At 31.3% G+C, this 115,343-nt stretch carries 106 protein-coding genes, 1 other RNA gene and 1 riboswitch (1 of these 108 running past the window's edge); of the genes, 97 read left to right on the forward strand and 10 right to left on the reverse strand.

Features of this window, described 5'->3' with window-relative positions:
- Positions 1–267 precede the first annotated feature (267 nt).
- The 15 genes from KTC94_RS00005 (at position 268) to holA (ending at position 13,924) form a co-directional block, all read left to right on the forward strand.
- Positions 268–600, forward strand: a complete 333-nt coding sequence (locus tag KTC94_RS00005) for a hypothetical protein (RefSeq protein ID WP_216301782.1) — start codon at positions 268–270, stop codon at positions 598–600.
- Positions 584–1,624 carry a V-type ATPase subunit gene (locus KTC94_RS00010; protein WP_216301783.1) on the forward strand — a complete coding sequence of 347 codons (1,041 nt, stop codon included), beginning with the start codon at positions 584–586 and terminating at the stop codon, positions 1,622–1,624. The genes KTC94_RS00005 and KTC94_RS00010 overlap by 17 nt, the downstream gene beginning before the upstream one ends.
- 38 nt (positions 1,625–1,662) lie before the next feature.
- A complete protein-coding gene (locus tag KTC94_RS00015) occupies positions 1,663–3,630 on the forward strand; it encodes a V-type ATP synthase subunit I (RefSeq protein WP_220319462.1) in 1,968 nt (655 codons plus the stop codon).
- Positions 3,631–3,720: 90 nt separating this feature from the next.
- Positions 3,721–4,146 carry an ATP synthase subunit C gene (locus KTC94_RS00020; RefSeq protein ID WP_216301785.1) on the forward strand — a complete coding sequence of 142 codons (426 nt, stop codon included), beginning with the start codon at positions 3,721–3,723 and terminating at the stop codon, positions 4,144–4,146.
- A 19-nt stretch (positions 4,147–4,165) separates the two neighbouring features.
- A complete protein-coding gene (locus KTC94_RS00025) occupies positions 4,166–4,474 on the forward strand; it encodes a V-type ATP synthase subunit F (RefSeq protein ID WP_216301786.1) in 309 nt (102 codons plus the stop codon).
- Positions 4,475–4,523: 49 nt separating this feature from the next.
- Positions 4,524–5,135: a V-type ATP synthase subunit E gene (locus KTC94_RS00030; protein WP_220319463.1), complete on the forward strand. Its 612-nt coding sequence runs from the start codon at positions 4,524–4,526 to the stop codon at positions 5,133–5,135.
- 16 nt (positions 5,136–5,151) lie between these two features.
- Entirely contained in the window at positions 5,152–6,909 is a 1,758-nt protein-coding gene (locus KTC94_RS00035; RefSeq protein WP_216301788.1) for a V-type ATP synthase subunit A, read from the forward strand.
- Positions 6,910–6,951: 42 nt separating this feature from the next.
- Complete coding sequence (locus KTC94_RS00040; RefSeq protein WP_165413718.1) at positions 6,952–8,334, forward strand: V-type ATP synthase subunit B; 1,383 nt, start codon at positions 6,952–6,954, stop codon at positions 8,332–8,334.
- A gap of 1 nt (position 8,335) precedes the next feature.
- The gene (locus KTC94_RS00045; protein WP_220319464.1) at positions 8,336–8,956 is read left to right on the forward strand and encodes a V-type ATP synthase subunit D; all 621 of its coding nucleotides are present in this window, start codon (positions 8,336–8,338) and stop codon (positions 8,954–8,956) included.
- A 254-nt stretch (positions 8,957–9,210) separates the two neighbouring features.
- Positions 9,211–9,393: a hypothetical protein gene (locus KTC94_RS00050; RefSeq protein ID WP_165413720.1), complete on the forward strand. Its 183-nt coding sequence runs from the start codon at positions 9,211–9,213 to the stop codon at positions 9,391–9,393.
- A 188-nt stretch (positions 9,394–9,581) separates the two neighbouring features.
- Positions 9,582–9,746 carry a zinc-ribbon domain-containing protein gene (locus KTC94_RS00055; protein WP_165413721.1) on the forward strand — a complete coding sequence of 55 codons (165 nt, stop codon included), beginning with the start codon at positions 9,582–9,584 and terminating at the stop codon, positions 9,744–9,746.
- 153 nt (positions 9,747–9,899) lie between these two features.
- Positions 9,900–10,445: an MORN repeat-containing protein gene (locus KTC94_RS00060; protein ID WP_165413722.1), complete on the forward strand. Its 546-nt coding sequence runs from the start codon at positions 9,900–9,902 to the stop codon at positions 10,443–10,445.
- Positions 10,446–10,644: 199 nt separating this feature from the next.
- A complete protein-coding gene (locus KTC94_RS00065; RefSeq protein WP_220319465.1) occupies positions 10,645–10,791 on the forward strand; it encodes a hypothetical protein in 147 nt (48 codons plus the stop codon).
- 314 nt (positions 10,792–11,105) lie between these two features.
- Positions 11,106–12,893, forward strand: coding sequence for a ComEC/Rec2 family competence protein (locus tag KTC94_RS00070; RefSeq protein WP_220319466.1), 1,788 nt, complete (start codon positions 11,106–11,108; stop codon positions 12,891–12,893).
- Complete coding sequence (gene holA / locus KTC94_RS00075; RefSeq protein ID WP_220285961.1) at positions 12,890–13,924, forward strand: DNA polymerase III subunit delta; 1,035 nt, start codon at positions 12,890–12,892, stop codon at positions 13,922–13,924. The genes KTC94_RS00070 and holA overlap by 4 nt, the downstream gene beginning before the upstream one ends.
- Positions 13,925–14,045: 121 nt before the next feature.
- On the opposite strand, the gene rpsT is transcribed toward holA, so the two are convergent.
- Positions 14,046–14,318, reverse strand: coding sequence for a 30S ribosomal protein S20 (gene rpsT / locus KTC94_RS00080; RefSeq protein WP_165413726.1), 273 nt, complete (start codon positions 14,316–14,318; stop codon positions 14,046–14,048).
- A gap of 250 nt (positions 14,319–14,568) precedes the next feature.
- On the opposite strand from rpsT, the gene gpr reads away from it, so the two are divergent.
- The 23 genes from gpr to ppdK all read left to right on the forward strand — a co-directional run bounded on the left by gpr (position 14,569) and on the right by ppdK (position 39,596).
- Entirely contained in the window at positions 14,569–15,543 is a 975-nt protein-coding gene (gpr, locus tag KTC94_RS00085) for a GPR endopeptidase (RefSeq protein ID WP_216301791.1), read from the forward strand.
- Positions 15,544–15,595: 52 nt separating this feature from the next.
- Complete coding sequence (locus KTC94_RS00090) at positions 15,596–16,750, forward strand: stage II sporulation protein P (RefSeq protein ID WP_220285960.1); 1,155 nt, start codon at positions 15,596–15,598, stop codon at positions 16,748–16,750.
- A gap of 92 nt (positions 16,751–16,842) precedes the next feature.
- On the forward strand, positions 16,843–17,100 hold the full coding sequence (locus KTC94_RS00095) for a hypothetical protein (RefSeq protein ID WP_216301793.1): 258 nt from the start codon (positions 16,843–16,845) through the stop codon (positions 17,098–17,100).
- A gap of 179 nt (positions 17,101–17,279) precedes the next feature.
- Positions 17,280–19,085 carry a translation elongation factor 4 gene (gene lepA, locus KTC94_RS00100; protein ID WP_216301794.1) on the forward strand — a complete coding sequence of 602 codons (1,806 nt, stop codon included), beginning with the start codon at positions 17,280–17,282 and terminating at the stop codon, positions 19,083–19,085.
- 21 nt (positions 19,086–19,106) lie between these two features.
- Positions 19,107–20,228, forward strand: coding sequence for a radical SAM family heme chaperone HemW (gene hemW, locus KTC94_RS00105; protein ID WP_216301795.1), 1,122 nt, complete (start codon positions 19,107–19,109; stop codon positions 20,226–20,228).
- 215 nt (positions 20,229–20,443) lie between these two features.
- Entirely contained in the window at positions 20,444–21,490 is a 1,047-nt protein-coding gene (gene hrcA, locus KTC94_RS00110) for a heat-inducible transcriptional repressor HrcA (RefSeq protein ID WP_165413731.1), read from the forward strand.
- 49 nt (positions 21,491–21,539) lie between these two features.
- Positions 21,540–22,205 (forward strand): nucleotide exchange factor GrpE, encoded by a 666-nt coding sequence (grpE, locus tag KTC94_RS00115; protein WP_258280651.1) that lies wholly within the window; start codon positions 21,540–21,542, stop codon positions 22,203–22,205.
- A gap of 108 nt (positions 22,206–22,313) precedes the next feature.
- Positions 22,314–24,170, forward strand: a complete 1,857-nt coding sequence (dnaK, locus tag KTC94_RS00120; protein ID WP_216301797.1) for a molecular chaperone DnaK — start codon at positions 22,314–22,316, stop codon at positions 24,168–24,170.
- 345 nt (positions 24,171–24,515) lie between these two features.
- On the forward strand, positions 24,516–25,640 hold the full coding sequence (gene dnaJ / locus KTC94_RS00125) for a molecular chaperone DnaJ (RefSeq protein ID WP_165413733.1): 1,125 nt from the start codon (positions 24,516–24,518) through the stop codon (positions 25,638–25,640).
- 57 nt (positions 25,641–25,697) lie between these two features.
- The gene (gene prmA, locus KTC94_RS00130; RefSeq protein ID WP_165413734.1) at positions 25,698–26,633 is read left to right on the forward strand and encodes a 50S ribosomal protein L11 methyltransferase; all 936 of its coding nucleotides are present in this window, start codon (positions 25,698–25,700) and stop codon (positions 26,631–26,633) included.
- 69 nt (positions 26,634–26,702) lie between these two features.
- On the forward strand, positions 26,703–27,455 hold the full coding sequence (locus KTC94_RS00135) for a 16S rRNA (uracil(1498)-N(3))-methyltransferase (RefSeq protein WP_216301800.1): 753 nt from the start codon (positions 26,703–26,705) through the stop codon (positions 27,453–27,455).
- Positions 27,456–27,626: 171 nt separating this feature from the next.
- Positions 27,627–27,977: a histidine triad nucleotide-binding protein gene (locus KTC94_RS00140; protein ID WP_258280652.1), complete on the forward strand. Its 351-nt coding sequence runs from the start codon at positions 27,627–27,629 to the stop codon at positions 27,975–27,977.
- Between the two features lie 208 nt (positions 27,978–28,185).
- Complete coding sequence (rpsU, locus tag KTC94_RS00145; RefSeq protein WP_165413737.1) at positions 28,186–28,362, forward strand: 30S ribosomal protein S21; 177 nt, start codon at positions 28,186–28,188, stop codon at positions 28,360–28,362.
- Between the two features lie 340 nt (positions 28,363–28,702).
- A complete protein-coding gene (gene yqfC, locus KTC94_RS00150; protein WP_165414659.1) occupies positions 28,703–28,987 on the forward strand; it encodes a sporulation protein YqfC in 285 nt (94 codons plus the stop codon).
- Positions 28,971–30,137 carry a sporulation protein YqfD gene (gene yqfD, locus KTC94_RS00155; RefSeq protein ID WP_220319467.1) on the forward strand — a complete coding sequence of 389 codons (1,167 nt, stop codon included), beginning with the start codon at positions 28,971–28,973 and terminating at the stop codon, positions 30,135–30,137. The genes yqfC and yqfD overlap by 17 nt, the downstream gene beginning before the upstream one ends.
- An 80-nt stretch (positions 30,138–30,217) precedes the next feature.
- Positions 30,218–32,347 (forward strand): HD family phosphohydrolase, encoded by a 2,130-nt coding sequence (locus tag KTC94_RS00160; RefSeq protein WP_220319468.1) that lies wholly within the window; start codon positions 30,218–30,220, stop codon positions 32,345–32,347.
- Positions 32,348–32,363: 16 nt separating this feature from the next.
- Positions 32,364–32,864, forward strand: coding sequence for an rRNA maturation RNase YbeY (gene ybeY / locus KTC94_RS00165; RefSeq protein ID WP_216301804.1), 501 nt, complete (start codon positions 32,364–32,366; stop codon positions 32,862–32,864).
- A gap of 63 nt (positions 32,865–32,927) precedes the next feature.
- Positions 32,928–33,626 (forward strand): diacylglycerol kinase, encoded by a 699-nt coding sequence (locus KTC94_RS00170; RefSeq protein WP_165414663.1) that lies wholly within the window; start codon positions 32,928–32,930, stop codon positions 33,624–33,626.
- A 146-nt stretch (positions 33,627–33,772) separates the two neighbouring features.
- Positions 33,773–34,171 (forward strand): cytidine deaminase, encoded by a 399-nt coding sequence (locus KTC94_RS00175; RefSeq protein ID WP_216301805.1) that lies wholly within the window; start codon positions 33,773–33,775, stop codon positions 34,169–34,171.
- Positions 34,172–34,225: 54 nt separating this feature from the next.
- Positions 34,226–35,107 (forward strand): GTPase Era, encoded by an 882-nt coding sequence (gene era / locus KTC94_RS00180; RefSeq protein WP_165414665.1) that lies wholly within the window; start codon positions 34,226–34,228, stop codon positions 35,105–35,107.
- A complete protein-coding gene (recO, locus tag KTC94_RS00185) occupies positions 35,104–35,886 on the forward strand; it encodes a DNA repair protein RecO (RefSeq protein WP_165414669.1) in 783 nt (260 codons plus the stop codon). Before era ends, recO begins: the two co-directional genes overlap by 4 nt.
- A 64-nt stretch (positions 35,887–35,950) precedes the next feature.
- Positions 35,951–36,559 carry a DUF4342 domain-containing protein gene (locus KTC94_RS00190; RefSeq protein ID WP_216301806.1) on the forward strand — a complete coding sequence of 203 codons (609 nt, stop codon included), beginning with the start codon at positions 35,951–35,953 and terminating at the stop codon, positions 36,557–36,559.
- A gap of 400 nt (positions 36,560–36,959) precedes the next feature.
- Positions 36,960–39,596 (forward strand): pyruvate, phosphate dikinase, encoded by a 2,637-nt coding sequence (ppdK, locus tag KTC94_RS00195; protein WP_220319469.1) that lies wholly within the window; start codon positions 36,960–36,962, stop codon positions 39,594–39,596.
- An 88-nt stretch (positions 39,597–39,684) separates the two neighbouring features.
- Here ppdK and KTC94_RS00200 read toward each other — a convergent pair whose 3' ends face one another.
- On the reverse strand, positions 39,685–40,749 hold the full coding sequence (locus KTC94_RS00200; protein ID WP_216303972.1) for a CotS family spore coat protein: 1,065 nt from the start codon (positions 40,747–40,749) through the stop codon (positions 39,685–39,687).
- A 181-nt stretch (positions 40,750–40,930) separates the two neighbouring features.
- Between KTC94_RS00200 and KTC94_RS00205 the strand changes: the two genes are divergently transcribed.
- The 16 genes from KTC94_RS00205 to purD all read left to right on the forward strand — a co-directional run bounded on the left by KTC94_RS00205 (position 40,931) and on the right by purD (position 61,271).
- Positions 40,931–41,959, forward strand: a complete 1,029-nt coding sequence (locus KTC94_RS00205; protein ID WP_220319470.1) for a deoxyguanosinetriphosphate triphosphohydrolase — start codon at positions 40,931–40,933, stop codon at positions 41,957–41,959.
- Positions 41,960–42,182: 223 nt separating this feature from the next.
- Positions 42,183–43,952: a DNA primase gene (dnaG, locus tag KTC94_RS00210; protein WP_220319471.1), complete on the forward strand. Its 1,770-nt coding sequence runs from the start codon at positions 42,183–42,185 to the stop codon at positions 43,950–43,952.
- Positions 43,953–43,974: 22 nt separating this feature from the next.
- Positions 43,975–45,072: an RNA polymerase sigma factor RpoD gene (rpoD, locus tag KTC94_RS00215; protein WP_165414745.1), complete on the forward strand. Its 1,098-nt coding sequence runs from the start codon at positions 43,975–43,977 to the stop codon at positions 45,070–45,072.
- A gap of 119 nt (positions 45,073–45,191) precedes the next feature.
- On the forward strand, positions 45,192–46,079 hold the full coding sequence (locus tag KTC94_RS00220) for a PH domain-containing protein (RefSeq protein ID WP_216303975.1): 888 nt from the start codon (positions 45,192–45,194) through the stop codon (positions 46,077–46,079).
- 11 nt (positions 46,080–46,090) lie between these two features.
- Positions 46,091–46,780, forward strand: a complete 690-nt coding sequence (locus KTC94_RS00225) for a class I SAM-dependent methyltransferase (RefSeq protein ID WP_216303976.1) — start codon at positions 46,091–46,093, stop codon at positions 46,778–46,780.
- The gene (locus KTC94_RS00230) at positions 46,771–47,586 is read left to right on the forward strand and encodes a Nif3-like dinuclear metal center hexameric protein (RefSeq protein ID WP_220319472.1); all 816 of its coding nucleotides are present in this window, start codon (positions 46,771–46,773) and stop codon (positions 47,584–47,586) included. The genes KTC94_RS00225 and KTC94_RS00230 overlap by 10 nt, the downstream gene beginning before the upstream one ends.
- A gap of 52 nt (positions 47,587–47,638) precedes the next feature.
- Positions 47,639–48,024: RNase P RNA component class A (gene rnpB, locus KTC94_RS00235), an RNA gene on the forward strand.
- 178 nt (positions 48,025–48,202) lie between these two features.
- Positions 48,203–48,332, forward strand: a riboswitch (glycine riboswitch).
- Positions 48,333–48,476: 144 nt separating this feature from the next.
- Complete coding sequence (locus KTC94_RS00240) at positions 48,477–49,820, forward strand: sodium:alanine symporter family protein (RefSeq protein ID WP_220319473.1); 1,344 nt, start codon at positions 48,477–48,479, stop codon at positions 49,818–49,820.
- 293 nt (positions 49,821–50,113) lie between these two features.
- Positions 50,114–53,908 (forward strand): phosphoribosylformylglycinamidine synthase, encoded by a 3,795-nt coding sequence (locus tag KTC94_RS00245; RefSeq protein ID WP_220319474.1) that lies wholly within the window; start codon positions 50,114–50,116, stop codon positions 53,906–53,908.
- A gap of 254 nt (positions 53,909–54,162) precedes the next feature.
- A complete protein-coding gene (gene purE, locus KTC94_RS00250; RefSeq protein ID WP_216303980.1) occupies positions 54,163–54,642 on the forward strand; it encodes a 5-(carboxyamino)imidazole ribonucleotide mutase in 480 nt (159 codons plus the stop codon).
- Positions 54,643–54,695: 53 nt separating this feature from the next.
- Entirely contained in the window at positions 54,696–55,403 is a 708-nt protein-coding gene (gene purC / locus KTC94_RS00255; RefSeq protein WP_165412153.1) for a phosphoribosylaminoimidazolesuccinocarboxamide synthase, read from the forward strand.
- A 60-nt stretch (positions 55,404–55,463) separates the two neighbouring features.
- On the forward strand, positions 55,464–56,888 hold the full coding sequence (gene purF / locus KTC94_RS00260; RefSeq protein WP_216303996.1) for an amidophosphoribosyltransferase: 1,425 nt from the start codon (positions 55,464–55,466) through the stop codon (positions 56,886–56,888).
- A gap of 9 nt (positions 56,889–56,897) precedes the next feature.
- The gene (purM, locus tag KTC94_RS00265; protein WP_216303982.1) at positions 56,898–57,896 is read left to right on the forward strand and encodes a phosphoribosylformylglycinamidine cyclo-ligase; all 999 of its coding nucleotides are present in this window, start codon (positions 56,898–56,900) and stop codon (positions 57,894–57,896) included.
- Positions 57,884–58,504 (forward strand): phosphoribosylglycinamide formyltransferase, encoded by a 621-nt coding sequence (gene purN, locus KTC94_RS00270; protein ID WP_220285948.1) that lies wholly within the window; start codon positions 57,884–57,886, stop codon positions 58,502–58,504. The genes purM and purN overlap by 13 nt, the downstream gene beginning before the upstream one ends.
- Before the next feature lie 2 nt (positions 58,505–58,506).
- Positions 58,507–60,009, forward strand: coding sequence for a bifunctional phosphoribosylaminoimidazolecarboxamide formyltransferase/IMP cyclohydrolase (gene purH, locus KTC94_RS00275; RefSeq protein ID WP_220319475.1), 1,503 nt, complete (start codon positions 58,507–58,509; stop codon positions 60,007–60,009).
- Positions 60,010–60,020: 11 nt separating this feature from the next.
- Complete coding sequence (gene purD / locus KTC94_RS00280) at positions 60,021–61,271, forward strand: phosphoribosylamine--glycine ligase (RefSeq protein WP_220285946.1); 1,251 nt, start codon at positions 60,021–60,023, stop codon at positions 61,269–61,271.
- A 52-nt stretch (positions 61,272–61,323) separates the two neighbouring features.
- Here purD and KTC94_RS00285 read toward each other — a convergent pair whose 3' ends face one another.
- On the reverse strand, positions 61,324–62,076 hold the full coding sequence (locus tag KTC94_RS00285) for a TSUP family transporter (RefSeq protein WP_216303986.1): 753 nt from the start codon (positions 62,074–62,076) through the stop codon (positions 61,324–61,326).
- Positions 62,077–62,369: 293 nt separating this feature from the next.
- Between KTC94_RS00285 and KTC94_RS00290 the strand changes: the two genes are divergently transcribed.
- The 7 genes from KTC94_RS00290 (at position 62,370) to KTC94_RS00320 (ending at position 71,270) form a co-directional block, all read left to right on the forward strand.
- Positions 62,370–62,708: an RDD family protein gene (locus KTC94_RS00290; protein ID WP_220319476.1), complete on the forward strand. Its 339-nt coding sequence runs from the start codon at positions 62,370–62,372 to the stop codon at positions 62,706–62,708.
- A 17-nt stretch (positions 62,709–62,725) separates the two neighbouring features.
- The gene (gene rlmD, locus KTC94_RS00295) at positions 62,726–64,084 is read left to right on the forward strand and encodes a 23S rRNA (uracil(1939)-C(5))-methyltransferase RlmD (RefSeq protein ID WP_216303988.1); all 1,359 of its coding nucleotides are present in this window, start codon (positions 62,726–62,728) and stop codon (positions 64,082–64,084) included.
- Between the two features lie 350 nt (positions 64,085–64,434).
- Positions 64,435–64,935, forward strand: a complete 501-nt coding sequence (locus KTC94_RS00300) for a GNAT family N-acetyltransferase (protein ID WP_220319477.1) — start codon at positions 64,435–64,437, stop codon at positions 64,933–64,935.
- Between the two features lie 95 nt (positions 64,936–65,030).
- Positions 65,031–65,639, forward strand: a complete 609-nt coding sequence (locus tag KTC94_RS00305; RefSeq protein ID WP_216303990.1) for a GDSL-type esterase/lipase family protein — start codon at positions 65,031–65,033, stop codon at positions 65,637–65,639.
- A gap of 120 nt (positions 65,640–65,759) precedes the next feature.
- Positions 65,760–66,146 (forward strand): hypothetical protein, encoded by a 387-nt coding sequence (locus tag KTC94_RS00310; protein WP_216303991.1) that lies wholly within the window; start codon positions 65,760–65,762, stop codon positions 66,144–66,146.
- A 227-nt stretch (positions 66,147–66,373) separates the two neighbouring features.
- Positions 66,374–68,329, forward strand: coding sequence for a type IIA DNA topoisomerase subunit B (locus KTC94_RS00315; RefSeq protein ID WP_216303992.1), 1,956 nt, complete (start codon positions 66,374–66,376; stop codon positions 68,327–68,329).
- A 16-nt stretch (positions 68,330–68,345) separates the two neighbouring features.
- Complete coding sequence (locus KTC94_RS00320) at positions 68,346–71,270, forward strand: DNA topoisomerase IV subunit A (protein WP_220319478.1); 2,925 nt, start codon at positions 68,346–68,348, stop codon at positions 71,268–71,270.
- 35 nt (positions 71,271–71,305) lie between these two features.
- Here the strand turns inward: KTC94_RS00320 and KTC94_RS00325 are convergent, their stop codons facing one another.
- Positions 71,306–71,773 (reverse strand): GtrA family protein, encoded by a 468-nt coding sequence (locus tag KTC94_RS00325; protein ID WP_165412140.1) that lies wholly within the window; start codon positions 71,771–71,773, stop codon positions 71,306–71,308.
- Positions 71,774–71,930: 157 nt separating this feature from the next.
- On the opposite strand from KTC94_RS00325, the gene KTC94_RS00330 reads away from it, so the two are divergent.
- Positions 71,931–73,190: a pitrilysin family protein gene (locus tag KTC94_RS00330; RefSeq protein ID WP_220319479.1), complete on the forward strand. Its 1,260-nt coding sequence runs from the start codon at positions 71,931–71,933 to the stop codon at positions 73,188–73,190.
- A 2-nt stretch (positions 73,191–73,192) separates the two neighbouring features.
- Entirely contained in the window at positions 73,193–74,962 is a 1,770-nt protein-coding gene (gene recJ, locus KTC94_RS00335) for a single-stranded-DNA-specific exonuclease RecJ (protein ID WP_220319480.1), read from the forward strand.
- A 151-nt stretch (positions 74,963–75,113) separates the two neighbouring features.
- Here recJ and KTC94_RS00340 read toward each other — a convergent pair whose 3' ends face one another.
- The 3 genes from KTC94_RS00340 to KTC94_RS00350 form a co-directional block, all read right to left on the reverse strand.
- Positions 75,114–75,296 (reverse strand): alpha/beta-type small acid-soluble spore protein, encoded by a 183-nt coding sequence (locus tag KTC94_RS00340; protein WP_165412137.1) that lies wholly within the window; start codon positions 75,294–75,296, stop codon positions 75,114–75,116.
- A gap of 291 nt (positions 75,297–75,587) precedes the next feature.
- Entirely contained in the window at positions 75,588–75,773 is a 186-nt protein-coding gene (locus tag KTC94_RS00345; protein WP_165412136.1) for an alpha/beta-type small acid-soluble spore protein, read from the reverse strand.
- Between the two features lie 52 nt (positions 75,774–75,825).
- The gene (locus KTC94_RS00350) at positions 75,826–76,011 is read right to left on the reverse strand and encodes an alpha/beta-type small acid-soluble spore protein (protein ID WP_165412135.1); all 186 of its coding nucleotides are present in this window, start codon (positions 76,009–76,011) and stop codon (positions 75,826–75,828) included.
- 222 nt (positions 76,012–76,233) lie between these two features.
- Here KTC94_RS00350 and KTC94_RS00355 point away from each other — a divergent pair, with 222 nt between their 5' ends.
- The 11 genes from KTC94_RS00355 (at position 76,234) to KTC94_RS00405 (ending at position 88,690) form a co-directional block, all read left to right on the forward strand.
- Positions 76,234–77,307, forward strand: a complete 1,074-nt coding sequence (locus KTC94_RS00355) for an undecaprenyldiphospho-muramoylpentapeptide beta-N-acetylglucosaminyltransferase (RefSeq protein WP_220319481.1) — start codon at positions 76,234–76,236, stop codon at positions 77,305–77,307.
- A gap of 175 nt (positions 77,308–77,482) precedes the next feature.
- Positions 77,483–78,874 carry an MBL fold metallo-hydrolase RNA specificity domain-containing protein gene (locus tag KTC94_RS00360; RefSeq protein WP_220319482.1) on the forward strand — a complete coding sequence of 464 codons (1,392 nt, stop codon included), beginning with the start codon at positions 77,483–77,485 and terminating at the stop codon, positions 78,872–78,874.
- A 236-nt stretch (positions 78,875–79,110) separates the two neighbouring features.
- A complete protein-coding gene (locus tag KTC94_RS00365) occupies positions 79,111–79,536 on the forward strand; it encodes a flavodoxin (protein ID WP_216302462.1) in 426 nt (141 codons plus the stop codon).
- Positions 79,537–79,744: 208 nt separating this feature from the next.
- The gene (gene nifJ, locus KTC94_RS00370; protein WP_216302463.1) at positions 79,745–83,257 is read left to right on the forward strand and encodes a pyruvate:ferredoxin (flavodoxin) oxidoreductase; all 3,513 of its coding nucleotides are present in this window, start codon (positions 79,745–79,747) and stop codon (positions 83,255–83,257) included.
- Positions 83,258–83,408: 151 nt separating this feature from the next.
- A complete protein-coding gene (locus KTC94_RS00375) occupies positions 83,409–83,819 on the forward strand; it encodes a DUF1292 domain-containing protein (protein ID WP_165412130.1) in 411 nt (136 codons plus the stop codon).
- A 146-nt stretch (positions 83,820–83,965) separates the two neighbouring features.
- Positions 83,966–84,610, forward strand: coding sequence for an HAD-IB family hydrolase (locus KTC94_RS00380; protein ID WP_216302464.1), 645 nt, complete (start codon positions 83,966–83,968; stop codon positions 84,608–84,610).
- Between the two features lie 113 nt (positions 84,611–84,723).
- Entirely contained in the window at positions 84,724–85,602 is an 879-nt protein-coding gene (locus KTC94_RS00385) for an aminotransferase class IV (RefSeq protein WP_216302465.1), read from the forward strand.
- A gap of 271 nt (positions 85,603–85,873) precedes the next feature.
- Positions 85,874–86,629 carry a hypothetical protein gene (locus tag KTC94_RS00390; RefSeq protein ID WP_220319483.1) on the forward strand — a complete coding sequence of 252 codons (756 nt, stop codon included), beginning with the start codon at positions 85,874–85,876 and terminating at the stop codon, positions 86,627–86,629.
- Between the two features lie 49 nt (positions 86,630–86,678).
- Positions 86,679–87,428 (forward strand): protein-glutamine gamma-glutamyltransferase, encoded by a 750-nt coding sequence (locus KTC94_RS00395; protein ID WP_220285941.1) that lies wholly within the window; start codon positions 86,679–86,681, stop codon positions 87,426–87,428.
- A 40-nt stretch (positions 87,429–87,468) separates the two neighbouring features.
- On the forward strand, positions 87,469–87,621 hold the full coding sequence (locus KTC94_RS00400) for a hypothetical protein (RefSeq protein WP_220319484.1): 153 nt from the start codon (positions 87,469–87,471) through the stop codon (positions 87,619–87,621).
- 289 nt (positions 87,622–87,910) lie between these two features.
- Positions 87,911–88,690: a hypothetical protein gene (locus KTC94_RS00405; protein ID WP_216302469.1), complete on the forward strand. Its 780-nt coding sequence runs from the start codon at positions 87,911–87,913 to the stop codon at positions 88,688–88,690.
- Between the two features lie 71 nt (positions 88,691–88,761).
- Here the strand turns inward: KTC94_RS00405 and KTC94_RS00410 are convergent, their stop codons facing one another.
- Positions 88,762–90,408: a putative manganese-dependent inorganic diphosphatase gene (locus KTC94_RS00410; RefSeq protein ID WP_216302470.1), complete on the reverse strand. Its 1,647-nt coding sequence runs from the start codon at positions 90,406–90,408 to the stop codon at positions 88,762–88,764.
- A gap of 361 nt (positions 90,409–90,769) precedes the next feature.
- Here KTC94_RS00410 and KTC94_RS00415 point away from each other — a divergent pair, with 361 nt between their 5' ends.
- A complete protein-coding gene (locus KTC94_RS00415) occupies positions 90,770–93,295 on the forward strand; it encodes a calcium-translocating P-type ATPase, PMCA-type (RefSeq protein ID WP_220319542.1) in 2,526 nt (841 codons plus the stop codon).
- Positions 93,296–93,381: 86 nt separating this feature from the next.
- Here the strand turns inward: KTC94_RS00415 and KTC94_RS00420 are convergent, their stop codons facing one another.
- A complete protein-coding gene (locus tag KTC94_RS00420; protein WP_216302471.1) occupies positions 93,382–93,795 on the reverse strand; it encodes a hypothetical protein in 414 nt (137 codons plus the stop codon).
- Positions 93,796–94,045: 250 nt separating this feature from the next.
- Here KTC94_RS00420 and KTC94_RS00425 point away from each other — a divergent pair, with 250 nt between their 5' ends.
- A complete protein-coding gene (locus KTC94_RS00425; RefSeq protein WP_220319485.1) occupies positions 94,046–96,337 on the forward strand; it encodes an AAA family ATPase in 2,292 nt (763 codons plus the stop codon).
- A gap of 89 nt (positions 96,338–96,426) precedes the next feature.
- Here KTC94_RS00425 and ychF read toward each other — a convergent pair whose 3' ends face one another.
- Positions 96,427–97,524, reverse strand: a complete 1,098-nt coding sequence (ychF, locus tag KTC94_RS00430) for a redox-regulated ATPase YchF (protein WP_220319486.1) — start codon at positions 97,522–97,524, stop codon at positions 96,427–96,429.
- Positions 97,525–97,832: 308 nt separating this feature from the next.
- Here ychF and mraZ point away from each other — a divergent pair, with 308 nt between their 5' ends.
- The 21 genes from mraZ to KTC94_RS00535 form a co-directional block, all read left to right on the forward strand.
- The gene (gene mraZ / locus KTC94_RS00435) at positions 97,833–98,261 is read left to right on the forward strand and encodes a division/cell wall cluster transcriptional repressor MraZ (protein WP_165412119.1); all 429 of its coding nucleotides are present in this window, start codon (positions 97,833–97,835) and stop codon (positions 98,259–98,261) included.
- A gap of 13 nt (positions 98,262–98,274) precedes the next feature.
- Positions 98,275–99,207, forward strand: a complete 933-nt coding sequence (gene rsmH, locus KTC94_RS00440; protein ID WP_165412118.1) for a 16S rRNA (cytosine(1402)-N(4))-methyltransferase RsmH — start codon at positions 98,275–98,277, stop codon at positions 99,205–99,207.
- Positions 99,208–99,234: 27 nt separating this feature from the next.
- Positions 99,235–99,720, forward strand: coding sequence for a hypothetical protein (locus tag KTC94_RS00445; RefSeq protein WP_216302473.1), 486 nt, complete (start codon positions 99,235–99,237; stop codon positions 99,718–99,720).
- A 39-nt stretch (positions 99,721–99,759) separates the two neighbouring features.
- Complete coding sequence (locus KTC94_RS00450) at positions 99,760–101,955, forward strand: stage V sporulation protein D (protein WP_220285938.1); 2,196 nt, start codon at positions 99,760–99,762, stop codon at positions 101,953–101,955.
- Between the two features lie 281 nt (positions 101,956–102,236).
- Positions 102,237–103,682 carry a UDP-N-acetylmuramoyl-L-alanyl-D-glutamate--2,6-diaminopimelate ligase gene (locus tag KTC94_RS00455; protein ID WP_220319487.1) on the forward strand — a complete coding sequence of 482 codons (1,446 nt, stop codon included), beginning with the start codon at positions 102,237–102,239 and terminating at the stop codon, positions 103,680–103,682.
- The gene (gene murF / locus KTC94_RS00460) at positions 103,683–105,137 is read left to right on the forward strand and encodes a UDP-N-acetylmuramoyl-tripeptide--D-alanyl-D-alanine ligase (RefSeq protein ID WP_220319488.1); all 1,455 of its coding nucleotides are present in this window, start codon (positions 103,683–103,685) and stop codon (positions 105,135–105,137) included. It begins immediately after the preceding gene.
- On the forward strand, positions 105,134–106,087 hold the full coding sequence (gene mraY / locus KTC94_RS00465; protein ID WP_220319489.1) for a phospho-N-acetylmuramoyl-pentapeptide-transferase: 954 nt from the start codon (positions 105,134–105,136) through the stop codon (positions 106,085–106,087). Before murF ends, mraY begins: the two co-directional genes overlap by 4 nt.
- Before the next feature lie 20 nt (positions 106,088–106,107).
- Positions 106,108–107,214, forward strand: a complete 1,107-nt coding sequence (gene spoVE, locus KTC94_RS00470) for a stage V sporulation protein E (protein ID WP_165412112.1) — start codon at positions 106,108–106,110, stop codon at positions 107,212–107,214.
- Between the two features lie 256 nt (positions 107,215–107,470).
- Complete coding sequence (locus KTC94_RS00475; protein WP_216302478.1) at positions 107,471–108,289, forward strand: cell division protein FtsQ/DivIB; 819 nt, start codon at positions 107,471–107,473, stop codon at positions 108,287–108,289.
- A 40-nt stretch (positions 108,290–108,329) separates the two neighbouring features.
- Positions 108,330–109,058 (forward strand): DUF881 domain-containing protein, encoded by a 729-nt coding sequence (locus KTC94_RS00480; protein WP_216302479.1) that lies wholly within the window; start codon positions 108,330–108,332, stop codon positions 109,056–109,058.
- A gap of 10 nt (positions 109,059–109,068) precedes the next feature.
- A complete protein-coding gene (locus KTC94_RS00485) occupies positions 109,069–109,407 on the forward strand; it encodes a small basic family protein (protein ID WP_165412109.1) in 339 nt (112 codons plus the stop codon).
- 12 nt (positions 109,408–109,419) lie between these two features.
- A complete protein-coding gene (locus KTC94_RS00490; protein ID WP_216302480.1) occupies positions 109,420–110,118 on the forward strand; it encodes a DUF881 domain-containing protein in 699 nt (232 codons plus the stop codon).
- 137 nt (positions 110,119–110,255) lie between these two features.
- Positions 110,256–110,927, forward strand: a complete 672-nt coding sequence (locus KTC94_RS00495) for a YggS family pyridoxal phosphate-dependent enzyme (protein ID WP_220285932.1) — start codon at positions 110,256–110,258, stop codon at positions 110,925–110,927.
- A gap of 2 nt (positions 110,928–110,929) precedes the next feature.
- The gene (locus KTC94_RS00500; protein WP_165412107.1) at positions 110,930–111,376 is read left to right on the forward strand and encodes a cell division protein SepF; all 447 of its coding nucleotides are present in this window, start codon (positions 110,930–110,932) and stop codon (positions 111,374–111,376) included.
- A gap of 71 nt (positions 111,377–111,447) precedes the next feature.
- Positions 111,448–111,699 (forward strand): YggT family protein, encoded by a 252-nt coding sequence (locus KTC94_RS00505; RefSeq protein WP_253198131.1) that lies wholly within the window; start codon positions 111,448–111,450, stop codon positions 111,697–111,699.
- Positions 111,700–111,723: 24 nt separating this feature from the next.
- Complete coding sequence (locus KTC94_RS00510) at positions 111,724–112,497, forward strand: RNA-binding protein (RefSeq protein ID WP_216302482.1); 774 nt, start codon at positions 111,724–111,726, stop codon at positions 112,495–112,497.
- 15 nt (positions 112,498–112,512) lie between these two features.
- Positions 112,513–113,133, forward strand: a complete 621-nt coding sequence (locus KTC94_RS00515; RefSeq protein WP_165412105.1) for a DivIVA domain-containing protein — start codon at positions 112,513–112,515, stop codon at positions 113,131–113,133.
- A 106-nt stretch (positions 113,134–113,239) separates the two neighbouring features.
- Positions 113,240–113,932 (forward strand): 5'-methylthioadenosine/adenosylhomocysteine nucleosidase, encoded by a 693-nt coding sequence (locus KTC94_RS00520; RefSeq protein WP_165412104.1) that lies wholly within the window; start codon positions 113,240–113,242, stop codon positions 113,930–113,932.
- Positions 113,933–114,049: 117 nt separating this feature from the next.
- The gene (locus KTC94_RS00525; RefSeq protein ID WP_216302483.1) at positions 114,050–114,649 is read left to right on the forward strand and encodes a TraR/DksA C4-type zinc finger protein; all 600 of its coding nucleotides are present in this window, start codon (positions 114,050–114,052) and stop codon (positions 114,647–114,649) included.
- 103 nt (positions 114,650–114,752) lie between these two features.
- Positions 114,753–115,199 (forward strand): signal peptidase II, encoded by a 447-nt coding sequence (gene lspA / locus KTC94_RS00530; protein ID WP_216302484.1) that lies wholly within the window; start codon positions 114,753–114,755, stop codon positions 115,197–115,199.
- A protein-coding gene (locus KTC94_RS00535; RefSeq protein WP_216302485.1) for an RluA family pseudouridine synthase crosses the window boundary here: on the forward strand, positions 115,200–115,343 show its 5' end (the start). Its footprint extends 768 nt past the window's final position; 144 of the gene's 912 nt are visible here — the first part of the coding sequence; the start codon lies at positions 115,200–115,202; its stop codon lies beyond the right edge, outside the window.

The following is a 115,343-nucleotide window of genomic DNA, read 5'->3' on the forward strand; positions in this document are numbered from 1 at the left end:
GTTACTCTTCGGTCATTTCATTATACAACTTACCCTAAGAAACTGTCATGGTTTTTATGTAGGGGGCAAGAGATAAACATAGGTAGCGTTAGCTTTGTATGGTATATATTGTAATAAAGCTCAGATCCCTTATCGAAGGCTTATATTATGCCCAAAATCGCTTTCGACATTATGCATTAAAGGTAATATAATGAGAATATAGTCAACATTCCAAATTATGAGAAAATATAAAAATAAGTATTAATTATAAATATTGGGGGTGATGTTTTGGAATTTATAACTAATAAAATAATGAGTATAGACAAAGATGCTGAAAGCTATAGGAAGGGCATTGATGAAATGTTAAAAGAAAAACAAGATGAATTTGAAAATATAATAAAGGATATGAAGGTTAGCTTTCAAGAAGAATCTAAAAACATTAAGAATACTATAAGTAATGAAAAGATGATGGAGGCGGAGTTTAAAGCTGAAATCATAAGAAAAGAAAAAGAAAAAGTATTAAAAAATATTAATAAAAAATATCAAAACAATAAATTAAAAATAGTAGATGAAGTATTTAACGCTATCATAGGGGTGGGAATATATGGGAAGTATTGTTAAGTTTAGTGCTATTAATTCTAAAGTAAAGGCAATGATGGGAAAGATGATAAGCGGAGATCAATATTTGAAATTACTAAAGTGTAAAGATTTTAAAAGTACTGTTAAAGTATTAAAAGAGGATACGAGCTATGGGGAGCTTTTAGGAGAATACAACTTAGAGAAAATACATAGGGGTAATTTAGAGATTATTTTAAATAGATACTATACAAGTATTTATAGCAAATTTATAAATTATTTTGATGGTGAATACAGGAAGCTTATAAAAGTTTTTTTTGTAAGATGGGAAATAGAAGATTTAAAAATAATTATTAGAGGCAAATATTTAGGCCTACGTTGCGACGAAATAGAAAACAAGCTAATTGCAAGAAGTTCTTTAAATACAATAAATTATGATTATTTATTAGCCTTAAAAAATACAGAAGAGGTAATAGATGGACTAAAAGGGAGCATATATTATAAAAGTCTAAAAAATTTAGCTAGGGGCATCAGTGAAAAAGGTTTGTTTAGAATTGAAACAGAACTTGATTTTGTTTATTTTATGTCTGTACGACGCGAACTCAAGCATTTGGACAATGAGAATAAAGAAGTGGTACACAGTATATTAGGATTGGAAGCAGATCTTTTAAATTTAGGATGGATATATAGAGGAAAGATTTTTTACAATATACCTTCTGAGGAGCTGTTTAACTACACCATATATAATGGGTATAAGCTTTCAAAGGAAAATATTAGAAAGCTTTGTTATATAAATAATATGGAAGAATTTTATAATATAATAGAAAAAACACCATATGCAAAGATATATGAAAAAGATGATTTTAATTCCATTGAAAAACGACAACGTGAATTTCAAAAAAAATATTTCAAAAAAAATCTTAGAGAGAATAAAACAAATATTAGCATGGCTATGAGTTATCTTGCGTTTTATAGGATTGAAATAAAAGATATTATATCTATAGTAGAACAAAAAAGATACGATATGGATATGAATGAAGGTATAAATTATGTTTCTGTCACATTATAAATGCTTATCTACCCCAGAAAAAAGCAGGAGGTGATTTTGTGTCTATAGAAAAAATGCATATGGTTAATTTAGTAGGTGAAATGTCCGATTTTGATAAATTAACTAAATTATTAGCACTAGAAGGCTGCATGCAGCCAGTAAGTGCTTTGCAAGAAATAAACTCGTCAGATTTTGTATTAAAAACTTCAGAGGGCAATATAGAGGCTTTAATGGATGTAAACTATATAAGACCTTACTTATATGATAAAGAATATAATATAAGTTTAAAACATGTTGAAAAGCTTGCAAAGGCTCAAAATACTGTTGATATAAGTTGCGAATATATTAAAGAGATGATTTTTGATTTTGATACCATAGAGAATAAGCTAGCGGAAGTATATGATAAATATATGGTTTTAAACAAAGAATTTGAGGATTTAAAACAAAAGGAGCAATACCTTAAAAACACATATGAGGCCTTAGGATTTTTAAATGATGTATCTATTCCTATGGAAGAGATTACTGCTATGAAAAATTTCCAAATGGATTTATATAAAGTGCCAGAGCAAAACATGGTTAAACTAAAAGCCAATTATGAAAATATTCCATCAGTAATAGAAACTGTCTATAAGGAAAAAGATTTTGTTATATTTATAGCATTTACTCCAATGCTTTTGCTAACAGAAACGGAAAGAATTTTTAAATCGGCAAATTGCGAAAGAATTCTAGTGCCTAATCATTACATAGGCATTCCAAGGGACGTGGCGGTGGTTGTTCGTGCGGAAATATATCAAGTGCAAGAATCTACAACGAAAATTAAAATGGAACTTAGTGATTTTCTAAAGGGAAATTACAAAACTATAAAAAATATAGAAAATAGTTATGAATTGGAGCAAAAGTCTGGAGAAATTAAAAAGAGTGCGGCGTGCACAAATGAATTTTTTTATCTTTCTGGTTGGATACCTAAAAGTTTTATGGAGAGCATTGATAAGTTACTTTTGAGTTTTGATGATAGAATATTGATTATTAAAAAAGAGCCTAATGAGAGAACTAATAAAGCTATAACTCCACCAACAATGCTTATAAACAACAAATTGTTTAAACCATTTGAGAGTTTGCTTTTCATGTATGGTGTTCCTAGCTATGATGAAATCGATCCTACTAGGTTTTTGGCAATAACTTATACTCTAATGTTTGGTGCTATGTTTGGTGATGCAGGACAAGGATTAGTATTGCTTTTAGCAGGAGTTATGCTGAAAAGTAAGTCAGGTAGAAGTAATATAGGCGGGATTTTTGAAACCCTGGGGGTAAGTTCTATAATATTTGGATTTCTATATGGGAGTGTATTTGGTTCTGAAAGAGTAATTAATGCATTGCTAATTAGACCGATGGAAGATATTAACGATATGTTAATTGGAGCTATAATATTTGGATGTGGTTTCTTAATTTTAGGATTTATATTAGGGATTACTAATAGTTTAAGAAGGAAAGATATAGAACGTGGACTTTTTGGAAAAGAAGGACTAGCAGGTTTTATGTTCTATATTGGAGCTTTAATACTAATAGTATCTATAATCTATAAAAAGCCATTATTACCGAAAGCTATTTGGATGATATATTTTCTTTTCTTTTTATTACTGATATTACTAAAGGAGCCGCTTGCGAATATTATTAAAGGTAAAAAAATATTATTTGAATCTGGAACTAAGGATTATTTTATAGAATCAGGTTTTGAGGTAATAGAAACATTGTTATCTATGTTTTCTAATACACTTTCATTCATAAGAGTAGGTGCATTTGCATTAAATCATGTGGGTTTGTTTGTTGCATTTTCTGCTATGGCTTCTATGACTAAGAGTGGATTTGCTTCAGTGCTAATATTAATAATTGGAAATGTAATAATTATATGCCTTGAAGGGTTAATCGTATTTATACAAGGGTTAAGACTTGAGTATTATGAATTATTCAGTAAGTATTATGAAGGGGCAGGGATTGCTTTTGAACCTGTGCAGATTGAAATTAAGTAACATATATATAAACATGCATTTTGTGTAAAAAAATGGAATATATAAATTTGAAAGTTAGTGCACTAGATATTAGAAGGAGGAATAAGAATTATGACTATTTTATTAATGTTAACATTTTGTGTTGTTATAGTTACTATTACGTATGGAGTCGTTTCTCAAAGTAAAATAGATGTTTTGGGGAGGAAAAAGGTAAAAAAAGCGCTAAAAATAAATTTAGGTGTATTTATACCAGTTATGATGGGAGCTTTGATCGTGAATATTCCAAGCGTAGCACGCGCAGCGGGAACAGTTGCAGTGAACCCGGCTGCTGGACTTGGGTATTTAGCAGCTGGGCTTTCCACAGGACTTGCAACTATTGGCGCAGGCTATGCTGTAGGGGCAGTTGGTTCTTCAGCATTAGGTGCGGTATCAGAAGATCCTAAGATACTAGGAAAAACGCTTATCTTTGTTGGCCTTGGAGAAGGTATTGCTATATACGGACTTATTATATCAATAATGATACTTTCGAAATTATAATTTTTTAGGAGAGAGGATTATGACAAGTTATTTAATAAGTGATAATGTGGATACTTTTGTAGGGATGAAAATGGCAGGAATAGAAGGCATTGTTCTTCATGAAAAAGAAAAAATATTAGAAAAAATAAAAGAATTAAAAAAAAATCAGGGAATAGGAATAATAATAATAACAGAGAAAATTGCTCTTTTAATACCAGACGAGGTAAGCGTCATAAAATTATCAAGAGAAAGACCCCTTTTGGTGGAAATTCCAGATAGGCACGGCTGGAATCGTGGTAGTGACTCTATATTAAGATACGTTAAAGAGGCTATAGGGATTAAGATATAATAATTATACAAGTATAATAGGAGCATAAGAATTCGCAGGAGGGTTAGTTATGACCACAATTGAAGATAAGATAAATTTATTTTCTAAGATAATATATGACAAGGTAAATAAAGAAAAAGAAGAAAAATTAGAAACATTCAGTTTTGAGGCTGAAAAAAAAATCAATATAGAAAAAGAAAAGATAGAAGAGCTTAGACGGAGCATCCAAAGGGAAGTTACAAAAAAAACTAATATTAAAGCAAATGGAATAGTAGCAAAAGAAAGGCTTAATAAACAAAGAGAAGTGTTGTTCCTTAAGGATAAGTTGATTAGTGATGCTCTAGAAAATGTTCGGGTAAAGCTTGTACAATTTGTTAGTTGTGAGGAATATAAACCGTATTTCATAAGTAACCTTAAAAAGACTTTAAATGCGATGGATAAAGGAAACTACTATATTATAGTACTAAAAAGGGATTACGAAAAATTTCAAAGTGAAATTGGACTTATACTAAAGGAGTATTGTGATCATAATTTTGAAGTGAAAATTTCAGAAGAAGACTTTATAGGTGGACATATACTAAAAGATTTTGAAGGAATATTTATTATAAATAATAGTATATATGCTGCATTACAAGATAGTAAAGAAACAATTGGTGTTAGAGTTATGGAAATGCTGGCCTAAAAAGGGGAGGAATAACATGGTAGGAAACATAATCGGAGTAAATGGTCCAGTTATAAAAGCTGAACACATGAAGGGCTTCAAAATGAGAGAAATGGTTATGGTAGGCGCGAGGAAGCTTATAGGTGAAATAATAATAATAGAAGAAGACTTTGCAACTATTCAGGTTTATGAAGAAACTAGCGGTCTTAAGATAGGTGAACCTGTAATTTCTACTGGGAGTCCTCTTTCTCTTAAATTAGGGCCAGGAATACTCGGAAATATATTTGATGGAATTGAGAGGCCACTAGAAAAGATAAATGAAATGTCTTATGGATTTTTACCAGAGGGTATAGGGCTCATTTCTCTTGATGAAGAAAAACTTTGGGATGTAGACATTATCGTAAAGCTTGGAGATGAATTAAAAGAAGGACAAATATACGCAAACGTTCAAGAAACTGCATCCATTATGCATAAGATAATGGTTCCTCCAGGGGTTTTTGGAACTGTAACCTGGGCATGCGAAAATGGAAAATACAATATAGAAACCACAGTAGCAAAATTAAAGCAAGGCGCGGAAAATTATGAACTTAAACTTTATCAATATTGGCCTTGCAGAACGCCAAGACCGGTAAAAGATAAAAAAACTATTTTTAAACCACTTATCACGGGCCAAAGAATAATAGATATATTCTTCCCTTTGGCTAAAGGAGGAACTTGCGCTATCCCTGGGGGGTTCGGTACTGGAAAGACTATAACCCAACATCAGCTTGCAAAGTGGTCTGATGCAGATATTATAGTGTACATTGGTTGCGGAGAAAGAGGAAATGAAATGACAGAAGTTCTAGAAGAGTTCCCGAAACTTATAGATCCTAGAACGGATTTACCACTTATGAATAGGACTGTGCTTATAGCTAATACATCAAACATGCCCGTAGCTGCAAGAGAAGCAAGTATTTATACAGGAATAACTATAGCGGAATATTTTAGGGATATGGGATATCACGTTGCTATAATGGCGGATTCTACTTCGAGATGGGCAGAAGCCTTACGTGAAATCTCTGGAAGACTTGAAGAGATGCCTGCTGAGGAAGGTTATCCAGCCTATCTCCCATCAAGAATTGCAGAGTTTTATGAAAGAGCGGGTTATGTAGAAAACTTAAATAATACAGAGGGTTCTGTTACTGTAATTGGGGCAGTGTCGCCTGCGGGAGGAGATTTCTCAGAACCTGTTACTCAAAATACTAAAAGATTCGTTTCTGTTTTTTTAGGACTTGATAAAAAATTAGCTTATGCAAGGCACTATCCAGCAATAAACTGGTTAGCTAGTTATAGTGGCTATTTATCACTTTTAAAGGAGTGGTATGAGGAAAACGTGGCGGGAGACGTAATGGACTTAAGAGCAAAGATGCTTAAACTTTTATATGAAGAAAATAAGCTTCTGGAGATAGTTAAATTGGTAGGTGAAGATGTGCTGCCGGACGCGCAAAGGTTGATTATAGAGGTTTCGAAATGCCTTAAAATATCATTTTTGCAACAAAATGCCTATAATACTGTAGATACTTATGCACCTTTAAACAAACAATATAAAATGCTTAAAGTTATAGAATCGTTTTATGATAATGCAAGCAGGGCTGTGAAATTTGGAATACCAATTTCTGTTATAATAAACAAAGAATTAATGGAAAAGCTTTATAAAATGAAATACAATGTACCCAATGATGAGCTTTCGATAATAGATGATTTAGAAAGTGAATTAGTGAATTATTTTGATGGAATTATAGAAAAATATAGATAATGATTATTATCTACATTATAGAGACCAGCAGGGAGGTCCAATATGAAAAAAGAATATTTAATGTTAAATAAAATTCAAGGGCCTTTAATTATACTTTCCAGTGTTGAAGATGTAGCATATGATGAAATTGTTGATATAGTGGTGGATGGAAAGTATAACAAAAAAGGGAAGGTTGTTCAAATTTATAAAGACAAGGCTATAATACAAGTTTTTGAAACCACAACTGGTATGTCTGTCAACAATACATCAGTTCATTTCAGAGGGGAATCTTTTAAAATAGCTCTTACAAAGGATATATTGGGAAGAGAATTTAACGGGATAGGCGATCCAAGAGATAATGGTGGCGAAGTTTATTCTTCAAAAAAATACGATATAAATGGAAGGCCTATGAATCCTGTAGCTAGAAAATACCCTAGAAACTATATACAAACAGGAATATCATCTATAGACTGTCTTGCTACATTAATAAGAGGGCAAAAGCTTCCTATATTTTCTGGAAATGGTATGGCGCATAATGAACTGGCAGCACAAATTGTAAGGCAAGCAAAAATTTCTGATGAGGTTGATGAAAAATTTTGTATAGTATTTGGAGCTATGGGCATAAAGTATGATGATTCTAACTTCTTTAAGAAAAGTTTTGAAGAAGCGGGTGTGCTTGAAAAGGTGGTTATGTTTACAAATCTAGCAGACGATCCTATTGTTGAGAGAATAATAACTCCAAGATGTGCATTGACTGCTGCAGAATACTTAGCATTTGAAGAGGACATGCATGTACTTGTAATACTTACAGATATGACTAATTATTGTGAAGCGTTAAGAGAACTTTCTTCCTTAAAAGAAGAAGTTCCAAGTAGAAAAGGTTATCCAGGATATTTATATTCGGATCTAGCGTCACTGTATGAGAGGGCTGGAATGATGAAAGGGAGAAAGGGTAGTATAACACAAATACCTATATTAACTATGCCTAATGATGACATAACGCATCCAGTACCAGATCTTACAGGGTTCATAACCGAAGGGCAAATTGTTTTAAGTCGCGGAATAGAGCAAAGAGGCTTTTATCCGCCAGTAAACATCCTTCCTTCCCTGTCGAGACTTATGAAAGATGGCATTGGCGAAGGCTTTACAAGGGAAGATCATGGAGATGTATCAAATCAAATATTTGCAGCCTACTCTAGGGTTCAGGATGTAATAGCACTAGCTCAAGTTATAGGAGAAGATGAGCTTTCAGAAATAGATAAGATATATATGGATTTTGGTAGAGCATTTGAAGAAAAGTTTTTAAAACAGGAGTATGATGAAAATAGAGATATGACAGAAACTTTAGATTTAGCTTGGGAAGTTCTTAGCATATTGCCGAGTAATGAGTTGGATAGGGTTTCACCTAAGATTTTAGAAAAATATTATAAAATAGTGGTGGAGTAATATGGAAACATTTGCACCAACTAAATCTACATTAATGGCTGCTAAAAATTCCTTGGACTTTTCTGAAAAAGGCTTTGAACTATTAGATAAAAAGAGAAGTGTACTTATAAGAGAAATGATGTCTTATGTATCTAAGGCGCGCGAACTTCAAGATGAGGTAAATATAACTTTTTCAAAGGCATATAAAGCGCTAGAATCTGCAAATATAAATTCAGGAATAATAGAAATAGAAGACGTAGCTATGACCATAGGCGAAGCTAAAGACTATAAAATTTTATTTAAAAGTGTTATGGGTGTAGAAGTTCCTAAAATTATTTTTGAAAGAAAAGAAATAGAACCAAAGTATGGATTTTATAGAAGCAGTGCGGCTATTGATGAGTCTATGAAAGAGTTTAATAACGTGAAATATTTAACCTATGAGCTGGCAGAAGTAGAAAATGCTGTCTACAGATTAGCCATGGAAATAAAAAAAACTCAAAAGAGAGCAAATGCACTTCAAAATATACAAATCCCTAAATTTAAGGAAATGGTCAAATTTGTTACAGAAGTTTTAGAAGAAAAAGAAAGAGAAGACTTTTTTAGACTTAAAGTAGTAAAAAAGAAACATAGAAAGGAGGATTAGATAATCTACTGCGAAGGTGAATGTCGTTAGAAGTTGAATAATAATATTAATAAAAGAATATTCAAATTATTCAAAATGTGTTATAATGACATTAGAATAGGAGGATAAAAAAGAAAAATTATAACTAGATTTAAATTTTACGAACAAATGTTAATGTTAAGGAAGTTTTAAAAAAATTACTGTTTAGTTTCAAATAATATATGTGAAATATATAATTATGAACAAAATTTTAAATAAATAATAAGAGGTGGAGTATGGAAGAATATAGGGGTTACGTAATAGAAGTTGTAGAAAACAATGAGAAAGAATATCCATATAAAGCAATAGCAATAAAAGAAGAGCAGGAAATAAAACATAAGGGGCATAGTAAACTGCAAGCTATCGATTTTGTTAAGGGAACAATTAATTTAACAATAGCTCGAAATGCTAGTCAATAAATATTTAGTATTTTAAAAAGTGTTAAAAAAACATTGCATATTAACAAAATATATGTTATTCTTAATGAGTTGGGATTGCAAAATCAACAACAACAAGATATTTGATATGATTAAAACATTACCTTTTTAGGCATATAAAGTAAATCAGATCTTAAATCTTAATATAATTAAAAAGGAGAAATGTTTAAATGGCTGATAAGACTATAGTATGTAAAGATTGTTCACAAGAATTCGTATTCACTGAGGGTGAACAGGAATTTTATAAAGAAAAAGGATTCGAAAATGAACCACAAAGATGTCCTGATTGTAGAAGAGCTAAAAAACAACAAAACAATAGAGGATTTCAAAGATAATATTATCTAAGAAAAATTACCTATAGGAATTAATTCCTATAGGTTTTGTTTTGTAGAAAATTATTGCATAATTTTAAAAAGAATATGGTATAGTATATAGAAGATAATGCATATGCATTATTATAAGTACATAAGTAAAGGAGCGATTTGAATATGAAAAACATAAAATTAAGTAAAGCTAATTTAAATAAAATTAGAATAAATAATGTTATAATTGCAAAAACACAACATATTCATGGGGGAACCTATGAAGGAGGAAGAGTTGATGGTAAGAAACATGGCGAGGGCACTTTTAGTTATAGCGATGGAAGTAAATATGTAGGCCTTTGGAAAAATGATCAAATGCATGGCCAAGGTACACTGGCTTTTTCAGGTGGAGAAAAATATATAGGAGAGTGGAGTAATGATGAAAAACATGGATATGGAATATATACATGGCCTGATGGTGAAAAATACATAGGATTTTGGGAAAATGGTGAAAAATGTGGTCAAGGTATTTGTACATGGCCAGATGGAGACACATATGTAGGTGACTTAAAGAATGGACTTAGGCATGGAGAAGGAATTCATACTTGGGCCCAGGGAGAAAAATATATAGGGCAGTGGCAAAATGATGAAAGAGAAGGGCAAGGAATGTATATTTATTCAGATGGTGAAATTCAAATTGGAGAGTCTAAAAATAACAAATTAATAAGGTGAAGTAATTGTTGAAATAACAGATGAAAAATTCTGTTATTTTTTTATCGTTAATGACATTTCAGCTTCGAAGATGATTTAAGTGGAACCTTTTTGTAGTAAGCATAATATTATATAACAACAAAAGAAGCATTAATGGCAGAAACTTAGGAAAAATGATTTTAAACAAAAATATTTGCCTTCGGAGAGGGGGGGAATATATATGTGTTGTTGGTGGATAATATTATTATTACTAGCTGATGATTGTGGCAGGAATGATTGTGACAGAGATGATTGTTGTTGCAATACTGTTGTAATAAATTGCAATAAGAGACATCATAGAAGAAACCGTAATAGATGCAATTTCTAAAATTGTTATAAGGGTTTTGAATGTTAGTATAAAAAAACTAAATTAAGCATTTAAAATTAAGGAGACTTTAGATATTTATTCTAAAGTCTTCTATTTACTATTAAAAAGTATATTTATACTATACTAATCTATTCAAATAAATAAGAACAAGCTGATTAGTATGAATATTTATTGGACAAAATAAAGGTTGTGGAGGTGTGAAAATGCTTGAAAGTATATTTTTAATAATGCTTAAATTATAAGGAAACAAAAAAATATGGAACAAATTTATATGTTCTTTTTAATAGATAAATTTTCAAGTAGAATAGTTTATTATGGTTAGACCTTTAGTGTATTATGCAATAACAATATTGATGGGATGCCTTACTTGTTTGATTTTAATAAATAATCCTATTTTAGGTGCAGTTATAGCTGCATCCTTTTTAGCTATAATGTTTTTTACTATAGATAAAAAGTTTTTTTATATAGTAGTTTGCTTTTTTATTATTGGAACTATAAATTATTATTCTTATTTTAATACTAATCTGCCAAGTAAGCAAAAGTTAAAAGTGAGGATTTCAGAAAAAAGTACATATTATTGCACTGCGAAATATGATAATAAGAAAATTGTTTTGGAAGGCGATATCTTTGAGTTAACGCAGGGAAGAAGTTTTTGGATAAATGGTAATTTTCGAAAATTGGCAGTGTATGAAAGAGGCATCGTTGGAACATATACAGTTAAAAATTATAAGATTTGTAATGAAGATTTAATATCGAAAATTGAAAGTTTTAGAAGAGGCTTATATGAAAAATTTTCAGAAGTATTAGGAAAAGAAAAATCTGCTTTAGTTATGGCAGTATGTTTTGGAGACAGTGGATACATAGAAAAAACGCAAAAAGAAGATTTTAAAAAATTAGGTATCAGTCATGTTATAAGTGTATCAGGACTACACATGTCAATAGTATATAAAGCTTTAGAAATTATTATGGGTTATAAAATAGCTTTATTATTTTCTTTTGGATATATGATATTTACGGGAGGTCAAGCCTCTACAATAAGAGCATTTATAATGATTTTTATATTGAAAATATCAAGTATGGTTTATAAAAAATATGATAGCTTATCTTCTCTTAGCCTAGCGGCAATTATACTATTAATAATTAGACCTTTTTATATTCTTGATATAGGCTTTATGCTCTCATTCCTTTGTGTTCTGGGAATTATAGTATATAATAAGAAAATGAAAAAGGTGCTATACAAATTACCATCTGCTTTAAACGAATCTTTTAGTTTAAGTCTAAGTTCCCAAATATTTTCTATGCCTTATGCAATTGGAGCCCTTAAAACTTTTAGTTTAGGATTCCTTTTTAGTAACTTATTGTTATTGCCATTCTATACGATAGTTGTGGTGCTGGGGAATATGGGTTTAGTACTTAGCCCAATTTATCAATTGTTCAATTTAGTAAACTACGGACTATATACTGTTTTAATGATTATAGAATTTATTCAAAAAATGCTAGGTATATTATTACCAGAAATAATATACTTCTCTTATTTAGAGAGTTTAGTTGTATTTGGACTATATCTGTGCTATGTTGGAATTAAAAAAGGTTATGGGCAATTTAAGTATATTCCAATTTGCATTGTTTTTATTTTTGCTTTTCAAAATTATAAGGTTTTTCCCGAGATTAGCTATATAAATATAAATAAGAATGATATAGTTTTATTACAATATAAAAAAACTACAATTGCGGTGACCACAGGCAATATTAATGTGAAGGATTTAAAAGTGCCTGTGAAGGTAGATAAAGTTTTTAAGGGTTACACGGGAGATTCAACTATCAGACTTTCACAGAGATATGCAATTAGGCTAATTAGTAATGGTAATAAATTAGAAGCACAAGTGTGTTTTGTGAAAAACACAAATGTAGAACCCGATAGGGCGGTATTTAATGATAGTGCATTATCTAATAATATCGGTGAAGAAATTATACCATTTAAATGTATTGTAAAGCTAAAAAAGGATGAAACATACACATTACCAGGTACAATAATAAATAAATATGTAATTATAGGAAACAGAACATTAAAATTTTCACAGGGGTTGGAGGAAATATTTTGATTAACTTTACAGAGCTTGAGAAAAAAATCAAGAAACATGAACTAGATAATTGTTATATATTTTGCGGATCGGATGAAAAACTAATAAAAAATCATGTTGAATTTATAACCGATAATGTATTAAGTAAGGATTTCATGGATTTGAATTACTCGAAATTTGATGGTAGCAAAATTGATTTTGAGACAATTATAGATGCTTGTGAAACCATGCCGTTTATGAGTGATAAAAAGGTTGTGGTTGTATACAGGGCTTCATTTTTAGATGATAGTGGTGGAAGTAAAAATTCGGGAGATATAAAAAGCAAAAATTTCGCTATGCTAGGCGAATATTTGAAAAATCCTTCACCACATTGCATTTTAGTCATATATTATGTGTTTTTAAGTGACAGAGAAAAACCAAGCAATAAAATAAAAAAACTAGATAAAAAATCATGTGTCATAAAAGTTGATAAATTAAGGGGGGAATCGCTTCAAAAAAAGTGCAAGAATTTATTTGAAAACGCTGGAACGAAAATTGGGAGATCAGAACTTACTTTATTCTGTAGCCAGGTAGACAATAACATGGATATAATATTAAATGAAATAGAGAAATTAGTTTCATTTACGCAGGGAAGAGAAATTACTAAAGAAGATATTTTGGAGATGATGCCTCAAAAGAGTGAAAATGATATTTTTAATTTAGTTGATTATTTGTCTCAGAAAAATATTAAGAAAGCTCTAGACGTTTTAAATGAACTTATATACAAAGGAGAGAAGATACCACTTATCTTATTTATGCTAGGACGACAATTCAATCTTTTATTTAATCTTAAATTAGGCATTGATAGCGGGAAAACAAAAGAAATTTTGGCGAGCGAATTAAAGCTTCATCCGTATATTTGTGAAAAAATGATCTCGCAGAGTATGAAGTTTACAATAAAGGCACTAAAGAGAAATATTGAACTATGTGTCGATACAGAAAAAATCTTAAAAAGTGCGTCTACTGATGATAAGCTTAATATTGAAGTTTTTATGATAAAAACTGTTATGTAACATTATAGATTCGTAGATGACGATTTAATATCATTTCTAAGCGTGTCTACTTTTGAATTGTTATTACTTTAAATATCTTATACAAAAAAACAAAAAACCGGTGTAAATCACCGGTTTTTTATTATGCTGTTAAACTTAAAGCGTTTAACTTAGCTGCTAGTCTAGATTTTCTTCTTGCCGCTTTGTTTATGTGAAGTATTCCTTTTGTTACAGCCATATCTAAAGCTTTAACCACGCTTGCATATGTAACTTTAGCTTCTTCAACATTGCCAGTAACGACAGCTGTCTCAAATTTCTTTACCTTAGTTTTTAAAGCAGATTTAATCATTGTGTTTCTTTGTGTTTTAACTGCAGTAACTCTAATTCTTTTTTTTGCTGATTGAATATTTGCCATTTAATTTCACCACCCTCGTATTTAATAACATGTCAGCAGTCTTGGGTAAAACTGCGTACGAATCTTTTTAATTATTCAACTGATATTATAGCATTAAAATTTAATCACTTCAAGTGTAATTTAATCTATATATATAATTTTTAATATAAGGCGCATTTTAAATAAGTGAAAAGCCTAAAAAAAAATTTTGAAGGGATAGGAAAGGGCTATTAGGAAAAGCTAATATTAAAAATATAGTTGAGGTGAAATTATGATAAGTGTAAGAACGGATTTAGCTGTTGAAGCTAAAGAAATATACAAAGCAGAAAACAATGGTGAGATGCCAGGTGTTGATGTAGAAGAGTATAGCAAGGGCGATATTAAAATTACTAATGTAAAAATAGTAAGTGATATTGGCGAAGAAATGATGGGAAAACCAAAAGGTACATATATAACTATTGATATTCCTGAATTTGTTCACTATGATGGTGATGCTATGGACAGAGTAAGCGTTGTAATGGGAGAGGTGCTCGCTCCGCTAATAAAATTAGAGGATAGTATGACAGCGCTCGTGGTTGGACTCGGTAATTGGAACGTTACTCCTGATGCTGTAGGACCAAAAGTTATTTCAAAAATAATGGTGACTAGGCATTTAAAACAATTAGTACCCGACTCTATAGATGAAGGTATAAGGCCAGTATGTGCCATATCCCCTGGAGTACTAGGAATAACTGGTATGGAAACTGGTGAAATAATCCGCGGCATAGTGGAGAAAATCAAACCTAATTTAGTTATTTGTATTGATGCATTGGCTTCTAGAAAAATGGATAGGGTCAACAGAACTATACAAATAGGGACTACTGGAATTTCTCCAGGAGCTGGAATTGGGAATCGGAGGATGGAAATAAGTGAAAAAACCTTAGGCGTGCCAGTTATTGCTATTGGGATTCCAACAGTAGTTGATGCGGCAACACTAGCGAATGATACCATTGATTTAGTACTTGATGAAATGATTAAATCCGCAAATGAAGGCAAAGAATTTTACAATATGCTTAAGTCAATTGATAAGGTAGAAAAACAAAAGATGATTGCTGAAATATTAAATCCATATGTTGGTAACCTTGTAGTTACACCAAAAGAAATTGATATGGTTATAAATTCAGTTTCTAAAATTATTGCAAATGGTATTAATATAGCGCTACAACCAGCATTAGACTTAGAGGACATAAATAAGTATTTGAACTAGTAATAACTTCATATATTCCCTCATATATATTGTATAAGCGGGGGGGATAAAGATGAGTTACAAAGGTATAGAAATTAAAGGTAAATATAAGAATATGCTAAGTAAAAAAACGAATTTTTCAAAATATGCTATTAAAAAAAATAGTAATGTTAGAATATTTTTTTGTGTTTTCATATTACTCATTATTTTTTTATTAAGCCTGATTTTACCTAAAAGTGCCAAGGCGGATAATGAAGGGAAATATAGAAATTACTTTTATGTTAATGTTATTAATAATACATTAGCAGTAATTAAGTCCTCAAACACAGAGCAGCAGTATACTAACAGTGAAAATAGCGTGAAACTTTCAGCATTATCATTGTTAGGAGTAGATATCTTAAATCCTATATCTATAATAGTGAAAGAAGTTGCATTTTTGGATAATAATGACGCTAGCTCTGATGTAAGCAATTCAAAATTTAGTCCTAATCCCTTTAAATTAGAAGATAAACAGGTAAGTAAGTCGGAAGCGGAAGCTAAAGATAAAGATTCTAATCTGGTAGCACCCCTTGATAATCCTGCTTTGAAAAAAGCTTTAAATAATGCAAAGCCTAGAGTGCTAATATATCATTCGCATACCTGTGAAGCTTATCGCACATCAGATAATGATAAATCTACTATTGAAAATAGTATAGATCAAACAAGAAATGTTTGCACTGTAGGAGATGTAATTAAAGATGAACTAGAAAAAAAATATGGAATTGCAGTTATACATGATAAAACTGTGCATGATAAAGGAGATTATAATAGTGCCTACAAAAAATCTGGAGTTACTTTAGACAGGTATTTAAAGGAATATGAAAAATTCGATTTAATTATAGATTTACATAGAGATAGTGTGCAGAATAAGAATGCAGTAACTACTAAAATAAATGGGCAAAATGTAGCTAAATTTATGTTCGTAGTGACAGATAAAAACCCTAGATACGCAAAACAAAAGAAATTAATAAATTCCATGATAGGAATATCAAATAAATTATACCCAAATCTTATAAAAGGTGACCCAATTTTTGCTTATCATTATGGAATTGGTTTTTATAGTCAAAATAAAAGTGATAATGCGTTGCTTATTGAAGTAGGCGCAGATCGGAATACTGTTTCTGAAGTAAAAAATACTGGTAAGTATTTATCAAGAATAATGGCAGAACAATTAAATGGGAAAAAATGAATAATTTATTTTAAAAAGTGCATCCTTACTAAGGAGAAGATAATAATTAATAATTATTATCTATTTAGGGCAATTGTAAGGAGGCACTTTTTATGCTTAAAAAGGGTAGAATTAAATATTTTCTTGTGATTTTTATTTCTTTTTCTGTTTTAACTTATGGATTCATCAAAGTTAATATTAATAAGACAGAACTTGTGAGAAATAAGTCGAAATTTACAATAGGCTTTAAATTAAAACCTGTCGATTTTAGAATAGAGACTAAGGACTATGGTTTTTATGTGAATAATAAAATATTTGATAACATGAAAAAAAAATGCATTAGTACATACAATGGTATTTTTTCAAAATAATATAAAAATACATATATTAAGCGAAATAAAGTATAATGTAGAATCATAATACGCTTACAAAACTAGAGATATTTATGATATAATTTAATTTATAAAACTAATATGCTTTAGGATAAGTATGTTTATGTTAAGCTAAAGCAAATGATTTGATTCATATAGAATAACGGGGGTACAAATTAATGCCGAGTAATAGACAAAAATACATAAGAAACTTTTCGATAGTTGCACATATTGATCACGGCAAGTCTACTCTTGCAGATAGATTATTAGAAAAGACAGGCACTTTAACTAAAAGGGAAATGGAAGAACAAGTACTTGATAATATGGACCTCGAAAGAGAAAGAGGTATTACTATTAAATCTCAACCAGCAAGGCTCGTTTACAAAAGGGAGAATGGAGAAGAATACATATTCAATCTTATAGATACTCCGGGACATGTAGATTTTAACTATGAGGTTTCAAGGAGCTTAGCTGCTTGTGAAGGTGCAGTGCTTGTAGTAGATGCATCACAAGGGATTCAAGCTCAGACTTTAGCAAATTGCTATCTTGCTCTGGACAACAACCTAGATATTGCACCAGTTATTAACAAAATAGATCTTCCTAGTGCAAGGCCAAGCGAGATAATTCAGGAAATTGAGGACGTAATAGGTATTGAAGCTCAGGATGCTCCTCTAATCTCTGCGAAAACTGGGCTTAATGTAGAAGATGTTCTAGAAGCTGTAGTAAAAAAGATTTCACCTCCTAGTGGAGATGAAGAAGCACCACTCAAAGCTTTAATTTTTGATTCTTCATATGATAGTTATAAAGGTGTTGTATGTTATGTAAGAATCAAAGATGGAATTGTTAAAGCAGGAACAAAGATTAAACTGATGAATACTAATAAAATATACGATGTAGTAGAAGTTGGAGTATTTGTTCCAAATTATCTGACCGTACCGCAGCTAAGTGCTGGGGATGTTGGATATATAACAGCATCTATAAAAAATGTTAGGGATGCACGAGTTGGGGATACAATAACAGAAGCGTCTAGACCAGCGTCTAAGCCGCTTAAGGGATATAAACCAGCAGTGCCTATGGTGTTTAGTGGTATTTATCCGGTAGATGGTGCTAGATATGGAGAATTAAAAGAGGCACTAGAAAGGCTCCAGTTAAATGATGCAGCGCTAGGATTTGAACCCGAGACATCTATCGCTTTAGGATTTGGATTTAGATGTGGATTCTTAGGCCTTCTTCATATGGAGATAATACAAGAAAGAATAGAAAGAGAATTTAATATAGAAATCATTACGACAGCCCCATCAGTTATATATAAAGTAATGAAAACTAATGGAGAATTAATAGAAATAACAAATCCTACAAATCTTCCAGAACCAACGGAAATTAGTTATATGGAAGAGCCAGTAGTTAAAGCGTCTATCATAACACCATCAGAATATTTAGGATCAGTTATGGAGTTGTGTCAAGAAAAAAGAGGCGTATATATTGATATGAAATATATAGAAACCACTAGAGTAGTGCTCAATTATGACATGCCTCTTAATGAAATAGTATACGACTTTTTCGATGCCTTAAAATCAAGAACAAAAGGATATGCATCTTTTGATTATGAATTTAAGGGTTATACCACGACTCAGCTCGTAAAACTAGATATTTTACTTAAAGGAGATAAAGTAGATGCGCTGTCTATGATTGTTCCGGAGGAAAGAGCTTACCATAGAGGAAGAATTATGGCTGAAAAACTAAAAGAGCTTATACCAAGACAAATGTTTGAGATACCAATACAAGCATCTATAAACTCAAAGATAATAGCAAGAGAAACTGTAAAGGCACTTAGAAAAGATGTTTTAGCTAAATGTTATGGTGGAGATATCTCAAGAAAGAAAAAATTATTATCGAAACAAAAAGAAGGTAAAAAGAGAATGAGACAAGTGGGAAGTGTAGAAGTTCCACAAGAAGCATTTATGGCTATACTTAAAGTAGATTAGGAATAAAGTGAGGCTTAAACTATGAAGAATGTTGCGTTGTATATACATATTCCTTTTTGCAAGCAGAAGTGTTTATATTGTGATTTTCCGTCATTTGCTGGTAAAGAGGAGTGTATGCTTGATTATGCCGCAGCTCTAGCAAAAGAAATAAATAGTATAAGAGATAAAAAAATAAAAACTATATTTATAGGTGGGGGAACTCCCACCTATTTATCTTTAGCGGGCTGGGAAATGATAGGGAAAAGTATTGATAGATTGGATATGTGTGACGATTTAGAGTTTACAGTGGAAGGAAACCCCGGAACATTTACAGGGGAAATATTAAACTTTTTAAAAAAAATAGGAGTAAATAGGATCAGCATTGGACTTCAAGCCTTTCAAGATTCTTTGCTTAAAAAGCTGGGTAGAATCCATACTATTGAAGATTTTAAACAAAGCTTTCAAATGGCTAGAAATCTAGGTTTTGATAATATCAATGTAGATTTAATGTTTGGACTTCCGTCTCAAACGCTTAAGCAGTGGATAGAGACTTTAGAGAATGTAACTAACCTTAATCCAGAACACTTATCTTGCTATAGTCTAATAGTGGAAGAGGGAACGGCTTTTTATAAAGGGCTTGAAGAAGGCACATTAAAGCTTCCGGATGAGGAAATAGAACGAACTATGTACGCACAGACAATAGAATATTTAAGAGGAAAAGGGTATATACAATATGAAATTTCAAATTTTGCAAAAATCAATAAGTCATGTAGACACAATTTAGTATATTGGGAAATGGGCGAATATATAGGATGCGGCGCTTCCTCTCATTCATATAGGGATGGGTTTAGGTATAGAAATGAAGAAAATATAGAAAAATATATTAAGAAAATAAATGTTGATTGTTGTGCAATAGTGGAAAAAATAAAGAATTCATTTAAAGATGATATGGAAGAGTTTATGTTTATGGGTCTTAGAAAGAATGTAGGCATAAGCAAAAGTGAATTTAGGAAAAGATTTGACAAAGATATAGATAGTGTTTATAGGGAAGTAATAAATAAATATGTAAGTAATGGATTCATGGAGGAAAATGATAACAATATTTTTTTAACTTATGAAGGTATTGAAATATCGAATGTGATTATGGCAGAATTTCTTCTATAAATGCATTGCCATAAATTTTTGTCTAAAGATATTAATATTATAGCACCACGAAAATCAAAGGAAAGCGTAGTATGCTTAATTTAAATCGATATAATCAACATATAGTGGCTAAATTAAAAAATTAAGGTTATTGACAAATACATTAGCAAATGATATTTTTAATACATACTCGTTAGCACTCAACTGTAGTGAGTGCTAATAAAAGAGGTGATATTATGGAAATGGATGAAAGAAAAATTAAAATACTTCAGGCTATAATTACAGATTATATAAATAATGGTGAGCCTGTTGGATCCAGAACCATAGCTAAAAAGTACGATTTAGGTATTAGTCCAGCTACTATAAGAAATGAAATGTCAGACCTCGAAGAGCTGGGATATATAGAACAGTTGCATACATCATCTGGTAGAAAACCATCAGATAAGGGTTATAGATTATATGTTGATAGACTTATGGAACTTACGAAATTATCCAATGAGGAAGAATATATGATCAAAAATCACCTTATTAATGCTGCTTTATATGAGGTTGATAAAATCGTTAAGCAAGCTACACAAATGCTTTCTCTTCTTACAAATCTTACATCTATAGTTAAGGCACCATCTGTTCAAAAGAGCTGTATAAAATATATTCAGCTAATGAATCTAGATGCTGAGAGTATTTTGTTTGTAATTATTACAGACAGTGGTATCATCAAAAATAATGTTATTAAGATTAGAAAACCTATTGGTAGTGATAGCATTGCAAAACTTAACAATATGCTTAATTTTAGATTGAGAAAGCTTACAATTGAGCAAATAAATTTAGAAGTTATTAATAATTTAAAAAGAGATTTAGCATTTTATCAAGAAATTTTTGATGGAATTATTCCAGCTCTATATGATAGTTTGTCTGGTGTTGAGACTTCAGAAGTATATATTCAGGGTGCTGCAAATATATTTAACTACCCAGAATATAACAATATTACTAAAGCTCGTGAGTTCTTAGTTTTAGTAGACAATAAAGAGAGTATAAATAGTTTACTAGGAGTAGGGGACATTACAGGTAATATTACAATTAAAATTGGTGGAGAAAATTTTGTTGAATGTGCTCGCGAATGCAGCATTATAACAGCTGTTTATAGCGCGTCCGGAATACCGCTCGGATCTATTGGCGTTATAGGACCAACAAGAATACCTTATGGAAAAGTTATATCTGTACTAACTGGGATAGTTAAAGAATTAAATGATAATATAGCTCAAATTTATGATGATCATAGATAAATTTTAAAATTAAAGATTTACTTTGAGCCAGAAATGGAGGGATGATTTAGTGAATACAAATAATCAGGAAATTTTAAAAGAAGATTTAAAAGAAGAAAACACATCAATACCTAATAATGGGGCTTCAAGCTCAGTTGATGAAGCTGGCGAAAGTCAAAGCACTATGGAAGAGACAGAGGGTTCTATAGAGGAAACTGCAGAAGAAGCTGAAATAGTAGAAGAAGTTGAAGAACTTTTAGAAAGTGAAAAAGATATGAAAAAAAATAAGAAAAAATTAGAAGAAGAAAACATTAAATTACAGAGTGAGCTAGATGATTTTAAAGACAAATATTTAAGGACATCTGCTGAATATGAGAACTTTAGAAAAAGAACAGTAAAAGAGAAACATGGTATATACACAGATGCTTGCGCCGATGTTTTAAAAGAGGTTTTGCCAGTACTTGATAACTTAGAAAGAGCACTTTCTGTTGAAGGAACTGGGGAAGATCTAAGAGTCGGTGTGGAGATGACGGTAAGACAATTTAATGATGCCTTTACTAAATTAGGGGTAGAAGAATTAGTCTCAGAAGGTGAATTTGACCCAAATCTTCATAATGCAGTAATGCATGTTGAAGATGAACAATATGGAACTAATGAAATAGTAGAAGTATTCCAAAAAGGTTATAAAAAAGATAACAAGGTATTAAGGCATAGTATGGTTAAAGTTGCAAATTAAAGATTTGCATTATAAAAAAAATATTATAAAAAAATATTATAATAAAATATAAGAATTATAACAATTATAATTGTTATGGTCTAAAAGGAATATGAGGAGGAAATAATAATGGGAAAAATTATAGGAATAGATTTAGGTACAACAAACTCATGTGTAGCAGTTATGGAGGGTGGAGAACCCGTAGTAATTTCTAATTCAGAGGGTGCAAGAACTACACCATCTGTAGTTTCATTCCAAGCTAATGGAGAAAGATTAGTAGGTCAAGTAGCAAAGAGGCAAGCAATTACAAACCCAGACAAAACAATAATGTCAATTAAAAGAGAAATGGGTTCCAATCATAAAGTAGATATTGATGGAAAATCACATACACCACAAGAAATTTCGGCGTATATTTTACAAAAAATAAAAGCTGATGCTGAGGCTTATTTAGGAGAAACAGTTACAGAAGCTGTAATAACTGTACCTGCTTATTTCAATGATAGCCAAAGACAAGCAACAAAAGACGCAGGAAAAATAGCTGGACTTGAAGTTAAAAGAATAATAAATGAGCCAACAGCGGCAGCTCTAGCTTATGGTTTAGATAAAATGGATGTTAACCAAAAAATATTAGTATATGATTTAGGTGGCGGTACATTTGATGTATCTATATTAGAACTTGGTGATGGTTTATTCGAAGTAAAATCAACTAATGGTAACACTAAACTTGGTGGAGATGACTTTGACGAAAAGGTTATGAATCACATAGCCGACACTTTTAAAGCGGATAATGGAATAGATTTAAGAAATGATAAAATGGCACTTCAAAGATTAAAAGAAGCTGCTGAAAAAGCTAAAATTGAATTATCATCATCAATGCAAACAAATGTTAATCTACCATTTATTACTGCAGATGCAACAGGTCCAAAGCATATAGATATAAATTTAACAAGAGCTAAGTTTAATGAGTTAACTCACGATTTAGTAAATGCTACAATAGAACCAATGAAAAAAGCACTTGCAGATGCAGGGTTATCACTTAATGAAATAGATAAAATTGTACTTGTAGGTGGTTCAACAAGAACACCAGCAGTTCAAGAAGCAGTTAAAAACTTTACTGGAAAAGATCCTTCAAAGGGAGTAAATCCAGATGAATGTGTAGCACTCGGTGCAGCAGTTCAAGCAGGAGTATTAAGTGGGGAAGTTAAAGATGTTTTACTTCTTGACGTAACTCCATTAACACTAGGAATTGAAACTCTAGGTGGAATAGCTACTCCTTTAATTGAAAGAAATACTACAATCCCAGCTAAAAAGAGTCAAGTATTCTCAACAGCTGCAGATGGTCAAACATCAGTTGAAATTAACATTGTTCAAGGTGAGAGACAAATGGCTGCAGGTAACAAGACTTTAGGAAGAGTTACTCTTTCAGGAATTGCTGCAGCACCAAGAGGAATTCCACAAATAGAGGTTACTTTTGATATAGATGCTAACGGTATAGTCAATGTATCAGCTAAAGATAAAGGAACAGGAAAAGAAGCTAAGATAACAATTACAGCATCAACTAATTTAAGTGATGATGAAATTGATAAAGCAGTAAAAGAAGCAGAAAAATTTGCAGAAGAAGACAAAACTAGAAAAGAAGAAATTGAAGTTAAGAACAATGCAGAACAGTTAGTATACCAAACTGAAAAAAGCTTGACTGAGCTTGGAGAAAAAGTAACAGAAGATGATAAAAAAGATATTGATGCTAAATTAGAAGCTCTTAAAAAAGTTAAAGATGGAGAAGATATAGAAGCTATAAAGAAATCTACTGAAGAATTAACTGAGGCTTTCTATGCAGTAACTACAAAAATATATCAAGCAGAAGCAGAAAAAGAGCAAGGAGCAAACCCAGGCGAAACTAACGCAGATGGAAATGATCATAAAGATGACAATGTAGTGGATGCTGACTTTAAAGTAGAAGAAGATGAAAAAAAAGAAGATAAATAATTAGTAAAATCAATTTAAAATAAGGGATGGGTAACTACCCTTCCCTTATTTTAATGACATTTCAGGAGGAAAGACTCCCACTTATATAAGTGGGAGTTAAATACCTTAACAAGAATAAAACTTAAGTGGGAGTAAAAATATCCCTATGAAGTCATTGATATGCAGCTTCGCAGGATATGATTTAATGTACACAGCTCCGCAGGAGATGAGTTATGTAAAGAAATATTAGCAATATGCATAGAAAAACTATATAATAGTGATGGTTAAATTATTTTAAGGATTACTTTATATTAGAGATTAGTTTATAATATAGAAGTATATATATTTTAGGTGGTGAAGAGCTAGATGTCAAAAAAAGATTATTATGAAACTCTTGGCATAGAAAGAGGTGCCAGTGAGGAAGAAGTTAAGAAAGCTTTTAAAAAGGGTGCATTAAAGTATCATCCAGATAGAAATCCAGATAATAAAGCGGCGGAAGACAAATTCAAAGAAATGAATGAAGCGTACCAAGTTTTATCTGATTCAGAGAAAAGATCAAGATATGATCAATATGGTACAGCTGATGCAAATGGAGCAGGCTTTGAAGGTAGCTCTGATTTTTCAGGATTTGGTGGTTTTGGAGATATATTTGGCGACATATTTGGAGGTGGAGGATTCTCTTCAAGAAATCAGAATGGACCTAAAAAAGGTGCAGATTTAGAATATAATCTAAACCTGCATTTTGAAGAGGCCGTTTTTGGGGTAGAAAAAGAGATATCCATTACAAGAAATGAAAAATGTGGGGATTGCAGTGGTAGTGGTGCTAAAGCCGGTACTTCGCCTAAAACATGTGATAAATGTGGGGGAGCTGGGCAGATAAAAGTACAGAGAAACACTGCCTTTGGAAGTTTTGCTAGCATGAGCACTTGTGATAAGTGTGGTGGCAAGGGTCAAATGATTTCTGAGCCATGTAAAACTTGTCATGGTTCTGGGAAACAGAGAAAAAACAAAAAAATTAAAATTGATGTTCCAGGTGGAGTTGATACTGGAAATGTTATGCCTCTAAGAGGTCAAGGGGAACAGGGTGAAAAAGGTGGCCCATCAGGAGATTTGTATATAAATATTAGAGTAGCTCCTCATAAAAGTTTTAAGAGGAATGGAACTGATATTCATATAGAATCTCATATAAGCTTTGGGTATGCAGCTATGGGAACTGAGATTAAAGTGCCAACCGTTGATGGAGACGTTAAATACAAGGTTCCAGGAGGAACACAATCTGGGACTGTATTTAGACTTAAGGGTAAGGGAATACCTAGAGTAAACGGACATGGAAGAGGAGATCAATACGTAAAGGTTATTGTTGATATTCCAAAAGCGATGAATGATAAGCAAAAGGAAGCTTTAAAACTATTTATGGAAGCTAGTGGCGAGAATGTAGATTTTTTTGAAGAAAATAAAAAGTCTATTGTAGATAAAATATTTGGCAAATAATAATAAAAACTCCGTTTTGTAAAACGGAGTTTTTTATTATAAATAAGGAGATTAATAATGAATAAAGATTGGATTGAAGTAACTATAATAACAAGTAGTGAGGCTGTTGAAGCTGTATCTGCAATGCTATACAATACGGGAGTCGAAGGGGTCTCTATTTTAGATCCTTTAGATTTGATTTTTAGACGGGATCATACTACAGATTGGGACTATTTTGATGAAACTATTATAGATACAAAGAGTGGGGTTGTAATTAAGGGATACTATAAAAAGGATGAAAAATTTGAAAAGCACTTAGAAGATATTAAAGCAGGGGTAAATAATTTGCCAAAGTGTGGGTTAGACAAAGGTGCTGGATCTGTAACGGCAGATAAAGTAAATGAAGAAGACTGGGAAAATAACTGGAAAAAGTATTATAAACCAATAAAGGTAGGGGAAAAGATAGTTATAAAGCCTATATGGGAAGAATACAATAAAAATACTGATGAAATAATTGTGGAACTAGATCCAGGTATGGCTTTTGGAACTGGATCTCATGAGACTACTAGAATGTGTATAAAGGCACTTGAGAGGCACGTGGACGCTAACTCAACAGTTTTTGATATAGGAACAGGTTCTGGGATATTAGCTATTGCTGCAGCTAAGCTTGGGGCTAAGAAAGTCATAGGAGTTGATTTGGATCCAGTAGCAGTAGACTCTGCAAAACAAAATGTTAGCTACAATGATATAGGTAACATTGAAATATTATACGGAGACTTAATGGAAGTTGTTAAAGGAAAAGCGAATATAGTTATAGCTAATATAATGGCTGATATAATTATATTTTTGACGCAGCAAGTTAAGGCGTTTATAGTGGAAGGTGGATATTTTATATCTTCGGGGATAATTTTAAGTAAAAAAGATGATGTAATAAATAAGTTAACTGAGTGTGGCTTTAAAATTGAAGAGATAAATATAGAGGGTGAATGGGTTTGCATAGTTGCAAAGTTATAGCAAAATAAGGTGCATGAAAATAGACCAGTATATTTATTTGAATGTACCAAGGCTTAAGGAGAATAAATAATGCATAAATTTTTTGTATCAAAAGATAGTATAGATGGAAACAATGCCGTTATTGATGGTGAGGATGTAAAACATATATATAAGGTATTAAGGCTTCAAATCGGGGATAAGGTAAGTGTTAATAACTGTGAAGGTAAAGAATATGTAGGTGAAATAACCTTTATAGATAAAAAGGCAGTAAATATAAATTTATTAGAAGAAAATTCTATAAATAATGAAAGTCCTATTGAAGTACACTTATTTCAAGGTATGCCTAAATCAACAAAAATGGATTTAATAGTTCAAAAAAATACGGAACTTGGGGTTAAAGCAATAACACCTATAATTACAGAGAGAGTAGTAGTTAAAACTGATCTTAAGGAGTTTAAAAAGGTGGATAGATGGAATAGGATAGCACTAGAAGCCTGCAAGCAGTGCAAGAGAAGTCTGGTGCCTCAAATAAATGTTCCTATAGGGTTTGACAACTTATTACAAGAACTAAAGTACATGGATTTAGTAGTGGTTCCCTATGAAAATGAAGAAGGTTATGGTATAAAAAAATTAGTAGAAAATATGGAGAAAATACATATTAATAAAGTTGCTATTGTAATAGGGCCAGAGGGTGGATTTGAAGAAAGTGAAATATTAAAACTTAAAGAAATAGGAGCAAGGATCGTTACTTTGGGACCGAGAATACTTAGAACTGAGACTGCAGGCTTTACATGTTTAAGCCTTATAATGTATGAACTGGGAGACTTGGGAGGGAAGGTGTAATGAAAGTTGCAATCGCTACCTTAGGATGTACGGTAAATTAGTATGAATCAGAAGCAATGATAGGAAGTGCAAGAATTATAAAAATTTTGAGCAATAAATATATGTAGCAGGAGAAAAAAAAATTATGTTGAATATTATAATATAACTAAGGTTATGCAAGGAGGTGATTATGTGGAAGAGGAAGATTGTATTTTTTGTAAAATAGTAAAAAAGCAAATCCCTTGTGAAATGGTTTATGAGGATGAAAAAGTTATAGGATTTAAGGACATAAGCCCTGAGGCACCAGTACATGTTATAATTATTCCAAAGCAGCATATTGCTGACTTAAATTGCTTAAAACAAGAGGAATCAGAAATAATAGGTCATATATTTATTGTCGCAAAGAAAATTGTAAAAATTCTAGGAATTGCTGATAGTGGATATAGAATTATAACTAATTGTGGAGAACAAGGGGGACAAACCGTTCAACATATACATTTTCATCTGTTGGGTGGAAGAATGCTTAAGTGGCCACCTGGTTAGCATATAAGGTTTATTCAAACAAATAATGAGGCGGTATTCTAATTTACTTTACAAAATGTTGAATTTTTAAAAGTATTTTATATATAACAAAACAGCAATGAAAATGTTGACATAATGTAAAAGTGTGTTGTATAATAAAAAATGTGCTATTTAGGCCCCGCATTAGCTGCTTTTAAATTGAATTGAGCTAGCGGAGGGAGGGATAATGATGTCAGAAATTAAGGTTGGAGCAGACGAGACAATTGAGAATGCTTTAAGAAGGTTTAAGAAGAAGTGCGCAAGAAGTGGAGTGCTCGGAGAAGTAAGAAAAAGAGAACACTATGAAAAACCAAGCGTTAAGAAAAAGTTGAAATCAGAAGCTGCAAGAAAGAGAAAATTTAAATAAAATTTTTAAAATGGAAACAGGCAATGTTAGAGTGCCTTCCTCAGCAGTTAACTAGATTAGAAATTATAGAGCTATTCAAAAAGGCAGTTGTGTAATTGGTGGAAATGGCATAAAATACATTGAAAAAATTATGTTTGCCTTATTGCTTAAAGTTATAAGTAATGCAGATGGTAAGCTTATTAGTGAAATAGTAAAATAGTAAAATAGTATTTGAATAAATGAAAGACTCAGCGATTGCTGAGTCTTTTTTTTATTGAAAAAAATTATAAAATTTAAAAACTGTAATTTGTTAGACTTTTTTTTCATAAATTTAATATGAAGTATTTTATGAGGTGAGTGTATGGATAATAAATTTTATAAAACGAAAGAAATTATAGCAAGTAAGTTAGAATTGCCAAGAGATATCCTGTTAGATTTACCGAAAATAACTATTTTAGCTAACAGTGAAATAAATATAGAAAACCATAAGGGTGTAGTAATCTTTGAAGAAGAAGAAATAAAAATAAATTCCAATGTGGGTCCGATTTCGATATACGGTAAAAATTTTAAAATACTATTTATAGGGGGAAACACAATAACTTTGAGTGGCAACTTTAAGTCGGTTGTGTATGAAAGTCATGAATAATTTTAAAAAATATAAAAAAGGTAATATCACAATGGAAATACAATCATTAATGCCAGAAAAGTTTATAAATTTATTGTGGAGAAATGGTATTCAAGTTAAGAACATAAAAAAAATAAATATAACAACTGTAGTTTTAGAAGTGAGATTAAGCGACTATGGAGAGATTAGTAAAGTGGCAAAACGAACAGACACTAGAGTTAAAATTATAGTAAGGAGCGGAGCAGCATTTTTTTTAATAAAGTTAAGAAGTCGATCTGCACTTCTACTCGGAGTAATCTTGTTTGGGAGCGTAATATATTATTTATCTACATTTGTATGGAATATAGAAATCAATACGGAAAATTATATAAGCCCATATGAATTGCGTCAACAAATTAAAGGTTTTGGGATAAGACCAGGACTTAAAAAGAAAAATATAGATGTTTATGATATTGAAAATAAAATCACAAGAAGTAATGATGAAATAATGTGGGTAAAAGCAAGGATTGACGGTGTTAAGCTAAAAGTTGATGTAATAGAAAGACAATCACCGCCTATTATAATTAGTAACCAAACACCCTGTAATTTAGTAGCAAGCAAACATGGTATGGTAGTTAGAGTATACACTACGGAAGGTACAGCCGTTGTAGAAGCCGGGAAAATGATACAAAAGGGGGAGCTGTTAGTTAAAGGAGAGCAGGGCAAGGAGGGAAATGTTTATCCTGTACATGCGAAGGGGGAAGTTATAGCAAAAACTTTTTACGAGGAGATTAAAGAAGTCCCATTAAACAATATATCAAAGGTTAAAACAGGAAACAGTATAAGCAATTTATATATTAAATTTGCAAATAAAAAAATTTATCTAAAAAATAACATAATTCCATATAGTAATTATGATAAAATAGAAAATAACAGTAAGTTTATAAAAAAAGAAATCTACTATGAAATTGAAGAAAAAAATATACCTGCGGATGAGGGTAAGGTAGTAGAGGGGATGTATTCTAATATTTTAAAAAATTTAGACAAAAGTGTAAAAATAATAGATAAAATTAAAGATGTAAAAAAGGAGAAAGATAAGTATCTAATAAGAGTGGTGGTAGTTGCTGAAGAAAATATTGCTTCAGAAGGAGAAATAACACCCGAAAAAGTGAGTATACCCGAAAAAAAATAGTGCATCTCAAAAAACATTAAACATTAAGAAAGAAAATATGTTTTTATAGTTTACTCGAGAAGAAAAGGTGGGGATGGGATATGAAAAATATAAGGGAACTTATGAAGCTTAATAAAGCAAAATCATATTTGATTTTTATAGTTACGGCGATTATAATGTATTCAATTTTAGTAACAGCTTTAGTTCCAAAAAAGTATACAATAAATGTGGGAAGTATTGCAAAAGTAGATATAAAAGCTCCTAGGGAAGTTGAAAATGAAGGAGCCACAGAAATCAATAGAACAAAAGCTGTAGAGAGCGTAGGAAAAAGAACAATTAAAGTTTCAGTAAATGACAAGGCTATAGAAAATATCGGTAAATTATTTTCAGCAGTGTCCCAGTTAAACACTAGTAAATCATCCACAAGTAATAGCGTAGACGCATCTAAAAAAACATTATCGGAAGAGGAAAAAATAGATTCACTCAAAAAGAGCAACCCAATTCCTAATTTTACCGATGAGAATTATCAGACTTTAGTAAATTTAGAAATTAAAAAAGCCAAGGAATTAGAAATATTTCTTAAAGATACGATAACAACCCTTTATGATATAACCACAATAAATGAAAATAAACCCGAGGAAATTATATTGGCAAAGGGGATTATTGCTACACTTATTAATAACTCAAATTTTCCTAAGGAAATAAGAACAATAGGGATGTCTATCGCAAATGTAGAGGTTCGTCCTAATTCAATTTATGATAAAAAAAGTACAGATGTGTTAATAGAAGAAGCAAGGAAAAGTGTTAAACCTGTTATGATTAAGAAGGAACAGATCATTGTAAAAGAGGGGGAACCAATAACCTCTGAGCAAAAGGCACTTTTAGAATCCTTAGGGCTTCTAGATAATACTAGTAATTTTGAATGGTCATTATATACAAGTGTAGCAGCGCTTGTATGTCTAGTAATATTACTTCAATGGTTTTATTTATATAAGTATCATACGGCAATTTTTAATGATACAAAAAAATTAGTTATGATTAATCTTCTTAGCATCATAGCTATACTACTGGCTAGAACATTAGGTATAATTTCTTTGTTTGTAATTCCATTAGCCTGCGTGCCAATGCTTATGACCATTTTAATTGATGATGAAGTATCAATAGCTCTAAATATTCTTAATTGCATTCTAATTAGTGTTGCAGTTAATTTTAATTTTGAAATAACAATATTAGCTGTGCTAAATTCTATTGTTGGGGTTATGATATTAAAGAAAATGCAACAAAGAAACGATATATTATATTCAGCTATATATATTGCAATAATAAACCTTATGGTGTATCTATCTATGGGATTTTTGCTAAGCAATAGTATAATTGATGTTTTAAAAAAGGCAGGACTAGTGTATCTCGCAAGTCTTATATCTGGAGTACTTACTATAGGATTTTTGCCGTTTTTTGAAAGCTTTTTTGATATAGTGACTACAGTGAAACTTTTGGAACTATCAAACCCTAATCACCCACTACTAAAGCGGCTACTTTTGGAGGCTCCAGGAAGTTATCATCATTCTGTGCTTGTAGCTAACTTGTCAGAGGTTGCAGCAGAAGCTGTTGGAGCGAATCCTGTTCTTGCAAGGGCTGCTGCATATTATCATGATATTGGGAAGATAAAGAGACCATATTTTTTCAAAGAAAATCAATTAGGAAATGATAATCCACATGAGAGAATAACTGCAAATTTAAGTACACTTATAATTATTTCTCATGTAAAGGATGGGTTAGAGCTTGCAAAAGAATTTAAAATACCTAAAGTAATTCAAGATATCATTAGGCAGCATCATGGGACGACTTTAGTTAATTATTTTTATATAACTATGAAAAATTCTAGTGACAATCCAGATGAAGTTAAAGAAGAAGATTTTAGATACCAGGGACCGAGTCCTGAAAGCAAGGAAGCGGCAATTATAATGTTGTCAGATATAGTGGAAGCAGCTGTAAGATCAATTCCAAATCCTACGAAAGGTAAAGTTGAGGAAATGGTTAATAAGCTAATAAAAAGCAGACTTAATGATGGACAACTAAATAATTGCGATTTAACTTTAAAAGATTTAGAAAAGATAAGAAAGGCATTTTTAAAAGCGCTTTCTGGAATATACCATGAGAGAATAGAGTATCCAATGGACAAATGGCAAAAAGATAAGGAACATGAAGATAAAAAAATGAGGCTAGAATAAAGGAGTAAAAATAAGTATGATTTTTATTGATAATAGGCAAAATAAGATTGAAGTTTCGAGTGAACTTGAAACTGTTATAAAAAATGTCATTGAGTATACGCTTAAAGAAGAAAAACTTTTTATAGATAATGAGGTAAGTGTTATCTTTATTGACAACGAAGAAATCAGAAAAATAAACCTAGAGCATAGGGGAATAGATAAAATTACAGATGTGCTATCTTTCCCTATGTTACATTATCCAGAAAATAAGGTGTTTAAAGATGTGTATGTAAATTATGAATTTGACCAAAGTGATTTATATGATGAGAGGCTAGTAATTGGGGATGTTGCATTATCCCTGGAAAAAGCGAAGCAGCAAAGTGAAGAGTTCCGTCATTCATTTACTCGCGAATGTGCGTATCTTACAGTGCATTCAATTTTACATCTGTTAGGTTATGACCACATGGAGGAAGACCCAAAAGATATTATGAGAAAAAGAGAAGAAGAAATATTGAACAATTTTAAAATATCTAGGTAGGATACACTTATGGTTAGTTTCATGTGTCTTACTGCATGAGAATATTTTTAAAGGTGGTTAAGGATGAAGGTTAAGAAATTAGTTGATAGTTTTAATTATGCTATTGAAGGAATCATATATTCCATTCGCACGCAAAGAAATATGAAGATACATATGTTAACTACAATAGTAGTGCTTACTGCCACTTTTTTTTATGATTTGTCAAAGATTGAACTTTTAATTATTACTATGACTATAACAATGGTCATAGTTGCTGAAATGATAAATACGGCAGTAGAATGTGCCATAGATGCTACAACAAATTTTTATCATCCACTAGCCAAAATTGCTAAAAATGTCGCTGCTGGCGCAGTACTAGTAACCGCTATAAATTCAGTCTTAGTTGGTTATGTGATATTTTGGGATAGAATAACTCCTTTTAACATGACAGTTATGTTAAAACTTAAAAAATCTGACCCTGACATGATCTTTTTTATGCTGGTTATAATTTGCATTGCTACAGTAATAGTTAAGGCAATTTATGGAGAAGGAACACCACTCAGAGGAGGAATGCCTAGCGGTCACAGTACCATAGCTTTTTCAGTAGCTACAGCCATAACATTATTAACGAATGAACCTTTAATTATGGTGTTATCATACTTGCTAGCTGTAATTGTTGCACAAAGTAGGGTTGATTCAGAAATTCATTCTATCTTGGAAGTGGTTTTTGGTGGTGTTTTTGGGACTTTATTAACATTGCTACTATTTAAAATTTTAGGATAATTAATTTTTTTATGTCTAATGACTAATATCCGAAATATAATTATAATATTATTGAAATACTAATATTTAGTGATATAATTGGTATACGTGATTTTTCGTGTATATGTGAAGAATAACTGTCAAATTATTTGAATAGGAGTGTACTAATGGATTATAAAAAGTTAGCTAGAATAGCAATAGATGCTAGAGCAAATGCATATGTGCCATATTCGAAATTCAAGGTAGGCGCAGCAGTTGTTACTGAAGATGGGTCAATATATACTGGATGCAATATTGAGAATGCTTCCTATGGAGCTACTAATTGTGCCGAAAGAACAGCAATTTTCAAAGCTGTATCTGAGGGGCATAAAAAAATCAAGGCTATTGCTATAGTTGGAGATATGTCAACTAATACCTATCCATGTGGTATTTGCAGACAAGTTATAGTAGAATTTGCCACAAATGATATTGATATTATATTAGTAAAAAATGAAGAAAATTATATAATTAAGACTATGGATGAAATTTTACCAGGTGCTTTTACTAAAGAAGATTTATTAAAGTAAGATAACAAATAATTAATAAATACTATTTACTAAAGATAATCAAAAGGAGGATATATGTTTAAATCGGGATACGTAACTATTATAGGACGACCTAATGTAGGAAAATCTACATTAATAAATTATATTATGGGGGAGAAATTATCAATTGTGTCTAATAGACCCCAAACTACAAGAAATAACATACAAACCATTTTAACTACTAAAGAATCTCAAATAATATTTGTAGATACTCCAGGAATGCATAAACCTAGACATAAACTAGGAGAATATATGGTTAAAGTAGCAAAGCAATCTGCTAGTGAAGTAGATGTTATATTATTTATAACTACGCCAGGAGATGAAATTGATAAAGGTGATATGCATATTCTTGAACAATTTAAAGATACTAAGATACCCGTGTTTTTATTAGTTAATAAGATTGATGAGAATACTCAAGAGAGGGTAGCTAAAACTATTCAAGGTTATTCTGAGTATTTTAATTTTAAAGAAATAATACCAATTGCAGCTATAAAAGGTAAAAATATTGATATAGTTACTAAACTTGTAGAAGAGCACATTCCAGAGGGACCTTTATATTACCCAGAAGATATGATTACAGATCAGCAAGAAAGATTCATTATTACTGAAATTATAAGAGAAAAAGCTTTGAAATTATTATCGCAAGAAGTGCCTCATGGAATAGCAGTAGAAATTATTTCTATGAAAAGAGATAAAAAAGAGATCTACAATATTGAAGTTAACTTGCTTTGCGAAAAAGATTCTCATAAGGGAATAATAATTGGAAAAGGTGGAAAAACCCTAAAACAAATTTCTACTTATGCAAGACAAGATATAATGAAATTATTAGGAGAAAACATACATCTGAGATTATGGGTAAAGGTAAAGAAGGAATGGAGAGATACTTCGAGTATTTTGAAAGAGTTAGGATATAAATAGGGGATGATTTTCTGTCAATTTTAAAAACTAGGGCCATTGTTATAAAGACACAAGAGTTTAAAGAGACTGACAAGTTAGTTTGGCTTTTTACTGAAGAATTTGGAAAAATAACAGCCATAGCAAAGGGAGCCAGAAAAAATAAAAGCAGATATATATCATCGACCTTACCTTGCTGCTATGGAGAATTTGTGCTTTTTAAAGGGAAAAATTTATATACAATAAATGAAATTACAATTATAGATTCTTTTCAGCAATTATTAAGGGACCTAGATACAATTACTTATGCCTCGTATTTTAATGAATTAATTGATATAACAATGGAGAATGAAGAGGTTAATAAAGAACTTTTTATAAATTTAGTTACTGCCTTTTATTTCATAAAAAATGACGTTATGGATATAGAAGTCCTAGCCAGAACTTTTGAAATAAGAATTCTAAAGGCAACAGGTTATGCATTAAATTTTAACTACTGCGTTAAATGTAGAAAAAAAATAACCATGTCTAATAACATTGATTTAATATCTTATGGTCCAATTTGTAAAGAGTGTGAAAAATTAAATAGTATATATATTTCAAATCCTACATATAATACATTAAAATTCTTAAACAATTTTGGTATGGATAAAATTAATAGAATTATTGTTTCAAAAACATCCAAGCTCGAGTTGTATAAAATTTTATCCTTTATTATTTCCCAAAATTATACACGTAAGCCGAAGAGCTTAGAAATGTTTAATTACTTAATGACATTTCAAAAGGAAAGTCGCCCACTTTTATAAGTGGGTGAATAACAATGAATAATTGTTATTTACAACTGGACAAATTATAAGGAGGAATATTTTAATGGCAGAAATTACACTAGAGAAGATTGATATTGTTAAAGAACGAACAGGAGTTACGTACACTGATGCTAAGGAAGCATTAGAAGAATGTGATGGTGATGTAGTTAATGCTTTGATTTATATCGAAGCAAAACAAAAAAAAACTGAAAAATTTAATATGAAAGAAATGTACACGACTAAGGATGAATTTGTAACTTGGATAAAAAATACAGCACGAAAAGGAACTGTAACAAGAATAAAAATAAAAAAAGATGAAACTGTGATTATAGATATACCTGTTAATGCTGGTATTGCAGCAGGTCTCGTTGGATTATATATGCCCTCTTTAATTGGCATAGGATTATTAACAGCAGTAATCACAAAGGTTAATATTGAGATAACTAAAGAGGACGGTTCTGTGGAGTTTATTAATACTATTATTAAAAACACAGTTGAAGAAGTAAAAGGCAAAGTGAGTGATATAAGTGAAGATGTAATAGAAAAAATTAATGAAACAAAAGACAGTCTTAGCAAAGGTAGCAAAGATATCAAAGATAGCAATAATGAAAATGTATATCAATATACTGTTAAATTTGATGAGCAGAAAAAAGAAGAAGAAAAGAGTAACTAATGTATTCTCTTTTCTATATTTTAAAACTTTGATCAATGCTATTTTCACTTATATAAAGCCAGCAACTTATTAGTTGCTGGCTTTATATAAGTGAAAATCTAACTATATCTTAAACAAAAAGTGATTAAATCATGATACATTTGATTGTAAAAACGTGGTATAATGTTAGGAAGGGTATGTAAAAATTTAGTATAACATCATTTTGTGGAAACGTTTTATTTCAAATATATACCATTTTAGAAAGCCTGAGTAAGGTTAAATAATCTTCTGCGAAGCTGTAACATTAACGAATTCATAAGGAGACTTTCCTTCCGAAATCTCGTTAATATGGTGTTAATTGTAGTTAATGGTATATTTATATACTAATTATCATATATAATTTAGAAGGAGTTGGGTTAAAATGGAAAACAGAAAATATGTATACTTATTTAGTGAAGGTAATATGTCAATGAAAAACCTTTTAGGTGGGAAAGGTGCAAATCTTGCAGATATGACAAGTCTTGGGATTCCAGTTCCACAGGGATTCACAGTAACTACAGAAGCTTGTAATAAATACTATGAAGATGGTCAATTGATCGCATCCGAGATTATTCAAGAAATTCATGCTAAAATGGCTGAACTTGAAAACATTACAGGAAAGAAGTTTGGAAGTTTAGAAAATCCATTACTTGTATCAGTTAGATCTGGGGCAAGAGCATCGATGCCTGGTATGATGGATACGATCTTAAATCTTGGATTAAATGATGATACAGTAGAAGTTATGGCAAAATTAACGAATAATCCAAGATTTGCTTATGACTCTTACAGAAGGTTTATCCAAATGTTTGCTGATGTTGTTATGAATATTGAAAAAAGAAACTTTGAAAACATGATGGATAAAATGAAAGAAGAAAAAGGCGTAAAATTTGATACAGAATTAGATGCGAGTGACCTAAAAGAATTAGTTAAACAATTTAAAGAATTCTACAAAGAATATAAACGTGAAGAATTTCCAAGTGATCCTAAAAGTCAGTTAATAGAGGCTGTTTCGGCAGTATTTAGATCATGGGATAATCCTCGTGCAAATGTATATAGAAGATTAAATGATATTCCAGGAAATTGGGGAACTGCGGTAAGCGTTCAAGAAATGGTATTTGGTAACAAAGGAGAAACATCAGGAACGGGTGTTGCTTTCTCAAGAAATCCATCTACAGGAGAAAAAAGAATATATGCTGAGTACTTAATGAATGCACAAGGGGAAGACGTTGTTGCAGGGATAAGAACACCACAAGATATATCACAACTTGAAAAAGATATGCCAAAAGTATATGAAGAATTCATGGGAATTGTTAAGACCCTCGAAACTCACCACAAAGATATGCAAGATATGGAGTTTACAATAGAAGATGGAAAATTATACTTTTTACAAACAAGAAACGGTAAGAGAACGGTGCAAGCCGCATTAAAAATTGCGGTAGAACTCGTTGAAGAAGGAATGTTATCAAAGAAAGAAGCTATAATGAAGGTTGAGCCAAAACAACTAGATACATTACTCCACCCTAACTTTGATGCAAAAGAATTAAAGAAAGCTATAGTAATAGCTAAAGGCTTACCAGCATCTCCTGGAGCTGCCTGTGGAAAAGTTTACTTTACGGCTGAAGATGCAAAAATTAAACATGAAGCTGGAAATAAAGTTATCCTTGTAAGGCTTGAGACCTCACCAGAAGACATCGAAGGTATGGTTGCTGCAGAAGGTATCTTAACAGTGAGAGGTGGAATGACATCGCACGCTGCGGTTGTTGCAAGAGGAATGGGGACTTGTTGTGTTGCTGGATGCTCAGACTTAAAAGTTAATGAAGAAGCTAAGAGTTTCCAAATTGGACAAACGATATATAATGAAGGCGACTTTATTTCAATGGATGGAAGTACAGGAAATGTATACGCTGGAACAATTAAAACGGTTGAGCCTGAAATAAATGGTTATTTTGAAATATTTATGGGCTGGGCTGATGAAATAAGAAGATTAAAAGTTAGAACTAATGCCGACACTCCAAGGGATGCTGCTCAAGCAGTTAAATATGGAGCTGAGGGTATAGGACTATGTAGAACAGAGCATATGTTCTTTGATGCCGATAGAATAATGGTTATAAGAGAAATGATTGTTGCTAAAGATGAAGATTCAAGAAGATTGGCATTACAAAAATTATTACCAATGCAAAGAGAGGACTTTATAGGAATCTATGAAGAAGTTGAAGAAAGACCAACTACAATCAGATTTTTAGATCCACCGCTACATGAATTTTTACCGCATGCTGATGAAGATATAAAAGAATTAGCAAGAGACATGGGAATAACTTTTGCAGAGTTAAAAGCTACTGTTGAATCATTGCATGAAGTTAACCCAATGATGGGACATAGAGGATGCAGACTTGCAGTATCATATCCTGAGATAGCTGAGATGCAAACTAGATCGGTTATTGAAGCAGCTATAGATGTTAAAACTAGAAAAGGATACAATATTGTTCCAGAAATAATGATTCCTTTAGTTGGGGAAGTTAGAGAATTAAAATATGTTAAAGATATAGTAGTAAGGGTAGCTGATCAAATCATAGCTGAGTCAGGCATTGATTTAAAATACATGGTTGGTACAATGATTGAAATACCAAGAGCCGCACTTACAGCTGATTTAATAGCAAAAGAAGCAGATTTCTTCTCATTTGGAACTAATGACTTAACGCAAATGACTTTTGGATTTTCAAGAGATGATGCTGGAAACTTCTTAAAACATTACTATGAAAAGAAAGTTTATGAATTTGATCCATTCCAAAAATTAGATCAAACAGGAGTAGGCAAACTCGTCAAAATGGCAGCTGATCTTGGCCGAGAGGCTAATCCGGGTATAAAACTTGGGATATGTGGAGAACATGGTGGAGATCCATCTTCTGTTGAATTCTGTCATAATGTAGGACTTGATTATGTATCATGTTCACCATTTAGGGTTCCGGTTGCAAGACTTGCAGCGGCTCAGGCTGAAATAAATAATCCGAGAAAAAAATAATATTTAAATGTAATTAATCAATTAAAAGTAAAAAGCCACTGCAAAGCAGTGGCTTTTTACTTTTAACAGAATTAAAATATCAAATTTATTATGTTATTTTAAATTTACTTTTAATATACGTTTTAAACTTTTCAACAAAATCTAATTGATATTCATTATTGTTAGTTGCGTTATCTAGCAGGCGTAAGAAGGCTTTTTTATTACATTTGTTAATATTACCATAATAATCTCTTGATATTTTCCAATATCTTTGGGGGAAAGCCAAATAAACAAAAATATATTTGTAATCATCCAAGGTTAAAGGTAGGATTTTATCATATAATTCTAAAAAATTTATTGCTAGCTCTAAATCCCATTTTGTACTATCTCTTTTCAGTAGGCGCCTTAAACAATAGGAAATATCATGGGCGCAAAAGTCATTTCTACATTTATCAAAATCAATTACCCATATTTCATTATTAGTATCAAATATAATATTTTTATTAACATAGTCAAGGTGGCATAATGATTTTGTAAGATTATTGGGGTTGATATCATAAGCAATGTTTGCAGAATATTTAGCTAGCTTACTACTTGTTTCAAAATGATTAAGATATAGATTTGAAAAGGCATCATTATATTTATAAGCCAAATTAGAGGAATTAAGAAGGCCTTCATAGTGTTTATATATGGAAGGGCTCAAAGGGCTAAAGTCCTCTTTTATGGAACTTCCATATATAGGCATAAAGTTAATGCTGACTTTATGCATATTTGCAAGGTTGGTACTACATAATAGAATATGATTAATATTATCATAATCACATTTTATACCATTAATCCAGGGGGTGAGTATAAATAACATATTATTATAGTTTACAAATCTGTTATTTGTGTTTGTAGGAAGTATGCGAGGTACATGGATATTATTTCTGTATAACCATTCTATAGCTGAGTATACAAATAATAAATCGTTTATAGAATAATAAACTTTTTTTAAACAATAGCATTTACCAAAGTCTTGCACTTTATATACAGCCCTTTGTTTATCTGTATCTTTAAATTTGATTTGCGTGATATCAGCATTAGTTAAGTTATATTGAGGCAGAATGTGTCTTTTTACATTTTCGGCAGACAATAAATTTATGTTATTAAAGTTTTTAGCCGTAGATGGCATCTTAACACTCCTAAAAAATTATTACATTATTAGGATATTAATAAAACTTTAATATTATACATTTAACATTAAAAAAGGGAAATTAATTTGATTCGTAGAATACTAACTAAAGCGTCTTTAAAAAATAATATGCATACTTATCAACCGTTTTTAGAAGATGCCTAAATTTAGGAGGAAAACCATGGATATTCGCAAAAAAATAGAAACTAATGAAGGTAATAGCATTATACGATATGGGGCGTTATCTCTAAACTCAAAAGGAAGGAAAGTATTAGAGGATAAGGATGAGGTAAGAACCTGTTATATGGTGGATAGAGATAGGATAATACATAGTAAATCATTTAGAAGATTGAAGCATAAAACTCAAGTATACATAAAGACTAGTAGTGATCACTATAGAACAAGATTAACACATACCTTAGAAGTTGCACAGATAGCTAAAACTATAGGGAGAGGCATAGGCTTAAATGAAGATTTAATAGAAGCTATAGCAATGGGTCACGATATAGGGCACGTACCTTTTGCTCATAATGGTGAAGAGGTGCTTAATGATATTTTGCCACAAGGATTTAGGCACAATGAAAATAGTATTAGAGTTTTAACGAAAATTGAAAAATTAGGTGCTGGTCTTAATTTGAGCGCGGAAGTGCTAGATGGAATTCTCAATCATAGTGGGTTTTCTTCTAAAATTGGAAAGGCTTCAACACTTGAAGGTCAGGTTGTTAGGTATAGTGACAAGATTGCATACGTAAATCATGATATAGACGATTCTATAAGAGCAGGATTGTTAACTGAAGCAATGCTACCTCCAGGTGCTATTGAAGTATTAGGGGCAAATCATGGCAAGCGAATAGATACTTTAGTTAAAGACTGTATTTATAACACCATAAATAACTTAGATATAGGGGATATAGGTATATCACTTAGTGAAGGTGTTGGAAGTGCATTGGGTGAATTAAGAAATTTTATGTTTGAAAATATATACAAAGGTGAAATCTTAAAGGCAGAAAGACAAAAATCACAATTTGTGGTAACGCATGTATTTAAACATTACTATAATAATCCACTGGCTATGCCGGACTTTTATAAAAGCATAGTTAAGTATGAAGGTCTACATATAGGAGTAGCAGATTATATTTCTGGTATGAGTGATGACTATTGTTTAATGCTTTTTAATGATTTATATGTGCCTAGGGTTGTTATTTATTAAAATATGATAGAAACAAATATTGGGTTTGGAAAACATATTAATATAAAATTTATAAATAAAAAATAAAAAATACAAATATTGAAGGAAATTTGTGTTTTATAAAGAATATAGTATAAGCAAACATAATTTTTTTTAAAAAAAATGATTTTAAAGAAGGATAATACACTTTTTTGTCGAATAAAATTATATTGTGAACTTATATAAGTAAGGTGGTAATAATCTATTGATTGCTGAAGATGTTATCCGAAAAATTAAGGAACAAAATGATATTGTGGATGTAATATCTGAAAGGGTTAAACTTAAGAAAGCGGGGCGAAATTATATTGGTCTTTGTCCTTTTCATAATGAGAAGAGTCCTTCTTTCACAGTGTCTGAGGAAAAGCAAATTTATAAATGCTTTGGATGTGGTGAAGCTGGGAATGTAATTAGTTATATTATGAAGGATAGGAATGTAAATTTTCCTGAAGCAGCAAGGGTACTCGCCGAGAGAGCTAACATTAGTATAGAAATGGACAATGAGGAAAATAATGTTCAAAAAGACATGTATAAAAAAATGTACAATATTAATGTAGCAGCGGCTAGGTATTTTTATGACAATTTAAGAAAGGACAAGAAGGCTGAAACATATTTCTTAAACCGAGGAATTACGGAAGTTACTATGAAAAAATTTGGTTTAGGGTTTTCGTTTGATAAATGGGATGGATTGTTATTATACCTGAAAAGGAAAGGCTACTCCGAATTAGATTTACTTAGTATAGGATTAATTATTAAAAGTCCTAAAAATTCCTATTATGATAGGTTTAGAAATAGAATAATGTTTCCTGTGTTTGATTATAAAGGCAGCGTCATCGGATTTGGAGGAAGGGTTTTAGATGATTCAAAACCTAAATATTTAAATTCACCTGAGACACCATTATTTCATAAGGGGCTACATCTTTATGGATTGAATTTTGTAATAAAAAATAATAGGTCTCGAACAATAATAATTGTAGAGGGATATATGGATTGTATTTCACTTCATCAATATGGGTTTTCAAATGCCGTTGCGTCCCTGGGGACGGCACTTACTATTAATCAAGCAAAATTATTGAAAAAACATGTAGACAAAGTTATTATTTCATATGATGCTGATGTAGCAGGCCAAGCAGCAACACTAAGGGGCCTTGAGATATTAAGGACTGAAGGTTTTGATTTAAGGGTGCTGATAGTTCCAAAGGATAAGGATCCTGATGAATATATAAAAAACAACGGAAAGCAGGCTTTTCAGAAATTAGTGGATGATGCTCTCCCCTTAATATATTATAGGATTAAAAGAGCAGGTGACGGAATAAATTTTTCGAATAGTGAAATGATAATACAATATGTGAAAAAGGTTACTGAAATTATTGCAGATTTAGATCCTGTCGAAAAAGATGTTTATATAAAAAAGGTTTCTGAGGAAACAGGCATCAAAGAACAGGCAATATATGACCTACTAAGTGACGAAATCAACAAAAATGCAAAAAAAACCAAAAAAATGAATATGCAACAAGATTTTGGACAAAAATTATACTTAGAGCCAGCTTATATTAAGGCTGAAAGAAATTTGTTGAAATTTATGTTTATAAATGAAGAAAATTGTAATTATATCACAGAAAACTTGGACCTAGAACAATTGGTACTTCAAAGTCATAAAAGTATATATACATTAATTGTTAAATATAAAAACTTAACAAAAGATGAAAAAACTAAAAAAATTGAATTTATATGTAATGATATAGAATGTACAAAAGAGTGGATAAATACTTTGGAAATTGAATTTTCAGGAGATGAAGAGGATCATAAAAAACTTATAAATGACTGCATTAAAGAACTTAAAAAATTCAAGTTAGAGGAGTCGAAAAAAGAAATTATGAATAAAATCAAACAATATGAATCAAAAGGTTTGCTAGAAGAATCTATACAATTAGCCCAAAAACTTATAGAAATGCAAAAAGATCTAAAACAATTATAGTAATTTGAAAGGAGGTAATATGATGAAGGATAAAAGTTCGAAAATGACTATAGTCAAAAAACTTATGGAAAAAGGGAAGAAAAAAGGATCTTTAACTTATAAAGAAATAATGGAAGAACTTTATGAGATAGATTTAAGTCCAGAACAAATAGAAAAGGTTTATGAAGTTTTAGAATCAATGGAGATAGAGGTTATTGGTGATATGCATCAAGCTGCTGCGCCTGCGACTGGAGCTCAAGCTGAAACTGAACCAGAAACTGAAGAACTGGATGTTAGCATACCCGAAGGCGTATCTATAGACGACCCTGTTAGGATGTATTTAAAAGAAATTGGAAAAGTTGCTTTATTATCATCAAGTGAGGAAATTGATCTTGCTAAAAGAAATGAAGAAGGAGATCTAGCTGCTAAGAAAAAACTAGCAGAGGCTAATTTAAGACTCGTGGTAAGTATAGCTAAAAGATATGTTGGTCGCGGAATGTTATTTTTAGATCTTATTCAAGAAGGTAATTTAGGACTAATAAAAGCCGTAGAAAAATATGATTATAGAAAAGGCTTTAAATTTAGTACTTATGCTACATGGTGGATTAGACAGGCAATAACTAGAGCAATAGCCGACCAAGCAAGAACTATAAGGATACCTGTACATATGGTTGAAACTATAAATAAGCTTATTAGAGTTTCAAGGCAATTGCTACAAGAACTTGGACGTGAACCCCAACCGGATGAAGTTGCTGAAAAAATGGAAATGCCTGTAGCAAAAGTTAGAGAAATTATGAAAATTGCACAAGAGCCAGTATCGCTAGAGACTCCTATAGGTGAAGAAGAAGATAGTCATTTAGGCGATTTTATTCCTGATGATGATGCTCTTGCACCAGCAGAAGCTGCTGCATTTACAATGTTAAAAGAGCAATTAATCAACGTTTTAGATACTTTGACTCCTAGAGAAGAAAAGGTTTTAAGATTAAGATTTGGACTAGATGATGGAAGGGCAAGGACCCTCGAGGAAGTTGGAAAAGAGTTTAATGTAACTCGTGAAAGAATTAGACAAATTGAAGCAAAGGCTTTACGTAAATTAAGGCACCCAAGTAGAAGTAAAAAACTAAAAGATTACTTAGATTAGAACAGTATACTTAAGAAAACACCTTATTTAAGGTGTTTTTTCTACTCCATGTAGAATCATGTATGAATATTTACAAGGTCGGTTTAAATATGCTATAATATGCTTTAGAAGGTGATTAAATGGGAAAGTACATATCAAAGAGGGGACGCGGTTTAGGGTTTATTTTGCTCACGACTGCATTATATAATATATTAATATTAATAGTGCTCAGGTTTACTAATTCATACATCGTAGTTAGTTTATTAAAGGTCTTATTAGTGTCTTGTAATATATATCAAGGATATTACATCTTGCTTTATGCATCACTTAAATGTACTATTGATGACGAAAATCTTAAAATTTATGCTGTTGGATCATTAAAAAAAATAATTATACCATTAAATGAAATTGGAGGATACACTATCTCAACTGGTACAATTGAGGGGGTTAAGCTTAATGGTATAGCTACTAATAATTTTGCAATGGGTAGATTTGTAATTGAAAAAATAGGAATGTGTAGAATGTTTGTTACAAATAATAAAAATGTTTTTTACATAAAAACTAAAAACATGAATTATGCAGTTTCGCCTCTAGATTATAAAAAATTTGAGGAAACTTTAATACATCATGATATACATGTGGTAGAGTGGAAATATAAAGTAAATAATAGCTATAATCTTCATAAAGACAAGCACTTCATTTTACCTTTAATGGGTGTAAGTATAATAATAATAATATTAACCTTAAATCCACTTATATTATATTTGAAACGTAATATACCTAATATTATGCCCTTAAACTTTGATGCGAATTTTAATCCAATACAAATGGGGACAGGCAAACAATTTGCATTTACTCAGATGATTTACGGGGTATTAAATATGGCGTTGCTTTTTTGTATGTATTATGCAAGTTATTTTTGCGCAAAACATGATAGGAAATCAGCATATAAATATATTTATATGGCACTAATTGTGGCAATGATATTTTTAATATTGCAGTTTAAAATATTAATAAATTTTAGATAAGGATGAGAGATATGGAGCTTAGTATAAGATTAAAATGGATTGCAAGTATGATAGAAGAATGTGATAGTGTTATCGACGTAGGCACGGATCATGGGTATGTTCCTATTAATTTAGTGAAAAATGGTGTAATAAAAAAAGCTATTGCTTCTGATATAAATAAAGGGCCTGTTGAGAAGGCCAAAAATAATATTATTCACAATAATATGCGTGGTCAAATTACTTGTAGACTGGGAAGTGGACTATCTACAGTTGAAAAGGGAGAAGTCCAGGTAGCTATTATTGCAGGAATGGGTGGCAATTTAATAAGAGACATTTTAGAAGCTGACTTAGATGTTGTTAAACAATTTAATTATATGATACTTCAGCCAGTTCAAAATGCTGAGGTTTTGAGAGAATATTTATATGTCGCTGGGTATGATATCCTTGATGAAGAAATTTGCAATGATGATGGTAGGTTTTATGAAATTATCAAGGCAAGGTATAATACTAAACCAGTAGAAGTAGACAGTATATATTACGAGATAAGTAAAATATTATTAGATAAAAAACAATTAGTAATGCAAAAATTTATAGAATATAAGTTGCAAAAATATTCAAAAATATATGATACTTTAAATGAAGATACAATTTTATCTAAAAATAGAAAACAACAACTTTATCTTGTTATAATACGGCTTAAGGAGTTTTTGAAATGCTTTTAAAAGTAAGTACTATTGAGCATATTATGCAGCAGGTTGCTCCACATATACTAAAAGAGGATTATGATAATGTGGGATTAATGGTTGGGGACAAAGATGCGCAGGTTACAAAAATTTTAATTGCATTAGATTGTACAATGGACGTAATTCGCGAGGCAAAGAATAAGGGGTGCAATTTTATATTGACTCATCATCCTCTTCTTTTTGTTAAACCCAAAACTATTACCACAGACACTTTAGTAGGAAAAAAAATTATTGAGCTAATTGTGAATGGTATAAATGTATATGCTAGTCATACAAATTTAGATTCAGTTAAAGGCGGACTTAATGATATTGTCACAGAAATTTTAGGGTTTACTAATTATAAGGTAATAGAGAATTCAACAATTCAAGGGTATAATAATGGTGATAATGGTATTGGAAGGCTAGTGATTCTGGATACCCCAATTTTATTAATGCCCTTATGTGAAAAGGTTAAAGAACTTTTAAATACTGAGTATATTAGGTATGCAGGCGACCATAATAAAGTAATAAAAACCATTGCGATTATAAATGGCAGTGGAGAAGACTTTTTTGAGGAGAGCATAAAATTGGGTGCAGATTGCATTATTACAGGAGATACTAAATACCATCATGTTAGTGATTTATTAGAAGAAAACATAGCGCTGATTGATGCTGGGCATTTTGCAACTGAGTGGACACCACTCATAATATTTGCAGAAAAGTTCAAAAATCAACTGATAGAAAATGGATATGACAATGAGGTTATAATTTCTAAAAATACACATGATCCATATAAAGTTAAGTAATAATAAAAATACTATTTGCTTTTATTTTAATAGTATGATATCATTGGTTTTACGAGTAAGCCAGACAATCGCTGCTAATTATTGCGTGCGATAATTAGGAGAGGAAAGTCCGAGCTCCATAGGGCAGGGTGCTGGATAACACCCAGTGAAGGTGACTTTAAGGAAAGTGCAACAGAGATATACCGCTAAAGGCATTCAAAAGTTTAGTTTTTCTAAATTTTTGAATGTACTAGCAAGGATGGAAAGGCGAGGTAAGAGCTCACCAGCGCAATGGCGACTTTGCGGCTATGTAAACCCCACCTGGAGCAAGATCGAATAGGAGAACATTATGAGGCTGCCCGTCTCGTTCTCGGGTGTATCGCTTGAGCCTATTGGTAACAATGGGCCTAGATAGATGATTGTCTAATACAGGACTCGGCTTATAGGCTTAGTCGTACCAAAAAACACTCACTTTACAGTGAGTGTTTTTTTATTGACTAAAAATTCAAAATATGTTATAGTCATGCGAAGTATTACAAATTAATAATTTCGGATGAAGATATTTGGAGAGAGATGTATAACATCCACCGAAGAAGTTAAACTTTCAGGTATCCATTTTTGGAGAAGTACTGATATCGGACGAACCTCTGGAGAGACTTATATAAGCACCGAAGGAGAAAGCTAAACATTATTTAATTACATATTATTTGTATGAAATTTAATAGTGCATTAGTGAAACTCTCAGGTAAAAGGACAGGGTTATTTTCAAGAGGTCATTTTATTTTGATCTCTATTTTTTGTGTGCTTTAAAAAATAATGGTCTCACAGAGTATTAATTGGTATAAATATATTCTTTACACAAGAATTTTTTTATCTGAAAAAATTTTAATAACTAGAAGGAGCGTGTGTTTATGGATTTTTTATCAATTATTAAAGGTATTAACGGTGTTTTGTGGGGGTATGTACTAATATTTTTGTTATGTGGTACTGGAATTTACTTTACAATAACGTTAAAATTTGTTCAAGTAAGAAAATTTAAAGATGCATTTAAAAAGACTTTTGGAGGAGCTAAATTCGGCAATAAAGCAGGAAAAGATGGAATGTCATCCTTTCAAGCCATGACAACTTCAATAGCGGCTCAAGTAGGAACAGGAAATTTAGCAGGAGCCGCAACTGCTATAGCATCAGGAGGACCGGGTGCTATATTCTGGATGTGGCTAAGTGCTTTCTTTGGCATGGCAACTATTTTTGCGGAAGCAGTGCTTGGTCAAAAGTATAAACAGACAGTTGACGGTGAGGTGACGGGAGGACCTGCTTACTATATTAGTAAAGGCCTTGGGAGTAAAAAGTTGGCAGCATTTTTCTCAGTAACTATAATAATTGCATTAGGATTTATAGGGAATATGGTACAATCTAACTCAATAAGTGCAGCAATAAGCCCAAATACCAATATTCGTATAATCATTGGTGTGATAGTTGCAGCATTAGCGGGTATGATTTTTATTGGAGGAGTAGGCCGAATTGCAGCCTTTACTGAAAAAGTAGTTCCGTTTATGGCTATATTTTACATACTGGGTAGTTTAGGAATCATTATAATGAATTTTGCTAATTTAGGACCAGCATTTAAAATGATATTTGTAGGAGCTTTTAACCCTAAAGCGGCTACTGGCGGTTTAATAGGAGTTGGCGTAAAAGAAGCTATGAGATACGGCATTGCAAGAGGTTTATTTTCTAATGAAGCTGGAATGGGGTCAACACCACATGCACACGCAGTTGCAAAAGTTAATCATCCAACTGAGCAGGGACTCGTTGCAATAGTATGTGTATTTATTGATACCTTTATAATTTTAACATTAACTGCACTTGTTATATTAACTACAGGAGCATTAGATGGAAAAACTACTGGTATAGCGTTAACTCAAAAAGCTTTTTCGAATGGTATGGGAAGTCTTGGAGGTCCCTTTGTAGCTATAGCGTTATTTTTCTTTGCTTTTTCTACCATAGTAGCTTGGTATTTTTTTGGAGAGGCAAATGTTAAATACTTATTTGGAAAAAAAGCGTTAACGACATATAGAGGATTGGTTCTTGTATTTATAGTATTAGGAGCAGCTCTAAAGGTTGATCTAGTTTGGGAACTCGCTGATACTTTTAATGGATTAATGGTTATACCGAATTTAATTGCATTATTAGGTCTTGGAGCTTTAGTTAAAAAGACTTTGAAAAATTACGAAAATGATTTTGAAAAGAAAAACTAAATTTTATAATTTTCTTTTTAGAAAAAAACAGGATGGCAGATTTATGCCATCCTGTTTTTTTGTTAGTATTAAAACAATGAAGTATGGAACTACATTAAGATAAGAAATTTCATAATTACTATAATATTATTAAATTTCGTAATTTAATAATATTATAGAAAAATTAAAAACCACTTTATTCTAAAATATGCTTTTATAATTAGATGAAGTATATTATAATGTGATTATAACGAATTATAAAAGAAAATCATTGTTTAATATTCGTATAAATATAAATTTTGGAGGTATTAATCATGAAAGATAAGATATATAGGTTATATGTAGAGAAAAAAGCGAACTATAATGTTGAAGGTGAAAAAAAATTAAGAGATATAAAAATAAATTTAGGTATATCGAACTTGGATGGGCTTAGACTAGTTAATAGATATGATGTTATGGGAATAACCAAGGAGCAGTACCTAATGTCAAGGAATACAATATTTTCAGAACCTACAGTAGATCAGGTTTATGATGAAGAGTTAGATATTCAAAAGTACGATACTGTATTTGCTATTGAATTTTTGCCTGGACAATATGATCAGAGGGCAGATTCAGCTGCTCAATGTATACAAATTTTAACTCAAGAGGATAAACATATAGTTAAAAGTGCAAGAGTTATAGTGTTAAAGGGAAATATTACTAATGACGAACTAAATAAAATTAAAGAGTATTGCATAAATGCCGTAGACTCTAGAGAAACAGGGTTTGATAAACAGAATGATTTACAGCAAAGGTTTAATGAGCCAGAACAAGTAAAAACAGTAGAATCTTTTATTGAGATGAATGATACGGATTTAAAAGAGTTCTTAAAAAGTAATGGACTTGCTATGAGCTTTGAGGATTTGAGATATTGTAGAGATTATTTTAAAGAAACTGAAAAGAGAGACCCATCTATAACGGAGATAAAAGTTATAGATACGTATTGGTCAGATCACTGTAGGCACACAACTTTTAATACTGTAATTGAGGATGTTTACATAGAAGATGGTAAATATTCTAAACCAATTAAGATGGCTTACGCGGAATATTTAAATACTAGAGAGTTTGTTTATGATAAATCAAATAGGGACGTAACACTTATGGATATGGCTGTTATTTCCATGAAAGATTTAAGGAAACAAGGAAAATTAAAGGACCTTGATGTTTCAGACGAAATAAACGCCTGCAGTATAATTGTGGAAGCAGACATTGAAGGAGAGAAGGAAAAGTGGCTAGTAATGTTTAAAAATGAAACCCACAACCACCCTACTGAAATAGAACCTTTTGGTGGTGCAGCTACTTGTCTCGGTGGATCAATAAGAGACCCATTATCAGGTAGAAGTTATGTGTATCAGGCAATGCGTGTTACTGGCTGCGGTGATCCAAGGGCGAAAATTTCAGATACAATAAAAGGCAAACTTCCTCAAAGAAAAATAACCCTTGAAGCTGCTCATGGATTTAGTTCTTATGGAAATCAGATAGGACTTGCTACAGGACTCGTTTCTGAAGTTTATGATGAAGACTTTGTGGCTAAAAGAATGGAAGTAGGGGCAGTTATTGGAGCTGCACCTTATAAGAACGTAGTCCGGGAAAAACCAATGGCATCTGATGTTGTTATACTTCTTGGTGGCAAAACAGGACGTGATGGATGCGGAGGAGCTACGGGGTCATCTAAGCAGCATAGCGAGAGCTCAATACTAACTTCAGGATCAGAAGTTCAAAAGGGTAATGCGCCTACAGAAAGAAAGATTCAAAGATTATTTAGAAATCCAAAGGTTACGACGCTTATAAAAAGATGTAATGATTTTGGTGCAGGCGGAGTATCCGTAGCTATAGGGGAACTCGCAGATTCACTTATAATAAATTTAGACAAAGTCACTAAAAAATACGAGGGCTTAGATGGTACGGAGCTTGCTATATCAGAATCCCAAGAACGTATGGCTGTTGTTGTTAGGCGCGAAGATGCTGTCGTATTTATAAAGCTAGCAGAAGAAGAAAATTTAGAGGCTGTAGTGGTGGCGAAAATAACTGATGATAATAGGCTTAAAATGGTATGGAAGGGAAAAACTATTGTTGATGTGAGTAGAAGTTTCTTAGACACAAATGGAGTTAATCAGCGTATTAATGTAAAAGTAGCAGCACCTAAAGAGAATGAATACTATTTTTCAAAAGATTTAAAATGGAGCGAAGGTAATTTAAAATCAATAAAAGATTTATGGAATTCTAATCTATCAGACTTAAATGTTTGTAGTCAAAAAGGATTAGCTGGGAGGTTTGATAGCACAATAGGAGCAGGAACGGTGTTAATGCCTTTTGGTGGAAAATTTCAGAAAACACCAATTCAGTCCATGGTAGCAAAATTACCTGTACTTCGCGGAGATACAACCACTGGTACAATAATGTCCTATGGGTACAATCCTAAATTATCAAAATGGAGTCCATTCCATGGAGCTGCTTATGCAGTAATAGATTCTGTAACAAAGGTAGTGGCTAGTGGTGCTAATTATGAAAATATTAAACTAACATTTCAAGAGTATTTTGAAAAATTGTCAAAAGAACCGTATAAGTGGGGTAAACCATTTTCATCACTTTTAGGGGCATTACATGTACAAAAACAATTCAGCATAGCGGCTATTGGTGGAAAAGATAGTATGTCAGGTACCTTTAATGATATGAATGTACCGCCAACGCTTATATCCTTTGCTGTCGATGTTATAAATACAGATAAGGTTATATCTCCAGAGTTTAAAAATGGAGATAGTCAGGTTGTTTTAGTTTATGCAAATACTTGTGAAGATGGATTACCTGATTTTGGAGAGCTTCGTCAAAACTATAAATTGGTAAAGAAGTTAATAGATAGTGGCAAGGTGTTATCAACCTATGCAGTAGGGATGGGAGGTCTGTCAGAAGCTATATCAAAAATGTGCTTTGGTAATAAAATAGGATTTGAATTTAAAGAAGATATTCAGGTGGAAAGCATATTTAAAGAGGATTATGGCACCATTGTAATGGAAATAGATAAATGCACGCTTTCAGAGCTAATTAAAGAGAATTTAAATATTAAGATACTTGGGCATACTCAGGTAGAACCATTTATCAAAGTCTTAGGGGAAACTATTAGTCTAGAAGAAGCGTTAAGTAATTGGGAAGGACCTTTAGAAAGTGTATTTAGCACGAAAGTAAATACTAGTAAATTAAATATCAGAAATGATAAAATTTATGCAAGTGTTGAAAATCCAAAATTTAAATCGGCTCCTGCAATTAAAATAGCAAAGCCTAGAGTTATAATTCCTGTGTTTCCGGGTACTAATTGTGAATATGATTCTATGAGAGCCTTTGAAAGGGCTGGAGCTGAAGTGGAAATTATGGTAATAAAGAATCTATCATCAAGGCATATTGAAGAATCTATAAAAGCTATAGCAGAAAAAATAAAAAGCTCTCAAATTGTTATGCTTCCAGGTGGATTCAGTGCTGGTGATGAACCAGATGGGTCTGGTAAATTTATTGCTACATTCTTTAGAAATCCTATAATACGCGAAAGCATACATCAGTTATTAAAAAATAGAGATGGGTTAATGCTCGGAATATGCAATGGCTTTCAAGCCTTAATAAAACTTGGGTTACTGCCCTTTGGTGAAATAACGGATATAACACAAAACAGCCCAACCTTAACGTATAATGAAATTGGTAGACATGTATCTTGCACAGTGCAAACTAAAGTGGTTTCAACCCTGTCTCCTTGGCTTAGTAATTTAAAAGTTGGAGATGTGCATTCAATTCCAGTATCACATGGAGAAGGTAGGTTTGTAGCAAATGAAGAAGTAATTAAAAAATTATTCGCAAGTGGTCAAGTAGCCACTCAATATGTAGACTTCGACGGAATGCCAAGTTATGATATAAACTTTAATCCTAATGGTTCAATGCATGCTATTGAAGGAATCACTAGTTTGGATGGAAGGGTTTTCGGTAAAATGGGTCACTCTGAAAGAGTAGGCGTTAACACTTTAAAAAATATTATTGGTGAGAAGGATCAAAAGATATTTGAGGCAGGAGTAAATTATTTTAAATAAAAGATAAGAAGCAGTAAGGGTACAAATTGTGCCCTTGCTGCTTCTTTTTTATTTTTTTGGAATTCGGATATAAAAAACTAGTTTAACTTAAAAATGCGAACAATTTATTAATGATAGTAATTAAACGTACATATATGTAGAAGAAACACGAACGATAATAATAAAAATAGCATTAATGCATTGACTTAACGAAAAAAAACTGTTAAGATGAAATTATAAAAGTTGTTATTTAATTACATTGGGGAGGTAATAAAATGAAGGTAGGAGTTATTTTTGGAAGTAAATCAGATAAGGATATAATGAAAAATGCAGCGATAGCACTTAAGGAATTTGATGTAGATTATGAAGTACATATTCTCTCAGCTCACAGAGTACCAGAAAAATTAAAGGAAGTAATAAATGAAATGGAATATAATGGGGTAGAATGTATCATAGCAGGGGCAGGACTTGCAGCGCATCTTCCAGGTGTAATTGCATCACATACAGTAATGCCGGTGATTGGAGTGCCCATTAAAGCGGCTCTTGGTGGTATAGACTCACTACTTTCAATTGTTCAAATGCCAAAAGCAATTCCGGTTGCTACTGTGGGCATCAATAACAGCTATAATGCTGGAATGCTTGCAGTTCAAATTTTATCCCTTAAGTATATTGAACTTAAAAATAAATTAATTAAATATAGAGAAGAAATGAAAGAAAAATTTATAGCAGAGAATGAAGAAGATATAGAATTTTAAAATGAAAGTTAAGGAATGCGGTTTATAAATTAAAATTTGAGGAGTGATTGTTAGTGGAAAATTCAGTATTGTTATATGAAGGAAAAGCAAAAAAAATGTTTAGCACAGATAATAAGGATGAGGTCAGAGTATATTATAAAGATGATGCAACAGCATTTAATGGAATTAAAAAAGCTCAAATTGAGAAAAAGGGAATTTTAAATAATAGCATAACTACTATGCTATTTGAGTTATTAGAGAAAAAAGGTATAAAAACTCACCTTATTAAAAAAATAAGCGATAGAGAACAACTTTGTAAAAAGGTTGAAATAGTGCCTCTAGAAGTAATCGTAAGAAATGTGGCCGCTGGTAGCATGGCAAAACGATATGGAATAGAGGAAGGAACTAAGCTAAAAACAACAGTCCTCGAGTTAAGTTATAAAAATGATGAATTAGGTGATCCACTTATAAACGATTATCATGCAGTAGCAATGGGCCTTTCGACTTTTGACGAATTATTAGAAATATATAAAATGGCTTCAAAAATAAATGATATTCTAAAGGAAATTTTCTTTAAAAAAGATATTAATTTAATAGATTTCAAATTAGAGTTTGGGAGATTTAATGGAGAAATAATTTTGGCAGATGAGATATCACCAGATACTTGTAGATTTTGGGATGTTAAAACTGGAGAGAAATTGGATAAAGATAGATTTAGAAGAGATTTGGGTAATGTTACAGAAGCTTACGAGGAAATATTAAGTAGAATAAATAATAAATAAGATATATACAAGAAATAGTGGGGAGGGATTTCTTTGAATAAAGTTGTAGAATTAAACCAAATATCCATTAATGATGAAAATAAGCTAAAAGATGAAGATAAGTTTAAAGAGGAATGTGGTGTTTTTGGGGTTTTTTCACCGGATAAAGACTTAGATGTTGCATCTTTAACTTATTATGGACTTTATGCTTTGCAGCATAGGGGAGAAGAAAGTGCTGGGATAGTATATTCGAATGGAACTACCCTCACTTGTGAAAAGGCTATGGGCCTTGTGTGTGATGTTTTTAATGATGAAAAGATTAAACTAATGAAGGGTCATGCTGCCATAGGGCATGTTAGATATTCAACGACAGGAGGCAGTGAAGTAAAAAATGCACAGCCACTTTTAAGTAAATTTAGTCTTGGTGACATAGCTATAGCGCATAATGGTAATTTAGTAAATGAAGATGTCATAAGAGAATTACTAGAGGATTGTGGATATATGTTTCAAACATCCATAGATTCAGAAGTTATATTAAATCTAATTGCTAGAGGCGCAAAAAAAGGAATTGAAAAGGCCGTAGTGGATGCAATACAGGCTATTAAAGGGTCTTATGCAATAGTAATGCTTACAAAGGAAAAGTTAATAGGAGTTAGAGATCAAAATGGTATTAGGCCTCTTTGCATCGGGACAATAGGTAATAATTATATTCTTGCATCGGAAAGTTGTGCACTTGATGCAGTAGGTGCAGACTTTTTAAGAGATGTAAAGCCTGGTGAGATAGTAATAATAGATAAAAATGGACTTACATCAATTAATTTTGCGGAAAAAATTAAAAATGCAACTTGTTCATTTGAATATATATATTTTGCAAGACCAGACAGTACTATTGATGGGATTAACGTGTACACTTCAAGAGTGGCAGCTGGAGAACAGCTATTTAAAGAATCACCAGTCGATGCCGATATGGTTATAGGGGTTCCAGATTCAGGTATGGCCGCAGCAATAGGATATTCTAAAATATCTGGAATACCTTTTGGAATGGGTCTTATAAAAAACAGATATGTAGGTAGAACCTTTATAAGTCCCACTCAAGAAATTCGGGAAAGGGCAGTGTCTGTAAAACTAAACGCATTAAAAATAAATGTAGAAGGTAAAAGAGTTATTCTAATAGATGATTCAATAGTTCGCGGAACCACAAGTAAAAGATTAGTTGAAATATTAAAAAAAGCTGGAGCGAAAGAAGTGCATTTTAGGGTCTGCTCACCAGTAGTGAAATATCCATGTTATTTTGGAATAGATACACCTTATAGAAAAGATTTAATTGGGGCGAATACTTCCGTAGATGAAATTAGACAAGAAATAGGTGCAGATAGTTTAGGATATCTAAGCATAGATGGATTATTAAAATCTCTTGGTCATACTGAATTTTGTTTAGGGTGCTTTAATGGTACATATCCAGTATCAGCTCCATATGAAAATGAAAAAGAAAGATTAGAAAGGTAGGGGATATTCATGATAACTTATAAAGATGCAGGTGTTAATATTGAAGAAGGATACAAATCAGTAAAGCTTATAAAAGAATATGCGGCAGCCACATTTACAAAAGGTGTTTTAAACCATTTAGGAAGTTTTGCTGGTATGTTCGAAATAGGCGAGGGTTATAAAAATCCTATTTTAGTTTCAGGCACTGATGGAGTAGGTACAAAACTTGATATTGCATTTAGAATGAATAAATATGACACTGTAGGAATTGATTGTGTTGCTATGTGTGTAAATGATGTCCTTTGCCATGGTGCAAAACCACTTTTCTTTTTAGACTATATAGCTTGTGGTAAATTAGATTCTAAAGTATCATCACAACTGGTAAAAGGTGTATCTGATGGATGTATTCAATCAGGATGTGCACTTATAGGTGGTGAAACTGCGGAAATGCCAGGGTTCTATAGAGATGGGGAATATGATATGGCGGGATTTACTGTTGGCATAGTGGATAAACACAAAATTATTGACGGATCTGCAATCAAAGATGGGTATTCACTTATAGGTATTGAGTCAACAGGTCTTCATAGCAATGGGTATTCATTAGTTAGAAAATTAATACCAGATTTAGATATTGATTTTAATGGTGAAAAGATTGGAAAGACACTTTTGACTCCAACAAAAATTTATGTGAAAACTATATTAAGTCTTTTAGAAAAATTTGATATAAAGGGAATGGCACATATAACAGGTGGTGGTTTTTATGAAAACATACCTAGAATGTTTAGTGAAAAATTCACAGCAGTGGTAGATAAAAATAGTTTTAATACTCCAGATATTTTTAGGCATCTTATGTCTCTCGGGGTAACGCAGGAACATATGTTTAATACATATAATATGGGAATAGGATATGTATTATGCGTTGAAGATAAGGATACTTTAAAGATTATAAAGACAATTAATGATTTAGGGGATAGAGCATATAAAATTGGGCACGTTGAAGCTGGGGGTGCAGGAGTTTGCTTAAAATAGCTGTACTGATATCAGGGAGCGGAAGCAATCTTCAAGCAATAATAGATAATATAGAAAGTGGATACTTAAACTGCTCTATAGAAGCGGTAATTAGTGATAAAAAAGATGCATATGGCATAGAAAGATCAAAATCTAAAAATATAAAGACATATATATTAGATAGAAAACAGTTAGGTACTGGGGTTTCAGATGAAATATTAAGAATTGTCGACGGAAAAGTAGATCTAATAGTGCTTGCTGGGTTTTTATCTATACTTCAAGGGGAACTTCTTTGTGTATTTAAAAATAAAATTATTAATATTCACCCAGCGCTTATTCCATCTTTTTGTGGGGAGGGAATGTACGGTATGAAAGTTCATGAAAAAGCTATAGAATACGGTGTTAAAGTTTCAGGATGTACTGTCCACTTCGTAGACGAAGGTACAGACTCAGGACCAATTATAATTCAAAAGGTTGTAGATGTTTATAGTCAAGATTCAGCAAAAGATTTGAAGCTAAGGGTTTTAAATGAGGAACATAAAGCACTACCAGAAGCCATTAAATTAATAAGTGAGAATGAAATAGAAATTAAAGGAAGAAAAGTATTAGCTATTGGAAAGGTGGAGTAATAATGATTAAAACAGCGCTTATAAGTGTTTTTGATAAAGAGAATATTTTAGAACTTGCTACATCCCTTCAAAAAAATGGAGTAGAGATTATATCTACAGGTGGAACTTTTAAGTACTTAAAAGAAAATGGCATAAAAGTTTCGGAAATATCTGATGTTACAGGATTTGAAGAGATATTAGGTGGGAGAGTTAAAACATTACATCCAGTTATTCATAGTGGAATACTAGCAGTGAGAGATAATGAAGAACATATGGCAACTATAAAAGCTAAAGGAATAAAACCTATTGATATGGTAGTAGTTAATCTTTATCCTTTCTTTGATAAAGTATGCGAAGAGATAAATTTTCAAGAGAAAGTTGAATTTATTGATATCGGTGGACCAACTATGCTAAGGGCAGCAGCTAAAAATTTCAAAGATGTTATTGTACTAAGTGACACAACAGATTATCAAAATATTATAAAGAAAATGGATGCTAAAGAAGAAGTGGATTTAAAAACTAGAAAATATCTAGCAGGCAAAGTGTTCAATTTAACATCAGCTTACGATGCAGCAATAAGCAATTTTTTACTGGGTGAGGATTCATATCCAGATTATTTGGCTGTTTCTTATAAAAAACAAATGGATTTAAGATATGGTGAAAATCCTCATCAAAGCGCAGCTTATTATATATCGGCTGCAGGAAACGGAGCAATGAAGGATTTTAATCAATTAAATGGCAAGGAATTATCTTATAACAATATAAAGGACATGGATATTGCTTGGAAGGTAGTATGCGAATTTGATGAAATTGCTTGTTGCGCGTTAAAACACAATACCCCTTGCGGCGTAGCTACTGGTAGCAGCGTACTTGATACATATAAAAAGGCATATGAATGTGATCCAATGTCTATTTTTGGGGGCATTGTTGCTTTTAACAAAAAGATAGATAAAGAAACTGCAGAAGAACTTATAAAAATATTTTTAGAGGTTATTATTGCACCAGAGTTTGATGAGGAAGCATTACTAGTTTTAAAAGGTAAGAAAAATTTAAGAGTCATAAAATGTTTAAGTAAAGCAGTTGGCACAAAAAATATTGTTAACGTCGATGGTGGAATATTGGTACAAAGTTCAGATGATAAATTAATAGATGATATAAAAGTAGTTACAAAGAAGGGCCCAACAAATGATGAAATGAAAGATTTGATATTTGCCATGAAAGTAGTTAAGTATGTTAAATCAAATGCTATTGTAGTGGTTAAAGATGGGGTGACTAAGGGGATTGGTGCAGGTCAGGTAAATAGAATATGGGCAGCAGAGCAATCATTAGAAAGGGCAGTAGATGCTACAATAATGGCATCAGATGCATATTTCCCATTTGGAGACGTTGTGGAGCTAGCTGCAAAATACAGCATAAAAGCAATTATACAACCAGGTGGATCTATAAATGATCAAAAATCAATAGATGCATGTAATGAAAATGGAATTTCCATGGTGTTTACGGGCACTCGACATTTCAAACATTAGGAGGCTGATTTATGAAGGTATTAGTTATTGGTTCTGGAGGACGCGAGCATGCTTTAGTATCAAAGGTTGCAGAGAATTCCATTGTCGAGAAGGTGTATTGTGCTCCTGGTAATGGTGGCACATGCAGAGAAAATAAGTGTGAGAATATTAATATTAGGCAAATAGATGAGCTTTTAGCATTCACTATAAAAAATAAGATAGATATCACAATAGTTGGATCAGAGGAATGGCTGGTACAAGGTATAGTAGATAAGTTTAAACAAAAAGGACTTAAGATATTAGGACCTAGTGAAAAAGCGGCAAGGCTTGAAGGAAGTAAAGCTTATTCTAAAGAGTTTATGAAAAAATATGGTATAAAAACAGCTGTATATGAAGTTTTTGAAAATGAGAATGAAGCTATAGGGTATTTGAAAAACTGTGAATATCCTATAGTAATTAAAGCAGATGGCTTGGCAGCAGGTAAAGGAGTTATTATATGTAATGACTTTACTGAGGCGGAGAAAAGCATAAATGATTTTATGGTGTTAGATATATTTAAAGGTAGCGGAAAGAAAATTATAATTGAAGAGTTTTTAGAAGGCGTAGAATCGTCGATACTCTCCATAACAGATGGAAAAGTTATAATTCCTTTTGTATCTTCAAAAGATCATAAACAAATATTTGACGATGATAATGGACCTAATACAGGAGGGATGGGAGCTATAGCACCAAATCCATATTGTGATAAAGAGGTATTAGATGAATTTTGTGAAAATATATTAAAGCCTACTCTTAAAGGAATTCAAGAGGAAAAAATGGATTATACAGGCATAATATTTTTTGGTATAATGATAACGAAAAAGGGTGTATATTTGCTTGAATATAATGTAAGGTTTGGAGACCCAGAGACGCAAGCGGTTCTTCCACTTATGAAAAGTGATTTTACAGAGCTTGTGATTAGCGCTATAGATGGTGAACTTAAAAACTTTAGATTAGAATGGAATGAAGGATATTCTTGCTGCCTAATTGCGGCATCGAAGGGTTACCCGGGAAAATACGATACAGGATTTGAAATAAGTGAGCGTAGTAAATTAGAAGGCAAGCTATTTCTAGCAGGTGCCACATGCGATGATGGTATTATGAGGACAGCTGGTGGTAGGGTTTTGGGAATAACAGGTCTTGGGCAAACACTTAAAAAAGCAAGGGAAATAGCTTATGATGATATGAAGAAAATTCAGTTTGATGGAATGTACTATAGAATGGATATTGGGATATTAAAATAACAAAAAAGGTAGATGATTTATAAATCATCTACCTTTTCATTATGTAAGACTATTAAAAAATGCTTATAAGCATTTTCACGGCAACAGCTAAAGACATGGTTACAAATATAGGTTTTATAAGTTTTGAACCCTTATTTAACGCAACGCTTGTACCCACTTTAGCCCCTAAAATCATAGATATTGCAACAGGTACTCCTATCATGTAATTTATTTTACCACTTATGGCAAACAAAATTAGGGCTGTAATATTGCTTATAAAGTTTAAAATGCGGGCATTAGCGGAAGATACTACAAAGTTAAACCCGAAGATACTTATAAATCCAAATACTAAAAAGGAACCAGTTCCAGGACCGAAAAAACCATCATAAAAACCTAGAGAGAGAGCAAGGATTATACCGTATATAACATTTTTTTTAGTAAGCCCTTGAAATTTATCTTCAAGTCCTAAAGATTTAGAAAAAAGAGTATAAATTCCGATAAATAAGATGAGAATTAATACCAATCCATTTAGAAATTTTTGGTCTATATTTAGTACCGTTCTAACACCTAACATTGCACCTATGAATGTAAAGGGAATAAGATATTTTAAAAGCTTAAAATCAGCCTTGCCTGATTTTATAAATCCGAGAGAACTAGTAAAAGAACCAGCAGTGGCACTGAATTTGTTAGTGCCAAGCACCATGTGAGGAGGCAGACCTGCAAGCATAAAGGCAGGGACGCTTATTAAACCACCACCCCCTGCTATGGAATCTACAAAGGATGCTAAAAAACCAGCTATGCATAGAAGAATAATTTTAGTAATCATATGGCACCTACCTAAGTTTTATTATTTAAGAATGAATATAAAGTCCTACTATTAATATATATGATTTCTAAGATGTTGTAAAGGAGTACAGTGATGATTTAAGTCAAGTAATAATCAAAATAGAGTAGCATACTAATTTGTAATTTATTTGAATACTCCTTAATAGCCTATTGATTTATATGTAATATATACGTATTATATATAGATGGGATTAAAAAATTATAAATATTTCTCTAATGCGAAATTAACAAAATAAACTTTATGAAAATAATATAATATGGGGAGGATTTAAAATGGTAAAACAAAATGAAAAAACAATTGAAGCGGATAGTAACAAACAGGGTATTAGATGTGGAAATTCAAATGAGGTCAAAGCTATTAAACCTACTTTTGTAGATGCTTTTACAGCTAGCCTTATAGATTTGATAGTTATAGGGGCAATATCAACAGTAGGAGTATTTGTGATAGATGCGGTGATTAAATTAGCAGGATATGCTGTAGCTCAAAAGTTCCAAATGTCATTTATAATCTTTATGGTTGTTATGGTACTATACATGAGCATTATGGAAAGTGGAAAAACGTCTGCTACATTTGGTAACAAAGTATCTGGACTAATTATTACAAAAAGATAGGAGTTTGAGAAAACAATATGCAAAAAAGAAAAGAGTATGAATTTTATATAGAAAACTTAGAATTTCCAGCACAGGGCATAGCATTTTACGAAGGTGAAAAAGTTTTGATAAAAAATACATTGCCAGGGCAAAAGGTAATTGCTAAAGTAGCAAAAAAGAAACAAGATGTAGTAGAAGCAAAGCTTGTAAAAATACTTGAAGATGTAGACTACAAAATTGAGCCTCTTTGCAAGATTACAGATTTATGTGGAGGATGTAGCCATCAATTTCTTTCTTATGAAAAACAATTAGAATTTAAAAAGCAACAGGTATTAAAGTTGTTTGAACAAGCAGAAATAAAAGATTTTGAGTTTCTAGGTATAGAAAAGAGTCCTGAACAGTTCGAATATAGAAATAAGATGGAATTTACATTTGGTGACTTTCGAAAGGGTGAAGAATTAACTCTAGGAATGCATACCAAAGGAAGAAGCTTTAGTATAGTTACTGTTGATGATTGTAGAATAGTAGATGTGGATTTTAGAGAAATTCTGAAATTAGTATTAAACTATTTTAAAGGGTTAAAATTTACACACTATAATGTAATGGAGCGTGAGGGATATTTAAGAAACTTAGTTATTCGAAAGGCCCAAAACACTGGTGAAATATTAGTAAACATAGTAACTACATCTCAAGTAGATTTTGATTTTAGTGAAATAACTAATATGCTTAAGGAATTAAAATGTGAGGGAGTCATTACAGGAATAATACATACATTTAATGACTCATTATCAGATATAGTTCAAGCAGATAAAACTGAAACATTATATGGAAGAGAATATATTATGGAAGAATTATTAGATCTTAAGTTCAAAATTAATCCTTTTGCTTTCTTTCAAACTAATACAAAAGGAGCAGAAAAGCTTTATAGCTTAGTTAGAGATTTTTTAGGCGAATCAGAATCAAAGGTAGTTTTTGATTTATATTGTGGAACGGGAACTATAGGACAAATTGTTGCAGCTAAAGCAAAAAAAGTTTTGGGAATTGAATTAATAGAAGAAGCAGTTGACGCTGCAAATGAAAATGCAAAAATTAATAAATTAGACAATTGTGAGTTTATAGCAGGGGATATAGCGAAGGTTATTAAAGAGGTAAAAGATAAACCAGATAGCATTATTCTAGACCCTCCAAGAGCTGGAGTACATCCTACAGCATTAGATTATGTAATAAAATTTGATGCCAGGCACATAGTTTATGTTTCTTGTAATCCTAAAAGTCTAGTAGTTGATCTTAAGGAAATGATCAACAGAGGATATAAGGTGCAAAAGGTAATACTAATGGATATGTTCCCACACACTCCTCATATAGAGACTATTGTAGATATAGTAAAAGTTGTGTAGCCATATATATCAAGGGCTAAGATAGAACTAAGGAGTGATGTTCCTTAGTTCTATTTTTTTTGCTTTTTTCAGGGGCGGAGCCAGATAAAAACTCGGAATAAATACGCCGAAAATCCGTATTAGTCAGTAGTTAATTATTGTATAAAATGTTATAATTTATTCGTGGAAGTTGTTTTAAAAGTGTAGTATTAGGCATAAAGATTATCTGAAAGATAGCTGTCACCTTTCAAAAATTAGAAATAAATTTTCAATAATGAGTACATCAATCAGTAATCTACGAATTAATATAAGCTAATAAATGGAGTTATTAAAACTTGTAAAAAAAATTACTTATATATTAGGGGGGGAATATGATTCGATTAAGACCATATAAATTAAGCGATTCGCAATATATTTTAAATTGGTTTAACGATGAGTTAACTTTCGCACAATGGTGTGCAGATAAATTCACATATCCATTAACTAAAGAGCAATTGAATCAGTATTATCATAATTATGAAAAGGATGATAATGCGTGGATAATGAGTGCTCTTAATAAAGAAGGAACACCTGTAGGTCATTTTTTAATGCGTATGGCAGACTATCAAAATGAAAGCATCCATTTAGGATTTATTATTGTAGATTCACAGATTAGAGGAAAGGGGTATGGAAAAGAGATGGTATCTTTAGCCATAAGATATGCTTTTGACATATTAAAGGTAAAGAGAGTTACTTTGGGTGTATTTGATAACAATATATCTGCTCATTATTGCTACAAAGCAACAGGCATTGTAGATGAAAAGTATAATGAAGGGGTCTTCACGTATGGAAATGATAAATGGGGGATTTATGATATGGCAATAGAAAAATAATTATCCCCATTATGTGCAAATGATTTAATTTAGGATATATGTAGCACTTTTAATTGTAGACCTTAAAAACGCATTAGTAACGAGGAGAGAATTAAGTGAGTATAGTATGTATTGGAGATAGTTTAACCTTTGGCTATGGAGTTAATAAATCAGAAAATTGGGTTAGCCTTATAGCTAAAAGAATAAAAGAAAAAATTATTAATAAAGGGATACCGGGAGACACAACGTACGAAATGAAAGAAAGGTTCAGAAAAGATGTTGTTAATTACAATCCATCAAGGGTTTTAATTATGGGAGGAACAAATGATATATTTTCAGAAGTAGGTATTGATACTATTTTTAAAAATATAAAAAGCATGGTAGAAATGTCTGAAACAAATAATATAGTTCCGATAATACTAATACCATTACCGGTTAAAAAAGATATTTTAATAAAATTAATGTTTGAGGATATGGATTATACAAAGGTTAATAAGCAGTTAGTAGAGCTGCGGAATTTATTAATTAAGTATGGAAATGAAAAAAGTATTATATCCATAGATTTAGCAAATATTATACCAAAGACCATAAATATGGAAGAATATTTTTTAGCTGATGGAATACATGTATCAAAAGAAATTCATAAAGAAATAGCTGAAATAATATATAAAAAAATTTTACCAATTAAGGAGAGGAAATTAAAAATTATTACTATAAATAATTAGATTGAAAAATAATATATTTAATATGAGCACAATTATTTCTGTAATTCAATTAAAACATGTACCCTTTTTTATTTGAATGGCATATTAAAGTAGTATAAACTCAAATAAGGAGGGTACGTGATGGTAGAGATAATTACACAATATGTATTAATAGTGCTTTTAGTAATGGGACTTGGATATTTAGCTTATTTGTTAAAAGAAAAAGGTGTAAATATTAAGGATGACTATTTTGGTCTTGCTTATATAATACTTGATTCTTTAACAGCTGAAGAATCTACACCTGAAAATGCTAAGAAGATTATTAGAATTGTTTCAAAAGCAGTGCAATATGTAGAAACTAACTATAAAAACAGCAAAAATACCCTTAAAGAAGAAGAGGCTCTTAAAATTGTAAAAGAAGGAATTAATTTACTGAATTTTCATAGTGATGTAGATGATGAAAGCGTAAAATATTTAATAAGATTAGCTGCGGCATTATTGCCACCAACTAATAAAAAAATAGATTGAGCATATTGGTGACTAAAATTAGAGCGAATTACTGTATTGACCAGTAGAAAAAGCTTATTCTGCCGGTCAATATTTTTATATAAAATTGGGTAAAAACCATATAAAAGAATAAAAACTCCTCTGAAAACAGAAACTAATGTTCTGATTTTTTATATAAATCCCTTTACCTTTTGCTAATAAACATATAAAATAACAAATGTATGATAAAATTTTATTGGAGGATTTTTATGAGTTTTGATAAAGAAGAAATTCAAACATATGATGTAACAGACTTAACTTCTCTAGAAAAGCTGGAGCCTGTGAGAATAAGACCTGGTATGTACATAGGGTCTACAGGCAGCAAAGGTCTACATCATTGTATATGGGAAATTTTAGATAATTCTATAGATGAGATAGCTAATGGCTACGGCGATAGAGCTGAAATTATATTAAATAAAGATAAAAGTGTCACTATTGTTGATAATGGTAGGGGTATTCCAACAGGAATACATCCTATAAAAAATAAATCTGGTGTAGAAATGGTATTTACTGAGCTTCATACTGGCGGAAAGTTTAATAATAAAAATTATAAAACTTCTGGTGGACTTCATGGTGTTGGAGCAGCAGTTGTAAATGCATTATCAGAATGGTTACTAGTTGAAATAAAACAAAAGGGGAAAATTTTTACTCAAAGATTTGAATATGCTTATGATGCTGAGTTAAAAAGACTTATGCCAGGTACACCGGTAGGTAAGCTTGAAATCATAGGAGAAACAAAAAAAACAGGCAGTAAGATTACTTTTATGCCGGATAAAAATGTATTTACTACTTTGGAATTCAGTTACGATTTTATTGATGAAAGATTACAAGAATTGGCGTTCCAAAATAAAGGAATTACATTAGTGTTTAAAGATAAGAGAAAAGACGGAAACATCATAAAGGAATATTACTCTGACAGGGGTCTTCTAGATTTTATTGATTATTTAAATGAAAGCAAAACGCTTCTTCACAAGGACCCTATATTCTTTCAAGGTGAAAAGGAGATAAATGGGATGCAATTGTATGGAGAAATATGTATTCAATTTACTGATTCTACTACAGAATACATTGCGAGCTATGTCAATAACATACCAACTACAGAATCTGGAACTCATGAAACTGGATTTAAAACAGGGATGACAAGGGCTTTTAAAGAAGGAGCTAAAAAGCTTAATCTTTTAAAAGAGAAAGATAAGGAATTTGAAGGTGACGATTTGAGAGAAGGCATGACAGCAATAGTTAGAATTAAAATAAGTAACCCAATCTTTGAAGGCCAAACTAAAAGCAAACTAGGAAATAATGAGGCATACAGCATGATGAATGAATTGTGTTATGTTAAAATTTTAGAATGGATAGAAGACAATAAAGAAATGGCTACTAACATAATAAATAATGCACTGTCTGCCGCATCTAGGCGGGATAAAATAAAAAAGATTAATGAAGCGGAAAGAAAAAAAGTAGGTAAGGGAGCAGCTCCTCTTGCAGGGAAGATTGCAGTATGTACAATAAAAGATTCAAATGTTACAGAATTTATAGTAGTTGAAGGAGATTCAGCTGGTGGAAGTGCCAAGCAAGCTAGAGATAGAAGGTTTCAATCTATAATGCCATCAAAAGGTAAAATTATGAATACAGAAAAGCAAAAGCTAGAAAATGTACTAGCTAGCGAAGAGTTAAAAATATTCAACACTGCCATTGGAACAGGAGTTTTAGATAATTACCATGAAAAAGATTTAAAATATGATAAAATAATTATTTTAAGTGATGCAGATGTTGATGGCTATCATATTAGAACATTATGGATGACGTTTATTTATAGGTATATGAGGCCACTAATTGCAAAAGGTCATCTTTATATGGGAATGCCTCCACTTTATAAGGTTTATAGGAACACGAAAAATGGCGAAGTGGCTAAGTATGCATATAGTGATGAGCAATTAGCTGAGACGAAAAAAGAAATTGGGAAAGGCGCTTTTATCCAAAGATATAAGGGTCTTGGAGAAATGAATCCAGATCAACTTTGGGAAACTACACTAAACCCAGCTACAAGGACGCTTCAACAGGTTACTATAGAGGATGCAGCAAAGGCTGAGAAGATGGTTTCACTTCTAATGGGCGATGTTGTTGCACCTAGAAAAAATTATATGTATAAATATGCTGAGTTTTAACGGGGGGATTTGCTAAATGGCAAAAAAAATTGATGTACCTAGAGATAATAATATAGTAATGATTCCAATTGAAGAAGCTATGCCGGATAACTATCTTCCATATGCCGTGGAAGTTGCAAGAGAAAGAGCACTGCCAGATGTACGCGATGGTTTAAAACCAGTGCATAGGAGGATTCTTTATGGAGCATATATGCTAAAGGCATTTCCAGATAAGCCTTATTATAAATCAGCAAGAATAGTTGGAGATATTCTTGGTAAATACCATCCGCATGGAGATAGCTCTGTTTATGGTGCCATGGTAATACTAGCTCAATCTTTTGCCACAAGAAAACCATTGATAGATGGCCATGGGAATTGGGGAAGTCAAGATGGGGACAATGCAGCTGCAATGCGTTATACGGAGGCAAGGCTTTCTCCTATTGCTCTTGAGATGATAAGAGATATTGATAAAGGCGTTGTGGATATGGTAGATAATTATTCCGATACAGAGAAGGAACCATCGGTACTTCCATCAAGATATCCAAATCTATTAGTAAATGGAACTTTTGGTATAGCAGTAGGAATAGCAACAAATATACCACCTCACAATTTAGGAGAGGTAATTGATGGGTTACTCGCTTATGCGGATAATAAGGAGATTACAACAAAAGAGCTTATGCAGTATATTAAAGGTCCCGATTTACCAACAGGAGGAGTAATAATTGGCAAAAATGCTATGGAATCTGCCTATGAGACTGGGGAAGGCAAGGTAACGTTACGTTCCAAAATGAAAATTGAAGCTTTAGAAAGTGGACGACTTGGCATAGTTATTACGGAGTTTCCATATAGAAAAAACAAGGCGAAATTACTTCAATCTATTTCTGATATGACAGCAGATAAAAAACATTTAAAATCTTTAGAGTCTATTGTAGACATTAGAGATGAATCTGATAGAAGCGGACTTAGGTCAGTAATTGAATTTAAAAAGTCAACAAATAAGGAAACTGCCACCAAGGTACTTAAATATTTAATGATGAAAACAGAACTTCAGTGCAATATATCTTTTAACATGGTAGCTTTGGCCAATGGCAAACCCCAAACTATGGGGCTTAAAACCATATTAATGCACTACTTAAATCACCAAAAGGATGTTGTTACTAAAAGAACCCAAAGAGAACTAGAAGTTGCAGAAAGTAGATTCCATATTGTAGAAGGATTTATTAAGGCTGTAGATGTAATGGATGAAATAATTGCAACAATTAGAAGCTCAAAATCTAAAAAAGATGCTGGACAGAACCTGATAGATAAGTTTAATTTTACGGCGCTTCAAACCGAAGCAATACTTGAACTGATGTTATATAAGCTAACAGGACTTGAAATAAAGATATTTTTAAAGGAATACAAAAAATTAGAAATACTAATTAAGGGGTATAAAAAAATTCTTGAAAATGAGAATGAACTTCTTAAAGTAATAAAAGCAGAAATCTCAGAAATTAAAGAAAAATATAATGATCCGAGAAGAACGGAAATTATTGAGGATGATAGCCAAGCTAAAATAGAAGTAGAAGATATACTAGTAGTAGAGGATGTTATGATAACTTTATCTAACGAGGGTTATATAAAGCGAGTGCCTATGAAATCCTATAATAGATCAAATATTAACATAGAAGATATAGACTATAGAGAGGGAGATTTTAATACATATTTACTACAGACCAATACTAAAGATACATTAATTATCTTTACTGATCTAGGCAATATGTATCAACTAAGAGGAGATTTAGTGCCGGAATATAAGTGGAAGGAAAAGGGCGAAAGAATTGATACCCTTATTCGCGGGATAGATTTAACAAAAGAAAAGGTGGTTTCTTGTTTCTTATTGGGAAACTTATCAGCTAATAAGGAATTTATGTTCTTTACTAACAAAGGAAACATAAAGAAAACAGAGTTAGATAAATTCATTACGAGTTATACTAAATTATTAGCTTTAAAACTAAGAGAAAATGAAAAGCTTCTTGAAGTTAAGTTAATCCCTGTGGAAAGACAAGAAAGGTTTATAAAGATAGTAACTAAAGAAGGCCTGGAATTTTGTGTAGAAGAACCTATACTTGAAGATGTTCCTAGAAATATATTGGGTACTCAGTTATTTAATTTAACGCAAGGAGACGTTGTGGTAAAATTAGAATTTACAGAGGGTTATGATTATAAAGAATTTAATTTTAGTATAAATGCAAAAGGTGCAATAAAAATATCTAGTAAAAAAACTAATACTCCATTAAGCACTTATACCAAATCATCGGCTACATTGCTTATATTTACGGAAAAAGGATTAGTACATAAACTACCGAGTTATATGGTTCAGAATATTAATAAGAAAGGCATATGTATTAATACTTTGCTGGATAATTTCAATATTGATGATAAAATAATAGGGATTATGTCTGTTGATGATTTCAACGAAGAAAGAAGTATATATCTTTTTACAAAGAAAGGATTTACAAAACGAACTAAAATTTGTGAATTAGAGGGGGATTTCTTCTCTACGTTGGTGTGCAAACTTAAAACAGAAGAAGATAAATTAATCTTTGTAAAAATTAACTTAGATAATGTAGATAAAGATGTGTTAATGGTGACAAAAAAGGCAATGTGCATAAGATTTAACGTAAATAACATTAGTTTTATGGGGAAAGTTGCATCTGGGGTAACAGGCATAAGCTTAAAAGATGATGATGAAGTTATATTTGTAGATTTGGTAAATTCAGTAACGGAAAAGGTAGATGGCTGTAATGAAATAGTTGTGACGCTTGACGAGAATTTAAGCTTAACAGTCAATTCATTTAAAGGGGAAAAAAAGATTATAAGACTTGAGGATATAAACGTTCAAAATAGAGCAGGTAGAGGTAAAAACTTAACCAGTGCTCTCATAGATGATTATGTAGAGGAGGTTATCTTAGGCATCTGAAAAAATATAAATAAGACATGCAATAAAAGTTAATTTTAGCATGTCTTCTTTTTATTAAAAACAAAAAACTTGTTAATTAAAAAACCAAGTAGGCCTATAATTGTAGAATCTATTAGGATACATATGTTAAACCACAAGTGGTTTAAGTGTATTATATTACTATGGTAATGCAGAAGAGAAATTAAAGGATTCCTACTTGTTAATAGCACTAACATAGAGCTGTTTAAAATCATACTAAAAAATAGTACAGATGCATATTGAAGGTAGCCTTTTTGCTGCGGAGTTTCTTTAAAGGTGAACTTCTTATTTAATTTATAACTAGAAATTGAATAAACTGAGAATGCGATTATGTTAAAAACAAACAATATTTTTCCATGCGTTATGCCTGTGGTAAATGAAAGAATATTTAGTATTATAATTTCTATTATAATGTTAGTAGCACCAACTAAAGTATAATTTATAAATTGAGATAAGGACTGCAGTGTTTTATTTTTATTATTCATAGAACTTTATTCTTAAATAAAATATGTTAAGAAATTAGTCACCACCCTTTTTATGAAAAGAATATTATGATGCACTCATACACATTAGTGTACAACAAAAGAAAACAAAATAAAAGGAAAATATTTTAAAAACAAATAAAAGAAGGAAAGTGGATGTATGAAAAAAGTAATATTTGAAAATGGAATAAAGTTATCGTACAAGAAAGCGGAAAATAATTTAACTTCATTTACAATAGGGTTTAATGCAGGGGCAAATCAAGAGAAAAGTGAATATTTAGGAATTGCTCATGTGGTAGAGCATATGCTTTTTAAGGGGACGGCTTCTCGCACGGAATATGAAATAAACAAATTATGTGATGAAACCTTTGGGTTTTGTAATGCGATGACTAATTATCCCTACGCAGTATATTACGGAACCACATTAGATGAAGATTTTGAAAAGGGGTTTGAAATTTACTCTGATATTCTTTTGAATCCTTCATTTAAAGTGCATGGGTTCAAAGAAGAAATAGAAGTGATCAGCGCTGAACTAAAAGAATGGAAAGATGATTCGTACCAGTTTTGCGAAGATTCCATGCTCTATAATGGGTTTGAAAAGCGAAGAATAAAGAATTTAATTATAGGTACAGAGGTAAGCATCCGTGCTATAACCATTAAGCAAATCAAAGATTTTTATGAGAGGCATTACACCTCGGATAATTGCGTAGTAAGTGTAATATCTTCCATGGGCATTAAAAAGGTTTCAGAGATAGTGGAGAAGTATATGGGTAATTTAAATCCTAAATTATCTAGTGGGAATGACCATTTGGAAAGGGATAAAGGGTGTCTATATGAAATTAATAAGCCAGGCACCTATTTTCAATATAGAGATGACTTGCAAGGTGCAAAAATCCAATATTGTTTTCCAATACATGATTTAAACCAGAGAGAAATTAGTGCTTTAAAGCTATTTAGCTTAGCTTTTGGCGAAGGTACAAGCAGTATTTTGTATGATGAAATTAGGACTAAAAGAGGGCTTGTATATGATATAAGTAGCAAAATAAAAAATGAAACAGGAATAAAACTTTTCACAATAACCCTTGGAACTTCATGTGAAAATGTTAAAAAGACCATAGGAATTATTAATGATGAAATTGAAAAAGTTAAAGATCTTAGGAATTTTTTTGATAAGCAGTGTATTTTAAAGCTATGCAAAAGTTACAAATTAAGAAGAATGATAGCCCTTGAAAAATCTATTCAAACTAGTGTAAATTTATGTGTATATGAAATTATGTATGGAGACAGTTCACAAATTTTCTCGGAATTTGATGGTATGAGAAACATTGTGGATGAAGAAATAGTGAGAGTAATTAACAAAGTTTTAGTGAATGCTACTATACAGGTTTTAACTACATTTCAGAAGGAAAGTGGGAAATAAATATGGGAAAAAAGTGGTTGATAAGGAATACTTCTAAAGACATTAGTTCAATAGCTAAAAGTTCAGGTGTAAGTGAGGTTATAGCTAAGATTCTAATTAACAGGGGGGTTAATAATGAAATAGACATAAAAAAATTTATGAGAGCAAGTATAGAGGATTTGTATGACCCATTTTTAATGAAAGATATGGGGAAAGCTACAGATTTAATTAAATTAGCAATTGAAAACAATGAAAAAATTGTAGTATATGGTGATTATGATGCGGATGGTGTTACTAGTACTGTTATAATGTATAAGGCATTAAAATATTGTGGCGCAAATGTAGAATACTATGTTCCGGATAGGGAACATGAAGGTTATGGAATAAATATTGATAGGATAAGAAAACTAAATGAGCAAGGTTTTGAAGTGATTATAACTTGCGATAATGGAGTCGCAGCTACTGAGCAGGTTAAATTGGCAAAGGAACTAGGAATGATTGTCATAATAACTGATCACCATGAATTATCATTTGAAGAAGATGATAAGGGCATTCGAACTTTCAAGGTTCCACCAGCAGATGCTGTTATTAATCCAAAGCAAAAGGAATGTAATTACCCATTTAAACAATTGTGTGGTGCAGGTATTGCTTTTAAATTTGTACAAGCACTATATATAAAACTTGGAATTAATAAGGAATATGTAAAGGAATTTATAGAAATAGCAGGAATAGGTACTATTTGTGATGTGGTAGATTTAATTTCTGAAAATAGAATAATTGCTAAAAATGCTTTAGTTATGTTAACAAATACAAAAAATCTTGGGCTAAAATGTTTAAAGGAAATTTTAAGCATTAATGATAAAGAGATAAAATGTTATCATGTTGGGTTTCAAATAGGACCATGTATAAATGCTACTGGAAGGTTAGAATCGGCAGCGATTTCAGTAGAATTACTTCTATGCGAAGAAGAGACTAGAGCAAAAGAACTAGCTAAAACATTATTTGAACTTAATAAAAAAAGACAAGAGATGACAACCGAAAATGTGGAAGAGGTAATAGAACTTATACATCACTCCACTTTTAAAAATGACAAAGTGTTAGTAATTTATAAAGATACTATTCATGAGAGCATCGCAGGAATTGTAGCAGGCCGTGTTAGGGAAACTTTCAATGTACCAACAATAATTTTAACTAAAGGAAAAGAGAACCCAAAAGGTTCAGCAAGATCTATTGATGAATACAATTTATTTGAGGAATTAATAAATTGCGGAGAGTTACTTGAAAAATTCGGGGGTCATCCAATGGCTGCGGGTTTATCTATAAAAGAAGAAAATATAGAAAAATTAAGGTGGAAATTAAATTCTCTTTGCAAGTTAACCAATGATGATATTGTACCTAAGGTACGAATAGACCAGCGAATGCCATTAAACAAAATAAATTATGAGATGATTCATGAATTAGAAATTTTAGAGCCTTTTGGTAAAGGAAATTCAACCCCATTACTTGCAGAAAAAAATATTCCTGTTTTAAAAATAGATATATTAGGTAAAAATGCAAATACATTAAAAATAAAATGCGTAATGCCCGGTGTAAATAAAACAATTAATGGAATATGTTTTAATAGAGTGGAAGAATTTATAGAAATGCTAAAAGATAAATATGGAGAAGAATATATGAACTATCTTAAGAGCCCAAAAGGAATGAAAATAGATTTAATTTTTTCACCTCAAATTAATGAATATAACGGATATAAATCTATTCAATTAAAAATCTTAGAATTTAAACTTAGTTAAATTATTTCCTACGGAGCTGCATCTTTTTCAAGCTAATCGCCTAATGAGCTATCATCTCTTTCAGAGATGTTATCTCCGGCAGAGCTGAAGCCTTCGTTAAATAAAGGTACATAGACCTTGGTCTATGTACTTTTATCATATTATTTTTAAATTATAAATTTTTCTCATATTGCTCTACCATTTTTTTTACCATCTCTCCACCAACAGAACCGCATTCTCTAGAAGTTAAGTTTCCATTATAATCAGTAAAATTTACTCCTAACTCTTTTGCAGTTTCCATTTTAAATGAATTTAATCCAGCTTTAGCTTCAGGTACTAACTTTCTGTTTGACATTTGTTAATCACTCCTTTTATATTTTATTTTTGTTATGATAGTATCTTGTGCAGAAATTTATAAAATATAATAGAATACTTAAGGGAAATAAGGTAAGTACAACATTTTAAATTAATACCTGTTAGCATATGAAATATTTTAATAACATGCATATAATTACATGTAATTAAGTTGGATTTTACTTCAATGTATTTAAATAAAGAGTACATATATTTATACAACTTAGGTCAAAATAGCAAAGTTAAGAGGCATATAACTAGCATATACCTCTTAACAATTTAGAATTTTAAATTATAAGTTTTTTTCGTATTGTTCTACCATTTTTTTAACCATTTGTCCACCAACAGATCCATTTTGTCTAGAAGTAAGATCTCCGTTGTAACCCTCTGTTAAATTAACTCCAACTTCTTGAGCAGCTTCCATTTTAAATTTGTTTAAACCTGCTTTAGCCTGTGGTACTAATGTTTTGTTTGACATTTATAAATCACTCCTTCTATATTTTATTTTTTTACTGACATAGTGTTTCTTATTATAAGTTCTTTTCGTATTGTTCTACCATCTTTTTAACCATTTGTCCGCCAACAGATCCATTTTGTCTAGAAGTAAGATCTCCGTTGTAACCTTCTGTTAGATTAACACCAACTTCCTGAGCAGCTTCCATTTTAAATTTGTTTAAACCTGCTTTTGCTTGTGGTACCAAATTTCTGTTTGCCATAATAAATTCCCTCCTTTTTTTTTGTAATTACTTTATGATAGTAGTTTATCCCTATATTCGATTTTTATATTAGTGAATTGAAGGGTGATTTTGAAAATTATAAACCCTTTAGGAAATTATGGATAAGATGATTTTTAATAAATACTAAACTTTTTAGTCTAATTGGTATATAATGATTTAGTACATACTGCATAAAGTATGTTTTTTAGAAGGGGTGTTAAAGTGGAAAAACACAAAATAATAATGACCGGTGGCGGTTCAGCAGGACATGTAACACCAAATCTTGCACTTATACCAAAACTTAAAATGCTAGGTTATGAAGTTGAATATATTGGTACAAAAGAAGGTATTGAAAGAAAGATAATAGAGAGTGAAAATATAAAGTATTATCCTATATCTAGCGGGAAACTCCGAAGATATTTTGATGTGAAAAACTTTACAGATCCTTTAAAAGTAATTAAGGGTATATTTGAAGCAAAAAAAATAATAAAAACACAAAAACCGGATATTGTTTTCTCTAAAGGCGGATTTGTTTCCGTACCTGTAGTGCTTGCTGCATTTTTTAATAAAGTACCTGTAATTGCTCATGAATGTGATATTACACCAGGACTTGCTAATAAATTAGTAGCTCCTTACTGCACAAAAGTATGTGTAACTTTTCCAGAAGCATTAAATGAAATAAAAAATGGGAAAGGGGTAATAACTGGTAATCCTATAAGATACGAATTGTTTGAAGGAAGTAAAATAAAAGGGAATGAAATATGTGGATTTAAAAATAAAAAGCCAACATTAATGATTATTGGTGGTAGTTTAGGCTCTAAAGTTATAAATGAAGTTGTGAGGTCAATGCTTGAAAAATTAATTTTGGAGTATAATATTATTCATATCTGTGGAAGTGGTAATTTTGAAAAATCACTCCAAAGTAAAAATGGTTATAAGCAGTTTGAATACACGACGGATGAATTGCCTGATTTATTAGCTAGTGCAGATATTGTAGTCTCTAGAGCAGGAGCAAATGTCATTTTTGAACTCTTAGCACTTAGAAAACCTAATTTATTAATTCCATTATCAGCTAAGGCTAGCCGTGGCGATCAAATACTTAATGCAAAATCTTTTGAAAAAAGCGGTTATAGTATGGTTATTCAAGACGAGGAGTTAACGCCTGAAAATTTAGAAATGAAAATTAAAGAACTGTATAATGGTAGGTATAAATATATTGAAAAAATGAATTCTAGCAACACTGAAAAAAGCATTGATTTAATAGTAGAATTAATAGAAAAATATAGGAAAAGATGAAGAAAGTAAAATTTCTTCATCTTTTTTTATTTAATAAAATCATAAATATTATTTAAAAAGCAACATTTTTTATATAAAAAACAAAAAAGAGTGCAAACTGTAATTATAAGAATATGTTTTTGCTTATTATATAAATATAAAATATTTTTACAATGTAAAATAAAGGAGAAAAAAGATGGAACTTCAATGTTTAGGAGCAGCAGAATGCGTTACAGGGTCATGTCATTTGATAAAAGTGCGAAATAAAACTATTTTATTGGATTGTGGATTATACCAAGGAAGAGACGGAGACCATGGAAAAAATGAAAAGTTTCAATTTAACCCGAAAGATATAGATTTAGTTATATTATCTCATGCTCACATAGACCATAGTGGTAGAATTCCTTTACTATATAGGAAGGGATTTAAAGGCGAAATAATTTGCACAAAAGCTACAATGGAATTATGTCAGGTGATGCTAACAGATAGTGGTCATATTCAGGAGATGGAAGTAGCGTGGAAAAATAGAAAACTCAAAGAAAGAGGGTTACAACCTAAAGAAACATTGTATTCTTCCAAAATTGCAGAAGAATGTTTAAAACTCTTTAAAAGTTATTCATATAACGCAGAAATAAAACCTTTCGATGGATTAACAGTTATCTTTAAGGATGCAGGGCATCTATTGGGGTCAGCTATTATAGAGCTTCAAATGGAAGAGAAAGAAGGCTCAAATATTAAACTTGTTTATAGTGGTGACTTGGGTAATTTTAACATACCGCTTATAAATGATCCTACATTTATTGGCGCTGCAGACTATGTAATTATGGAAACAACCTATGGAGATAAAGTGCATAATAATTTCGAAAATGTAATGAAAGAATTATCAGATATAGTAAAAAAAACTTTCGATAGAGGAGGAAATGTTATAATCCCATCTTTTGCAGTAGGTAGAACCCAAGAGGTTCTATATGCATTGAATAAGTATATTGAAGAGGGGCTGGTTAAAAACTGCTACGTATATGTGGATAGTCCTCTTGCGGAAAAAGCGACAAAAATATTTGAAAATAACAGAGAAATTTTTGATGATGAGGCAAAGGAATTAGAAAAACATGATACTAACATACTGGATTTTGAGGGGTTAAAATTTACTCATTCCTCAGAAGAATCTATGGAATTAAATAAAATGCAAAGGGGGATAGTAATAATATCTACAAGCGGAATGTGTGATGCAGGTAGAATAAAACATCATTTAAAGCATAATTTATGGAGAAGCGAAAGCTCAATAGTATTTGTAGGATATCAAGCTGAGGGTACTTTGGGTCGTGAAATTTTAGAAGGGAATAAAATGGTAAAAATTTTTGGGAAAGATATTTCGGTTGCAGCGTCAATATATAATTTGCAAAGCCTTTCTGGCCATGCAGATAGAAATGGTTTAATTAATTGGATAAAAAATATTGAGGGAAAACCTAAACAGGTTTTTCTTGTACATGGTGACGAAAATTCTCAAAAAAGTTTTAAAGAATTATTAAATTTAAAAGGATACGAGTCTGTAATTGTTAAGAGTGGAGAAAAATATAAGCTAGAATAACGAGTAAGACCTTATAGTATTGATAAAAAAATAACAATTAATGGCTAAAATTGATATATTCTAATATGTAAACGTACAGTAGGATGCTAGTGGAAGTCAGTTGTTTTATTATTGTATGAAAAAAATAAAGAAGAATACACCAATTATAACAAAAAAACTTGAATATTTTTCATTTTGATGTATAATTAAGGGGTAATATAAACTATCTAATAATATGAAAGTATGGGGTGATAGTAATGAAAAAATTAACAATAATTTATTTGAGCAATGGTGGAAACGTTGAAGTTTTAGCTAATCACATTGCTAAAGGTGCAAAAGATGCAGGGGCTGAGGTTCTAGTTAAATTAGCTAGTGAAGCTACAGTTGAAGATGTAACTAGAGCAGATGCAGTTGCGTTTGGAAGTCCATCAATGGATAATAATAGAATTGATCAACTAGAGATGCAACCTTTTATTGATAAGTTTAAATTAATCCCAATTAATAATAAAGTCACAGCTTTATTTGGATCTTATGGATGGGATAATGGAGAATTTATGAACAAATGGGTAAGTCTAATGAAAGAATATGAATTTAATGTTATACAAAGCTTAACTGTTAATGAAGCTCCTACTAATGAACAATTAGTTAAAGCAGAAGAAATGGGTAGAATGTTAGCTAAGTAACTTTTTATTACAGAAATATGTAATAATGAGGTAGTTTGCAAATTATGTAGATTATAAAAGCCTATCATGGCTAGCTAATGCTTAGGAGTGTTAGCTAGTTTTGCACAAAACCTGTTAGAAAGTTATTATTTTAGGTGTAGAGTTATTTTTAATACAATACGCTTATTTGTAATTCTGATAAAATTATTTAAGAAAGAAGGCCTATTAAATGAGAAAAATGAAAACTATGGACGGGAATACAGCAGCAGCACACGTTGCCTATGCATATACTGATGTGGCAGCAATTTACCCAATAACACCATCTTCAACAATGGCAGAGTATTGTGATGAATTAGCAGCTAAAGGAACAAAGAATGTATTTGGTCAAAAAGTTAAAATGATGGAAATGCAATCAGAAGCGGGAGCTGCAGGAGCAGTTCATGGTTCACTTCAAACAGGAGCATTAACTTCAACTTTTACTTGCTCTCAAGGATTATTATTAATGATCCCAAATATGTATAAAATAGCAGGAGAACTTTTACCTGGAGTATTCCATGTAGCTGCTAGAGCATTAACTACTCACGCACTTAATATTTTTGGAGATCATCAAGACGTAATGGCTACAAGACAAACTGGATTTGCTTTACTTGCATCTAATAGTGTACAAGAAGTAATGGATCTTTCACCAGTTGCTCATTTAACAGCTATCGAAGGGAAAATTCCTTTTGTGAACTTCTTTGATGGATTTAGAACTTCTCATGAAATACAAAAAATTGAGGCATGGGATTATGAAACTCTAGGAAGTTTGTTAAACAAAGAATCACTAGAAGCATTTAGAAATAGTGCAATGAATCCAGAACATCCTGTAACTCGTGGAACAGCACAAAATCCAGACGTTTATTTCCAAGGAAGAGAAGCTTCAAACACATTCTATGATGTTCTTCCAGAAAAAGTTGAAACATGTATGGGAAAAATAAATTCATTAATCGGAACTGACTACCATTTATTTAATTACTATGGTGCACCTGATGCAGATAGAATAATAATAGCAATGGGATCAGTTTGTGAAACAATTGAAGAAACTATAGATTATTTAAATGCAAAAGGAGAAAAGGTTGGAGTGCTTAAAGTACATCTTTTCAGACCATTCTCATTAGATCATTTCTTTAAATACATACCTAAAACAGTTAAGAAAATATCAGTACTTGATAGAACAAAAGAGCCAGGATCAATTGGAGAACCATTATTCCAAGATGTTAGAAGTGCTTATTTTGATAAAGAAAACAGACCAGTTATAGTTGGTGGAAGATATGGACTCGGTTCAAAAGATACTACTCCAGCTCAAATTGTTGCTGTATATGATGCTTTAAAAGCGGAGTCTCCAGTAAATAACTTTACTATAGGAATAGTTGATGATGTTACTAACAAATCACTTACAATTGGAGAAGCTATAACAACAACACCTGAAGGAACTAAAGAATGTAAATTCTGGGGCCTTGGATCAGATGGTACTGTCGGAGCTAACAAAAGTGCAATAAAAATCATAGGAAACCATACAGATATGTTTGCTCAAGCGTACTTTGCATATGATTCTAAAAAATCAGGTGGAGTAACAATTTCTCACTTAAGATTTGGTAAGAAAGCTATAAAATCAACATATTTAATTAGTTCTGCAAACTATGTTGCTTGTGGTAATCAAGCTTATGTAACTAAATATGATGTTTTAAAAGGAATTAAAGATGGTGGAACATTCCTATTAAATTGCATATGGAATATGGAAGATTTAGAAATACATTTACCAGCTTCAATGAAGAGATATATTGCTAATCACAATATCAACTTCAATACTATTGATGCAGTTGGAATAGCTGGAGCGATAGGTCTTGGCGGAAGAGTTAACATGATAATGCAATCTGCTTTCTTTGAACTTGCAGACATTATCCCTGTAGAAGATGCAGTTAAGTATCTTAAAGCAGCTGTTATTACATCTTACGGTAAAAAAGGCGAAAAAGTTATTAACATGAATAATGCAGCAATTGATAAAGGTGTTCAATCAGTTGTTAAAATTAATGTTCCAGAGAGCTGGAAAACTGTTAAAGATAATAATGAAACAGAAGAAGCTAGACCAGATTTCGTTAAAAATATTGCTGATGTAATGAACAGACAAGAAGGAGACTCTTTACCTGTTAGTGCATTTGTTGGGATAGAAGATGGAACACTAATGCCAGGAACAGCTGCATTTGAGAAGAGAGGAATTGCTGTTAATGTACCAGAATGGCAAGTAGATAAATGTATACAATGTAATCAATGTGCGTATGTATGTCCACATGCTGTAATAAGACCTTTCTTAACAAATGATGAAGAACTTAAAAATGCTCCAAAGACTTATGAAAGTAAAAAAGGTGTAGGTAAGGGTTTTGAAGGTCTACATTTTTCAATAGGTATAAGTAATGAAGATTGTAGCGGCTGTGGTAACTGTGCAGAAGTATGCCCTGCAAAAGAAAAAGCTTTAATCATGAAGCCATATGCGTCTCAAGTAGATAAAATGCCAAATTGGAAATTCAATATAAATTTACCTAAGAAAGAAAATCCAATGGGAACATCAAATGTTAAGGGAAGCCAATTTGAGCAACCATTAATGGAATTCAGCGGAGCTTGTGCTGGATGTGGAGAAACACCATATGCTAAACTTATTACTCAATTATTTGGAGATAGAATGCTCATTGCGAACGCTACAGGATGTTCTTCAATTTGGGGAGGAAGTTCACCAGCTTCACCATACACAGTTAATAAATGTGGTAAGGGACCAGCTTGGGCTAACTCATTATTTGAAGATAATGCTGAATTTGGATTTGGAATGTTCCTTGGAACTAGCCAATTAAGAAATAAAGTTGAAATGTCAGCTAAAGAAGCATTAACAATGAAAACAAGTGATGAATTAAAATCAGTTCTTAATGAATGGATTGAAAATAAGGAAGATGCTGAGGGTTCAAAAGCTGCAACATCTAAAATGCTACCATTATTAAACGCTGAAAAAGACAATAATGAAGCATTAAAAGAAATATTCAGTAAGAGAGATCATTTAGTTAAAAAATCTCAATGGATATTTGGTGGAGATGGCTGGGCTTATGATATAGGATTTGGTGGAGTTGATCATGTATTAGCATCTGGTGAAGATGTAAATATATTTGTATTTGATACAGAAGTATATTCAAATACAGGAGGTCAATCATCAAAATCTACTCCAACTGCTGCTGTTGCGAAGTTTGCAGCAACTGGTAAGAGAACTAAGAAAAAAGATTTAGGTATGATGGCAATGACTTACGGATACGTTTATGTTGCTCAAATAGCTATGGGTGCTGATAAAGCTCAAACACTAAAAGCTATAAAAGAAGCAGAAGCTTATAAAGGACCATCACTTATAATTGCTTATGCTCCATGTATCAATCACGGTCTTAAGGTTGGAATGGGTTGTACACAACTTGAAACTAAGAGAGCTGTTGAATCTGGATACTGGGCTATGTATAGATTTAATCCAACTTTAAAAGAAGCAGGAAAGAATCCATTTATATTAGACTCTAAAGAACCAACTACTTCATTTAGAGAATACTTAATGGGTGAAGTAAGATATTCTTCACTAGCAAAAACATTCCCAGAAGTAGCAGAAGAATTATTTGTTAAAACAGAAAATGATGCTAAGGAAAGATTAGCAGGATACAAAAAACTTGCTAGTGAAAAATAGTATTTAAAATTATAAAGTAAAAGGAAGATGGATTAAATTTCATCTTCCTTTTACTTTTAAATAAAATAATAAAAAGAATTCAAAAAACCCTTTTATTATTTTATCATTTAGGGTAGAATTAAACTATACTCAAAGTAGGAGGTACTACATTATGAATGAAGATAAAAAAACATCATGCGGATGCGGATGCGGTGATCACGAACAGGACCAAGAAAATAAAGGTTGTGGATGCGGTGGTCATGAACATGACGAGAATGAAGGCTGTGGATGCGGTGGTCACGAACATGACGAGAATGAAGGTTGTGGATGTGGTTGTGGCGAGGGCGAAGCTTTAACAGTAGATTTAGAAGATGAAAATGGGAACATAGTTCCTTGTGAAATAGTAGATGGATTTACTTATAAAGATAATGAATTTGCGCTAGTTCAAAATCCTGAGGATGATTCAATATATCTTTTCAAAGTAATTGGAGATGAAGAAACAGGTGAGTTAGTTATCCCTGAAGATGAAGAATTCGCAGAAGTAACTGCATATTATGAAGAATTGATTAAAAGCGAAAAGTAATTCTTAAAAAGAGTCGTTGCAAATGCATCGGCTCTTTTTAAGTTTTTTTAAAAGAATTAATAGCGATCTTATGGTAATAATGTTAATATTGTTGCTTTAAAAGTAATATTGCGGCGGCCCAGGAGAGGATTAAAGGAGGATAAATAATGAAAGAAAAATTAGCTATTTTTGATGTGGATTACACTTTAACAAAACGCGAGACTTTAGTAGAATTCTATTTTTTTATGATAAAAAAGAACCCTAAATTCATAAGATATCTGCCTAAAAGTATATTTTCATCTATATTTTACGTTTTTAAGATATATGATGCTTCAAAAGCTAAAAAAACCTTTATAAGATTTATTGATGGCATAGAAGAAAATGAAATGAAAAAGATAGTCAAAGAATTTTATGAAACACGTTTAAGCAAAATATTATATAAAGATGCTATAGATACCATAAAAAAAATGAAGATACAGGGATACAAAATTTATTTAATTTCTGCATCTGCTGAATTCTATTTAAATGAATTCTATAATATAAAGGAAGTGGATAAAGTAATAGGGACGAGGTTCGTTAAGGAGAATGGCTTACATAGAAATAAAATTTCAGGAGAAAATTGCAAAGGGGAAGAAAAAGTAAAGAGACTAAAAGAAATCTTGAAGATAGAAAATATCGAAATTGATTTTGAAAACTCCTATATGTTTTCTGATTCTCTATCAGATTTACCTCTTTTTAATTTAGTGGGACATCCTTATTTAATAAACTTCAAAAAAACACAGGATAAGATTGAAATTTTAAAATGGAAGTAGTAGGATATTTATAGAGGTTACTTTAAATTAGTATTACTCGTGATGGGTTGATATTAATTATTATAAGATACAATTAGTTAATCTATCTTTCAAAAAAACAAGGAGGGGTTTATATGGATAAGTGTATAAATGCATATTTTTTATTCGGAGGGGAAATTAAAAAATGTGAGGAATTTGAAAATTACCATAGAAGTAAAGGGAAATCATTATATGAAGTTATAAGGATAAGTGACGGAATCCCCATTTTTCTTATGGAACACTTAGATCGTCTTTACGATTCCGCAAAAATTATGAAATACAATTTAACTATTACTAGGGATGAAATTATAAATGAAATTCTTAAACTAATATATAAGAATAAAGCTCAGGTTGGAAATATAAAATTAGTTATAAATTATAGCCCAAGCGACGAGAAATGCAATAATAAAAATGACTTTAATGAAAAGGTTTTATTATATTTTTTGCCACATTCTTACCCTTCAAAAGAGCAGTACGTGGAAGGCGTAAAAACTATTACTTATCATGGAGAGCGAAGTAACCCAAATGCTAAAGTTATTAATAGTGTTTTTAGAGACAAAGTAAATGAGCAAATAAATAGTAAAGACGTATATGAAGCAATTTTAGTGGATGATGAGGGATTTATTACGGAGGGCAGTAAATCTAATATTTTTATGGTCGAAGGCTCAACAGTCGTAACATCAAAGGTTGCAAATGTATTGCCTGGCATTACAAGACAATTTGTTATAAAAACCTGCGAAAAGTTAAATATCGTGTTTGAAGAAAAAAACATCCATGAAAGGGACCTTGAATCATTGACGGGTTTGTTTATTTCCGGAACCTCTCCAAATGTACTTCCAATAAAAAATGTGGATGAATTTTCTTTTGATTCATCAAAAAATCAAATAATAAATTCAATAATGAAGAAATTTGATGATGAATTAACAGAAGATAAACAGAAATTTGTAAAGTTTATTCACAATAGAACGACTTAGGCTATTGCCGAGATACAACAATTAAGATTTTAGGAACAGTTAACGGGAGGCGTTTTAACGGATATAAGTGTACTATCAATGGTAATGAGTCAATCAAGGGTACAACAGTCTGCTGGGATAGTAGTGATTTCTAAAAAATAAATCCATCTATTTATATTTTTTGATCATTTTAATATAATACTTTTAACATAATTGCTACATTGATAATACTATATGATGTAGCCATTTATTTATATAAAAATCAAAAATAAAATATGAAGGTGGAGATTATATGTATTTAGATAGCGTAAACACCTCAATTTCTTCAAAAATAGAATATCTACATTCTAATCATAAAGAAATTTCTCACTCTGATTTGAAAGATATGTTTGAAAAAGGAATAGCTCAGCATGGGTTAAGCAATCAGCATGATGAATTTTTAGATCTTACTGCCAGACTTTTAATAAAAACCCACAAGGATAAAACGATTTTACATACTATAGTAGACATGATTTTTTTTAGAAATAGAGAAGGTCTTTTTACTCATGATCTAATTTGGGCTTTCTTCCAAGCAAGAGAGCCCTGTAGCTTAATGTTAATTGCAAATTATTTAGATTCAGATGACGTAAACGATGTTAAATTGGCACGCAAACTTCTAGACTTTGTACCTTCCATAGATATGAATGTGGGAGAAGGTAGTAAACAACATAAAGCTTTTTTTTACTGGCTTAAAGAGAATTATCCGTTTTTATATTTTACTGGGGAAAGTTTTCAAAGAACAAGTAAACCAATACCCTATAGCGTAGTTTTAGATGCAAAATATCTGTGCAGACGGGTATCACTTTATACTAAAAAACCACTCATACCATACACTGCAAAAGAAAAGAACTTATTAGGTTATTTTAACAACTTAGATGAAAACAACAAGCTATTGTTATCGAGATTCTCACTTAGAATTCATCATGAAAGCATATATTTATGGAAATCATGGATTAACCATTCCATAAATAAACAAGTACGCATTGCAAAAGCTAGCTTAAGAGATTAGTAATCTATAATTATTGTTCTTAATATAAGGAATATAGGGAGGTTAGTAAATGATAATAATTTCCAACAATACTTATAAATCTGATACTTTTATAAATGAATATAAACCAAATAATATTGAGAAAGATATCATTAGAAAGATGGGTTTAAGTAAAGAAAAGTATGAATATGATTCATTAGATCAATTACAGTTCGAGTTAAAATTACGAAATAATATTGTTATTGCTGCTAAAAAACTCAATGAAGGTGATATGTCCTTTAAAACCTTTCGTAAATCAATGTGTAATCTTGATTATTGGGATCGTACTGATGAAGGGGGGTTTATATTAAAAAAGGGAATAACTCCCAGTGCAGCCATTGAGGATATTTCTATAAATAGTTCAAAATATGGTACTGAATGTGCCACTGCAATAATCATTATTTATTATCAAGCATTGCTTAATATATTTTCTGAGAAACTTTTCAATGAATTGTTTCCAGAAATACAATTAATGAATTGGCATTATATGGATAAAATGCTTGAGAGTGCAGGTTATTTAGAGAAGCAAAGTGATTATTTCCCAGGGGATAGAAGATACTTTAATAACCCCGATGTAGATCCAGTAAGGCCTGAATGGCAAGGAGAAAATGTTATAGACCTAGGTAATGGGATTTATTTTGGACATGGTATAGGCATAGGAACTGCTAATGAAATAATTAGTGATTTAAATGAACTTAGAATAGAGGGTGCAAAAATATCATCTTATTTATTAGATTCAGCTGCACGACTAGATTTTAAAGCTTTAGCCGCTATAAAATAGCTATTGATGTCCATTAGATTTGGGGGTTATTCCTCAAATATTGAGATCTTTAGAGCATAAAACTGATGTTATATCAGTTGATCAGGAAAATTTGAAGCGTGAACTTGCAGAAACTAAAGGTGAAGTTAAGAGTATGACAAAAGACAATTTTAGTGTGGATTCACATGGTGTTGTAACTCAAAGAGAGCTTTAACTTAGATCTACTACTTTAAAAACTGCTGAGCAAATCCGGCAAATGGCTAATAACCTTCGGGTCAAATAAATTTATTTTTGTATAAGATGTACTTCTAATAGTATGTCTTATTTTTGCTTGCCAGAAATAATTAAAAAATGGTTTTAATTAAAGCAAACCCTTCATATATTATTAGTAAGTACATAATAATATAATCGATAGTGGTAACTAACTTATGAAAAAAACAGGGTTTAAAATAGATAAACAAAAATAGTGTTAACACTATCATATAATCATAGGAGGGATGAAAATGGGAATGGGATATACAATTGGATGTTTAATTAGTATATTGCTATGGAGAGTAGATAGGCAAGGGTTGTTTGGTTTTATTAATGTAAAGTTGAAGGAGAAAATTAAGAGTATATATATGCTGCAGTTTTTATATTTATGTGGAGTAATAGCTATATATAGTGGGATTACTTTTCTGGCAGGCGTTACTTTTATAAAAAGCAATCAAGTATTTAATGCTATAACAGCGTTTATGGTAATAGATATAAGTAATACAGAGCGGAAAAGTTTAAATAATACTGAAAGAAAGCATTTTTACGACACAATATCTACTATATCTAGATCACTTATATGCGGATTTATTGCGCCTTTATTTTATATTCTAATACTAGGAAATGGCGCAGCTATTGTATTTACTTTACTCTATATTATAAGCCTTGACAAGGAATTGAACATACTAGGTATATTGCTGACATGTGCTACGATAATCCCAGCAATAATCGCAGAAATATTTTTATATATAATTTATGTTTTTAGAAACCAAAAAGTAAAGATAGATTTTAAAGGAGATTACGCTAATAATATTTGGAATAAACCTATTCTAAATGTTGATATTTTAGCCGCGTATATAGAATCTGTTAATTTTTATTTTCATTATAATGGTAATGACATGCACTATCTGAAAAGTTATGGTGGTTATAGTGACAAGGTTGATGATGCATGCATTAAGGATTATTTAAGTATAAGTTATTCTATATGTTTTATAGTTTTTACTGTATTCTTAGTTCTACAATTTTTATAGGGGGATTTTTAGAATTATAATATATATAAATAAAAACAAAGCATATATTATAAATAATATATGCTTTGTTTTTATTTGTTTATTTTACTTAGGGCAGCTGTAATAGGGGGTATAACTTGTTTTTTTCTTGAAACTATACCAGGAATATATACACCGCTATCAGTTAGAGTAACATCAAAGGCTTTTGAAATAATGTCCTTATGTTCCCCTGTAGCTATTAATACTGAACCGCCATTTAATATATCAGTTAGCATTAGTAAAATCAAGTCATAGCCACCTTCTTTGGCTTTTTTATTCATTAAATCTATCATGCTATCTTTCAGTGGGTCAAAGCCTTCAATATACATTGTACCAACTTGTGATACTCCTATTTTAAAAGTATTAAGGGTAAAGGTCTTAAAGTCTTGGTAAAAAATTTCTTGAGCGGTTTTACCCTCAAGTGATGTACCGGCTTTAAACATTTTTTTTGCAAACTCTTCCACATTTAAATTAGCAATTTGAGCTAATTTATTTAAAATAAGTTCATCGACTAGTGTAGAGGTGGGAGATTTTAGTAGTAATGTATCAGAAATTATTGCTGCACATAGAAGACCAGCAGTGCTTTTTGAAGGCCTAATCCCATTATCAAAGAATATGGATGCTACGATTGTTGAAGTGCTACCTACAGGTTCATTTCTAAAATATATAGGCATGCCAGTTTGCACATCTGCAATTCTATGATGATCAATTATTTCTAGTATTTCAGCATCTTCTATTCCTAATACAGATTGGGCTTTTTCATTATGGTCTACAAGTATGATTTTTTTTCTGTTTTCTGATATTAAATGGTATCTAGATATACTTCCAATGACTTTATTATTTTCATCAGTAACAGGATAACTTCTGTATCTAGTCTCAATCATAATATGCTTTATTTCATCAATAAAATCTTCTGTATTAAAGCTTACAATATTTTTTTTGCTCATAACATAATCGATGGGGATACTTTGAGTTATTAGTCTAGAAGCTGTAAAAGTATCAAAAGGGGTTACTATTATTGTACAGTTATTAGTTTTTGCAAGTTCAATAACTTCATCTGTTGGAGAATGGTTTCCTGTAATTATTAAAAGCGAAGCATTACAATTAATTATTAAGAGCTGGGTATCTTCTCTATCTCCACATATGGCAACATCATCAGCCTCAATTACAGATTTTGTGCTTTCTGGATGCATAGCAGCTACAATAATTTTTCCAGTTATTTCAAATGCATCTTTTGGTTTGCACACGCATTTAGCTGATAGAGTATCTAAAATATTATCAAGAGTTGTATTGCTTTTGGCAAGAATAGTATTGTCCCAAACATCTAAATAGCTTGCAGCAAGATTCGAAACTGATGCCACACCAGCTAATTGATCATGTTCGTCGATAACAGGTAGAGTTTTAGTGCCATTTTTTTTCATAATGGACCAGGCCATTTTAAGAGAAATATCTGGTGAAATTGGAGCTACAACGTCTATATCTAAATCAGAAATTTGCGTTTTAACCGTAGTTATAAGCTCAGGCTGATCTACATTAAAGTAGTTAAGAATAAATTCCGTTTCGCTATTAACTTCACCGAGTCTTATAGGAATTGCAGGTATTTTCCCCATTTTATTTTTAAACTCTGCATAAGCAATAGCAGAGCAAATAGAATCAGTATCTGGATTTCTATGGCCAGTAATATAAATAATGTTTTTCACGTATGGGCCTCCTTGTATTGTTCTTGAGAATATAACAATTATTAGTTGTTATACTCATTGTCATTTTTAATTAGCAATCGTTGCTAATATTATTTTATAATCAAACTCTTATATTGTAAAGAAAAAACCAATGTTAATTAAATAATACACTATATTCTGTTCATATGTAAGTGAATAAATACATATATTAGTATGAATAGAAAATATAGTGACTTATGGGAGCGGCATTGGTTAGCAAATGTTATCTATCTTAGACAAGTATAAGGAGGGTAAGAAAGTGATTAACGAACAAGTGCCAAATAATAATACAAAGGATGATAATAAGCCAAGAGGATCTGTACGTGATAGTAAGAAATTATCAATGGGTCTTACCATAGAGGAGGCTGAAGGTAGATTAAAAAAATATGGATTTAACAAATTAGAAAATAAAAAAAAGATATCCGTGCTTAAAATATTCTTTTCACAATTCAATGATTTTATTACTTGGATATTAATTGTAGCAACAGTGCTTTCAGGACTTATGGGAGAAAAAGCGGATGCAATAACTATATTTATTATAGTTATAATGAATGGAATACTAGGGTTTATTCAAGAGTTTCGAACTGAGAAATCACTGGAGGCACTAAGTAAGCTAGCAGCGCCAACGGCTAAAGTGATTAGAAATGGTGGAGTATTGGTAATAAATGCAATATATTTAGTGCCAGGTGATTTAGTGATTTTAGAAAGTGGAGATAGAGTTCCGGCTGATTGCATTTTGACTGAGGAAAATAATGTAATGCTAGATGAATCTTTACTTACTGGAGAATCTGCTGGAGTAAACAAAAGCGCCAGTTCTAAGGATAATAACATTTATATGGGGACGATACTTCTTACAGGAAAAGCTAAAGCAAAAGTTATAACAACAGGTATGAATACAGAAATGGGGAAAATAGCAGATATGCTTCATAGTATTGAAGAGGAGAAGTCTCCACTTAAAGAGAGACTAGCATATCTTGGGAAAATATTAGTTATGCTTTGTATAATAATTTGCGTAGTTGTAACTTTTATGGGCATCTCGCGTGGACAAGATAAATATGCAATGTTCTTATTGGGAGTAAGCCTTGCAGTAGCTGCAATACCAGAGGGGTTAACTGCTATAGTTACGGTTGCCTTAGCACTAGGTGTATCTAGAATGCTTAAAAGGAAAGCTTTAGTTAGAAAATTACCAGCAGTTGAAACTTTAGGTTGTACTTCTGTAATATGTACAGATAAAACGGGAACTCTAACTGAAAATAATATGACGGTAAAATCATTGTATTTTGATGGACAGGTTTACGATGTTGATAAAGGTGAAATTCCATTGAATTTAGTTATGAAAAAAGCATTTACATACTGCAATGATTGTAATTACGATTTTAACGCAAAAAAATTTGAAAAATGCTTGTTTGGTGATCCTACAGAAACTGCTTTAATTAAAGCTTTTTTTGAAAATTCTAAGGAATTACAGGGATTTTTGAATAAATCAAGACGTTTATATGAAATACCATTTAACTCAACAAGGAAAATTATGTCTGTCATTGTTAAAGAAAATGATAAAGAAATTTGCTATGTAAAGGGTGCTCCAGAAAGGGTTATAGAAAAATGCAATTATATATTGCTAGACGGATTGGTGCAGCCGATGCTTCCGAATTATAAGAATCATCTAATAAGGGCTGTAGAGTCAATGTCCTATAAGGCATTAAGGTGCATTGCTTGTGCCTATAAGGTGTCTGGTATCATGAAAAATGATAATTTGGAAACTAATTTAATCTTTATCGGCGTAGCAGGTATAATTGATCCCCCAAGAAAAGAAGTAAAAGATGCAGTTATAAAGTGCAAGATTGCAGGTATAAAGCCTGTAATGATAACAGGGGACCACAAAAATACAGCTTATGCTATCGGAAAAGATTTAGATATATGTAAATATTCGGAGGAGGTTATAACTGGAGATGAGCTAGATAAATTAAGTGATAAGGAACTAGATAAGAATATTGATAATTTAAAAATATTCGCAAGGGTAAGTCCAAAACACAAGCTAAGAATTGTAAAAGCTTTTAAACATAAAAATTATATTGTGGCCATGACTGGAGATGGTGTAAATGATGCCCCAGCTATAAAAGAAGCAGATATTGGGATAGCTATGGGAATATCTGGAACGGATGTAACTAAAGAGGCGGCCTCTATGATTCTTTTAGATGATAATTTTGCAACTATTGTTGCAGCAGTTGAAGAGGGACGTGTAATATATGACAATATAAGGAAATTTATCAGGTACTTACTATCCTGTAATTTAGGGGAAGTGCTTACCATGTTTTTGGCTTCGTTATTCTACTTAGAAAATCCTCTACTTCCAATACAAATTTTATTTGTAAATTTAGTCACAGATGGACTTCCCGCTATTGCTTTGGGCGTGGATCCAGCTGATAGTGATATCATGTTTGAAAAACCTAGAGGAAAGAATGAAAGTGTATTTTCAAGAGGGCTTACAGAAAAAATTGTCATTCGCGGGTGCCTAATTGGTGTTTGTACAATAATGGCGTTTATCGGTGGTAAATATTATGGTATGAATATTAAGGCATGTAGAACATTGGCTCTTGGAACATTAGTTTTATCTCAACTCATACATGTGTTTGAATGTAGATCAGAAAAACAATCTTTATTTGAAATTAATCCCTTTACAAATTTGTACCTAATTGGGGCTGTAGGTATATCCATAATTATGCTGATTAGCATAGTGTATATTCCATTCTTACAGAATGTATTTCATACCATCCCACTTAATTTAGGGCAATGGTTAATTATTTTATTTTTCTCGGGTATTATTTCCTTTATAAATAGTTTGTACTTGTATTTAATGCATAAGCATTAAGTGCCACTTGGCAGTGATATATCACAGTGAGGTATTGATGCGATTTCAAATAATGAAAGCTATATGACATAGTCATATAGCTTTCATTATTTAAAACGTCTGTCAGATCTTATTCTTTGAACTTTTGGAGCATTCCCCTGCATTGGAACCAGGTCCTTTTTGGTAGTCATATTTCTAATGTTTGCAATTTGAATCTGCTCGCTGTGTTCTTTACCTTTTTTACCCTTCATTCCTTGAATTATAACAGAATGACCTTGAAGCACAGATATAAAGTTAACTTTTTTGAACCAACGGTGCTTTTTGAATATGCACTTAGAAATAGATTTACTTCCTTCGGCCTTTACTAAGATGGTTACAGTTAATTTATAAAATATTCTTAGATAATTTTTTTCTGCTACTTTGACTGATAGAACTCGACCTTGTGCTTGAGTAAGTCTATCGCCATATCTCTTTAAATAAGCCTGTGTATAACTATTAGTAATTTTGTCTTTAAATCCCATCAGTATTACTCCTTCACAACAAAAATTATAAAAAATATAAAAAGTCAATAAGCTTATTATATCGTATGTTGTAATTTAACTCAAGTATTAAAAAAATGGCTACTATTAATATTTATTATTAAAATTCTATAAGAAAAAAAATATATACGCATAAATTTAGAAAATATTATTATTTCTTAATGATAATATTTGTTCCTAAATTGGTGATTTGAGAATATTAATATAATAAAGAATTGAAAGGAGGAGGAATATGAATAGAGAATTAACTCCAAAAGATATTATATATGAATTTGACATTGAAGATATGAGTACAAAAGAAGAATTATATACTATGCCTCAATATTATGATGTAATAGAAAATATTAAAACTGCCATGAGTATAGATAAAGAGGGTTTTAATATTTATTTAATAGATGACTTTTCAAAAGAAACCATTAAAGAGATTATGAAATATGTAAATAAAAGTTTCGAAAATAAGAGCAAACCAAAAGACATTTGTTATGTACTATATGAAGATGAAAAATCTCCTAAACCTATTTTTGTAAGTAATGGAGGGGCTAATAAGCTAAAAGAGACATTTGAAGAAATGCAGAATGAATATTTAGGGTGCACATTTCAGTTTTATAACAATTCTGCAAATAAGGAAATTGAAGACATTCAGGAAAATATTCAAAAGAAAAGAAATAAATTAATTGGTAAGCTAATAGATACAGCAAAAGAGAAAGGTTTTGATATAAAATCCACTAATAGCGGATTCACATTCATTCCTTTAAGTGATGAAAAGGAAATGTCTGAGAATGAATATGAAACATTGGATAAAGGGGAAAAAGATAATATTTTATACACGGCAACTATGTTAAAAGAGAATGCTCGCGAAACATTAGAGGAACTAAAAGATTCTGAAGGAGAAGACTTAGAGAAAATAAAACAACTAATGGAAGTGTACTATAAAAATGAAATGAATGATTTAAAAGAAGAATATAAAAATTTGTTTATGGAAGATGAATCTGTACAAAATTATTTTGATATAGTATGCAATGATATTGAAAAAAGACTTATAGATAATTATTCTTTAAGTTATGATGATGACGAGGAAAAGATAAATGAAATTATATACAAATATGCTATAAATATAATGGTAGATAATAGTGAAAATCAAATTCGTCCAGTAATATTTGAACAAGATCCTAATTTGACAAACTTACTTGGAAATATAGAGTATGAAAATCACAAAGGGGTTTATTCTACAGGTATAGAATTTATAAAAAGCGGTAGTATACTAAAAGCAAATGAAGGGTGTTTGATAATTAGAGCAAATGATTTACTAAAGGATGCTGCGGCTTATCATAATTTGAAAAAAACATTATTAACAGAGGAGGTAGATTCGGCTTATAACAGAAACTCTTATGAGATTGGATCTTTAAATGCATTTAACCCGGAACCTATACCAGTTAAGGAAAAGATAATTCTTATTGGAAACTATGAGACTTATGATTTGCTTTATAACTATGATGAAGACTTTAGAAAAATTTTCACTATAAAAGCAGAATGTAATCCGGTGCAGAATATAGACAATTATTTAAAGAAATCTCTTGTATTTGAGATAAATAAAACTTGTTGCGAAAACAATTATAAGTTTCTTACAAAAGGAGCTATAAGAGAAGTAGCAAAGATTTTATCACGGAAAGCACAGAGTAGAGAAAAGATATACTATGACAAATATGAAATAAATAAGCTACTAATCTTAGCTAACAATAAGGTTATAGGAGAAAATAAAAAAGAGATTAGTGAAGGAGATATAATTGAGGTAGGCTATAAAAAAGACATCATGGAAAAGGAAATTTTAAATAATTATACTGAAAAAAAGATGCTTATTGATGTTATAAATAGTAGAATTGGACAAGTGAATGGATTATCGGTAATGGATACAGGATATTTTAGTTTTGGTAAGCCAATAAAGATTACCTGTTGCTGCTATAAGGGAGAAGGTAATATTATAGATGTCCAAAAGGAGAGCAATCTAAGTGGAAGTATCCATAGTAAATCTATTAATATTTTAAAGGGATATATAAGTACTATTAATGGCGGATTTACTAAATTACCGGTAGATTTTCACCTAAGCTTTGAACAAATCTATGGAAAAATAGATGGTGATAGTGCATCGGTTGCAGAAATAATGTGTATGCTCTCAGCGCTAAGTAAGATACCTATAAAACAGAGCATTGCAATCACTGGTTCGGTAAATCAATTTGGTGAGGTCCAACCTATAGGAGGAGTAAACGATAAAATAGAAGGTTTCTTTGCAGCATGCAAAGCAATTGACTCAATAAAGGATAAAGGTGTAATGATACCTTTGTCAAATGCAGTAGACTTGGTTTTAAATGAAGAAGTTGAAAGCGAAATTAAAAATGGAAACTTTCATATATATACGATGACATCTATAGAGGATGCAATTGGAGTGCTAATGGGAAATCCTGATATTAGCTTTGATGCTGTAATGATAGCTATTAACAAAGAATTAAAAAAATATAGCAAAAAATGATGAACAGCTCCGCGGGAGATGAAGCTTCCTAGGTTATTATTTAATAATAGATATTAAATAAGCAGGACTAAATTGTCCTGCTTGCTTTGCTACACGTTAAATCTAAAGTTAACTACATCGCCATCTTGCATAATATACTCTTTTCCTTCAAGTCTATACAGTCCTTTTTCTTTAGCAGCAGCTTCAGAGCCACATTCAACTAATTTATCAAAGGAAACTATTTCTGCTCTTATAAAACCTCTTTCTATATCCGAATGGATTTTCCCAGCGGCAGCAGGGGCTTTAGTTCCAATGTTTATAGTCCATGCTCTTATTTCTTGAGGTCCTGCAGTTAAAAAGCTCATTAAACCGAGTAGTTTATAACTTGAGTGGATAAGTTTATCAAGGCCCGTCTCAGTAAGACCATATTCCTTTAGAAGTTCCATTTTTTCATCATCATCCAAAGTGGATAATTCTTCTTCAAGTCTGGCGCAAACTACAATTACTTCTGAATTCTCATTCGCAGCAAATTCTTTAACTTTTTTTACCATATCATTTTCTGTGTTACCAGACATTAAATCATCTTCGCTTATATTTGCAGCATATAATACTGGTTTTGCAGTAATTAAGAAAAGAATACTTACAAAAGCGGCTTCTTCTTCGTTAAACTCTAATGTTCTTACTGGAAGATTTGCTTCAAGGTGTTCCTTTATTCTTTCCATAAGAGCATATTCCATTTTTGCTGTTTTGTCACCAGAACGAACAAGTTTTACTGACTTTTCCATTCTTCTTTCTAATACATCAAGATCAGAAAAAATAAGTTCTAAATTAATAGTATCTATATCACGTGTAGGATCGATATCGCCGTCTACATGTATGATGTTGTCATCATTAAAACATCTTACCACATGAACAATAGACTCTACTTCTCGGATGTGAGATAAAAATTTATTACCTAAACCTTCTCCTTTGCTTGCTCCTTTTACAAGGCCTGCTATATCATAAAATTCAATTGCAGTACGAATTATTTTTTTACTATTATAAATAGTTTGTAGTACATCCAATCTTTTGTCAGGTACACTTACAACACCTATATTTGGTTCTATAGTACAAAATGGGTAATTAGCAGATTCTGCACCTGCCTTTGTTATTGCATTAAACAGTGTGCTTTTTCCTACATTTGGTAAACCTACAATTCCTAGCTTCATATATATGTACATTCCTTTCTTGCATTTAATATTATTAATTTCTTATAAATTATACCCTACATCGTAATGCATTTCAAGAAAGTAAATTAGCACAATTGTTTAATTTGATATGCGTAGCCTGATAATTATGTATTTTAAGTTAATAAATTCAAATAAAATCATAAAAAAGTTTAATTGTTTTTAAAAAATAAAAATAAAACAATAAAACAAGAAGGAATTTTCATTTTTCTATAGAATTATACTTGTTAGTGGTTTAAAATGGTTTAAAGTGGTTCGAAGTGGAGTAAGTTCATAAGGTAGGGGATAAAATGTTTATTGGTGAATATCAACATGCCATTGATAGTAAAAACAGAATGATTATTCCCACCAAATTTCGAGAGGGATTAGGCAGTGAATTTATATTGACTAAGGGCCTAGATGGATGCTTATACATATATACAACGCTTGAGTGGAATATAATGGAGGAAAAATTAAAGAAACTTCCATTGACGAGTAAAGATGCCAGGGCATTTGTACGGTTTTTCTTCTCAGGTGCTAATGAAATAACAGTAGATAAGCAAGGCAGAGCTTTAATACCACAGAATTTATGCGAATATGCAGGCCTTCAAAAGGAAATAGTAAGCATAGGAGTATCAACTAGAATAGAAATATGGTCTAAGGATAAATGGGATAAATATAATGAATCAGATATTAATTTTGATGAAATAGCAGAAAAAATGAATGAATTAGGCATATAAAAGGAGATTAAAAATGGAATTTAAACATGTATCAGTTTTATTAAATGAGTGTATTGATGCGCTAGATATTAAAGAGGATGGAATTTATGTTGATTGTACATTAGGAGGTGCAGGGCACTCCTTAGAAATCTTAAAAAGACTGTCACCTAAAGGACGGTTAATTGGAATTGACCAAGATGAAGATGCATTAAAAGCTGCAAAGGAAAAAATCAAAGAATATAACAATGTTACATATGTACATGATAATTTTTATAACATTGGAGCAATACTTGACAAACTTAAAATAGAAAAAGTAGATGGGATTTTTATGGATTTAGGGGTGTCGTCATATCAATTAGATAATGCGGAACGTGGGTTTAGCTACATGAGGGATGCGAATCTTGATATGAGAATGGATAGAAGCAAAGGTATAACAGCATATGATGTGGTAAATAACTACGAAGAGCCACAGATAGCAGAGGTTTTAAGAAATTATGGCGAAGAAAAATTTTCGAAAAGAATTGCTAATTTCATAGTAGATAGAAGAAAAGATAAACCAATCAATACTACTTTGGAACTAGTGAATGTTATAGATGCAGCGATTCCCGCAAAGTTTAAGAGAGATGGAGGCCATCCAGCTAAAAGAACATTCCAAGGAATAAGAATCGAAGTTAATGGGGAATTAAAAATATTAGATAAAGCAATTGAGGATGGAATAGCTAGACTACATCGCGGTGGGAGAATGGCGATAATTACATTCCAGTCACTTGAAGATAGAATTGTTAAAGTTAAATTTAAAAGTTTAGAAGATCCATGCAAATGTCCAAAAGAGTTACCTATGTGTGTGTGTGGTAAAACACCAATCGTGAAACTTATAAGTAGAAAACCTATAAGGGCAACAGAGACAGAGATAGAAATAAACTCAAGAAGTAGAAGTGCAAAACTAAGAGTGGCGCAAAAAAATTAGTTCTAAATTGTGGATGGGGTGAATAAAGTGATAATAGAAAAAAATAAGTTTATAATGGATGGAAATACAGTTTTAGCACCATATGAGCCATTAAAAAAACGAAAATATGAAGATTTAGAAAAATCACGAAAACAGACACAAAGCAGTAAAAATCTGAAGGAAATGAAAAAGAAAAAAAGAGTTCTTTTAAATATTAGTTTAGGGTTTGTTATTGGAATGATAACCATTGCTAGATATTGTATGATTTATAATTATCAAGATGCGACTTCTAAAGTTAAAGCTGAAATAGAAATGGTCAGTAAAGAAAATGACGCATATGATGTAGAACTAATGAAGTTTAGAAATATAAGTTACGTTGAGAAAACAGCGACGACAAAACTTCATATGGTTAACCCAAAGGTTAGTGACATACAATACTTAAATTTGAGTAAAAACAATTTAGAAACAAAAGAAGAGTTAGAAGCGAAAACAAGTAACGACGTAATAGATAAAATTAAAAATATTATTTTTTAATTACTGTTTGCTTTGAAGAATTAGCAAGGAGGACATAAATTGGCAAAAGGAGAGTATAGAGACAAGGTAGTAGTTAAGCGTAGAATGTTGGTTGTCTTTTTCATGCTTTTTCTTTTGCTTTTTCTATTAATTAGTAGGTTGAGCTACGTAATGATAGCTAAAGGGAAGGAATATAAAGAAAAAGCAATTTTGCAGTGGACAAGTGACGTTCGGATTGCACCAAAGAGGGGAAGGATCTTAGACAGAAATGGAGAAGATTTAGCTATAAGTGCAAATGTATTTAGAGTTGATTTAGATCTTAATTCGCTACGTGAAACTACTAAAAAAAACAAGCTAAGTATGAACGATATTGCACCAGAAATCGCTAAAATACTTGGAATGGAATCTAGTGAAGTTTTACCTGTTTTGACTAAGACTAATTCAAAGGGGAAACCTATTGGAGCAGCGATTTTAAAGAGAAGAATAGATAAAGCTACAGCTGATAAAATTAATGATTTTTCGAAAAATCAAAAGCTTCGAGGAATTGTTATTACTGGAGATACAAAAAGATATTATCCCAATGGGAATTTCTTAGCAAATGTTGTAGGGCATACGAATTCTGATGGCAATGGACTTACAGGTGTTGAATTGTATTACAATAAATATCTATCAGGTATACCTGGAATAAAAATTTCAGAAACCGATAGAAAAAGTGAAGAATTGCCTTATACAATCTCAGATTATACAAAGCCTATAGAGGGTAAAGATGTAGTACTTACTATTGATGAGATGATTCAATATTTTTGTGAGAAAGCAGCTTCGCAGGCTATGATTGACAATAAAGCGAAAGCAGTTAGTATAATTGCAATGAATCCTAAAAATGGAGAAATATTGGGGATGGTTAATAAACCAGATTATAATCCTAATGACCCTTGGGACCTTACTAAAAATTTTGATGAAAATCAAAAGGCATGGAGAAATAGAGCAGTAAGTGATACGTTCGAGCCGGGGTCTATTTTTAAAGTGTTTACGGCTACAGGGGCTATGGAAGAAGGGCTAGTTAAGGAAGATGATAAATTTAACTGTACTGGTAGCACTGTAGTTTTAGGTAAAGCAGTAAAGTGTTGGAAAACCACAGGGCATGGATCTCAAAATTTTGTGGATATATTAAAAAACTCTTGTAATGTTGGATTTATGGAACTTGGTAGAAGACTTGGTCCAGAAAAACTAAATAAATACATTGAATTATTTGGATTTGGTAAAAAAACTGGTATTGATTTAAATGGAGAAGCACTCGGAATAATTAGAAAAGCTAAAGATATGACTGCTCTTGATGTAGCAGTAACATCCTTTGGGCAAGGGAATACCTTATCTTGTATACAGTATATGAAGGGCTTTAACGCTATTGCAAATGGGGGAAAACTTATAACGCCTCATGTTATGAAAGAGATAGTAAATTATGATGATTTAAATAATAAAAAAGTTCTGCAAAAATATTCAAATTATAATGAAAGAAAAATAATGGATGAAGGAGTTGCAAAGCAGCTTCGATCTTACCTTGAGCAGGTTGTAGAAAATGGTGGTGGTAAAAAGGCATTTATTGCAGGATACCATATTGCCGGAAAGACAGGGACAGCTCAAAAAATTAATACTACAGGAGCTGGCTATGCACCAGGAAAATATGTATCATCATTTGCAGGAATGGCGCCTGCAAATGATCCTCAGATAACCTTATTAATTAATATTGATGAACCAGACCCCTCTTGGTATTATGGTGGTCAGATTGCAACAGTAGTTGGAAAGCAAGTTTTTAATGATGTTTTTAATTATTTATCATTTAAATCTGATGCTTCAAAGGAGGAAACTTCAAAAAGCTTATTAAAGGATGTTATTGTGCCTGAAGTAAGGGGCCTTAAGAAGTCGGAGGCAGAAAAGTCATTGAAAGATAATAATTTAAAGGTAAAATTAAGTTCAGATGGAGAAGTTATTACTGATATGACTCCGAAACCTGGATATACGGTTAAGGAAGGAACTGAAATTATTTTACACACTGGTGAATTAAAAAAAGATAATAATATGGTCATGGTTCCAAATATAATAGGAAGTAGCCCGGAAAAAACTACTGCACTTCTAGGAAGTCTTGGACTAAAAGCTAAATTCGTTGGTAATGGAATAGTCGCAGAGCAAAGCATAGAATGCAAAGAAGTGAAAAAAGGAACTACGATAACAATTCATTTAGATATTACTGCTGATTAGTTAAAGCATCATCTTCGATGCTGTAATATTAATGACTTCAGAAGTAAATTTATATCCCACTGAATATTTTACTTTATTATAGTATGTAACACCTACTTTTAGAAAAGCGTGATTTTACTTCTGAAATGTCATTAAATATAGTGTATAATTAGGTGATAGGCACATGAAAATAAAACCGACAGGACTCAGCAATTCTGAGCTGTCGGATTTGCCATGTAAAAGGGGAATAGATATTTTTTTTGTTAAGCATATTTTATGTGATGATTTAAAGGAGTGGTAATATGAAGTTTGAAAAAATTATGGAGAATATTAATTTCAATTTAATCCAGGGTAACATTGATATTGATATAAAGGGAATTCAATATGATTCAAGAAAAATTAAAGAAGGGGATGTGTTTTTCGCTGTAGAAGGGTATAATCTTGATGGTCATAAATATATACAAAATGCAATTAACAATGGAGCAGTTGCTGTTGTGTGCCAGAAAAATATAGAAGAGCATTTAAACTGTGTGGTGATTAGAGTAGAAGATAGCAGAAAAGCATTGGCCATAAGTGCAGCTAATTACTATGAAAATCCAAGTCGTAACATGAAAATGATAGGAGTTACAGGTACTAATGGAAAAACAACTTCAGCTTTTATGATTAAAGCTATTTTGGAACAGCAAGGGTACAAAGTTGGACTTATTGGAACTATAGCAAATTATATTGGAGAAAAGAAAATTCATACAGAGAGGACTACTCCTGAATCACTTGAATTACATGAACTTTTCAAGGAAATGGTGGAGTCGGGTGTGGATTATTGTGTTATGGAGGTGTCTTCGCACTCTTTAAGTTTAGATAGAGTATATGGAATAGAGTTTTGCGAAAGTATTTTTACAAATTTAACTCAGGATCATTTAGATTTCCATAAAACCTTTGAAAATTATTTTAATGCAAAATTAAAGTTATTTGAATTAACTAAAAGCGCTGTAATTAACATTGATGATATATATGGAGCAAAAGTCTATAGTTTAATTAAAAGTAGCAAATTAAGCTATGGATTAAATGGCAATGCAGATATTATGGCAAGTGATATAAAAATGCATTCAAGGGGAAGTGAATTTACATTAGAGTACAAAGGAAACTCTTTTGAAATAGAATTGAGTATACCAGGAAATTACAATATATATAATGCGCTTGGGTCTATAGCAGTTTGCTTAAATCAGGGAGTGGACCTAGCTAAAATTAAACTAGCTCTACAAAAGATTCAAGTGCCTGGGCGTTGTGAACTTGCTTACAATAACCATAAGTTGGGATTTGAAATAATTTTAGATTATGCACATACGCCAGATGCATTAGAAAACATACTAAAAACTGTCAGGGGATTTACAAAGGGTAAACTTATAAGCGTTTTTGGTTGTGGTGGAGATAGAGATAAAGCCAAAAGAGCTATAATGGGCAAAATTGGAACTCAGCTAAGCGATTTTTCATTAATAACTTCAGACAATCCAAGAACTGAAGATCCTATGCAAATAATTAATGATGTAGCATCCGGTATTGAAAAACATAATTTCGAAATTATAGAGAATAGGCGCGCGGCTATAAAACGAGCAATTGAAATTGCAAGATGCGGTGATATAATTGTTATCGCAGGAAAAGGGCATGAAGACTATCAAGTTTTGAAAGAAAAAACTATACATTTTGATGAGCGAGAAGTTGTCTCAGAGATAATAAAGGAGCTATTTTAGATGGAATATATTAGTTTTGACGAGATATTAGAGGCAACTGGGGGTAAAATAGTAGTTAAAGGTGAAAGCGCCTTGAATCAAGGCGAGAATACATTATATAATAATGTTTGCATAGATACAAGAACTATAAAAGAGAAGGATATTTTTATCGCATTAAAGGGTGAAAATTTTAATGCTAATGATTTTATCGTTGAGGCTAGCAAAAAAGGAGCTTCAATTTGCATAATTGATGAAATGAAGTTTGATAAAGCGCTGCTTAATAAGAAAACAGCTGTAATTAAGGTGGTGGATACTAGAAAAGCACTACTTAATCTTGCAAAATTTTATATAAATAAGCTAGATTTAAAAGTAGTAGGAATTACCGGATCTACAGGCAAAACGTCCACAAAGGATTTGGTTGCAGCAGTTCTTGGCGCAAAATTCAAAGTTTTTAAAACTTTGGGCAATTTTAATAATGAAATAGGGTTACCTATGATGATATTTAAGTTAGATAAAAGTTATGATGTTGCAGTCCTCGAAATGGGTATGAGTGATTTTGGAGAAATTCATAACTTATGTGAGACTTCAAAACCGAGTATTGCTATTATTACTAACATTGGAATGTCTCACATTGAAAATCTTAAAACTAGAGAAAATATATTAAAAGCTAAAATGGAGATAACAGATTTTTTTAGTAAAGACAGTATTTTAATTGTAAATTCAGATAATGATTTATTAGAAGATGTGAACACGGCAAATTATAGACTTATAAGAACAGGAATTGATTCTGAAGCTGATTTAAAAGCATGCGATTTAAATGTAGAAGAAAATAAAATAACATTTCGCATAATGGACAAGAAAAATTTAATAGATAATATTATTGAGGTGAATATACCAGGACGGCATAATATACTAAATTCAATGCTAGCAGTAGCTTGTGCAAGGGCAATGGACATGAGTTATAATGAAATTGCTCAAGGGTTTAAAAAGTTAGAAGCTACGTCTATGCGTTTAGATATAACAAAAGGTAAAAAGTTTACTATAATTAATGACTGCTATAATGCTAGCCCAGATTCAATGATGGCCGCAATTGATGTGCTTTGCAATATTAGTGGGAATTATAAAATTGCGATTCTTGGTACTATGAGGGAACTCGGAAATAGCGCCACGCAGGCACATAAACAAGTCGGAGAATATGCAAAACGTAAAAAAATTGATTTATTAATTACTTTAGGTGAATTTAATGAAGCATATAAAGAAGGATTTAACGATATAGATAAATATAGAAGTTTTCAAACCTATAATGAGGTAGTTTCCTTTTTGGATGGAATGATCAATCAAAATGATGTTGTTTTAGTTAAAGCTTCAAGATATATGAAATTTGAGAGCATAGTTAGCAAACTAACGAATTTACATTCGTTTGTGAATCTAGATTCACATACGAATATAAATGCTAAAGAGGTGATAGAAAAATGAGCTTAATTATTTATTCGGTTTTAATTGCATTTTTCCTATCAATTATACTAGGGCCATTAATAATCCCTATGTTACATAAGCTTAAATTTGGTCAAAATATAAGAGCAGAAGGACCTAAAAGTCATCTGAAAAAAGCAGGGACACCTACTATGGGTGGCATAATATTTATGATTTCTACAATAATTACAATGTTAATCCTTGTTAGACATACAAGCGCTGAAGCTAGGATTGCAGTGTATTGTTTTATAGCATTTGGATTAATAGGACTTATTGATGATTTGTTAAAAATAATACGTAAACAAAATGAAGGACTTACATCTAAACAAAAGATGTTACTTTTGGTTGTAGTATCAGGTTTAATTGGTTATTACTCTTCACTTAAAATAGGAACGGATATAATGTTACCATTTTCTGATAAAGTTATAAAATTGGGTGTTTGGTATGTGCCTTCAATTATTGTATATTTTGCAGCAACCACAAACGCAGTTAATTTAACAGATGGATTAGATGGTCTAGCTACCTCAGTTACAATAGTAGTTATGACATTCTTTGCATTGGTTAGTAATATGATGTTTCATACGACTCTTGCGATATTCTGTGCTGCGCTTGCGGGTGCATTATTAGGGTTCTTAAAATACAATTCTTATAAAGCACAAATTTTTATGGGAGATATGGGAGCACTTGCACTTGGTGGCGCAGTAGCTGCAGTTGGTATGATACTAAAATCACCTTTTTTAGTTGCAATTGTAGGTGGCGTATATGTTATAGAGACTCTATCTGTTATTATTCAAGTTTCAGTATTTAAGGCTACAGGTAAGAGAGTATTTAAAATGTCTCCAATTCATCACCATTTTGAATTAAGTGGATGGCACGAAACTAAGGTTGTTGCAGTATTCTCCATTGTAACAGTGATTTTTTGTTTAATTGGATTTCTATCCTTTTCCTATTAGTGACGTAAGGAGGATATAGTATGAAAAAATACAAGGTTAAAATGGGGCAAATAGATTTTGTATTATTTGCAACCATAATGCTTCTTGTGGCAATCGGAGTGGTAATGGTTTATAGTTCTAGCTCATATTATGCGGCTTTTAAATCTAACGATCCAGAATTGTTTTTTAAAAAGCAATTTATGTGGGCATGCATTGGCTGTGTTTTTATGGTTACAGCTATTAAAACTGATTATCATATTATAAAAAAATACACTGGAATTATTATGATATTTACTGCAATATCTTTACTTGCTGTATTTGCATTCTCACCCATAAACTTCTCTAGACGGTGGATTCCATTAGGATTTGCAAAATTTCAACCATCAGAAGTTGCAAAATATGCTATAGTATTATATATGGCTAAAAGCTTAGATTTAAAAGGGGAAAAAGTCAAAGAATTCGTTAAAGGGGTACTTCCATACCTATTAGTTTCGGGCTTTTATGCAGGTTTAATTTTGTTGGAGCCAAACTTAAGTATAGCAGCTATTATAATGATCGTTACTGTAATTATTTTATTTGCAGTAGGGGCAAGATTTCAACATCTTTTTGCTATAGGGTCATCTCTAGTAGCTGCGGTTGTTGCTCTAGCAATTTTTGAACCATATAGATTGGCTAGGGTTATGAATTTTAGAAACCCTTTTGATGATAGCCAAGGTAAGGGGTATCAATTAGTTCAATCATTACTTGCACTTGGGTCAGGAGGATTTACTGGTTCAGGAATTGGACAATCAAGGCAAAAATGTTTATATATACCCGAACCACATACGGATTTTATTTTCGCAATAATTGGAGAAGAATTAGGGCTAATCGGATGCGGTTTTATAATTTTATTATTCATTATTTTTGTATGGCGTGGTATTAAAATAGCAGTTACAGCGAAAGATATGTATGGTACTATTTTAGCTATAGGGATTACATCTGTTATAGCTGTTCAAGCAATTATTAATATAGCAGTAGTTACTGGGTCAATGCCAGTAACAGGTGTGCCGCTGCCTTTTATAAGTTATGGAGGTTCAGCTCTGCTTTTCAATATGTTTGCAATGGGAATACTTTTAAATGTGTCAAGGCAAACTGTAAATAAAAATTAGAATAAAAGGCATGCATATGTGCATGCCTTTTTCTATGCTTAATATTGCAAAATATTAATTTTTTTTAAATACTGATAAATACATTGAAATTGAGATGTAAATAATTAAGTTAAGTGTTATTATATAATAGAGACAAATTTTAGACCACATTTATGTAAATAAACTTGGTTATTCGGTATAATCTACAAATTTAGTGTGTTGTATTTTAATAAGCTAATTTGTAAAAAAATATATATTATTGAATGCGAGGAAGTGAATGACAAAAAAAAGTAATAATCTTAAAAGAGGAAATTATATTATAAAAAATAAAGAAAAATTATTACATAGAAGAAAAAGCAAAAAAAAAGTAAAGTATTTAATGTTACTAGTAATAATTATGATATCTACATTAATTACATTATGCATTAAATTACCTTATTTTAACGTTAAAACTATTGAAATTGTAGGAAATATGAATGCTTCTAAAGTCGAAATCAATGATACGGCGAGTATTCACTTAGGGGGTAATATTTTTTCTGAAAGTTTTAACGATAGCAAGCAACAAATCATGAAAAATCCGTATATAGTAGGTGTAAAAGTTAGGAAAGACCTTCCTAATAAGATTGTAATAGAAATAGAGGAAAGAGTAGCTGTGTTTTATGGTAAATTAAACAACGCTTATTATATTCTAGATAACAAAGGTATTTTGCTTGAAAAAAGGTCGAACGTTAAAGATATGAACTTAGTGAATTTAATTGGATTCGATTTTGAAAAGTGTGAAGTGGGCAATTTAATTGCGCCAAAGGATGATAGGAAAATAAATATTGCAGTGGAAATAACAAATATTATTAATGATTATAGAAAGAATAAAGGCAATAATATTATAACAATGGTAGATGTAAGCAATGTATTGGATATCAAGGTTTATGCTGGGGAAATGTGTATTAAATTTGGTACAAGCGAAGACTTGAAAAACAAATTTAATAAGTCGATAAATATTATTACACAACCTCAATATAAGAGTGCAAAGGGATATGTAGATGTTAGTTCAAAAAGCAATCCAGTTGTTTTTATAGAACAAAAGGGTAAAAAATAACAATATTTATCTCCCCCGGAGAGTAGCAAGGAGGAAGTCTATGAAGAAGTTTAGATCCCAAATATCTATTGGTATAGTATGTGTATTATTAGGATTTATGATCTCTTACCAATTTAAAATGATAGGAAAACAAAATTCAGCAGCAGTAGTAGATACCAATAAGAATACGCCAGAAATTATAACTGAAAACGAGCAACTTAAAATAAGCAAAGAAGTTATGCAGAAAAAGATAGATGATTTAGATGCTAAAACGGCAAAATATGAAAAGACGAACATGGGAGATAATGAAAAAAGTGAGTTACTATATAAAGAATTGGAAGAAACAAGAATTCTTACTGGACAAATCGAAGTAGAAGGTCAAGGTATTATAGTTTATATAGATCCTAAGAGTGACATTTTTGGTAGTAACACTGAAAATCAGCAGGCGATAAACGATGTGGATTTAGCTCATATAGTAAATGAGTTAAATTCAGTAGGTGCTGAAGCGATTTCTATTAATGATATTAGGTTAACTACCAGGAGTGGAATAAGAAATGCTGGAAATGCAATTATTATAAATGATGAAAGGATTTCTTATAGTAAAAGGGTCACTATTAAAGCAATTGGAGATAAAACTAGATTAGAAGGCGCTATAAAATTCCCAGGAACAATCTCACAATTCTTGAGTAGTGCGTGTGATGTAACTACTAACACAGTAGATAAAGTTGTGATTTCTAAATATAACAAAGTATATAAATTCGAGTATGCAAGACCAGTAGAAAAGAAGTAGAGGTGATTAAATGGTTGCTTTCGTAGGGTTATTAATAGGAATTATATTAGGAGTTGTGTGGAATGTTGATATTCCAGTTGGATTTTCTCCGTATATTTCTGTAGCAATTTTTGCGTGTTTAGATTCAGTTTTTGGTGCATTAAGAGGTTCAATTTCACATAATTTTAGAGCCGATATTTTTATATCAGGGTTTTTTGGAAATGCAGTGTTAGCTGTAGCGATGGTCTATCTAGGCGATAAATTAGGAATTCCAATTTATTTAGCTGCAGTTATAGTATTTGGCGGAAGAATATTTGAAAATTTTGCGATTATTAGGCGGCTTTTAATAGATAAAACAAAATCTCATTAATGAGGTGATTAAATGAAAAATAATGAAGCTACCGTTTTTGTTTTTATTGCTTCAATAATCCTAGGACTTCTTATTGCTATGAATATCGGATTTGAAGGGAAAAATACTGTTTTAGATGTAAAACAGTATGATGTGGCCTACAATGAGAGAACTAAATTGTATTCTGAATTAAGCAATTTAAAAGAAGAATATTATAAAACTTATTCAAAGCTCGAAAAATATGATAGTAGCGATGAAAAAAAAGCTGAAATTACTAAGGTTATTCAAGATGAAGTTAGTAATAATAATATATTCTTAGGGAAGACTGACGTTGAAGGTCCTGGAATTGAAATTATATTAGATGATGCTGATAATTATGTTAATAGTGATCAGTTAATTCATGATAATGATGTTATTCAAGTGATAAATGACCTCAAAAATGCAGGGGCAGAAGCAATTTCTGTTAATGGAGAAAGGATTATTTATGATAATTATGGATTTTGCGGTGGGCCTTATATCAATTTACATGGGGTTAAGATAGTAAGCCCATTTTATATCAATGCCATAGGGAATAAAGATGTGTTGTATAATTATTTAACGCTAGACCAAACATATATGACATTATTGAAGACTAGAAATGTTAAAGTTAATATTCTTAAGACGGATAATGTAAAAATAGCGGCATATACGGGCTATTTTAAATATAATTATATGAATCCCACAAAAAAATAAATTGGTATAATTAAAAATAATATTAATTTATAAAAAAATGAAGGAATTTTATGTTTAATGAAGAAATAAGTAGAAATAGGAGATGACAATTAATAATTGTTTTATGTCAGAAAGATTATTAAGGAGGGGACGGATAGTTGACTATTGGGGAAGCTTATAACAAAATAAAAAGCGAGATTCCAGAAAATGTAACACTAATATGCGTTTCTAAGACTAGACAAATTGATGAAATAAAAGAAGCATACACATCTGGGGCTAGAGATTTTGGAGAGAATAAAGTACAAGAATTAATTGGAAAATATGATAGCTTAGACATTGATGCTAGATGGCACTTTATAGGACATTTACAGACAAATAAGGTGAAATATATAGTTGGAAAAGTTTATCTTATTCATTCTTTAGATAGCGTACATTTATTGCAAGAAATTGAAAAGCGTTATGCTTCTAAAAATGAAATTGCCAGGGTTTTAATTCAGATTAATATAGGAAAAGAAGCTGCAAAGACAGGTATAGCTGTTGAAGAAGTAAGTTCTATAATAAAAGTGTGTGAAGAATGTAAAAATGTGAAAATTAAAGGACTAATGGCTACAATTCCTATCGGTAACGATGAAAGTTCTAGAGGATACTTTACCCAGATGAAAACTATATTTGATGATTTAAAAGCTTTTAAATATAAAAATGTTTCCATGGAAATCCTATCATTAGGTATGAGTAAAGATTTTCAAATTGCATTAGAACAAGGCGCTAATATGATAAGACTTGGGGAGAAAATATTTGGTAAACGAGATTACAAGAAACTGGAGGTATAAAAATGTCAAGTAAAGTAATGAATAAGGTTATGGGGTTTTTAGGTATGGCAGAGGAAGAAGAGGATGAAGTTCAAGAAATGGAGAATGAAGAGGAAAATGTGGATATTGAATCATTGATGAATGCAAACAAAAAGCAAAGTAAGGTAGTAAATATTCATACCTCGACATCTACAAAAGTAGTTATCATAAAACCAGATGATTTTGATGAAGCAACTACCATAAGCGATAATTTAAAAGCTAGAAAAATCGTAGTAGTTAACACTAATGGATTAGAAGCTAAAACTGGTCAAAGATTATTAGATTTTGTTGGAGGAGTATGCTACGCTTTAAGTGGTGAGCTTCAGCAAGTAGAAAAAGGAGTGTATATAATGTCTCCTTCTAATGTAGAAGTTGATAATGCATTGAAAAATGAACTAAGCTCAAAAGGAATTTTTAATTGGAATAAATAGAATGAAAACATTTTAAGGGGAGCAATGAATAATTGTTGTTACCATTTGAGAAGTTCAGGAGGTTATAAAACTTGTATAGATTAATTGGAATGATTTTTAATGTGTTAGAGTATGCAATTATAATAGAAGTGGGTTTGTCTTGGGTTTATAGGGGGAGGTCAAACCAATATATAGAATTATTACATAAAATCACTGGACCTCTATTAGAGCCAGGTAGAAAAGTTCAAGAGAAATATTTTAGTAATACAATGGTAGATTTTTCACCAATAATTGCACTTATTATTTTGATGATTTTAAAAAGAATTGTGTATATTATACTGTGAATAATTTAGTAAGGTAGGATTTAAATGGACAAAAAAGAATTTCTTAATAGTATAGTTTGTGATGATAAAAATTTAATTTCTAATATATTTAATAAAATGCAAATAGCTGAAAAGACAAATAAAATCATATTTACTAATGATTTTATAACTCCAGCTATATGGAATCAAACTTCCGCTATATGCGAAAATTATAAAACAAAAGCATTTACTAATGGTATATTTAAAGAGGCTGACAGGAGAATGTTATCATTTTCAGTTGACGGAGAACCTGAAGAATATCCTATAAATTTATTGAAAATAATCAACAAATCCAAATTTAACAAATTAGAGCATAAGGATTATTTAGGTGCAATAATGTCTCTAGGAATTAATCGAGAAAAACTAGGTGACTTAATAATTCAAGATGCAATATGTTATGCACCAGTTACTAGTGACATTAGTAATTACATAATTAATAGTTTGAATAATATAGGGAATTGTCCATGTGGAGTTAGTGAATATGATTATAAATTACAGGGACTTCCAGAGAGAAAATTCCAAGAAAAAATCATTATATCTACGTCACTTCGCCTTGATAGTATGGTTTCAGCTATATGTAATATTTCAAGAAATAATTCAGTTGCACTAATATCTTCAGGTAAAATATTAGTGAATTACTTTCAGTGTTTAAAAAAAGATAAGGTTATCAAAAGCAATGATACTTTAACAATTAGGGGATATGGAAAGCTAAAAATTGCAGATATTAGAGGAGTCACTCAAAAGGATCGTTTAAAAGTTGCAATAAAGCAATATATTTAGTTGAGGGGGAGCAAGATGAGAATAACATCTATGGATATTAACAATAAAGAGTTTAAAAAAGGCTTAAGGGGATATAATGCTGATGAAGTCGATGAATTTTTAGATAAGGTATCTGAAGAATATGAAATTATGTATAAAGAGAATTCAACTTTAAAAGAAAAAAAGAACTTTTTAGAAGAAAAATTAGAGCATCATGTTAAAATAGAATCTACAATTCAAAATACATTAGTATTAGCTCAAAATGCAGCAGAACAAGCAAAGTTTTGCGCTCAAAAGGAAGCGGAATTGGTTATTAAAAATGCAAATGACTCTTCTCAAAGATTGATAGATAAGGCTCATAATGATGTACTTAAGATAAATGATGAATATGAAATAACTAAGCAAGAATTTGCAAAGTTTAGAACGAAATTTAGAAATTTTATGAATTGTCAATTTGAGATGTTTGAAGGCTTAGAAAATGACTATTTTAGAAATTACAATTTGGGTAATGAAGTTTATGAAAATAATGATAATATAAGCGATAGTGAAACAGATGTTTCGTTAAAATATTCTGATGTAACACTCAAAAACATTGACGAAAAAGAGTTTAATAGCAATGATATAGAAGAAATAAAAACCTTTTTTGCAAAAGGGTAAAACATAGAAATCTCACTCACTGGGTGAGATTTTTTATGTAACAAAACTGCTAAATCGAATGAGTGTAGCGTGTACTACACTAGATATTTTAAGGAGGAATAGAAAAATGAATATAGGTATTATTGGAGCAATGAAAGAAGAAGTTGAATTTTTAGTTAGGGATATGGATTTTAAAAGAAAAGATGTGAAGGCCGGAATGGAATTTAGGCTTGGTGTTATACATAGTAAAAATGTAGTTATAGTTACTAGTGGTATTGGCAAAGTAAATGCTGCGGTGTGTACTCAAATATTAATTGATGATTTTAATGTGGATTATATTATAAATGTTGGTATTGCAGGTGGGACTGTCGATAATATATATCCGGGGGATGTTGTAATAGGTGAAAATTTAGTACAACATGATATGGATGTGTCTGCATTCGGTGAAAAAAAGGGACAGATTCCAAGATTAGATACTTTTGATTTCAAATGTGATAAGACACTAATTCAATATGCGAAAGAAGCATGTAAGGATATAAAAGGACATAAGTATTTTACTGGAAGAATTGTATCAGGAGATCAATTTATTGCAGAAGCTTCTAAAATAAATTGGCTTAATTCTGAATTTGAATGTTTGGCTTGTGAAATGGAAGGAGCAAGTATTGCTCAGGTGTGCTTTTTAAATGAGATTCCATTTATTGTTATTAGATCGATATCGGACAATGCAAGTAATGGGGCTCATATGGAGTATGATGAATTTAAAGATATTGCTGTGGAGAATTCTACAAACATTTTAAATAATATGTTGAAACTTATTTAAAAAAATTAATTATTATTAAATAAGTGTAATAAAATTCTTTCCATGAGAAAACATAAGCATATAGAAGTTTTATTTGTTTAATATTACGACTATATTAAAACTAGAGGAGTTGTTATCATGGAAAAGAATAAAATACAATATTTTAAAGAAAAATTAATAAGTGAACAGGTGCGGGTCCTTGATATTATTAATCAAATGAAACAAAATGGTGTTATAGATTCTAACAGTGAGATGGCAACTGAGTTGTCTTTTTATGACAATCACCCATCTGATACTGCATCTGAATTATTTGATAAGGAAAAGGGGCTCGCACTTAAGGGAAATGAGATGTCAACTATCAAAAAAATTGAAGATGCTTTAAAAAGCATTGAAAATCATACCTATGGTAAATGCAAGAGTTGTGGCACCGATATAAGTGACGAACGGTTAGAATTTACACCATACGCAGAAAACTGTGTGTTATGTCAAAAATCCATAGATAATAACAAGCCAGCAGAACAAAACAATAGATGCGTTGAGGAAGATGTACTTGGGATACCCTTTAGATACAGTAATAGCGGTGAAGTAGGTATTGATGCTGAAGATACTTACCAAACAGTAGAACGTTTTAATAAATTAGAAAATATATCTGAGTTTTATGATGATGACGACGACGGTTATGTTGAACCTATAGAGAAAATAAGCAATGAGCAATATAAAAATCAGTTACCAGATTAATTTAGGCAGACTAAAAAAGTATATATTGCAAAGAAATTTTAGTTTAAAACTACATTTGTAGCAATATGTACTTTTCTTTTTTATATTAAATAGGAGGAAGGGTATGGAGGCATTAATTATTTTCTTAGGGCTTATATTGGACAGATTAGCCAAAGTTTGGGCACTAAGTTCTTTGAGAGAAAAAAATGGAGTTGTATTAATTAAAGACTTTTTTAAATTTGAATATTTAGAGAATAGAGGAGCGGCTTTTGGGATTTTGCAAAATAAATTGATATTGTTAGCTTTAGTCACGTTACTTATTATATCAGGTATGATATATTATATTATTAAGTACAAGCCAAAATCGAAATTTTTAAGGATAAGCTTTGCTTTTATTATAAGTGGAGCACTAGGAAATTTATATGATAGGGTATTTTATAAATATGTAGTAGACTTTATTTTAATTCATTATAAAGAGGTATATTACTTCCCAACATTTAACATAGCTGATATGTTAGTAGTTGTGGGAACCGCGATTTTGGCAATTTCTATAGTAAAGGAAGAGGTATAAATGGACAGATATGAGTTTAAAGTTGATGAAAGTTCAGTTGGTACAAGATTAGATGTTTTTGTTTCTAGTAAGTTTGAAAATAAATCTAGAGCGTATATTCAAGGAATAATTGAAGGTGAAAATGCGGCTGTTAATGAAAAATGC

This window comes from Clostridium sp. CM028 (genome assembly GCF_030585565.1).
Lineage (GTDB): Bacteria > Bacillota > Clostridia > Clostridiales > Clostridiaceae > Clostridium_AD > Clostridium_AD estertheticum_B.

Bases quoted from the DNA above. Each gene is read 5' to 3' on its own strand.
- KTC94_RS00010 (WP_216301783.1), top strand. From the start codon at position 584: ATGGGAAGTATTGTTAAGTTTAGTGCTATTAATTCTAAAGTAAAGGCA.
- KTC94_RS00020 (WP_216301785.1), top strand. From the start codon at position 3,721: ATGACTATTTTATTAATGTTAACATTTTGTGTTGTTATAGTTACTATT.
- KTC94_RS00025 (WP_216301786.1), top strand. From the start codon at position 4,166: ATGACAAGTTATTTAATAAGTGATAATGTGGATACTTTTGTAGGGATG.
- KTC94_RS00030 (WP_220319463.1), top strand. From the start codon at position 4,524: ATGACCACAATTGAAGATAAGATAAATTTATTTTCTAAGATAATATAT.
- KTC94_RS00035 (WP_216301788.1), top strand. From the start codon at position 5,152: ATGGTAGGAAACATAATCGGAGTAAATGGTCCAGTTATAAAAGCTGAA.
- KTC94_RS00040 (WP_165413718.1), top strand. From the start codon at position 6,952: ATGAAAAAAGAATATTTAATGTTAAATAAAATTCAAGGGCCTTTAATT.
- KTC94_RS00045 (WP_220319464.1), top strand. From the start codon at position 8,336: ATGGAAACATTTGCACCAACTAAATCTACATTAATGGCTGCTAAAAAT.
- KTC94_RS00050 (WP_165413720.1), top strand. From the start codon at position 9,211: ATGGAAGAATATAGGGGTTACGTAATAGAAGTTGTAGAAAACAATGAG.
- KTC94_RS00055 (WP_165413721.1), top strand. From the start codon at position 9,582: ATGGCTGATAAGACTATAGTATGTAAAGATTGTTCACAAGAATTCGTA.
- KTC94_RS00060 (WP_165413722.1), top strand. From the start codon at position 9,900: ATGAAAAACATAAAATTAAGTAAAGCTAATTTAAATAAAATTAGAATA.
- KTC94_RS00065 (WP_220319465.1), top strand. From the start codon at position 10,645: ATGTGTTGTTGGTGGATAATATTATTATTACTAGCTGATGATTGTGGC.
- KTC94_RS00070 (WP_220319466.1), top strand. From the start codon at position 11,106: ATGGTTAGACCTTTAGTGTATTATGCAATAACAATATTGATGGGATGC.
- rpsT (WP_165413726.1), bottom strand. From the start codon at position 14,318: ATGGCAAATATTCAATCAGCAAAAAAAAGAATTAGAGTTACTGCAGTT.
- gpr (WP_216301791.1), top strand. From the start codon at position 14,569: ATGATAAGTGTAAGAACGGATTTAGCTGTTGAAGCTAAAGAAATATAC.
- KTC94_RS00090 (WP_220285960.1), top strand. From the start codon at position 15,596: ATGAGTTACAAAGGTATAGAAATTAAAGGTAAATATAAGAATATGCTA.
- KTC94_RS00095 (WP_216301793.1), top strand. From the start codon at position 16,843: ATGCTTAAAAAGGGTAGAATTAAATATTTTCTTGTGATTTTTATTTCT.
- lepA (WP_216301794.1), top strand. From the start codon at position 17,280: ATGCCGAGTAATAGACAAAAATACATAAGAAACTTTTCGATAGTTGCA.
- hemW (WP_216301795.1), top strand. From the start codon at position 19,107: ATGAAGAATGTTGCGTTGTATATACATATTCCTTTTTGCAAGCAGAAG.
- hrcA (WP_165413731.1), top strand. From the start codon at position 20,444: ATGGAAATGGATGAAAGAAAAATTAAAATACTTCAGGCTATAATTACA.
- dnaK (WP_216301797.1), top strand. From the start codon at position 22,314: ATGGGAAAAATTATAGGAATAGATTTAGGTACAACAAACTCATGTGTA.
- dnaJ (WP_165413733.1), top strand. From the start codon at position 24,516: ATGTCAAAAAAAGATTATTATGAAACTCTTGGCATAGAAAGAGGTGCC.
- prmA (WP_165413734.1), top strand. From the start codon at position 25,698: ATGAATAAAGATTGGATTGAAGTAACTATAATAACAAGTAGTGAGGCT.
- KTC94_RS00135 (WP_216301800.1), top strand. From the start codon at position 26,703: ATGCATAAATTTTTTGTATCAAAAGATAGTATAGATGGAAACAATGCC.
- rpsU (WP_165413737.1), top strand. From the start codon at position 28,186: ATGTCAGAAATTAAGGTTGGAGCAGACGAGACAATTGAGAATGCTTTA.
- yqfC (WP_165414659.1), top strand. From the start codon at position 28,703: ATGGATAATAAATTTTATAAAACGAAAGAAATTATAGCAAGTAAGTTA.
- yqfD (WP_220319467.1), top strand. From the start codon at position 28,971: ATGAAAGTCATGAATAATTTTAAAAAATATAAAAAAGGTAATATCACA.
- KTC94_RS00160 (WP_220319468.1), top strand. From the start codon at position 30,218: ATGAAAAATATAAGGGAACTTATGAAGCTTAATAAAGCAAAATCATAT.
- ybeY (WP_216301804.1), top strand. From the start codon at position 32,364: ATGATTTTTATTGATAATAGGCAAAATAAGATTGAAGTTTCGAGTGAA.
- KTC94_RS00170 (WP_165414663.1), top strand. From the start codon at position 32,928: ATGAAGGTTAAGAAATTAGTTGATAGTTTTAATTATGCTATTGAAGGA.
- KTC94_RS00175 (WP_216301805.1), top strand. From the start codon at position 33,773: ATGGATTATAAAAAGTTAGCTAGAATAGCAATAGATGCTAGAGCAAAT.
- era (WP_165414665.1), top strand. From the start codon at position 34,226: ATGTTTAAATCGGGATACGTAACTATTATAGGACGACCTAATGTAGGA.
- KTC94_RS00190 (WP_216301806.1), top strand. From the start codon at position 35,951: ATGGCAGAAATTACACTAGAGAAGATTGATATTGTTAAAGAACGAACA.
- ppdK (WP_220319469.1), top strand. From the start codon at position 36,960: ATGGAAAACAGAAAATATGTATACTTATTTAGTGAAGGTAATATGTCA.
- KTC94_RS00200 (WP_216303972.1), bottom strand. From the start codon at position 40,749: ATGCCATCTACGGCTAAAAACTTTAATAACATAAATTTATTGTCTGCC.
- KTC94_RS00205 (WP_220319470.1), top strand. From the start codon at position 40,931: ATGGATATTCGCAAAAAAATAGAAACTAATGAAGGTAATAGCATTATA.
- rpoD (WP_165414745.1), top strand. From the start codon at position 43,975: ATGAAGGATAAAAGTTCGAAAATGACTATAGTCAAAAAACTTATGGAA.
- KTC94_RS00220 (WP_216303975.1), top strand. From the start codon at position 45,192: ATGGGAAAGTACATATCAAAGAGGGGACGCGGTTTAGGGTTTATTTTG.
- KTC94_RS00225 (WP_216303976.1), top strand. From the start codon at position 46,091: ATGGAGCTTAGTATAAGATTAAAATGGATTGCAAGTATGATAGAAGAA.
- KTC94_RS00230 (WP_220319472.1), top strand. From the start codon at position 46,771: ATGCTTTTAAAAGTAAGTACTATTGAGCATATTATGCAGCAGGTTGCT.
- KTC94_RS00240 (WP_220319473.1), top strand. From the start codon at position 48,477: ATGGATTTTTTATCAATTATTAAAGGTATTAACGGTGTTTTGTGGGGG.
- KTC94_RS00245 (WP_220319474.1), top strand. From the start codon at position 50,114: ATGAAAGATAAGATATATAGGTTATATGTAGAGAAAAAAGCGAACTAT.
- purE (WP_216303980.1), top strand. From the start codon at position 54,163: ATGAAGGTAGGAGTTATTTTTGGAAGTAAATCAGATAAGGATATAATG.
- purM (WP_216303982.1), top strand. From the start codon at position 56,898: ATGATAACTTATAAAGATGCAGGTGTTAATATTGAAGAAGGATACAAA.
- purH (WP_220319475.1), top strand. From the start codon at position 58,507: ATGATTAAAACAGCGCTTATAAGTGTTTTTGATAAAGAGAATATTTTA.
- purD (WP_220285946.1), top strand. From the start codon at position 60,021: ATGAAGGTATTAGTTATTGGTTCTGGAGGACGCGAGCATGCTTTAGTA.
- KTC94_RS00285 (WP_216303986.1), bottom strand. From the start codon at position 62,076: ATGATTACTAAAATTATTCTTCTATGCATAGCTGGTTTTTTAGCATCC.
- KTC94_RS00290 (WP_220319476.1), top strand. From the start codon at position 62,370: ATGGTAAAACAAAATGAAAAAACAATTGAAGCGGATAGTAACAAACAG.
- rlmD (WP_216303988.1), top strand. From the start codon at position 62,726: ATGCAAAAAAGAAAAGAGTATGAATTTTATATAGAAAACTTAGAATTT.
- KTC94_RS00300 (WP_220319477.1), top strand. From the start codon at position 64,435: ATGATTCGATTAAGACCATATAAATTAAGCGATTCGCAATATATTTTA.
- KTC94_RS00310 (WP_216303991.1), top strand. From the start codon at position 65,760: ATGGTAGAGATAATTACACAATATGTATTAATAGTGCTTTTAGTAATG.
- KTC94_RS00315 (WP_216303992.1), top strand. From the start codon at position 66,374: ATGAGTTTTGATAAAGAAGAAATTCAAACATATGATGTAACAGACTTA.
- KTC94_RS00320 (WP_220319478.1), top strand. From the start codon at position 68,346: ATGGCAAAAAAAATTGATGTACCTAGAGATAATAATATAGTAATGATT.
- KTC94_RS00325 (WP_165412140.1), bottom strand. From the start codon at position 71,773: ATGAATAATAAAAATAAAACACTGCAGTCCTTATCTCAATTTATAAAT.
- KTC94_RS00330 (WP_220319479.1), top strand. From the start codon at position 71,931: ATGAAAAAAGTAATATTTGAAAATGGAATAAAGTTATCGTACAAGAAA.
- recJ (WP_220319480.1), top strand. From the start codon at position 73,193: ATGGGAAAAAAGTGGTTGATAAGGAATACTTCTAAAGACATTAGTTCA.
- KTC94_RS00340 (WP_165412137.1), bottom strand. From the start codon at position 75,296: ATGTCAAACAGAAAGTTAGTACCTGAAGCTAAAGCTGGATTAAATTCA.
- KTC94_RS00345 (WP_165412136.1), bottom strand. From the start codon at position 75,773: ATGTCAAACAAAACATTAGTACCACAGGCTAAAGCAGGTTTAAACAAA.
- KTC94_RS00350 (WP_165412135.1), bottom strand. From the start codon at position 76,011: ATGGCAAACAGAAATTTGGTACCACAAGCAAAAGCAGGTTTAAACAAA.
- KTC94_RS00360 (WP_220319482.1), top strand. From the start codon at position 77,483: ATGGAACTTCAATGTTTAGGAGCAGCAGAATGCGTTACAGGGTCATGT.
- KTC94_RS00365 (WP_216302462.1), top strand. From the start codon at position 79,111: ATGAAAAAATTAACAATAATTTATTTGAGCAATGGTGGAAACGTTGAA.
- nifJ (WP_216302463.1), top strand. From the start codon at position 79,745: ATGAGAAAAATGAAAACTATGGACGGGAATACAGCAGCAGCACACGTT.
- KTC94_RS00375 (WP_165412130.1), top strand. From the start codon at position 83,409: ATGAATGAAGATAAAAAAACATCATGCGGATGCGGATGCGGTGATCAC.
- KTC94_RS00380 (WP_216302464.1), top strand. From the start codon at position 83,966: ATGAAAGAAAAATTAGCTATTTTTGATGTGGATTACACTTTAACAAAA.
- KTC94_RS00385 (WP_216302465.1), top strand. From the start codon at position 84,724: ATGGATAAGTGTATAAATGCATATTTTTTATTCGGAGGGGAAATTAAA.
- KTC94_RS00390 (WP_220319483.1), top strand. From the start codon at position 85,874: ATGTATTTAGATAGCGTAAACACCTCAATTTCTTCAAAAATAGAATAT.
- KTC94_RS00395 (WP_220285941.1), top strand. From the start codon at position 86,679: ATGATAATAATTTCCAACAATACTTATAAATCTGATACTTTTATAAAT.
- KTC94_RS00405 (WP_216302469.1), top strand. From the start codon at position 87,911: ATGGGAATGGGATATACAATTGGATGTTTAATTAGTATATTGCTATGG.
- KTC94_RS00415 (WP_220319542.1), top strand. From the start codon at position 90,770: ATGGGTCTTACCATAGAGGAGGCTGAAGGTAGATTAAAAAAATATGGA.
- KTC94_RS00420 (WP_216302471.1), bottom strand. From the start codon at position 93,795: ATGGGATTTAAAGACAAAATTACTAATAGTTATACACAGGCTTATTTA.
- KTC94_RS00425 (WP_220319485.1), top strand. From the start codon at position 94,046: ATGAATAGAGAATTAACTCCAAAAGATATTATATATGAATTTGACATT.
- ychF (WP_220319486.1), bottom strand. From the start codon at position 97,524: ATGAAGCTAGGAATTGTAGGTTTACCAAATGTAGGAAAAAGCACACTG.
- mraZ (WP_165412119.1), top strand. From the start codon at position 97,833: ATGTTTATTGGTGAATATCAACATGCCATTGATAGTAAAAACAGAATG.
- rsmH (WP_165412118.1), top strand. From the start codon at position 98,275: ATGGAATTTAAACATGTATCAGTTTTATTAAATGAGTGTATTGATGCG.
- KTC94_RS00455 (WP_220319487.1), top strand. From the start codon at position 102,237: ATGAAGTTTGAAAAAATTATGGAGAATATTAATTTCAATTTAATCCAG.
- murF (WP_220319488.1), top strand. From the start codon at position 103,683: ATGGAATATATTAGTTTTGACGAGATATTAGAGGCAACTGGGGGTAAA.
- mraY (WP_220319489.1), top strand. From the start codon at position 105,134: ATGAGCTTAATTATTTATTCGGTTTTAATTGCATTTTTCCTATCAATT.
- spoVE (WP_165412112.1), top strand. From the start codon at position 106,108: ATGAAAAAATACAAGGTTAAAATGGGGCAAATAGATTTTGTATTATTT.
- KTC94_RS00475 (WP_216302478.1), top strand. From the start codon at position 107,471: ATGACAAAAAAAAGTAATAATCTTAAAAGAGGAAATTATATTATAAAA.
- KTC94_RS00480 (WP_216302479.1), top strand. From the start codon at position 108,330: ATGAAGAAGTTTAGATCCCAAATATCTATTGGTATAGTATGTGTATTA.
- KTC94_RS00485 (WP_165412109.1), top strand. From the start codon at position 109,069: ATGGTTGCTTTCGTAGGGTTATTAATAGGAATTATATTAGGAGTTGTG.
- KTC94_RS00490 (WP_216302480.1), top strand. From the start codon at position 109,420: ATGAAAAATAATGAAGCTACCGTTTTTGTTTTTATTGCTTCAATAATC.
- KTC94_RS00500 (WP_165412107.1), top strand. From the start codon at position 110,930: ATGTCAAGTAAAGTAATGAATAAGGTTATGGGGTTTTTAGGTATGGCA.
- KTC94_RS00510 (WP_216302482.1), top strand. From the start codon at position 111,724: ATGGACAAAAAAGAATTTCTTAATAGTATAGTTTGTGATGATAAAAAT.
- KTC94_RS00515 (WP_165412105.1), top strand. From the start codon at position 112,513: ATGAGAATAACATCTATGGATATTAACAATAAAGAGTTTAAAAAAGGC.
- KTC94_RS00520 (WP_165412104.1), top strand. From the start codon at position 113,240: ATGAATATAGGTATTATTGGAGCAATGAAAGAAGAAGTTGAATTTTTA.
- KTC94_RS00525 (WP_216302483.1), top strand. From the start codon at position 114,050: ATGGAAAAGAATAAAATACAATATTTTAAAGAAAAATTAATAAGTGAA.
- lspA (WP_216302484.1), top strand. From the start codon at position 114,753: ATGGAGGCATTAATTATTTTCTTAGGGCTTATATTGGACAGATTAGCC.